This window comes from Pseudomonas sp. B13(2017) (genome assembly GCF_002113245.1).
GTDB classification, from domain to species: domain Bacteria; phylum Pseudomonadota; class Gammaproteobacteria; order Pseudomonadales; family Pseudomonadaceae; genus Aquipseudomonas; species Aquipseudomonas putida_Z.
Window position 1 is genome coordinate 229,001 of sequence record NZ_NEJX01000004.1, and the last position, 94,634, is coordinate 323,634.

Annotated in this window: 77 protein-coding genes and 1 pseudogene (1 of these 78 cut by a window edge); 28 read left to right on the forward strand and 50 right to left on the reverse strand. The window is 62.0% G+C overall.

From position 1 onward, the window contains the following. The 3 genes in view from CAG44_RS08190 to CAG44_RS08200 are tightly spaced (at most 49 nt apart) and all read right to left on the reverse strand, a layout consistent with a single transcriptional unit that may run on beyond the window. A protein-coding gene (locus CAG44_RS08190; RefSeq protein ID WP_085663871.1) for an acyl-CoA dehydrogenase family protein crosses the window boundary here: on the reverse strand, nt 1–116 show its start. Its footprint begins 1,057 nt before the window's first position; the window shows 116 of its 1,173 coding nt (coding positions 1–116); its start codon is at nt 114–116; its stop codon lies beyond the left edge, outside the window. Between the two features lie 49 nt (nt 117–165). Continuing rightward, nucleotides 166–522 (reverse strand): DUF6285 domain-containing protein, encoded by a 357-nt coding sequence (locus tag CAG44_RS08195; protein WP_085691875.1) that lies wholly within the window; start codon nt 520–522, stop codon nt 166–168. Continuing rightward, nucleotides 519–1,577, reverse strand: a complete 1,059-nt coding sequence (locus CAG44_RS08200; protein ID WP_085663873.1) for a phosphotransferase family protein — start codon at nt 1,575–1,577, stop codon at nt 519–521. Before CAG44_RS08200 ends, CAG44_RS08195 begins: the two co-directional genes overlap by 4 nt. A gap of 199 nt (nt 1,578–1,776) precedes the next feature. Between CAG44_RS08200 and prpR the strand changes: the two genes are divergently transcribed. The 3 genes from prpR to CAG44_RS08215 all read left to right on the forward strand — a co-directional run bounded on the left by prpR (nt 1,777) and on the right by CAG44_RS08215 (nt 5,295). After that, nucleotides 1,777–3,723: a propionate catabolism operon regulatory protein PrpR gene (prpR, locus tag CAG44_RS08205; protein WP_085663874.1), complete on the forward strand. Its 1,947-nt coding sequence runs from the start codon at nt 1,777–1,779 to the stop codon at nt 3,721–3,723. 445 nt (nt 3,724–4,168) lie between these two features. Continuing rightward, nucleotides 4,169–4,747 (forward strand): NAD(P)H-dependent oxidoreductase, encoded by a 579-nt coding sequence (locus tag CAG44_RS08210; RefSeq protein ID WP_085616371.1) that lies wholly within the window; start codon nt 4,169–4,171, stop codon nt 4,745–4,747. Between the two features lie 164 nt (nt 4,748–4,911). Beyond that, entirely contained in the window at nt 4,912–5,295 is a 384-nt protein-coding gene (locus CAG44_RS08215; RefSeq protein ID WP_075045430.1) for a MerR family transcriptional regulator, read from the forward strand. 69 nt (nt 5,296–5,364) lie between these two features. On the opposite strand, the gene CAG44_RS08220 is transcribed toward CAG44_RS08215, so the two are convergent. The 12 genes from CAG44_RS08220 to CAG44_RS08280 form a co-directional block, all read right to left on the reverse strand. Beyond that, a complete protein-coding gene (locus CAG44_RS08220) occupies nt 5,365–7,974 on the reverse strand; it encodes an RND family transporter (protein ID WP_085691876.1) in 2,610 nt (869 codons plus the stop codon). A gap of 33 nt (nt 7,975–8,007) precedes the next feature. Beyond that, the gene (locus CAG44_RS08225) at nt 8,008–8,844 is read right to left on the reverse strand and encodes an outer membrane lipoprotein-sorting protein (protein ID WP_085691877.1); all 837 of its coding nucleotides are present in this window, start codon (nt 8,842–8,844) and stop codon (nt 8,008–8,010) included. A 50-nt stretch (nt 8,845–8,894) separates the two neighbouring features. Further along, nucleotides 8,895–10,178, reverse strand: a complete 1,284-nt coding sequence (locus CAG44_RS08230) for a DUF1302 family protein (protein ID WP_085691878.1) — start codon at nt 10,176–10,178, stop codon at nt 8,895–8,897. Nucleotides 10,179–10,180: 2 nt separating this feature from the next. Then, nucleotides 10,181–10,945 carry an SDR family NAD(P)-dependent oxidoreductase gene (locus tag CAG44_RS08235; RefSeq protein ID WP_023662732.1) on the reverse strand — a complete coding sequence of 255 codons (765 nt, stop codon included), beginning with the start codon at nt 10,943–10,945 and terminating at the stop codon, nt 10,181–10,183. Next, nucleotides 10,942–11,679: an SDR family NAD(P)-dependent oxidoreductase gene (locus CAG44_RS08240; protein ID WP_085691879.1), complete on the reverse strand. Its 738-nt coding sequence runs from the start codon at nt 11,677–11,679 to the stop codon at nt 10,942–10,944. Before CAG44_RS08240 ends, CAG44_RS08235 begins: the two co-directional genes overlap by 4 nt. Nucleotides 11,680–11,688: 9 nt before the next feature. After that, entirely contained in the window at nt 11,689–14,559 is a 2,871-nt protein-coding gene (locus CAG44_RS08245) for an aminotransferase class III-fold pyridoxal phosphate-dependent enzyme (RefSeq protein ID WP_085691880.1), read from the reverse strand. Nucleotides 14,560–14,602: 43 nt separating this feature from the next. Beyond that, the gene (locus CAG44_RS08250; protein WP_085691881.1) at nt 14,603–15,808 is read right to left on the reverse strand and encodes a beta-ketoacyl synthase N-terminal-like domain-containing protein; all 1,206 of its coding nucleotides are present in this window, start codon (nt 15,806–15,808) and stop codon (nt 14,603–14,605) included. Continuing rightward, nucleotides 15,805–17,103: a beta-ketoacyl-[acyl-carrier-protein] synthase family protein gene (locus tag CAG44_RS08255; RefSeq protein ID WP_085691882.1), complete on the reverse strand. Its 1,299-nt coding sequence runs from the start codon at nt 17,101–17,103 to the stop codon at nt 15,805–15,807. Before CAG44_RS08255 ends, CAG44_RS08250 begins: the two co-directional genes overlap by 4 nt. Beyond that, nucleotides 17,100–18,014 (reverse strand): beta-ketoacyl synthase, encoded by a 915-nt coding sequence (locus CAG44_RS08260; RefSeq protein ID WP_085691927.1) that lies wholly within the window; start codon nt 18,012–18,014, stop codon nt 17,100–17,102. The genes CAG44_RS08255 and CAG44_RS08260 overlap by 4 nt, the downstream gene beginning before the upstream one ends. A gap of 169 nt (nt 18,015–18,183) precedes the next feature. Continuing rightward, on the reverse strand, nt 18,184–19,458 hold the full coding sequence (locus tag CAG44_RS08265) for a beta-ketoacyl-[acyl-carrier-protein] synthase family protein (protein WP_085588301.1): 1,275 nt from the start codon (nt 19,456–19,458) through the stop codon (nt 18,184–18,186). Nucleotides 19,459–19,469: 11 nt separating this feature from the next. Further along, a complete protein-coding gene (locus CAG44_RS08270) occupies nt 19,470–20,039 on the reverse strand; it encodes an acyl carrier protein (protein WP_085588299.1) in 570 nt (189 codons plus the stop codon). Between the two features lie 647 nt (nt 20,040–20,686). Next, nucleotides 20,687–21,646, reverse strand: a complete 960-nt coding sequence (locus CAG44_RS08280) for a LysR family transcriptional regulator (RefSeq protein ID WP_085691883.1) — start codon at nt 21,644–21,646, stop codon at nt 20,687–20,689. A 100-nt stretch (nt 21,647–21,746) separates the two neighbouring features. Between CAG44_RS08280 and CAG44_RS08285 the strand changes: the two genes are divergently transcribed. The 4 genes from CAG44_RS08285 (at nt 21,747) to CAG44_RS08300 (ending at nt 25,967) form a co-directional block, all read left to right on the forward strand. After that, complete coding sequence (locus tag CAG44_RS08285; RefSeq protein ID WP_085691884.1) at nt 21,747–22,499, forward strand: SDR family NAD(P)-dependent oxidoreductase; 753 nt, start codon at nt 21,747–21,749, stop codon at nt 22,497–22,499. Between the two features lie 196 nt (nt 22,500–22,695). Beyond that, the gene (locus CAG44_RS08290; RefSeq protein ID WP_085588295.1) at nt 22,696–23,997 is read left to right on the forward strand and encodes an Nramp family divalent metal transporter; all 1,302 of its coding nucleotides are present in this window, start codon (nt 22,696–22,698) and stop codon (nt 23,995–23,997) included. Between the two features lie 225 nt (nt 23,998–24,222). Next, entirely contained in the window at nt 24,223–25,548 is a 1,326-nt protein-coding gene (locus tag CAG44_RS08295; protein ID WP_085691885.1) for an SDR family oxidoreductase, read from the forward strand. Between the two features lie 200 nt (nt 25,549–25,748). Beyond that, complete coding sequence (locus CAG44_RS08300; protein ID WP_085691886.1) at nt 25,749–25,967, forward strand: general stress protein; 219 nt, start codon at nt 25,749–25,751, stop codon at nt 25,965–25,967. Between the two features lie 90 nt (nt 25,968–26,057). On the opposite strand, the gene CAG44_RS08305 is transcribed toward CAG44_RS08300, so the two are convergent. The 22 genes from CAG44_RS08305 to CAG44_RS08410 form a co-directional block, all read right to left on the reverse strand. Beyond that, nucleotides 26,058–27,410: a sodium:proton antiporter gene (locus CAG44_RS08305; protein ID WP_085691928.1), complete on the reverse strand. Its 1,353-nt coding sequence runs from the start codon at nt 27,408–27,410 to the stop codon at nt 26,058–26,060. 178 nt (nt 27,411–27,588) lie between these two features. Continuing rightward, entirely contained in the window at nt 27,589–28,371 is a 783-nt protein-coding gene (locus CAG44_RS08310) for an enoyl-CoA hydratase/isomerase family protein (RefSeq protein ID WP_085691887.1), read from the reverse strand. 2 nt (nt 28,372–28,373) lie between these two features. Then, the gene (locus CAG44_RS08315; RefSeq protein ID WP_085691888.1) at nt 28,374–29,087 is read right to left on the reverse strand and encodes an NAD(P)H-dependent oxidoreductase; all 714 of its coding nucleotides are present in this window, start codon (nt 29,085–29,087) and stop codon (nt 28,374–28,376) included. Further along, nucleotides 29,084–29,578, reverse strand: a complete 495-nt coding sequence (locus CAG44_RS08320; protein WP_085588287.1) for a hypothetical protein — start codon at nt 29,576–29,578, stop codon at nt 29,084–29,086. Before CAG44_RS08320 ends, CAG44_RS08315 begins: the two co-directional genes overlap by 4 nt. A gap of 55 nt (nt 29,579–29,633) precedes the next feature. Continuing rightward, nucleotides 29,634–30,257 carry a c-type cytochrome gene (locus CAG44_RS08325; protein ID WP_256575237.1) on the reverse strand — a complete coding sequence of 208 codons (624 nt, stop codon included), beginning with the start codon at nt 30,255–30,257 and terminating at the stop codon, nt 29,634–29,636. Further along, a complete protein-coding gene (locus tag CAG44_RS08330) occupies nt 30,254–30,676 on the reverse strand; it encodes a hypothetical protein (protein WP_085691890.1) in 423 nt (140 codons plus the stop codon). The genes CAG44_RS08325 and CAG44_RS08330 overlap by 4 nt, the downstream gene beginning before the upstream one ends. 2 nt (nt 30,677–30,678) lie before the next feature. Beyond that, on the reverse strand, nt 30,679–31,197 hold the full coding sequence (locus CAG44_RS08335) for a methylamine dehydrogenase light chain (protein WP_371858539.1): 519 nt from the start codon (nt 31,195–31,197) through the stop codon (nt 30,679–30,681). Nucleotides 31,198–31,199: 2 nt separating this feature from the next. After that, nucleotides 31,200–31,796, reverse strand: a complete 597-nt coding sequence (locus CAG44_RS08340) for a redoxin domain-containing protein (RefSeq protein ID WP_238066105.1) — start codon at nt 31,794–31,796, stop codon at nt 31,200–31,202. Further along, complete coding sequence (locus CAG44_RS08345) at nt 31,793–32,347, reverse strand: MauE/DoxX family redox-associated membrane protein (protein ID WP_085691892.1); 555 nt, start codon at nt 32,345–32,347, stop codon at nt 31,793–31,795. The genes CAG44_RS08340 and CAG44_RS08345 overlap by 4 nt, the downstream gene beginning before the upstream one ends. Then, nucleotides 32,341–33,561, reverse strand: coding sequence for an amine dehydrogenase large subunit (locus CAG44_RS08350; RefSeq protein ID WP_220467521.1), 1,221 nt, complete (start codon nt 33,559–33,561; stop codon nt 32,341–32,343). Before CAG44_RS08350 ends, CAG44_RS08345 begins: the two co-directional genes overlap by 7 nt. 37 nt (nt 33,562–33,598) lie before the next feature. After that, a complete protein-coding gene (locus CAG44_RS08355) occupies nt 33,599–34,576 on the reverse strand; it encodes a YCF48-related protein (protein WP_085691893.1) in 978 nt (325 codons plus the stop codon). Between the two features lie 13 nt (nt 34,577–34,589). After that, a complete protein-coding gene (locus CAG44_RS08360) occupies nt 34,590–36,950 on the reverse strand; it encodes an RND family transporter (protein ID WP_085691894.1) in 2,361 nt (786 codons plus the stop codon). A 45-nt stretch (nt 36,951–36,995) separates the two neighbouring features. Then, entirely contained in the window at nt 36,996–38,822 is a 1,827-nt protein-coding gene (locus tag CAG44_RS08365; protein ID WP_085691895.1) for a DUF1302 domain-containing protein, read from the reverse strand. Nucleotides 38,823–38,840: 18 nt separating this feature from the next. Next, nucleotides 38,841–40,178, reverse strand: coding sequence for a DUF1329 domain-containing protein (locus tag CAG44_RS08370; RefSeq protein WP_085588271.1), 1,338 nt, complete (start codon nt 40,176–40,178; stop codon nt 38,841–38,843). A 191-nt stretch (nt 40,179–40,369) separates the two neighbouring features. After that, complete coding sequence (locus tag CAG44_RS08375) at nt 40,370–41,728, reverse strand: FAD-binding oxidoreductase (RefSeq protein ID WP_085691896.1); 1,359 nt, start codon at nt 41,726–41,728, stop codon at nt 40,370–40,372. Between the two features lie 30 nt (nt 41,729–41,758). Further along, complete coding sequence (locus CAG44_RS08380; RefSeq protein WP_085691897.1) at nt 41,759–43,189, reverse strand: coniferyl aldehyde dehydrogenase; 1,431 nt, start codon at nt 43,187–43,189, stop codon at nt 41,759–41,761. A gap of 107 nt (nt 43,190–43,296) precedes the next feature. Continuing rightward, nucleotides 43,297–44,301 (reverse strand): AraC family transcriptional regulator, encoded by a 1,005-nt coding sequence (locus CAG44_RS08385; RefSeq protein ID WP_085691898.1) that lies wholly within the window; start codon nt 44,299–44,301, stop codon nt 43,297–43,299. Between the two features lie 204 nt (nt 44,302–44,505). Next, complete coding sequence (locus CAG44_RS08390) at nt 44,506–46,026, reverse strand: FAD-dependent monooxygenase (RefSeq protein ID WP_085691899.1); 1,521 nt, start codon at nt 46,024–46,026, stop codon at nt 44,506–44,508. A 159-nt stretch (nt 46,027–46,185) separates the two neighbouring features. Beyond that, a complete protein-coding gene (hutH, locus tag CAG44_RS08395; RefSeq protein ID WP_085691900.1) occupies nt 46,186–47,709 on the reverse strand; it encodes a histidine ammonia-lyase in 1,524 nt (507 codons plus the stop codon). Nucleotides 47,710–47,720: 11 nt separating this feature from the next. Next, nucleotides 47,721–48,554, reverse strand: a complete 834-nt coding sequence (locus tag CAG44_RS08400; protein WP_081742278.1) for a glycine betaine/L-proline ABC transporter ATP-binding protein — start codon at nt 48,552–48,554, stop codon at nt 47,721–47,723. Beyond that, on the reverse strand, nt 48,551–49,402 hold the full coding sequence (locus tag CAG44_RS08405; protein WP_015270115.1) for a proline/glycine betaine ABC transporter permease: 852 nt from the start codon (nt 49,400–49,402) through the stop codon (nt 48,551–48,553). Before CAG44_RS08405 ends, CAG44_RS08400 begins: the two co-directional genes overlap by 4 nt. 75 nt (nt 49,403–49,477) lie before the next feature. Then, entirely contained in the window at nt 49,478–50,446 is a 969-nt protein-coding gene (locus CAG44_RS08410; protein ID WP_085691901.1) for an ABC transporter substrate-binding protein, read from the reverse strand. Between the two features lie 199 nt (nt 50,447–50,645). Between CAG44_RS08410 and CAG44_RS08415 the strand changes: the two genes are divergently transcribed. Beyond that, nucleotides 50,646–51,560, forward strand: a complete 915-nt coding sequence (locus CAG44_RS08415; protein WP_054572910.1) for a LysR family transcriptional regulator — start codon at nt 50,646–50,648, stop codon at nt 51,558–51,560. Nucleotides 51,561–51,582: 22 nt separating this feature from the next. On the opposite strand, the gene CAG44_RS08420 is transcribed toward CAG44_RS08415, so the two are convergent. Then, nucleotides 51,583–54,135 carry an EAL domain-containing protein gene (locus tag CAG44_RS08420; RefSeq protein ID WP_085691902.1) on the reverse strand — a complete coding sequence of 851 codons (2,553 nt, stop codon included), beginning with the start codon at nt 54,133–54,135 and terminating at the stop codon, nt 51,583–51,585. A gap of 784 nt (nt 54,136–54,919) precedes the next feature. Continuing rightward, nucleotides 54,920–55,156, reverse strand: coding sequence for a hypothetical protein (locus tag CAG44_RS08435; protein WP_015270586.1), 237 nt, complete (start codon nt 55,154–55,156; stop codon nt 54,920–54,922). Between the two features lie 851 nt (nt 55,157–56,007). Here CAG44_RS08435 and CAG44_RS08440 point away from each other — a divergent pair. From CAG44_RS08440 to CAG44_RS08465, 6 genes are all read left to right on the forward strand, one after another. Continuing rightward, nucleotides 56,008–57,882 carry an ATP-binding protein gene (locus CAG44_RS08440; protein WP_256575239.1) on the forward strand — a complete coding sequence of 625 codons (1,875 nt, stop codon included), beginning with the start codon at nt 56,008–56,010 and terminating at the stop codon, nt 57,880–57,882. A 272-nt stretch (nt 57,883–58,154) separates the two neighbouring features. Further along, on the forward strand, nt 58,155–59,795 hold the full coding sequence (locus CAG44_RS08445; RefSeq protein WP_371916860.1) for an ATP-dependent endonuclease: 1,641 nt from the start codon (nt 58,155–58,157) through the stop codon (nt 59,793–59,795). A 426-nt stretch (nt 59,796–60,221) separates the two neighbouring features. Continuing rightward, complete coding sequence (locus CAG44_RS08450; RefSeq protein WP_085691906.1) at nt 60,222–61,727, forward strand: PLP-dependent aminotransferase family protein; 1,506 nt, start codon at nt 60,222–60,224, stop codon at nt 61,725–61,727. A gap of 112 nt (nt 61,728–61,839) precedes the next feature. After that, nucleotides 61,840–62,910, forward strand: a complete 1,071-nt coding sequence (locus tag CAG44_RS08455; RefSeq protein WP_085691907.1) for a sugar phosphate isomerase/epimerase — start codon at nt 61,840–61,842, stop codon at nt 62,908–62,910. Between the two features lie 33 nt (nt 62,911–62,943). Beyond that, nucleotides 62,944–64,209: an MFS transporter gene (locus CAG44_RS08460; RefSeq protein WP_085691908.1), complete on the forward strand. Its 1,266-nt coding sequence runs from the start codon at nt 62,944–62,946 to the stop codon at nt 64,207–64,209. 299 nt (nt 64,210–64,508) lie between these two features. Beyond that, nucleotides 64,509–65,000: a GNAT family N-acetyltransferase gene (locus CAG44_RS08465; RefSeq protein WP_085691909.1), complete on the forward strand. Its 492-nt coding sequence runs from the start codon at nt 64,509–64,511 to the stop codon at nt 64,998–65,000. A gap of 68 nt (nt 65,001–65,068) precedes the next feature. Here the strand turns inward: CAG44_RS08465 and CAG44_RS08470 are convergent, their stop codons facing one another. Then, nucleotides 65,069–66,025 carry an aliphatic sulfonate ABC transporter substrate-binding protein gene (locus CAG44_RS08470; protein ID WP_075045444.1) on the reverse strand — a complete coding sequence of 319 codons (957 nt, stop codon included), beginning with the start codon at nt 66,023–66,025 and terminating at the stop codon, nt 65,069–65,071. A gap of 16 nt (nt 66,026–66,041) precedes the next feature. Then, complete coding sequence (locus CAG44_RS08475) at nt 66,042–67,007, reverse strand: ABC transporter substrate-binding protein (RefSeq protein ID WP_085691910.1); 966 nt, start codon at nt 67,005–67,007, stop codon at nt 66,042–66,044. A 198-nt stretch (nt 67,008–67,205) separates the two neighbouring features. On the opposite strand from CAG44_RS08475, the gene CAG44_RS08480 reads away from it, so the two are divergent. The 13 genes and pseudogenes from CAG44_RS08480 to CAG44_RS08540 all read left to right on the forward strand — a co-directional run bounded on the left by CAG44_RS08480 (nt 67,206) and on the right by CAG44_RS08540 (nt 83,883). Continuing rightward, nucleotides 67,206–68,096: a LysR family transcriptional regulator gene (locus CAG44_RS08480; protein ID WP_085691911.1), complete on the forward strand. Its 891-nt coding sequence runs from the start codon at nt 67,206–67,208 to the stop codon at nt 68,094–68,096. A 167-nt stretch (nt 68,097–68,263) separates the two neighbouring features. Beyond that, nucleotides 68,264–69,297, forward strand: a pseudogene (locus tag CAG44_RS08485) (acyl-CoA dehydrogenase family protein). After that, nucleotides 69,294–70,238 carry a D-isomer specific 2-hydroxyacid dehydrogenase family protein gene (locus CAG44_RS08490; protein WP_085691912.1) on the forward strand — a complete coding sequence of 315 codons (945 nt, stop codon included), beginning with the start codon at nt 69,294–69,296 and terminating at the stop codon, nt 70,236–70,238. The pseudogene CAG44_RS08485 and the gene CAG44_RS08490 overlap by 4 nt, the downstream one beginning before the upstream one ends. Before the next feature lie 17 nt (nt 70,239–70,255). Next, nucleotides 70,256–71,050 (forward strand): class II aldolase/adducin family protein, encoded by a 795-nt coding sequence (locus CAG44_RS08495; protein ID WP_085691913.1) that lies wholly within the window; start codon nt 70,256–70,258, stop codon nt 71,048–71,050. 155 nt (nt 71,051–71,205) lie between these two features. Further along, nucleotides 71,206–72,825, forward strand: a complete 1,620-nt coding sequence (locus CAG44_RS08500) for an ABC transporter substrate-binding protein (RefSeq protein WP_085691914.1) — start codon at nt 71,206–71,208, stop codon at nt 72,823–72,825. Next, nucleotides 72,822–73,772 carry an ABC transporter permease gene (locus tag CAG44_RS08505; RefSeq protein WP_085588209.1) on the forward strand — a complete coding sequence of 317 codons (951 nt, stop codon included), beginning with the start codon at nt 72,822–72,824 and terminating at the stop codon, nt 73,770–73,772. Before CAG44_RS08500 ends, CAG44_RS08505 begins: the two co-directional genes overlap by 4 nt. 1 nt (nt 73,773) lies before the next feature. Continuing rightward, nucleotides 73,774–74,688 carry an ABC transporter permease gene (locus CAG44_RS08510; protein ID WP_085588207.1) on the forward strand — a complete coding sequence of 305 codons (915 nt, stop codon included), beginning with the start codon at nt 73,774–73,776 and terminating at the stop codon, nt 74,686–74,688. Beyond that, complete coding sequence (locus tag CAG44_RS08515) at nt 74,685–76,304, forward strand: ABC transporter ATP-binding protein (protein ID WP_085691915.1); 1,620 nt, start codon at nt 74,685–74,687, stop codon at nt 76,302–76,304. The genes CAG44_RS08510 and CAG44_RS08515 overlap by 4 nt, the downstream gene beginning before the upstream one ends. Nucleotides 76,305–76,376: 72 nt before the next feature. Then, nucleotides 76,377–77,711, forward strand: a complete 1,335-nt coding sequence (locus tag CAG44_RS08520) for an LLM class flavin-dependent oxidoreductase (protein WP_085691916.1) — start codon at nt 76,377–76,379, stop codon at nt 77,709–77,711. Nucleotides 77,712–77,742: 31 nt separating this feature from the next. After that, nucleotides 77,743–78,843: an LLM class flavin-dependent oxidoreductase gene (locus tag CAG44_RS08525; protein WP_085691917.1), complete on the forward strand. Its 1,101-nt coding sequence runs from the start codon at nt 77,743–77,745 to the stop codon at nt 78,841–78,843. Nucleotides 78,844–79,360: 517 nt separating this feature from the next. Beyond that, on the forward strand, nt 79,361–80,923 hold the full coding sequence (locus CAG44_RS08530; RefSeq protein WP_085691918.1) for an FAD-dependent oxidoreductase: 1,563 nt from the start codon (nt 79,361–79,363) through the stop codon (nt 80,921–80,923). A gap of 19 nt (nt 80,924–80,942) precedes the next feature. Further along, entirely contained in the window at nt 80,943–81,437 is a 495-nt protein-coding gene (locus CAG44_RS08535) for a RidA family protein (protein WP_085691919.1), read from the forward strand. A gap of 34 nt (nt 81,438–81,471) precedes the next feature. Beyond that, entirely contained in the window at nt 81,472–83,883 is a 2,412-nt protein-coding gene (locus CAG44_RS08540) for a TonB-dependent siderophore receptor (RefSeq protein ID WP_085691920.1), read from the forward strand. 41 nt (nt 83,884–83,924) lie between these two features. Here the strand turns inward: CAG44_RS08540 and chrA are convergent, their stop codons facing one another. From chrA to CAG44_RS08575, 7 genes are all read right to left on the reverse strand, one after another. Beyond that, nucleotides 83,925–85,295 (reverse strand): chromate efflux transporter, encoded by a 1,371-nt coding sequence (gene chrA / locus CAG44_RS08545; protein ID WP_085588194.1) that lies wholly within the window; start codon nt 85,293–85,295, stop codon nt 83,925–83,927. Next, the gene (locus CAG44_RS08550; protein WP_143493840.1) at nt 85,288–86,229 is read right to left on the reverse strand and encodes a chromate resistance protein ChrB domain-containing protein; all 942 of its coding nucleotides are present in this window, start codon (nt 86,227–86,229) and stop codon (nt 85,288–85,290) included. Before CAG44_RS08550 ends, chrA begins: the two co-directional genes overlap by 8 nt. A 290-nt stretch (nt 86,230–86,519) precedes the next feature. Then, nucleotides 86,520–87,338 (reverse strand): shikimate dehydrogenase, encoded by an 819-nt coding sequence (gene aroE, locus CAG44_RS08555; protein WP_085691921.1) that lies wholly within the window; start codon nt 87,336–87,338, stop codon nt 86,520–86,522. Continuing rightward, nucleotides 87,335–88,567 (reverse strand): CaiB/BaiF CoA-transferase family protein, encoded by a 1,233-nt coding sequence (locus tag CAG44_RS08560; RefSeq protein ID WP_085691922.1) that lies wholly within the window; start codon nt 88,565–88,567, stop codon nt 87,335–87,337. The genes aroE and CAG44_RS08560 overlap by 4 nt, the downstream gene beginning before the upstream one ends. Further along, the gene (locus CAG44_RS08565; RefSeq protein WP_075045462.1) at nt 88,564–89,019 is read right to left on the reverse strand and encodes a MaoC family dehydratase; all 456 of its coding nucleotides are present in this window, start codon (nt 89,017–89,019) and stop codon (nt 88,564–88,566) included. The genes CAG44_RS08560 and CAG44_RS08565 overlap by 4 nt, the downstream gene beginning before the upstream one ends. Next, nucleotides 89,016–89,414: a VOC family protein gene (locus CAG44_RS08570; protein WP_085691923.1), complete on the reverse strand. Its 399-nt coding sequence runs from the start codon at nt 89,412–89,414 to the stop codon at nt 89,016–89,018. Before CAG44_RS08570 ends, CAG44_RS08565 begins: the two co-directional genes overlap by 4 nt. Next, a complete protein-coding gene (locus CAG44_RS08575; RefSeq protein ID WP_085691924.1) occupies nt 89,411–90,358 on the reverse strand; it encodes a ketopantoate reductase family protein in 948 nt (315 codons plus the stop codon). Before CAG44_RS08575 ends, CAG44_RS08570 begins: the two co-directional genes overlap by 4 nt. 93 nt (nt 90,359–90,451) lie before the next feature. On the opposite strand from CAG44_RS08575, the gene CAG44_RS08580 reads away from it, so the two are divergent. Then, nucleotides 90,452–91,363: a LysR family transcriptional regulator gene (locus CAG44_RS08580; protein WP_085691925.1), complete on the forward strand. Its 912-nt coding sequence runs from the start codon at nt 90,452–90,454 to the stop codon at nt 91,361–91,363. A 59-nt stretch (nt 91,364–91,422) separates the two neighbouring features. On the opposite strand, the gene CAG44_RS08585 is transcribed toward CAG44_RS08580, so the two are convergent. Beyond that, on the reverse strand, nt 91,423–92,562 hold the full coding sequence (locus CAG44_RS08585) for a glutathione-independent formaldehyde dehydrogenase (RefSeq protein ID WP_025339478.1): 1,140 nt from the start codon (nt 92,560–92,562) through the stop codon (nt 91,423–91,425). A 138-nt stretch (nt 92,563–92,700) separates the two neighbouring features. Beyond that, the gene (locus tag CAG44_RS08590; protein WP_085691926.1) at nt 92,701–94,275 is read right to left on the reverse strand and encodes a phospholipase D family protein; all 1,575 of its coding nucleotides are present in this window, start codon (nt 94,273–94,275) and stop codon (nt 92,701–92,703) included. Nucleotides 94,276–94,634: the final 359 nt, after the last annotated feature.

The following is a 94,634-nucleotide window of genomic DNA, read 5'->3' on the forward strand; positions in this document are numbered from 1 at the left end:
CTGGGGCCGTGGCCATCCTGGCGTGGGTCGTTTTCGAACGGGATGGCCTGTTCGGCAATGAAGGTGCGGGTTCTGGCCTGCAGTTCGAGCAGTTCGTCTGGGAGCGCGAAATTCATGGGTTTCCTTCTTCGTACGTGTCGGTCTTGAAACTAGGGCTCGCCGCGCTCAGCGCACGGCCTTGGGGTTACTGATCGCCAGCCAGTCGAGCGTTACCTGGCGCAGCGTCTCGACCAGGGTGCGAGCACTGTGCGGGGCGTCATGGCGCCCCTGGCGAATCGCCCGCGCCAGCTGGCCGCGGGCATCCTGCAATGACGGGGCGGGCGCATCGATCAGCGCGGCCAGGCGCGTCTGCTCCTGAAGGCTGACGACGGCGTCCAGGCGGTTCTCCCGAGCGGCGATGGCCATGGCATTGGCGATCATCAAAGTCGGGTAGCGCAGCTCGCCGGGCAGCGCCGGCAATACCTGCTCCAGCAAGGTCTGGCGGGCGATTTCGAGTAGTTCATGGGCGTGCGGCTGGGTCATGGCGCATCGGCTCCGGTCATGTTCAGGATGTCGAGTTCAAGCTCGGGCAGCAGGCGCGCAGTCAGTGCCAGCTCCAGGGAAGGCTCTTCGCCGGACAGGTGGCGCTGCCCCTGCTGCAGGGCGATCACCGCCCAGCGCAGGGTCGCCATGACCTGCCAGTAACGCAGTTGGCCGGGCTCGATCCACAGTGGCGATACTTGGTGGTAGCCACGCAGGAAGTCCGCCAGTTGGCCGATGCCGCCGGCTTCCAGGTCAGGGCGGGTGAAACGCCAGCAGGGGGCGGTGAACCAGCCCAGGTCCTCGTATGGGTCGCCCCAGCCGGTGAACTCCCAGTCCAGCACCGCCTCCAGCCCCTGCTCGCTGGCCAGGTAGTTGCCGGTGCGGTAGTCGCGGTGCAGCAGGCACAGACGGCTGTCGCGCGGGGCATGCAGCTCGCACCAGCGCAGGCCCCACTCCAGCGCCGGGTAGGCATCGTCGAGGGTGTCGAGGTAACGACGGTAGGCATCGACGGTGGCCAAGGCCGGCGAACGCTGCGGCACGGGCAGAAAGTCCAATGCCACACTCAGCGGGCGGATCTGATGCAGGCGCGCCAGGTTGGCGCCGAGCTGCTCCGCCAGCCGGGCCTGACCTTGGGCGCCCGCCCCTGCGCTGAGCAACCGCCCGGCAGCAACCCCCGGCACGTATTCCATCAGGAAGAACACCCGCCCGTGGACCTGGGTATCTCGGCACAGCCAGAGCGGCCGCGGCACTTTCACCCCGGCCTGGTGGGCCACCTGCAACACGGCGAACTCCTGGGCGCGGTCGAGGCTGGCCGGCAGCGCGGACAGCGCGTCGCTGCGCAACACCCAGCGCCGGGCACCGGCCCAGGGGCCGCCCTCGATCAGTAGTTCAAGCAGCCAGTTTTCCTGGATGGCACCGCCGCTTAGGCGCTTGCGGGTTTGCATGACAACGCGTGTTGCCGTTGCCTGCTCGCGGATGAAGTCGACAAGGCGCTGCTCATCGGCCGAGACCGCGAGCGCGTCGCCTGCCGGACAAGTCGTAGAGGAACTGCTCATGAATCAATGGTCCTGCCTTCGGTTTCAAGTGGGCAGGTCAGCTAGAGCAACGCCCGGGCCAACTTTGCCAGGCACACCTGCAGAGCCCGTCACACCTGGCTTGCAGCGCTTCATGGGAAAGCCTGACGAGGCGCCTTATTGCATATGTGAAACAAATTAGTTCACGATGGAAACATTTCATTTCTGAACAGGCGCCACCATGCACTCCCCCACGTCCCAGGTCGTCGTGCTGATCAGCCACCTGCAGCGCCCCCGGCAACGCAGCCGCCTCGCGCAAATGGTGGCCGCACTCGCCGCGGACTACCCCGACACCCACATCGAAGTGCTCGACACCTCGGTGACCGAGGCGCTGCAAGTCGCCCGCGAACTGGAGTTGCGCGGTGAAGCCGACGTATTCATCTGCGCCGGGGCCACTGCCGCCTACCTGCGCAAGCACCTGGCGCGCCCGGTACTGACGATGCGCGTGGGTGGCGATGACCTGCTGCGGGCGCTGGGGCAGGCGCGCGAGCATGCCTCGCAAGTGGCCTTGCTCAGCTACAACCGCATCGACCAGGGCCTTAAGGCCATGGCCGCGCTGTTCACGGTGCAGGTTCACCAGGCCGCCTACACCTCCCTGGAAGAAGCGCGCCAAGCAGTCGAACAGGCCGCCCGGCTGGGGTGTCGCAGCATCATCGGTTCCTCGACGGTGGTGGAGCTGGCAGAACAGGCCGGCCTGCACGGCGTGCTGTCGCTGAGCGAGGACACGGTGCGCAAGGCGCTCGAAGAGGCCCTGGGCATTCTCGACAGCCAACGCATCGAGATCGCCAAGCGCCGGCACTTGAACGCCGTGCTGCAACACATCCCCACCGGCGTGGCGGCGGTCGACAACCAGGGCGTGGTGCAGTCGCTCAACCCGGCCCTGGCCCACCTGCTGGACTTGCCACTCAGCGCCGCGCTGGGCCGTCCGCTGCAGCAGCTGTGCCCGGAACTGGACCTGCAGCAGGCGTTTGCACAGGGCGGCGAAGAAAACCGGGTGATCCGGCTCGGCTCACATGCCGTGGTCAGCAACCTGCTGCCGATCCTGGAGAACGGCCAGCGCACCGGCCTCGTCCTGACCTGCCAGGACACCACCGCCGTGCAGCGCGCGGATCAACGCATCCGCTCCACCCGCCGCCCCGGCGCCTTCACTGCCCGCTACCGGCTTGAGCAGCTCGACGGCAACAGCCGGGCCAATCGTGAAATGCTGCAGTTGGCCAGGCGTTTCGCCGCCAGCCAGTCAACCATCCTGATCACCGGTGAAAGCGGTACCGGCAAAGAGCTGCTGGCCCAGGGCATCCATAACGAAAGCCCGCGCGGGCATGGCCCCTTCGTAGCCATCAACTGCGCGGCATTCCCCGAGTCGCTGCTGGAAAGCGAACTGTTCGGCTATGAGGAAGGCGCCTTCAGCGGCTCGCGCAAGGGCGGCAAGCCCGGCCTGTTCGAAGTGGCTCACCGTGGCACGCTGTTCCTCGACGAAATAGGCGACATGCCCGTGTCACTGCAGACGCGCTTGTTGCGGGTACTGCAGGAGCGCGAGGTGCTGCGTTTGGGCGGCACCGAGCCGATCGCGATCGATGTGCGCATCATCGCCGCCACCCATCAGGACCTGAGTGCTGCGATACAAGATGGCGATTTTCGTACCGACCTGTATTACCGGCTCAACATCCTGCGCCTACAGACCACGCCCTTGCGCGAGCGCCCCGAGGATATCGCCCTGATCTGTCGAGGCATTAGCCAGCGCCTGCTGGTCCAGGGTCAGCCGCCTGGCGCGGCGGAGGTGCCAGGCGCCCTGCTGCCTTACCTGGCACGTTATGGATGGCCAGGCAATGTGCGTGAGCTGGAGAACGTGATCGAGCGGGCGATGCTCTCGGCCTGCGAGCTGCTGGGGGAGCATGGCGTGAACGAACAGTATCTGGCGCGGGTGCTGCCCGAGCTGTGCGAAAGTGTCGCGCCAACCAGCCGTGCCAGGCCCTCCCGGGAGTCGGACCTGCACAGCATCGGCAAGGCCGCCCAACTGCGGCATGTGCAGGAAACCCTGGACAACTGCCAGGGCAATCTCGACGAAGCGGCGCGGGTTTTGGGAATCAGTCGGACCACGTTATGGCGAAGGCTCAGGTCAGTGCGGTGAATCAGGTACTTGGCCACCCAACGGCCAATTACCGATTGAGTATCGTTCCACGTCGACGGAAGATGTTAGTCAGGAGCGCTCCAGTACAGGCGCGGGCCCGCCCAGTTTCCAGCCACTGCACCTTGGAGATGCACTGATGCCCACCGTATACCACATCGATGGCTAGCCGAAATCGCCATTCTCGATCGCGTATCCTACTGAGGGTATCGAAGGGTATTTCTGGGGGTACATTTCTGCTTTTGTAATCCAGAAATCCCGCTCTAGAGCCCTGTCCAAATGTTCTTCGGGGACCCTGAAACATTACGTTCCTGCCCACTCATTCGACGGTTTGCCGGGCTACACCCGAGCGCTGCTGAACTGTTTGTCTCTACCGCTAACCGGCAACGCTTGACTCTACCGTAAGGGGCAGACTTTACCCTTGGCTCTTCATCACCTGGAGTTTGTCATGAAGAGCAAACGCATGCTCGTAATCCTCGGCCACCCTTCGAACGACAGCTTTTGCGGCGCTGTGTCCGAACGTTATGTCGAGGCCGCCACGCAAGCAGGCCATGAGGTGCGCCTGCTGCGCCTGGACACCCTGGATTTCGATCCGGTCTTGCACGATGGCTATAACCAGGTCCAGTTGCTTGAGCCCGATTTGATCAACGCACAGAACGACATTACCTGGGCCGAACACCTGACATTGGTGTACCCGATCTGGTGGGGCGGCATTCCGGCGCTGCTCAAGGGGTTCTTCGACCGCGTGTTTCTGCCCGGTTTTGCCTTCAAGTACCGCAAGGGCTCGCCCTTCCCGGATAAGCTGCTCAAGGGCCGCACAGCTCACCTTCTGGTGACCATGGACACGCCGCCGTGGTACTACCGGTGGGTGTATCGCATGCCGGGCCTGCACCAGATGCGCAAGACCACCCTGGAGTTCTGCGGCATAAAACCCCTGAAAACCCTGACCTTCGGTCCGGTATTGGGCTCCAGGCCGGAACAGCGTGAAGCCTGGCTCAAACAAGTCCAGGCAGTCGCCAGCCGCTGATCGGCCCCGGTCGTATCGTGCCCCTGCGCTGCCCAGCCGAGCCTCCCTGCTGCGACACCTTGTCCAACTTGGCTTCCAACCCCCTGACGCTTGTGCAAAGATGTCGCGCGCCTGTGCGAGCGCGCGACATCTTTTCGCTTCTGATGCGTCAAAAAGGGATTTTCATGTACATCGGCAAAGCCGCCCAGCTGTCGGGCACCACCGTCAAAAGCATTCGACATTACGAAGAAATCGGCCTCTTGCCCCCCCCGCAACGCGAAGGCAAGTACCGCATCTACAGCCAGCAAAGCGTAGAGCTGCTGACCTTCATCAAATGTGCTCAGCAACTCGGTTTCAAGCTCAAGGAAATGCAGGCCATTCTGCAGGATCATCGCGGCCAGGAGCTGCCCTGGGATCTGGCCATGCAGGCCATCAATAACAAAAAGCAGGAATTGATGGGGCAGATCCAGGCCTTGCAGCAAGTGCATGACGGCTTGGTAGAGTTTGAGCTGAGCCTCAAAGATGCTCAGATGCAATGCCAGTTCGAACACCTGGAAAAAGCTCGCTGAATCCGCACCGCCGCCCCTGAACGGCCATGGCGCCCCGTGCCGTTTTCAACACGCAGGCGCCCCGGCGATTTAGCCTGGCACAGCCTCACCCCGCGGCTGCTCGCCCTCTTGCACTGCTGGTTGCGGCACAATCGAGGCAAAGAACCACGGCGAAATCAGCGTGACCAACAAAATGGTCATGAAGCCACTGGATGACAGCGCCAGTATCACCAGTACCCCCAGGTCAATGACGGGTTTGTAGGCGGAGAACAGCAGCGCGACAAAGCCCATCGAGAAGATCACGACATTGACCACCGTCGAGCGCCCGACGCCCTGCATGGCCGCCAGGATGGCCTCGTCGACCTCGATGCCCTTCTGCACCAGCATCTTGATCCGTGACAGCAGGTGAACGGCGTAATCCACGACGCCCACCACCAGGAACGTCACCAGTGTGGTACCGATGTTCAACTCGATATCCAACAGGTACATGCTGCCGTACACCGTCACCGACGTGGTCAGCAACGTCAGCATGCCGAGGATGCCCAGGCGTACTGACTTGAGCCAGAACATCATCATCAAGGTCACGGCCAGCAACGCCAGCGAGAAGCTCAGCACCTGACCCTGGGTGATTTCCTGCAACACCCCGGTCCATATGTACGGCGTACCGGCATGGGTGACTTGCAGGTTGGCCGGTTTGTTGATCGCCAGCCAGGCGTCCAGTTTATCGAGCATCGCCTGGTAATCGCCCGCCACAGAGGAGGTCATGGTGAACAGCGTCACCGCCTTCGAGTAATCGGCATTGAGCACGTTCTGCAAGTCGGTGCCGCCACCGTTCTCGAACATCATGATGTGTTGCTCGATGAGCGAGTTGCCATCGACTTCGAAGGTCTCCGGTTTCCCGTCATCATCGACCACCGTCACCTGCTCCACCGCCTGCGGCACCCGCAGGAAAGCAGGGTTCATGTCGTTGAGCACGAGGTTCATGCGCTTGATGTAGGTCGCCACCGAATAGGTGTAACTCACGTTCGGCTGGGCCCTGATGAACTGGTCCAGACGTTCGAGGAACTGCACGGTTTCAGTGGTCAGCGCGCCACGCGGAGTCTTGGTGTCGAAAGCGATCCAGCCCGGCGACGTACCCGCGACCCCGGCCCGGTTGATGAACTCGTCAGACATCCGCACCGGGCTATCCTTCTTGAAGTAGGCAATGCCCGAGTCTTCGATATCCACCTTGAACGTGAACACCGTCATCATCGCCAACAACGGCAGGGTCACCAGCAATACCGGCTTGCGCCAGCGAATCAGCCAGGCACAGAACACCACCAGATAGTGGGAGATCAGCGACTCTTTGAGTTGCACTTTGCGCGGGACGGCATCTTTGCCCCAGATCGAAATCCACGCCGGAATCAGTAGCAACGAGATGATCAGCGCCGCCGTCAGGCCAATGGACATGAACACGCCAAAGTTGCGGATGCTGACAATGTTGTTGGTGGTGGAAATCAAGAACGTCGCAATAGTCGTGACCGTTGTCAGAACTACGGGCGTGACCATCAGGCGCTGGGTTTCACGGTTGGCTTCGCGGAAAGACTTGCCCGAATTGAGCTGTTCGTAATACTCGGCCATGACGTGGATCGCATCGGCACAACAGATGGTGAACAGGAACACCGGCAAGACACTGGTGAGCAAGTCCATCGGCACACGCAGCAGCGCCATCAGGCCAAGGGTCCAGATGGTGCAGAACAGGATATTGAACAGCGGCAGCACCACGCCAAGTGGTTTGCGAAAGAAGAAAACCAGCAGAGAGGTCACCAACAGGAATACGATCGGGAACAGCATCGCCAGGTCGTGATCGATGATTTCCTGCTGGGCCGCAATGAAGATCGGCATGCCGGCGATGAACACCTCATCGGTGAACTCCGGGTGAGCGGCCTGGTACTTCGCGATGATCTCGCGGACCTGGTGATAGGCACGCAACTGGGCCTGAGCGTCGTCCTGTTTGGTGCCCAGTTCGGCGACGACCATGGCGACTTTCTTGTCCGCCGAGACGACGCCACCAACCATCTGCTCGTTGCCCATGATCTGCGCTTCGACCTTGCTCGGGTCCATATCCAGGGCGTGCAGGGTCTTGTGGATCCACAACTCGCCATCGGCACTCAAGCTGATGTTTTCCAGGTCAGCCATCGAGGCCATTTCCTGGATCGGGTTGAGCCGCTCGGCAAGAAAGCTCAGGAACTGCAGGTCGTGGCTGTCCCAGTGCCGGGCAATCCCATGGTCGCGCAGCGCTTTGGCGGCAGCGTAATCGTTCTGCGAAAAACCTTCGGCGAGGATCTGCACCAGCAAGGCCTGGGCATCGGGATCGCCACTGTGGAGGCCAACGATGCGCTGCAGTTCGACACGGTCCTCATCGTTCGCCAGCATCAGCCGGCGTATGGCCTGGGACAACTCGAACTGGGCGTTCAGCGACGTGGAGTTGAAGACACTCTCGGGGTTGCTCAGCGCCACCATGACCGAGTCATATGTGCCGGTGAACTCGCGCTGCAAATCAATGATCGTCTTGCGCGCCGGGTGAGTGTCCTTTAGCAGATACGGATTGGTGTCCGACATCAGCGCGCCGAGGGTGTAGGTGAAGTAGGCGGTGATCGCCACCAGCACGAACACAATTGCCCGCGCATGGCGCTCGACGAAGTTCAGGTATCTTTCCATGAATGAGGGTTCCAGATGAATCGAGAGCGGCGCTTAGCGGGCAGACACGGCGTATTCCGGCAAGTCGCCGGCTTTCAGCCCGCGCTTGATCGCGGTCTGCGTGAACAGGCGGTCGTCCAGCGCTACGTTGTACTGCAACTGGTTGAAACGCAGCTGAGAGCGCGTACCGGCGATGAAGTCTTCGGTTTCGCTGAAGGTAATGCTGTCGATCTGGTCGATGGTTTCAGTCTTCAGAGTGCGCATCTGCTTGAACATCACACCTTTTACATCGAAGAAGTCCTGGCGCAGCACCAGTGAGTTTTTCTTGTCAACCCAGACCTTGAGCTTGTTGTAGCCGGTCTTGGCCAGCACGGCAGGCGTCGCCGGCTCACGCTCGATCACGTAGCAATCGCGGCCCTGCAACTGCTCTTCGCCAACCAGCGTTTGGCGATAGTCTTCGGCGCGAATCTTGTCGAGGTCGGCATAGGAGTAGTCGCTACCCATGAACGCCCCGCGTTTGTCGGTGGTGGAAATCCTTCGGGTCTGTCGGCTGACCGGCAAATACATCCATTGGCTGTCTTCGAGGCCCAGGGCCTCGCGCGGGTTTTCGATGTGGAAGGCGACGTCACGCACATCACTCGGCGCGGAGAAATACATGGTGAATTTGTCGCTGTCCGGGTAATCCTTTTGCAGGTAGCTGAACTCGCGGATGCGGCTTTTACCTTGCTTGTCGATCAGGATCAGGGACACCTGGGACATGAAGCTCTTGCCGTCATCGCGGTCCCGGGCCTGGCGAATGATGTCGTCGGCCGTGGGTGTTTCAGCTGCCATGGCGGCAGCGGCGCTCAGCAGCAGTGCGCTTACAGTCAGGGTCTTGAAGATGGGCAACATCGCGATTTCCTTTTCATTGTTTGCGTGGTTCGCACACCGCACTGGTGTGGTCAGAACAGATAACCGGCGGACACGCGCACCTGATCGCGGTTGGCGTACGCACCGAACTGGCGGTCGGGCTTGCCGAAGAACACATCGACTTCGAGCCCCAACTTGAGCCAGTCCACCGGTTTGTAGGTGAAGATCCCCTGAACGAAACTGTCGTCCTGCGCTGGCGGCGACATGCCGAAAACCAGGCGGGTCTTGAGGCGATCCTGGAACTGCGAGCCTTCGGCAGACACGGTGAACAGGTCGTCGCGTTTGTCCTGGACCATGCCGGGCTGCCAGTCGAGCAGCCGCTGATGTTGCCACTGCGTCGAGATCAGCCAGTCCCGCAACAGGTAATCGACGCCCAGCAGCGACTTGGTCATCGCCGTCTGGTCGCTGCCGTAAGCGCGGTAAGGATTGGTGACGCGCCAATTGTCGAAGTAGGCGACTTCACTGCGTACCACGATGCTGTGGCCGGCATCGATGGCCACACTGGCGCCGCCCATGGAATAGCGCGGGAATTGCCGTTCAAGGCGAATCAGGCCCTCTTCGGTCTGGCCTTCGACGGCGTAAACCGGGTCCTGCTGGCGGGCGTTGAGGGCAACGAAACTGACATCCACCGTGCCGATCCGGCCGTTGGCACTGGCGCCGTAACCGAAGCCACTGTGACCGTCATAACCGGGCCGCGAATCGACCACAAACATCTGCGGATCGGGTGTGGCAAAAATCGGTGCATCGAACTCGCTGCCGACGGCCGGCGCCTGGTTTTTCACAAAATCAGTGATCACCATCGCTTCCAGCTCCCACTCGGCGACCGGCTGCACCAGGCGAATCATCGGCACGGCGATGCGGCTGTCTTCCAACAGACCGATCACACCCTCGCGATAATCCAGCGGGTTGATCTGATCGAGCACCCGTAATTCATCTGCACGCCCCCACACCACCTGCTGCCAGCCCACCGTCAGCTCGCCGTCACCGACGTAGAGCCCCCAGTAAAGGTGCCGCCAATCGGCAGTGGCCCGGTAATCGTCCCGGGCTTGCGCGCTGTAGGGGTTGTTGCCGTCATAACGGAAGTCGTAACGGGCTCGGCCCTTGGCCTTGTAGTAGCCGCTGTCCCAGGCATCCTCCAGGCTGAACTTGAGGTACAAGGCCTTTTGCGTGACCTGGTCGTCACCGTGCAGACGCACGGCCGTGGCAACGCCGATCTCCGCTTCATGATGCTCCGGCAACCACTCGGCGATCGCTACTGGCGAGCCGAGGCTGACCAGCGCGGCCAGAAGGCCGCGGTTCAATCCCAGTCGAGCCATGGCTACATTCCCAACCCGGCACCGCCGTCGATCATCAGGCTTTGCGCCGTGACACCACTCGCCTGCGGGCTCGCCAGGTAACGGACCATGGCCGCCACTTCGTCGCCCTGAATGAAGCGCCGCAGGGGCAACTTCTTCTTGGCATTGCGCAGGATTTGCTCGTGGGTGATCCCGGCGATGCGCGCTTGAGCCGCCAATTCGCCTTGCAGCATCGGTGTGTCGATCCAGGCGGGCAGGATGGCATTGACAGTGATTCGCCGTGGCGCCAGGTCTAGCGCCAAGGCTTTGGTCATGCCGATGATGCCGTGCTTGGAGGCGCAGTAAGCGGTGTTGCGGACCTTGCCCGCTCGGCCGAGGATCGACGACATGTTGACGATCCGCCCACCATCCGCCATCAGTGGCAGGCACAACGAGGTGACGTAAAAGGTGCCGTTGAGGTTGATCGAAATCACCTTGTGCCAGTTGTCGAGGTCTTCGGGCTCGTTCTCGTCGCAAACCCCGGCGCTGTTGACCAGCACATCGACAAAGCCGACCCGGTTGGCCAGGCCCTTGAACAGAAGTTGCAGGCTGGCGAGATCGGCGATGTTCGCTTGATGGGTTTCGATGCGAGCGGCAAATTCGCCCTCGGTGACCCACCGCTGCAAGGTTGCCAGATCCCGATCGAGCAAGATCAAAAGGTGCTCGGCCTGGGCTGCAAAACTTTCCGCGACGGCGCGGCCAATACCATTGGCCGCGCCGGTGATCACAATCGTGCGTGCCTGGCTCATAGCATTTTCAATCCGCCGTTGACGGACAACACTTCGCCCGTGACGTACAGGCCGCGCTCGGCCAGATACAGCACCGCGTCGGCAATTTCTTCAGGCCGGGCGAACCGTTTGATCAACAGCCGCGACTGGATTTCCTGCTCATGGGCGCCGACCAGGGCTTCGCTCATGTCGGTGCTGACGATGCCGGGCGCCACCGCGTTGACCCGGATGTTGCGCGGCGCCAACTCCACCGCCAGTGCGCGCGTCAATGCTTCTACACCGCCTTTGGCCGCGGCGTAGTTGCTCTGGCCCTTGCCGGGCTTTTGCGCGGCCACCGAGCTGAGGTTGACGATGCACCCGCTGCGTTGGCGCATCATGCAGGGCAGCACCTGCTGACAGCACAACAACGTGCCGATCAGGTTGGTCTGGATGACCTCGGTGATGTCGCTCAACGATTGCGCGGCGAGCAAACCGTCACGGGTAATACCGGCGTTGTTGACCAACAAGTCGATACGCTCGAAACGCTGCTCGACCCGTTCAAAAAACGCCTGAATGCTCTGCGCATCCTTGACATCACACTGCACAGCCAGGCACTCCCGGCCGAGCCCTTCGACCTGCGCCTGCAAGGCAGCGGCTGACGCCTCGTCACGGACATAACTGAAGGCAACCTGATAACCCGCGCCGGCCAGAGCCAGCACGACGGACTTGCCAATGCCGCGACTGCCGCCGGTCACGACAGCTATTTTCTGAGTCATGACCGCTCCTTAAAGCGAGTTTTGAGTTTTGAATTGCGCGAGGGTGAAGCCGTGGGTCGCGGCCAGTGCGCGGACCTGCTGAACTTGCTCACGGCTGATATCGCCGTAGGAGCCGTGCTGGCTCATGCCAGACAAGCCCATCAACACCGACTCGGCCATGCACGCATACAGCTGACCTTTTTTCAGGTAGGCCCGCACGTTGGGCGCCAGGCCGTCGTCGAACGGCGTCTGGACGATGCCGCCGTGCATGTAGAGCACGTCCTCGCGTTGGCTCGGCATGTCTTGATGAACGTTCAGCGGCACGGCGATATCGCAAATCACGCTGCGCTCGGCGAAATGTTCGGCGCCGAGGAATGGCTGAGGCGCATTGGCCGCGCACAGGACAACCCGTGCGCCCTTGAGGGCGTCGAGATCGTTGGTGACCGTGATGAAAGCGTTCGCGCCAAGGCGCTCATCCACCAGACGGGCGATGTGCAAACCGAGGTCGGCTTTTTGTCCATGTGAGCGCAACAAGTCACAAAAACCATCAAGGCTCAGCAGTCGCTGCGCCAAACGGTCGTGTTCGGCTGTGCCCTTGAGGATCGAACGGGCCGCGTCGGCGTAAATCAGTTGGGCAGTTTTCTCCAGGCGCCGAACCGAGCCGTCACGACCGCTGCCAATCAGAATCAGGTGATCGACGGTGGCGGACAGCACCGAGGCATAGGTCGAGGCAACGTTACCGGCGGCACCGACAACGGCAGCGGTTTGCTCGCGCAGTGCCAGGCCTTGCTGTACACAGCCTTGCTCGATGGCTTCGAGCCCCATGCCGATGGTCAGGGCATTGCCGGACGTCAGCGCCATGTCGGCAATCTTCAGCGCCTGACAATTGTTGGTGACGATCGAGGTGTACATTCCGAGGCCGGCGATGCTGCAGCCGTCGGCGCGGGCATCGGTGACACGCCTGCCGACTTCGTCGCGAATGCTGTCCAGGTCACCGCTGAGGATGTACTCGGCCATGGCATCCGAATCCATGCACAGCGGGTACAAGGTGAACTCCACCGCCATGCCGAGGCGCGACCGAATGATCACAGGGCCGACTGGCGCAGCGCGGCGTTCAGGCTTGGTGCGGTTGATGAACGTGCGTTTCTGTTCCGGGCTCAGGGCTGCCAGCGAGGGATCGACGTCACCGAGGATATCGGCATCGATCAGGTGGTTGATGAACGCTACCCGAGCAACGACTTCGACCTTGGCATCGATGTTTTCAACGGGCTCGGCCACCCGAAAATCGTCCTGACGGGCTGGCACGGCGGGAATCGAGTCCGCGCAGATACCCGCCGCCAACGGCAACGCATCGCCACGGCGCAGCATGTCGCAGACCCGTTGCAAGGCACCGATCAGCTCGTCGATTTCGTTCAGGGTGATACAGGCTGGCGGCTCCAGGCGAATCACGTTGGAGTTGCTGCCCGAAGGTGCTACCCGCAACGCTTCGAATTGCAACAGGTAACCCGCGATCAAGTAACCCAAGGCATCGTTGTACTGGGCCGACGCCTGTACCAGCGAGCTGCTGACACTCAACTCGTGCAATTCCAAACCCACCAGCAAGCCGCGCCCGCGCACATCGGCGATCACATCCGGATAGGCCATCTTCAGTTCATTGAGCGAGGCTTTGAGGTAGGCGCCCTTGGTGCGTATGTCTTTGAGCATCGCGTCGTCATTGGCGAACAACCGGCGCAATGCCGACAGCGCGATATGGCAGGACGGATCGTCCTCGGCGAAGGTCGAACTGTGGATGTAGCTGAACTCGCCCTCGTAGTGGCTGCTGCGGATCACCGTCGCGGCGATTTTCATCAAGCCGCCGCCGAGGGCCTTGGACAGGCAATAATAGTCGCCTTGCAGGTTGAACTGGCTGCTGGCAAGAAACGTCCCGGCGCGACCAAAACCCGACTGCACTTCATCGACCACCAGCGGGCATTGTTGCTCGTTACACAGCTTGCGCAGCCCCAGGTAGAACTCGGCCGCGAACTCGTTGATACCGCCTTCGCCTTGAATCGGCTCCATCAACACTGCGGTAATCGCACTGAACGGCAGTTGCAGCACGTTCAGATTTTCGCCGTCCCATTGCAGGCTCAGCCAATGGTGCGTGTGCCGGGCCGGCAATTCCTGCAACTGATGGGGCTGCTGTGGGTCGATGAACTCGACGTTCAGACCAAAACGGGCAAACGGCGCGCGGTACTGACGGCCATAGGTCAGTTGCACGGTATTGACCAATTTGCCGTGGAAGCTGCCGCGCAGGGCGACGAATACCGGTTCGATGTGCAACTGCGCCAGGTTGTGTTGGCGAACGGCTTCAACCACCTGGCGCAAGGTCACGCTGTTCAGGGTGGCCGGCAGGACACCTGCAGGCAGGTCGAGGTCGGACACATCCAGCTCGCGGTAGGCGCGTTCGCTGGCGGTCAGGCTGGCCAGGGTGAAATCGATGTCGTCAAACTGCTTTTGCAGGTTCTTCTGGCGACGGAACTCCGCGTGCTTGACGGCGATTTCCACCGCTTCGGCGCCACTGTTGGAGAAAGTCGAAATATAACGTTCGGTGTTTTTCAGTTCGCGATTGAAGGCGTCGCTGAGCTCTCGCCCCAATTGCCCGGCCGCACCGCGGATCGACATTTGTGCGTTGAACGGCACGTCGCTGCGCAGCAGCCCACATAGCTGATCGACAAACTGTGGGTCGTTGTGGCCGAACAGTGCCGCACCGTAACCGCCGAGAAAGTCGGTGACCGTGACCATGTCGCCCTTGGGGTTGCGGTAGAACAACTGGCTACCGAGGGCGCGCTGAAACTCACACTCCAGGCCCAGTGCCTGGAGCAGGCCGACGAATTTGGGCCGAACGAAATCGCGATAATCCATGACTGTCATATCCCTGAAAGTAAAAAATAGGCGGTAGTCAGCGTCAGTCTTGAGTGACCTTTGCGCTGTAGAGCACTTGATAGGCGGCGCTGAATCCGTTGTCGTCGCGGTTCATCACCAGGCAATGCTCAAGGCTCGCGGCGTGGGGCGCGCCCTGAATAAACGGCAGGTTTGCCACTGGCTGCTGCAAACCGGCAATCGGCGGCACGCTTTGGGCCTGCAATGCGCAACGCGCAAGCATCAGATCCACCAGGCTCGGCGCTGCGCTGAGAATGCCGTTTATCGCCAACCCGCTGGTGATGTGCGAGGCGCGCGCAAGGGCCAGCGTCTGGCACAACACGCTGTCTTTGTGCGCATCGCCGGTGCCGCTGCACACCAACAGATCGGTTGGGCTGTCGGGCAGGCTCAAGCGACCGAGGGTGGCATGGGCCGTCATGTCGGCGAGGCACACCTGAGGACCGGCCGGCAGGTCTTCGCGCCGGCGCAGCACCAATGCTGCCGCGCCCTCCCCGGCAATGCCGCCGGTGCCCCGAAGGTCAAACGGCAGCAGAGTGTTCGAGCCGTTGGCGCTGATGACTCCCGCCTGGACCAACCCGGACAGCGCCAGGGCATCCAGCTCGCTGCCCGCACCGACAATGATTGCCGCGTCAATCCGGCCATCCTGCAAAGCGGCCGTAGCCTCACGCAAGGCTGCCAGGTTGCCGGCGACACCTTGCATATAGGCGTTGCACTCACCCACCAGTTTCAGCGCCAGGCTGGTGACACCCAGCAAGCAGTTGCTCAAGCCTTTGAGCACCAGAAAAGGGTCCTGGGCACGGTCTTGCAGGATCCGTCTGGCGAACGCCGCCATGTCGGCGACGCCGTCCTGCCGACAGCCGAGCAACAATTCGGCATAGGATTCCAGAGACGGATGGGTGTAGCCGCCCTGACAGCAATACAAACCGAAACGGACATCCGGCTGCTCATCGGCCAGGCCTGCTTCTTCCAAAGCCTGACGTACCGCGCTGACACCCCAGATCACTGCCGGCGTGCAGTAACGCTGAAGGTTCTGCGCAAGGTCTTGTCGGCTGCGTTGGTGGTCCTGATCCTGAATTTGCCCGAACGCCACCACGCGTTCGCTGCTGAACCGTCGGGCGTTCAGCGCCGTAATTGCGCTGCGCCCTTCGTTCGCAGCCGCCCAGAAAGACTCGACACCCCAGCCACTGGGCAACACGCAACCCGCACCGGCAATCGCGACAGCCTGTTTCATCGCGGCGCCTCCCGGTACTTGCCCAGCGCCAGTGAAGTGTTGAGCCCGCCGAAACCGAAGGAGTTGCTCAGGGCAACGTCGACCTTGCGCTTGACCGCTTGATGGGCGCAGTAGTCGAGGTCGCATTGTTCGTCGGCATCATGCAGGTTCAGGGTCGGCGTGACCCGATCATCCCGGCAGGCCAGGGCCGTGAGCATGAACTCCGGTGCTCCGGCGGCCGCAATCAGGTGGCCGAACTGGGATTTGTTGGCCGTCACCAGCAACCGCCGATAATGTTCGCGCTCGGCGAACAGGGTCTTGATCGCCAGGGTTTCGGCGGCATCGTTGAGCGGTGTCGACGTACCGTGGGCATTGATCAGATCGACCTGTTGCGGCTCCAGCCCTGCATCCGTCAGGGCCATCTGCATCGCCAGCACCGCTCCCCGGCCCTGCGGGTCGGGCGCGGTGATTTTGTAGGCATCCAGGCTGCTGCCGAAACCCAGCACTTCGGCGTACGGCGTTGCCCCTCGGGCGAGCGCCCGTTCGAGGGTTTCGAGCACGACAAAACCACCGCCTTCACCCGCAATCAAGCCACTGCGATGGCGGTCGAACGGCCGACACAGTTCGGAGCCCCAACGCTGTTCGCTGCTGGCGGCACCGAGCAGATACAGCGCGGTCATGGTGTCCAGGCTCAGCACCGAATCGGCGCCCCCGGCAATGGCCAGCTCGACCTCGCCGCGACGGATCATCTGGAATGCATTGCCGATGGCCTGGGACGCTCCCGCGCAGGCGCTGCTGATATTGATCACCGGGCCTTCACTGCCGATGCCATCGGCAATCACCCGCGCAAGGCGGTCGTTGCTCTGACACAGTGAACTGTCAGGATCGACCTGCGCCTGTCGCGCCATCAACTGAGCCCAGGACGGTGCCTGCGCCGGGTTATCCGCCAGGCTGAGCAGCATGTCCTGCAAACGATGAGCAGGTGCGCCGGACGCTGACAATACCGCCGCGCCACGCAACTGTTCGGGGCTCAGGCCACTGTCGGCAATGGCTTGGGTGGCCGCGACCCAACCAAAGCGGGTGCGTTTTTCCAGCGACAATCCCCAGGCCGGATGGTCTTTCAAGTGTGCCGGCATCAAGCCCATATCCACGGGCGCTGCGTAACGCACGGGGAACGCACCCGCCTCGACGCCTTCCGGTTGCCATGGCCGAATGCAATGCTCGCCGGCCAACATTCTTTGCCACATGGACTGCCACTCGAAACCGAAGCCGGTGACGGCGCCCATACCCGTGATCACGATCCGTGTGGGGCTCATGGGTAACTCTCCATTGTCTCTGTGTCCGACGACGTTCTGGCCAGCAGCACCGCGCCCCAATGCCCGCCTCGGCTATGTTCGAGCAACAGCGTGTAACGGCTGCCATCCAGTGCCCAGGTCACAGCGATTTCGCTGAGCAAGGCGCTGGCGCCCAAGTCACCTACCAACGCCCTGGAGTGTTCGAGGGTGTGCCCCGATAGGGTAAACAACGCGGCAATCTGCGGATCCTGTGCATCGGCGACGACTTGCCCGACATCGCTGAGGCACAGTTTTTCGTTGCTCAAAGCGCGCTCGATGACGTCGCGACCAACCGCCAGCCCACGCTCGGGTTGCGCGCTGTAACCACGGGCAAACCCGGCAATGCGCAACGCAGATTGAGCACCGCTGCCCGGGTTGGTCGTCAGCAACAGTGCCGCAGCACCTTCGCCGAAAACCCACGGGCCGGGGTTCACAGGTGGGTGTGTAGCGTCACGCAGGTACAATGCCGGGGTGATGTTCGGGCTGCTACTGACGACGACGGCAGCATCGGCACGGCCTTCGCTCAGATGGGCGGCGGCCTCCATCAAAGCATCCAGCCCGGCATTGCCCTGGGAGCAAAAACCGCCCATGGGCCCCTTGCAACGCAAGGCCTCGGCCGCGTGGGCCATGACGCTGCTGTTGAGCATCATCAGCGCATGCAGCGGCGGTGTGTGGGCAAAAAATTGCGCCAACAGATCCGCCGGTTGTGCGCCAATGGCCTGCACTGCATCCCAGCACGAGCTGGGGCCATCCACTTCCGGAATGGCAGCGGTCAATGCGATCCGCTCATCGGGCAGTTCCAGACCACGCAAGGTCTCGGCGAGACGGCCGGCGCAATACAGCAGGCGCGCGCCCTGAGGCTCGAGGCTGCGGGACAGTTTGCGGTCGTACACACCAGCCGGCAAGGCGGGCGCTGCGACACAACGGGCCAGGCGTGCCGGGTCGAAATCCAACGGTTGCGCGGCCTGAGGTTGACTGTCACGAGACGCACATTCTGTACCGGCGGCGTTGAGTACCGACGCAGCGGTGATATAAACAGCGGTTGAATTGGATCTGGTCATGTCATGCCCTGCCCAGCACCAACGAACTGTTCACGCCACCAAAACCGAAGGAGTTGGAGAGCACGACATTGATCGGTTGCTGCAACGGTTCGCAAAGGAATTTCAACTCCGGAAATTCGGATTTTTCCGGCTGAAAATTGAGGGTCGGCAAGGCAACGCCCGACTGAATGCTCATCAACGACAGCACCGCCTCAATGGCACCACTGCCGGCCAACGAATGCCCTACGGCAGATTTGTTGGCGGTGAACGTCATCTGCTCCAGGGTTTCGCCGAAGACCTGCGCCAGGCCCAGGGCCTCGCAACGGTCATTGGCCTGTGTCGACGTACCGTGAACATTCACATGATCCACAGCCGCACTGGGCAGTTCGGCATCGGCCAGGGCCGCCGTCATGCAGGCGGCATACTTGCTGCCGTCGCGGCTGCTGGAGGTGATTTTCTCTGCCTCGCACAGATTCGCGTAACCCAGAACCCGGCCCAGCGAACAGGCCTGACGACGCTCGGCATGCTCGCGGGATTCAAGCACCAACAGCGCCGCCCCTTCACTCAGCACAAAACCGCAGCGGTCCGGCATGAACGGCCGGCTCTGTTCTTGTGGGGAAAAGTCCACTCGCTGGCAGAGTGCGCCCAGCCCATCAAAGCTGTAGTAGGACAATTCATGGGCCATCAACTCCACCGCGCCACACAACGCCAGGTCGATCTCGCCACGGGCGATCGCTCGATAGGCGCTGCCGATGGCCATGGTGCCGGCGGCACAGGCATCGGAATGTGTGGAGATATGGTCACGTACACCCAGCCATTCGGCGAGATGGCGGGTTTGCTGATCAACCCGCCGGGCAAACGCCCCACCGCTGAGGGTGTGGTTATCCAGGTACTGGTCGAGATCGACCCGCCCCTGATCGTCCATGTAACGGCTAGCGTCCCGCAAATCACCGCTCACGCAATGTTTGTTGGCCCCGACAAAAATACCGCTGGCGACTCGGGCAAATGCGCCGTCGGCCAACCCGGCATGGGCCAGCGCCTGACGGGCCACGTAATGCGCCAGCCATTCCTGGCGGGAGGTGGTCTGCAGATCGCCCGGAAAGGCCGCCGCGATGGCCTGCCATTGTTGCTCATCGATAAATCCGGCCGCCGGGTTAGCAAAACCCAGTTCGACAAACGCCGGGTGCCGGCGAATGCAGGAACGGTTTTCGCTGATCGTCGTGAACAGCGAGCCCGCATCCAGTGCCATGGGAGCCACCAGGCCATAGCCGGTGACCAGAACCTCTCGGGCCTGCATCAAGGCAACCCCTACGCCGAAGCTTTCAACTGGGTGGCCGCGTACTGCTCAACCAACAGACGCGAGATCGAGTCACCGTCCAGAGGGGTCAGGCGAGCACTGCACCCGCCACACACCACTTGTTTGCGTTCATTGAGTTGGGCATGAACCGCGCCACACTCAGGGCAGGCCTCGGGGAGGTAGTTGAAAACGTTATGGCATTGCTGCGCCCAGTTACGCACGGTGGTGGCCGAGAAGACATCGCCCGGCTGCATGCCCACGTGCAACTGGCCCGGCGCATAAGCGCTGAGGCTCTGCTCCAGCAAGGCCACGCCGTCCTGCGTGATTCGGCCTTTTTCGACAAACCGGGTGGCGTCGCCGAACACCGCTACCGCGTGATCCAGCACGCTGGTTTTCGGCAAGGTGCAACCGTACTGACGGCCCAACTGGAAGCTCAGGTCGACGATGTCCAGCGAGTCGGCGCCGAGGTCGTCAACGATACTGCTGTGCTCTGCCACGTCGGCCTGGTCCAACACCAGCAACTGCGCAAGAATCTCCTGTGTACTGCTGATAACGCTGTCCAATTCCAAGGGATTGTTCATTGATTGTTTCCCTACAAAAGCCGCATTGAATGAATAAATTCATCGGGCCAAAAAATGCTGTTTTCAGGCCAGATATATCGAGGGCCGGGAGTCTAAAGTCTCCCCCTAAGGGGAGAGTCAACGTGCCATCATCGCTTTTTGCGAGAAATCCCGACGCGCCCTGGAACCTTTGATTTATGCAGCTCAATGGTGCTTGGAGAGGGATCGTAAAATGACAAAATCGATTGTTTGAAACAGCACGATAGTTCCAGAAGTGGGATATAACCGTGCCCGCAAACACCAGAGGCATCATGCGCAGCGGAACGGTTTTCTTCGAGGCGTGAATCTCGTCGATTAGCAGGTTATTGCCTGCGTTCACCGGCTTGCCGATCAAGTGATAAACCAGCCCCACTGCAAAGCCGGTCAGAGGCAACAGCCAGATGACCCAGCGGTGGGTTGCACGCCATTGGGCCGCGTGCTCGAGGGAGAACAGAAGCAGCGCGGATACTGATCCCGCAAGAAGCGCTACGGCGCTGGCAAGCACCAGCCATAGGCTGCTGGAGTATCAAAGGGTATTTTGGGGAAAATTTTTCTGATTCCGGCGTTTCTCATGGGCCAGGGCCTTTGGATGTTGACTACCCATGTCATTCTCCGTAGATGAACCAACCTTACTCCAGCCCTGCTCGCTGAATATCACCTGATGACTCATACCCCGGCGTCCAGCGCCACGTCGGCGCGGACAGGTGTTCAAAGAAGAAATCGGAAACAGCTCTGATCTTCACTGGCCGAGTTCGCGCAGACGGTGTCACGAAATACAAGCCGCCCCGAGTCATACTCCACTCCGGCAAGATTCTTTCCAGGCGCCCATCCGCCAGATACTCACTCGCGATGAACTCAGGCAGTTCAGAGATGGCCATCCCTTCTAGCAGCATTGGGATCATCGCCTCCGAATTAGTGACACGCAAAGGCCCGGTAGGCACGACATCCTCTTCTACTCCAGATGTATGCGTGAATCTCCAGACTTGCGTCCGAGCACGATAGGCGTAGCTAAGGCAAGGCATACTTGCAAGCTCTCGGGGGTGCTTTGGCCTTCCGTGCTGATTGAGGTAGGCCGGTGAGGCGACAAGAAACTGAGTCACGGCACACAGTTTTCTAGCCACCAATGAAGAGTCGGGCAATGCAGCGATCCTCAAGGCCGCGTCAAAGCCATCCGCGATCAAGTCGACCGAAGCGTCGGACAAATGGAGGTCTACCGAGAGCTCTGGATACTGCCGAATGAGTTGGGGCATCAAGGGCGCGACCCATCTCAAGCCGAACGACATGGGGATCGCGAGGCGAACCAGGCCGCGAGGTCGAACGGAGAGCTCCATCGCCTCGCCTTCCACCTCTTCGGCCTGTCGGTAGATTTCCCCAGCCTTGCCCGCCATGCTCTGACCGAACTCGGTCAATGAAAGTTGTCGAGATGTGCGGTTGAACAGGCGCCCCCCCAGTCGCTCCTCCAGCCGTGCTACCGCCCTGGACACAGTGGGTACTGAAACGCCCATGACTCTGGCGGCGGCTGCGAACGAGCCCTCCTCAGCTACCTTGGCAAACATCGCCAACCCTTCAAAATCCGGAAGTTTGCTCATTTCATTTCTGCAACGATGAGTTTCCAACAATTCTATTTTGGTTTTTCCCGGTCGTCGATACGCTTCTCCCAACGCAACATCACAAACACTGGAGATGATCATGACTGGCAAGCTTGAAAACAAAATCGCAATCGTGACTGGCGGAACCTCGGGCATCGGCCTGGCGACCGCCAAGCTTTTTGCTCAACAAGGCGCACGAGTATTCATCACAGGGCGCCGCCAGGCGGAGTTGGACAACGCCGTCGCACAGATTGGCAGCGCGGTAGGGGTTCGAGTGGATTCTTCCAAGCCGGACGAACTTGATGCCCTGTACCAACAGGTGGCTGCAAAGCACGGGCGAATCGACGTGTTGTTCGCAAACGCAGGGGGTGGCTCGATGTTGCCTCTGGGAGACATTTCTGAAGAGCACTACTACGACACTTTTGATCGTAACGTCAAAGGTACGCTGTTCACGGTTCAGAAAGCGCTGCCACTTCTGGCCCAAGGCGCTTCGGTAATTTTGACCGGTTCCACTGCCGCCAGCTCGGGCACACCCGCATTCAGCGTGTACGCGGCCTCCAAGGCTGCGGTGCGTGCCTTCGCCCGTAACTGGATCCTCGACCTTAAAGATCGCAGCATCCGGGTAAACACCATCAGCCCCGGCGCGACTCGCACCCCGGGTCTGGTAGACCTCGCCGGGCCGGACGCCGCTCAGCAGCAAGGCCTGCTGGACTACCTCGCATCGCAGATTCCCTTGGGGCGCGTCGGCGAGCCTGAAGAGATTGCCAAAGCCGCTCTGTTCCTGGCGTCCAGCGACGCCAGCTTCGTCAACGGGGCCGAACTGTTCGTCGACGGTGGCCAGGCGCAAGTCTAACGAGTAAAGGCCGCGACAAATGCGGCCTTCCCTCACTGTTTGAGGAAGCCTGTCGGTGTCGTCTCGACCGTCCTATGGACATTGCTCCTTACCTCGAAACATTAAGAAATATTTTTGCTGGAATTTAGGTTGTACGACATCCTATCTACTGTGATCGACTACGCTCCGCTCTCACAAAAAAAACAATGGAGTCACCATGTCGAGCATACCTTCTGTCGAGGGAAAAACTGCCGTAACCCCTCAAAATCGCCTGTCAAAGCTGATCAAATTGCTTGGCCCCGGCGTCATCGCGGTTCTGTCGTGGCTGGGGGCAGGAGATCTGATAACCTCATCTGTCGCCGGGGCGAACTACGGTTACGCCATGATGTGGGTGCTGGCCGTTTCGCTGCTGCTCCGGTACCTGATCGTAAACATCATCGCCCGCTTCCAGCTGTGCAATAACCAAGGGATGACCATTCTGCAGGGCTATGCGCAGCTGCACCCGGTGTTCGCCTGGTTCATGTTGGCCTATGCCCTGTTGATGGGGCACCTGATGAACGCCTACATGATCAAGGGTGCGGGGGAAGCGCTGGCGATGTTGCTGCGGATCGACTACCCACTGCTGTGCTCCATGGCCGTGGTGCTGGCCGTGTGGATGCTGGTGGGGCGCAACATCTACGCAATGATCGAAGGCGTCATGAAAGTACTGTTGGCGGTGATGACCCTGGCCTTCCTGGCGCTGGCGGTGATGTCCGGCCCCGACGTGGCGGGTATCGTCAAAGGCACCATCGGTTTCAGCATTCCAGCCGATGAAGGCGTTCACGGCGCACTGCTGGTAGCGGTATCGGTGATCGGTGCCGTGGCAGGTTCGGTAGCCAACTTCGTGCACCCCTATGTCATGCGTGAAAAAGGCTGGGTCGGCCCGCAACACAAACGCATCCAGCGCAACGACCTGCTGTTTGCGGTATTCGTCGGTATCGTCATCAACCTGGCAATCTGGATCGTCGGCGCGGAAATCCTGCGGCCCAACGGCATCGAGGTGAAAACGCTTGGCGACCTGGGCAAGGCGTTGGAACTGTTCTTCGGCCCGATCGGCTGGTACATCTTCTTCGTCGGCGTATTCGCCACCTTGTTCGCCAGCATTTCTGGCAAGACCACTGCGTTCCCCATGCTGATCACCGACGCTTTCCAGCATGTGAAGCCCGAGCGGCGCGAACGCTATGGAAAGGAATTCCACAACGACCCGATGCACAAATGGTTCATGTTGTTCATCCTGGTGACGCCACTGGCCTGGTCGATCCCGGGTATGCCCGACTTCGTGACCCTTACCATCGGTGTCAGCGCGCTGAACATCATCGGCCTGCCGGTGATCTCGCTGGGCCTGCTGATCATGTCCAACCAGAAATCGCTGCTGGGCAAGGCGTACCGCAACAACTGGTTCGAAAACATCGCGCTGGCCTTCGCCACTGGCCTGGCGCTATGGGTAGCCTTCCAGCTGGCAGTGGACCTTATCGCCTGAAGGTAACGCACAGCCCTGGCTCAATGCTGGCCGGGGCTGACCGGCACTGCGCCTCGGCCTGATAACGGCGTGACCGGTATTTTTCTGCCTGCATTCCATTACGCAGCGTACCACCGGACTTGTTGGTCTGAACTTTACGACCCGCCTTGGCTTCCCCTGCATATCCATCACGCAAAGATGCCTAGCAGAAGGCTGACATTTTCGAGATCTACAGGGGTTCGCAAAATGATCGATCAAGCGACAGGTATGAAATCAGGTGAACGCTATCGCGTGGAAAACGTGGAGCGGGCACATCAGTTCCCAGGCTTCTTCCAGGACGGGAAGTACTACCTCGGCCCTGAGCTTCTGACCGCCGTGGGTTGGATCGAGGGCAAGCGTTTCATCTACGACAGCGTGGATGCCGAAGGGGAACCCGTGTTTCCGAACCGGGAGGCTGGCACGGTTGAAGGGCTGACGTTGACCCTGGTCGACGGCACCGCTCTTGAAATCTCTCGGATCGAAGCCAGCGAAACGATCGCGTCAGTTGACGACCAGACTACGTCTGGCAAAGAGCGGGAATCGCCCCGAGAGGGCTATCCGGGCAGAGGGCCGCTGCGCGGCAAAGTCGTGGTCATCACTGGTGCTTCCAGCGGTATCGGCCGTGCCGCCGCGCACGCATTTGCCTGCAAGGGTGCTCGTTTGGTGCTTGCCGCGCGCGATGAACAAGCGTTGTTCGACGTCCTGGACGAATGCACCGACTGCGGGACGGATGCCATCGCGATCACGACCGATGTCACCCGCAACGACCAGGTGCAAGCGCTGGCCGCGCAGGCAGCAGCATTTGGCCGCGGACGGATCGATATCTGGATCAACAACGCTGGCGTTGGCGCGGTCGGCAATTTCGAGGAAACTCCACTGGAGGCCCATGAGCAGGTCATCCAGACTGACCTGATGGGTTACCTGCGCGGCGCTTTTGTAGCCCTTCCCCTGTTCAAGGCCCAAGGCAGCGGCATCCTGATCAACACACTGTCACTGGGCAGCTGGGTGGCCCAACCCTATGCAGCCGCGTACTCGGCTAGCAAGTTCGGCTTGCGTGGCCTGACCGAGGCGCTGCGGGGGGAATTGACGGAGTTTCGCGATATCCACGTGTGCGATATCTATCCGGCCGTCATGGACACACCGGGCTTCCGAGACGGCGGCAACTACACAGGCCATGCGCTGACGCCTCCGGGCCCTGTATATGATCCCGAACTTGTGGCGAAGGCCATGGTGGCCTGCGCAATCTCACCACGCGCTCACACCACGGTCGGTGCCACGGCCCGCCTAGCGCATCTGGCCAGTTACCTGGTACCAGGTCTGCCTCTGTTATCGGGGTGGCTGACGCGTCGGGGAATAAACCGCAGTCCCAAAGCCGAAACATCATCTGGCAACCTCTTTGAGCCGCCGAGTGGCAGGAGGAGTATCGACGGGGGTTGGAGGAAGTCAAAAGACAAGACGCCTCTACTGATCGGCGCAGCGGCGCTTGGAATGATCGTAGGTTTTGCAATCACCCATTCACGACGCAGGAGCTGAACGACCGTGCCGTCAAACTCGACGCAAGTCAGAACCCTCCCAAAGGTTGGAGAACAAAGCTCTGTGGCGCCACAGTCGCCCGCACGGGTTCTTTCGCGCAACCCGTCGGGACGAGCAGAAAGCAGTGGAGCAAACGCCCCCCTGCCTGACGTCCGAGTTGAACACAGACTTTCCTGTGTGACGACATGAGGTGAAAGATCATGGCTGACAACCAATCCAATCGTGGCCACCAAGGTGGTACCGCACAGAACAACCCAGGCAACTTTGCCAATGACCGTGAGAAGGCATCGGAGGCAGGTCACAAAGGCGGCCAGAGCTCTGGGGGCAATTTTGCCAACGACCGTGAGCGCGCCTCCGAGGCAGGACGCAAAGGCGGACAGAACAGCCACGGCGGCGGTCGTGGTAGTGAAAATCGCTAACTTGAAATGAGTTCGGCCAGGGTGCACGGCGCCCTGGCTTTTTTTCAGATTGAACGCAGCGGCCACCAGACGTGCCGCGTCGGTTTCAAACTACACCGAAGCAGTGAGCCGCCCTTTCCACGCTTCGTATCTGGCAAGCAGCGGTTGAACGCTCAATCCGTGCAGCAAAATGCTTAGCGCCACCACCGACAGAACCAGGTTGATACTCTGCGCGGCTGACGTGGCAATCAGCCCGTGATTGAGGGCGTAGAACAGATAGTAGAAGCTGCCGATTCCTCGAATGCCAAACCATCCCAATAGCCCACGCTGCCGGATATCCAGCATTCCTCGAGCCGGGAACAGGAGGATGCTCAAGGGACGAATCAGCAGGAAAAGCGCTGCGGCTACGATCAAGGCCCGCCAGTCCCAATGCTCGATGAGTACTACCCCGAGCATGGTCACTAGAAACACCTCCATTGCCCGTTCGATCAAGCTGCCGAAAGCCAGCATATCCCCCAACATGATGCCTGCTGCCACCTGCGAGTCGTCGAGGCCTTGCACATCGCCTTTGACGGCCATCTCCGGCGCCACATGCTGGTGGCCTACCACGGGCTGTACCAGGTGTTCAGCAGCCGGCTCTTCGGGGCCATTGGAGGTCTGAACCTCTGCCTGGCGTAAACCGAGGCCAGCAGCGAACACCGCTAAAAACCCATAGGCCTGAACCGACTCGGCGCTCACGTAAGCCAGAGCAATCAGGGCAAGGGCCAGGTAGTCATTGGGCGACACGGTACTGTCGTCGTTGCGCAGGCGCAAAAAGAGCGTGAGCTTGCCCAGGCCGCGCCCCATCCAGTAACCAAGCAACAGACCTGCGGTCACTGCCCACAGCATGTCCTTGAACAACCAGTCACTGAACCATGCCTGGCCGGTATCCTGCTGAAGGAACAACCCGAGGATGACGAAGGGGAACGCCACGCCATCATTGAGCCCTGCCTCGCCAGACAAGCTGAAACGCACCGGATCATCATCCCGGGCATCAACCACCTGTACCAGGGTGGCAAGCACGGGGTCTGTGGGTGCGAGTATCGCCCCGATCAATACCGATATGCCCCACCCCAGGTTCAGGCCATGATGCAGCACCAGCGTTACCCCACCGATGCAGGCCAACATCACCGGCCCCGCCAGGTAGAAGGCGCCCCACCATCTGCGGTCATGCAAGGGCAGGCGCAACTTCAAGCCACTGAAGAACAGCGAAAACAGCACAGCGACTTCGGTGAGGTGCTCCATCCAGCCGCTCGCCTTGCTCAGGTCCAGATGAAGAAAACCCAACCCCGATGTGCCCAGGCCGATACCCAGGGCAAGGCACACCACGGACGAAGTCACAGGGATCCATCGCAGGTAGGAGGATGAGAGCGCCAGTAGCAGCAAGACGGCGCCCAGCATGGCGAACCAGACGATGAAGGTCATCTGCGCACAAGCCTTGAAAGAGTTTTCGACTACATTTTGGACTTTCTGGCGAAACAGGTCGTTCCGCTGCATTTGCCTCCATCGGAGTGGCAGATGGTATTCCACATGCGGACGCAGTCCCGTACTGCACCCTGCCCCCCAGATAAACCAGAACCACCAGCGAATGAGCGGGCCAACCTCAGCTGAACGATGCAGTTCGGCGCATGCAGAAAGCCCTCACCCCTTCATCAAAATCACTGCTGGTGCTCAGGTGCACAAACGTTTCCCGCTCGTTTTCCAATGCAATGGGCAGCCCATCAAGCAGACCATTGCGCAACAGCGCCTTGGCGCCTGCCTGGGCGGCGCTTGCAGCGGCGGCCAGGCGCCCAGCAATGCGCAGGCCTGTTGCCTGCAAATGCTCGCTGGCCACTACGTCCATGATCAAGCCAAGCGAGCGAGCTTCACAGGCCGTCAGTGATCCATTGAGCAATGCAAGGGCCAGGGCGCGGTGCAGGCCAAGTTGGCGCGGCAAATGCCAACTGCCACCGCCGTCCGGGGTGATGCCGATACCGCCGTAGGCATAGTGCAGGCGAGTATCTTCACTGGCGATCAACAGATCACAGCTCAACGCCAATGAAAGCCCGAAGCCGGCAACGGCACCATTGAGCAGCCCCAGCACAGGGCACGGCAGCCTGGTGATACCAAGCACCGCTTCGTTCACAGCGCCGACCAGTTGTTCGACTCCTTTCATGCAGGCTTGCTGCTCCCCCGCGAGCAACTGGCGGAAATGTTGCACATCACCGCCCACCGAAAAGTGCTCAGCGCTGCTACGCAACACCACTACCTTCGGCGGATGCGCTGCCAAGGTTCGAACTGCATCAAGCAGTGCAGTTGCCATCGTGATATCGAAACTGTTGCGACGCTCGCGGTTTCCCAGGGTCAGGAAGGCAATTTCATCCTGCCGCTCTACATGAACTTGCATGTTCAGCTCGCCTGTCCGCGTTTGGGTCGCATATTGCTGTCGAAATCATCCAGTGACGGAAACACCAGAGGTGGACGCTCATCGAGCGTCAGCAGGTGCTGACGGTATTGTTCGAGGTACTCATGTCGAGCGTCTTCGCTGATGTACGGCACATGAAACGCGGCGAATGGAGGTAGTACCGACAAACCTACGTAGCCGAGCACGCCACGCTGGATGGGCCGCAATAAAGTTTCCAGTTCGCCATGAATCGCATCCGGGCCGAACATGTGAGGCTGCCCTCCCAGCGAGAATGCCAGCATCGCTTGCTTGCCCCTGAGCCCGCCTTGGTCGTAGATGCGCTTGCCGCCATAGCAGTAGCCCGAGACGAACACCCGGTCGATCCAGCCCTTGAGGATGGCTGGCATGCTGAACCAGTAGATGGGGAAATTGAGGATGATGAGGTCGGCCCAGCGAATCTTGTCCAGCTCGCCAGCAATGTCAGCGGCCAAAGTCCCACTGCTGACGGCATGACGCTGTTCAAGGGCGTAGACCAGGTAATCCGAGTTTGCACGCTCCCGGAAGTCTTCGGAACTGGCCACAGGATTGAACCGCATGGCATACAGGTCCGACATCACTACACAATGGCCCTTGTCCTCCAGGACCTCTGCTGCCAGCCGCGCCATGGCGCTGTTGAATGACCGGGGTTCGTTGTGGGCGTGGACAATCAGAACGTTCATGGCAACTCCAGCAGTTTGACACCGTTGTACTTGAGGAAGAATTCGTCGGCTTTGCGCACTACGTCGCGATAGCGCCCATTCAGGGCCATGCGCATCATGTCCAGCTGCAGTTGCTCTTGATCGATCATGTAATCGAGAAAGCGCTGTGCGCCTGAGGGGCCCTCCTCGCGCAGCCTTTGCAGCCAGGCAAAGTACTTCACGGTCTCACGATGGACCAACCGCAGCAGCAACCCTTGCAGAGGCCGCGGGACCGAGGAAACCAGCCATGATTTCCAGCGGGTGAACAGGCCAGGGGCCGTGTCCAGCCCCCACAACTGAGCTGCGGCTTCGTAGCGTGGCTGGTTGAAGGTTTCAAGGTCGGCGTAGGTTTTCCAGAACGGGTGCGCTGGCTGGCCCTGCAGGCGTGTGGCCATGCGCCTGACTGCAGCCCTGGCGAAGGCGCGGTTGGCCAGCTCGTGACGGAAGCCCTTGATGAATGTGCCTGACGGCATAGAGAAATCACCATTACTGTTGGTCAAGAATCCGAAGGTGCCGGGCAGCCGTGAGTCATGGCCCGGCAATGTAATCGAGCAGTACCTTTCGTTGCTGATCGTCATGCAGTTGCAAGGCGATCCCTCGCATCCAGACCGCCAGCTCGCTGGCATGCTGTTCGCTGCCACGTAGCCCGTCGCTGAACGATTGCAACTGTCGGTCGAGGTAGGCTCGGTCGAGCACACGCAGGTTGGGCGTTTTCAGGTGCGCAAAGCCCTGCCCCTGCGGCCCGTGGCATGCGGCACAGGTGTGTTGGTAAAGCGCTTGCCCCGGGCCGTTGGAGGCCGTCGGCGCATTTGCAGGCTCGGCGCCAAGGGCAGCGAAATAGCGCGCCAACGGTTCCTGGTCACCTTCCGCCACATTGGCCGCGATGGCGCGCATCTGTGCGCCATGGCCATCCCGCGGGTCGTAGCCTCTGCGCCCTGCCTTGAAATCGCGTAATTGCGTGAGCAGGTAATCAACCTGCTGCCCAGCCAGTCGTGGTGCGCCCAGCGTCGGGTTGCCCTGGCCCTCGGCGCCATGGCAGGCCACGCAGGTGGCGGCCTGGGGCGGTGGTGTAGCAGCGTGTGCCTGCAACGTGACGGCAAATACCAGCAGGCTGGCACAAAGACTTGGCTTCATCGATAGGGGTGCTCTCATTGTCGTTCTCGTTCGGCGATACGCTGTAGCAGCCGGTTGCGGGTAGTCTCGACATCCGCAGGCACTGCCCCACGCCACTGCTGTATTTCATCGCCGGTATAGGGTTTGAAGTCCGGGGGTAGATGGCCGGCATCGAAACGCGCCAGCATCCAGTTGAGGACTCCGGCCAGGGCATCGTCCGACAGCCCCGACAATGCCGAGCCCGGTACCTGCACCAGATATTCGCGGCCGCCGGGTATCCAGAGGAACTTGCCCAACTGGCCGGCAAAGGCCGGCACGCTTCGCTGCGGGTTACCGCTGCCATCGGGCAAGTGGCAGCCCTGGCAATTGAGCATGTAATCGAACTGACGTGGCTCTGTGGCCGGTACCTGGGCCGACAGCGCTGCCAGCAACAGCATCCATGGCAGTCGCCTGGCCATGGTCACTCCTTGACCCCGATCACTACCGACAGCGAGCAGTGGTATGGCATGTCCGCCTGGCTGCCGGAACACCAGTTGAGGTCGTTGGAACTCTGCGGGCGATATAGCGGCGTATCACCTTGGTCACGCTGGCACACGCAACGTCCGCAGTTGCTCTTGCCACAGCAATCGTTGTACGAGATCACGTAGTCCTTGCCATCGGTGGGGTTGCGGCAGGTGCCGATCCAGGTGATGTCCGAGCGCACGGTGCCCGGCGGACAACTGCTGGAAGTACCGCCGCAGCAGCCGCAGAGAAAACCGTCGATGGCACAGTGGCGCCAGTATTCGCAGCTGTTCGGGTCACCCGACTCCTGCAGCCCGGCACTGGACTGGGCGAACGCGCTGCCACGGAATACAGGCAACAGGGTCGTTGCCCCGACGCCGACCAGCAAGGTACCCAGCCCACCAAGAAAACCCCGGCGCGAAGTGCCGCGAGCGACGCGGCGGGTCAACAGTTGGGTGGCTTCGTCAAACCATTTGATGGTCATGCGTGGTACCCCTGCTGCGCGGCTTTGTACGCCTGGACCGTGGCATGCCCCAGGCGCCGTGCTTCCAACAGGCTTTCCAGGTGCTCACGGGTGTTGACCAGGCCATGGCTGGCGACCGTGCCGTGCTCGTCGATGAGCACGGCATAAGGCAGTTTGCTGATCTGGTAGGCCAGGCCCACCTCCCGCGACAGCAGGTAGGGGTATGCCTGCAAACCTTGGGCGGCAATGAAGGCCAGGTGCTCGTCAGGCTCACCATCACTGGCCAGCACGATGTGCAGGCGCTCCTGGCGACGCAGCGCATCGAGCACCGGCAACAGCGTCTTGCACACCGGACATGTCTCGGACAGGAAGAACAGCAAGGTGGCCTGCCCGCTCGCGCCGCCCAGGCTCACCGAGCCACCGGTCAGGCTCGCCAGCGTGAATACCGGCGCCGCGTCACCGGCCTTGATCGCCTTGCCCAGCGACAGTGCGCCTACCGGCTGGATACGCTCGTGCAGCAGCCCGACCTGACGCGCCAGGGCCCACACGGCGAGGATCAGCATCAGGGTGATCGCCCAGGACAGCAGGCTGGAAATGATCAAAGCATGGGTCATGGACGTTGCCTCAGGGATGCGCGGTTGGAGATCAGCAGGTTCGCCAGCAGGTACACAGCGGCAGCGCTGACAAAGACGAACACCAGGGTGAAGGCGTCCAGCCAGGTCAGCGGACGCTCGGCCATCGGTGCCAGCAGGTTGCAGGCGAGCAGCGCCAGCAGCAGGTTGCGCCATGCCAGTGCCGGCGCTGGAGGCTGAGGACGGCCACCGAAATGGCAGCCACAGTCCTCGATGGCAGAGCCCTGACGCACGGCCAGGGCCAGTACGCCGGCATACAGCACCAGCAGGCACACAGCTGGCAGCGCCGTCCATGGCCACCACAGGCCCAGCAGCAGGCCAGCGGCGCCCAGCACCTCAAGCATCGGCAGCGCATACGTCCAGACGGGCGCCGCGCACCATGCTCCCAACACCTGGGCATAGCGTTGCAGCACGTCAGCGAACGCTCGGGGTTCGTGCAGTTTGTGCAGTGCGGCGGCCCCCAGCAGCAAGCTCAGGGCGCCGACACTGGCGGCATGCACCAAGGGGTCATGCAGCAGTTCGGCGATCACCATGGCGCCACCACATTCAGAAAGCCCAGGGGGATATCGCCGACGCTGCGCAAGTGCTCGCCGCTGTCGGCGTCGTACAGGTTCACTCCCTGGCGCAGCAGTGGGATCAGCCCGGCATCGCCCTCGGTCAGGTAGATCCACAGGGTGAACAGGCTCGGCATCGGCACCAGCCAGTCGAGGCTGTACAACCGTGGTTGCGCGCCCTGGCTGACGCCGATGGCGGTGCTCTGCTCCTTGAGCGGCAGGCGTGCAACACGCTTTTGCGTGGCCACATCGAACACCCACACCTCGGTGCCGGGCTTCTGGTAGTTCTCCGGCACATCTTTGTGCATCAACACATACAACCGCCCGCTCTGCTGGTGCAGGGCCACACCGTGGTTACCGGCAATCCCCCACCCGTCGGTGCGTTCCTGCTCGCTCAGCAGCGACCATTGCTTGATCGGCCGCACGCCGTCGGGGTTCATGCCAAGGGCATAGGCGTGGTTGTGTTGCGAGACGAAGTACCAGGTGTCGCCATCACGTACACCGGTGGTCAACAGCAGATCCTGCAGCGGATCGAACGCAGGGGCGGTGCGCTCTTGCAAGGCCACTTGCCCCTGCTCGTCCAGGCGCAGGTGGAAGAAGCCGCCGTTGCCGCAGATCGCGTAGAAGTCCCGCGGGCCGGCAGGATAGATCGAAGCACACCCAGGGATCGGCACCTCGGTGACGAAACGGCTGTTTTCCAGGTCCACCACCGAAATCGACTGTGCGGGGGTGAAGTTGAGCACCAGCAGGAAGCGTTCGTCGTCGGACAGCACGGTGAGGCCCGTTGAAATCAGCGCGGTCATGCGCTTGGCCGGGATCGGGATCTCGCGCTTGGGGCTGAGGGTCTTGGCGTCGTAGACGGTGACCACGTCGGTGCGCTTGCCGCGCACGCCACGGCTGAAGTAGATCTCGGTGGCATACAGTTCGTCGCGGCTGCGTGCGAGTTGCAAACCATTGGACCAGATGCCGGTGCTCAACTGGCCCAGGTTGCGACCCTGATCGTCGAACAGGTAGGCGCGGCCATCGACCATGTTGGGGGCATTGCTGCCCCATATCCAGAACCAGTGCTGGTCACGGTGATCACCGAGCACTTCGACACGGGCCTGCTCCGGCACGAACCCGGCCAACGCCGACGATGCCGCGCCGAACAACGACAGACCACACAACAGATGACACAAGGAACGCTTGAACATAGGGGCTCCGCAACAGGCGATCGGCCTGGGCTTGAGTCTATCGAGGGGTATTTTCGGTGGATTGGCGCGTAGTGACAGTTGCCTTGGCATCCGGTGCCACACCCTCGATAACGCCGGCAGCGCCGAACAGCAGCAGGTGGCCCGATTGCGCGGCCAGGGCCGACAGGTTCAGGCGGTCTTCGCGCTGGGCGCTGGTGAAGTGCGTCACCTGGGAATCGGAAACCGCCGTCAGGCCCGCATTGCCCACGAGGGCCACGCGGCCATCGTCCAGCTGCGTCACAGAAGTGATCGCCTGCTGGCTGCCAATGTCGAGTGCCTGCCAGTGTCGGCCCAGGCTGTCGCCCAGCAGCACCCGCCCACTCATCCCTGCCAGCAGCACGCGGCCATCGCGCAGGCCGGTGCCGGTCCACAGTGAGCCACTGACACCCGTGTCCAGGGGCTGCCAGGACACCCCCTGGTCAGTGGAGCGGTAGGCATGGCCGGCCTCGCCGACGATGAACAGGCTGCCGTCGGTGGCCTGGAACACCTGATTGAGGTGGAAGTCGTCGCCCTCCTCCCCCACCTGCATCGGTAGCCAGTTGACGCCGCCATCGACCGTACGCGCCGCATAGCCATAGGCACCCACGACCATGCCGTGATGGGCATCGGTGAACACCACCGACAACAGCACCGGCTTGCCCTCCAGGCGTTGTTGCAACACCCAGTCCTGGCCACCATCGACGCTACGCAGCAGCACTCCGCCATGCCCCACCGCCCAACCTTGACGATCGTCGATGAAACTGACCGCGGTCAGCAGCACATCCACCGGTACGCTGCGCGCCTGGCGCCATTGCTGGCCATCACCGGACAACGCCACCACGCCGTGGTCACCCACCGCAACCACCCCGGCACCGGTCCGGGCCACCGCCACCAATGGCGCGTGGCGCACATCGTTCAGGGCAATGGCCGGCGCCGCCCATGTCTGTCCTGTGCACATCAGCCCCAGCACCCAGGGCAGCAATCGAACGGTCTTCATCAGTCAGCCCTTCTCAATGAGCGGCCAGGGGTGCGCGAACCGGCCCCCGTCGCGGAACCAGCATTTCCAGCACCACCGCCAAGGCCGGCAGCAGGGTCACGGCCATGAGCATGTTGGCCATGAACATGAAGGTCAGCAGCAGGCCCATGTCGGCCTGGAACTTCAGCGCCGAGAACGACCAGGTGGCCACCCCCACCGACAAGGTCAGCGCAGTGAACACTGTGGCCACACCCACCTCGCGCAGGGCCTGCTGGAACGCGGCGACGATGTCGCGCCCCGCGGCCAGGTGCAGTTGCAGGCGGTTGTAGATGTAGAAGGCGTAATCCACCCCCACGCCCACCGCGAGCACCATTACTGGCAAGGTGGCCACAGTCAGGCCGATGTCGAGGGCCTTCATGAACCAGTAGCCGAGGAAGGTCGCCAGGGTCAGCGGCAGGCAGCAGGCGAGCATGGCTCGCCAGTCGCGGTACACCAGCCCAACCAGCAAGACGATGGTCAGGTACACGTAGAGCATCATCGGCAGCTCGGAACTCTCCACCACCGCATTGGTGGCCGCCTGCACCCCGGCACTGCCGCTGGCCAGGCGCACGTCCACTCCGGGCAGGACATGACGCTCGCGGTACCGCTCGACGGCCGCGGTCACCTGCTTGAGAGTGCTGGCCTTGTGGTCGGCCAGGTACAGGTTGACCGGCAGCACGGTGCAGTCGGCATCGAACAGGCGCAATGCTTCGGGCACCTGGCGCACGGTTTCGCCCAGGGAAAGTTCGTCGACCGGCAGCGCCGCCCATTTCGGATTGCCTTCATTGACCCCGGAGGCTGCCAGCTTGGCCATGGCTGGCAACGACTGCGCCGACAGCACGCCGGGCAAGGTGCCCAGGTACCAGGTGAGACGGTCGACATAGGCCATCACGTCATGCCGGTAGCAACCGCCAGCCGGGGTCTGCACGGCCACGGTGAACAGGTCCAGCCCCAGGGCGAAATGGCTGACCACCTGCTCCACGTCCTGGTTGTAACGCGAGTCGGCGTGCAGCTCGGGCGCTCCCGGCAGCACATGGCCGATGTGCCGGCCTTGGCTCTGCCATACCGCCAGCGCCATCAGGCCGAAGCCCAGCGCAGTCACCAGCACTGCGTTGCGTGGCTCGGCAATGCGCCCGAGGCCGGTCATCAGCCCCTCGCGGCGCGCCCGCAGGCGCTCCACCTTGGCCACGTAGTGCCGGTCGAAACGGCAGTAGCTGGCCAGCAGCGGCAACATCACCAGGTTGGTGACGATCTTGTAGGCCACCCCCACCGAAGCGGTGATCGCCAGTTCGCGAATCATCGGGATCGGCACCAGCACCAGGGTGGCGAAGCCGACGAAAGCAGTGATCAGGGCCAGGGTGCCCGGGATCATCAAGCCGACGAAACTGCGCCGGGCGGCGGTCATGCCATCGGCACCGGCGCAGACCTCCTTGGCGATGAAGTTGACCTGCTGCACGCCGTGGGACACACCGATGGCGAACACCAGGAACGGCACCAGGATCGCCAGCGGATCGAGGCCGAAGCCCAGCAGCGTCAGGGTGCCGAACTGCCACACCACCGACACCAGCGAGCACACCAGCGGCAGCACGGTCAGCCGCCAGGAGCGGGTATACCAGTAGACGGCCAGGGCCGTGAGCACGAAGGCCAGGGCGAAGAACTCGACCACGCTGCGGGCGCCGCTGCCGATATCGCCCATTTGCTTGGCGAAGCCGATGATCTGCACATCAAAGTCAGCGTCGGCGTACTGCGCCCGCACCTGCTCTTCGAGCTGGCGACTGAAGGCCAGGTAGTCCAGGCGCTTGCCCGTCACCGGGTCCGGGTCGGCCAGCTCCGCTACCACCATCGCCCCGCGCTGGTCGTTGGCTACCAGGCTGCCGACGAAACCACCGGCCAAGGTGCGCTCGCGGATGCCGGCGATGGCCCGGGCATCGAGGTTGCCGACAGTAACGTCGCCGCCGACCACGTCCTCGGCCTTCATGCCCTCCTCGGTGATCTGCACCGCGCGGGTGTTCGGCGTCCACAGCGAAGTGACGCTGCGCCGGTCGACGCCCGGCAGGAAGAACAGTGTCTGGGTCAAGTCATGCAGGCGAGTCAGTGCCGCCTTGTTCCAGATATCACCATGATTCGCCCGCAGCACCACGATGACCCGGTTGGCACCGAACAGTACATCCCGGTACTGGTTGAACGTCTTGATATAGGGGTGTTGCTGGGGCAGTTGTTTGTCGAAGCCCGCCGACATCTCCAGGCGCGCGGCGAACAGGCCCATCACCAGGGTAACCACGGCCAGCAGGCCGAGGGTCGCCAGGCGATGGCGAAAGACCAGGCGCTCGAGCGCCGAGACCAGATAAGCCAGCATGAAAAGCCTCCCCGCCACGCGCCTTGCCAGCGCTTGGCGGCCGGATCAGAAGGAGTAGGAAATGTTGCCGCTGATGAAGTCGCGGTCGGCCATCAGGTTGTTGTCGCCCCCGCCCCAGTAGCGCACCCACTGCAGGCCGCCTTTCCAGCTGTCGCGGTAGTTGAACAGCAACGAGCTGGTCAGCGACTTGCGCCCCTCGACGAAGGGCATGGCGTTGGGCGTGGTGCCCTTGACGTCGTGGCTGAAGTCCAGCTGTGGCGTGACGGTCACGCCACTGCCGAACAGGTTCGGGTAGTTGACGCCGAACTCAGTCACGTAGCCCCAGGAGGTGCGGTCGGGCAGCGAGTAGTCCGGCAGTACGTAGGGCACCCGGCCCGAGTCATCCAGCCCCGGATAGCGAGTGACCGCTACCTCCGCCAGCAGGAAGCCATCAGACGCACCCAGGGCACTGGGGATGAAGCCCAAGGGGTCGTTAGCCGAAAAGGTGTAGGTGGCGTTGACGTCAGCCTGCCATTTGCGTTCCTCGACAAAACCCTTGCTCACCCCGGTGTCGAACACGCTGTAACGGTTGAAACTGCCAGTGAAGGCCTGCCCGAACGCTACCGTGGGGTCTATTGCCACGCTATCCCGGGGCCGGAACGACAGCTCGCCGGCCACGGCCACAGGGCCGACCAGGGTGCTCATCGACAGGCCGAACAGGTCTTTGTCCTCGCCATAGTTGATGAAATAGTCGTCCACGACCAAGGCGTCAGGATTGCTCCGTGCCGTATAGCCGACAAAGGGCAGCTTGTCGTGATAGCGCTGATAGAACAGGCCGAACTCGGTGTTTATCGACTCGGCCATCCAGCGCAGCGCCAGGCCGTACTGCCCGCCGTTGCTGGCCTTGCGCTCACCGCCATACGGCACCGCCAGGCCGCTGGCCACCAGTTGATCGTGGCTCAGGCCACTGGTCAGCGGGTCACCGCAACGGCCAGTCGGTGTACCGGCGCAGGTGCCGGGCTGCAGGCCCTCGACGAAGCTTGTCGGGTAATGGATCGCCCTGCGCCCTTCACCGACGATGTCGACGGTGGAGAAGTAGGTGCCTACCGGGTCGACATCGTAGGCATTCCACTTGAACTGGTAGTAGCCCTCCAGGCTCAGGGTGTCGGTCATGCCCAGGCTGAACGAGGCCATGGGCGCGGGGATGAACACCTCTTTGAGCTGGGTGCCCGGGGTATGGTACTTGGGCAGGCTCAACGCGTTTATCTGGTTGATGCCACCACTGATGAACATCTCCGCGCCCCAGCTGATCACCTGGTTGCCAACCTTGACCTTGGCCGGCATCTCACCAATGTCGAAGCTTTTCGCCAACCACAGGTCGAGCAAGTCGAAGCGTTTGGTGGCGTCGCGTCTAGCCGGGCCTTGCAGGTCGGTGCGCCGGGTATCGTCCATCTTGAAATCACGGGCCCAGGCAACCCGGCCCAGCGCGCTCCAGCCCTCGCCAAAACGCAGGCTCAACTCATGGGTGCCCTTGATCACCTGAGAGAACACATCGTGCTTGTGGTAGTTGAGGTTGCCATCGTCAGCGTTGCTGTAGTTGATGTCGGCATTGGCGTAGCCGTTGCCGCGCTCGAGGTTGTAGTAGCGGTCCAGCTCGTTGCCGGTGCCGGTATTGCAACCGCCGTTGTCGTTACCCAGCATATGGCAGTCAGGGGCCTGCAGGCGGCTGGCGAAACCGTAGGACAGGGACGAGTCGAAACTGCCCGACAGGCCACCCTCGCTACCGAAGGTAAAGGCCTGGCAAGGCTGGGTGCCAAGCAATCCGAATGCCGCCAGGGCCAGCGCCGGGCACGGTGCGGCCTTCGCCCATGCCCGCGAAGGGAGTTTGTTCATGCTGTGGTCTCCGGAGGATTAACGCTCGCCGCGACGGCGCAGTTCGTTGGCGTTGAACAGCTTGTCGCCAACCCGGCCTTGCAGGCCGGCGGTCAGGTCCAAGGCCGCCCCCTCCTGGGTGAAGCCATCGGCGATGTAACGCCGGGCGATCAGGTCATAGCTGACGTACTCGAAGCTGGTGCAGGCCTGGATCTCGGGGTCGGCCCACAAGCTGCCCTCCTGTACCCGCCACAGGTTGCCCTTGGCGTCGTACATGTCCACATGCAGGAGGCTCCAGCTGTCCTCGTCGAAGTAGAACACGCGCTTGGCGAACGAGTGGCGCTTGTCAGCCTTGACCGTGGCTTCGACCACCCACACGCGGTGCTTTTCGTAGCGCTGCGCGTCGCGGTCCAGGTAATGCTCGCCGATCAGCTTGTCGTAGGTGTTGCTCTTGTCCACCAGGCGGTAGGAGTTGTACGGCACCACCATCTCGCGCTTGCCCAGCAGCTTGAAGTCGTAGCGGTCCAGGGCACCGGTGAACATGTTGATCTGGTCGACGAAGTACAGGTTGTCGGAGCCGGCGATCGGGTTGTCGTAAGCGAAGGTTGGCGCCTGGCGCACGCGGCGCTGGCCTGGGAAGTAGATCCAGGCGTTCTGTGGCTGGTCGAGACGGGCGTGCACCAGGTACATTTCACCCGCGCGCGAAGATGGCGACTGGATGTCGTAGAGCAGCTTGGCTTCGATGTCGTCGGTGTCCGCGGGTGCCTTTACCGCGGGATCATTGTAGGGGTAGTACTCGCTGGCCCATTGACGGACCTCGGTCAGCCCGCCGCCGGCCTCACGGCGCAGGAACGAGATCTGCGCCTTGCGTCCCTTGGCCATGTAGCGCAGCTTGTAGTTCCACAGTACCTCGATGCCGCTTTTCGGTTGCGGGAACGGTACCGCAGCGCCGGCTGCATGCTCCAGGCGCCAGCCGTCGGCGCCGATGCTCGCCTGGCCGGCGAAGTCCTGAGTACGCTTGGCCACCTCGGCGGGGATCGCACAACTGCGGTGCGTCGGGTATACGTCCAGGCGGTAGCCCGGGTAGGCCTTGATCAGCGCCACCTGCCCTTCCGGCAACTGTGCCTGGTACTGAGCGACGTTGCTGGCATCGATCGAATACAGGCGCTTGTCACCGGCATACGGGTCGCCATGGCCCGGCGACCAGCCGGCCGGCGCCTGGGTAAGGCCGCCGCTCCATGCGGGTATGCTGCCATCGGCGTTCCCGGCCTTTTCGGCGCCAGTGGGGGTAAGGTCGGCAAATGCCGTGAACGGAATGGTGGTACCGAGCAGCGCCAGCAGCGCGCCGCCCAACAGGGACAGGGGGCGTGGTTTCATGAACTTTTCCTTGCGTGGTTCTTGTGGTTATCGAAAGGCAGTTCGCAGCAAACAGAGGGGTAAAAAGGGGCTGCCGAGGAACAGCCCAAGGTCGATTCCGACTCTGTGAGATAGACAGTATTCAAAGCTGCAGGCCGAGGCTTGGCAGGATGCGTCAGGATGTTTGTCATCCGGTGCCATGCCGCGCAGTCTCACGCCTTGAGGCTACGCTCCTCCCACCAATCCCAGGCCCGCAGCATTCTTCGCGCAGTACGCCCGGCCCAGCACGACAAGGTGTTGCCCGGCATCGGGATGATTTTGCGGTTCACGATCCAGAAATCGGTCAGCTCGCTCTTGTGCCCCTGCAGCAGATCGGCGATCGTCCGGCCATTGAGGTGGCTCAATGCGACACCATGGCCGAAGCAGCCTCCGGCATAGATCATGCGTTCATCACCGATGAAACTGACCTCAGGAACCATGTCGGCATTGACTGAAACCGGCCCACCCCAGCGATAGGCGACCCGAACGTCACGCAACTGCGGATAGATCCATTTCAGGTGGGCCTCGCAATGCTCCCAGGCGGCCGTGGACGGGCGCTCCTGCATGGCACTGCCGGTATAGGCCTGTACATCGCCACCGCCCATGACAATGCGACCGTCGACCGTGGGGCGGAAGTAATGCAACATCTGCCGGTTATCACCGAACGCTTCCCTGCCTTGCCACCCCAGGCGCTGCCACATGTCGTCGCTCAAAGGCTCGGTGACAATCTGGTAGGTCCACAACGGCAATTGCCGCCAGCGCAGGCTGCGAGGCCCGGGAACATCCTGTGCGTAGGCATTGGTAGCAATGACCACCTTGTCGGCGGTTACCCTTGCCGAGGGGGTATTCAACACAACTGCGCCGCCACTGTTGTCGATATCCAGCACCGGTGTGGACTCATGAATGCGAACCCCGGCCGCCGCTGCCAGTTTCTTCAGGCCACGCACCTGCTTGCACGGGTTCAGGTAACCCGTGTCGGCCTCCCGAATCCCTCCAAGCAGATGTGGCGAGTCGTTGCGTTGACGCAATTGGGCCTGACTCTGCCACTGCATGTCCGCTGCCAGCCCCAGTGACTCATACAACTCCAGGGTCTTGCCCAAACGTGCCAATTGCGCAGAGGAGTAACTGACTCGCATCAGGCCCGCATGCCGGTAGTCACAATCAATCCCATGCGTTTCGATCAGCTCGCGGGTGTGCGTCACCGCCTTCTCCAGGTAGTGATGGGCGTCGATCATCCTCTGCTTGCCCCAGCGCAGTACCACCAACTCAGGTTCCAGCCCGAACAGCTTGGTACTGAAGCCAGCGTTACGCCCACTGGCGCCGAAACCGATCAGCGCTGCCTCGAGCACCAGTACCCGTGCCCCGGGGTTGTCGCGCTTGAATTGCCAGGCCGCGTTCAGCCCGGTAAAGCCACCGCCGATCACTGCAACATCGACACGCAGGTCCTCGCTCAGGGGTGCGTCAGGTGAATAGGCTCCATAGGCGTGCTGCCAGAAGGAGCGGTGCTCATGCAATGCCTCGTTATCAGTCATGCCGGGTTCTCGCATTGGATAGGGTTGAGATCAGCGGCCGAGCATCAGCCGAATCAAACGCTCGAAGGTTTTGCCATAGGGTGGGTACAGCAGAGGGAAAGCCGGCCAGGCGAATTGCTGGAACACCGGACGCAGCTTGGAGAACTCAAGAAAGCCTTCGTAACCGTGGTAATGCCCCATGCCGCTGGCTCCCACACCGCCGAACGGAAGATCATGCTGGGCCACGTGCAGTCCGCAGTCGTTCAGCGCCACCCCTCCAGAGCGGGTCTGGGCGATGACCCGTTCCTGCAACGCCCGTTGGTGGGTGAAGAGATAAAGTGCCAGCGGGTGGTCGCGGTCGTTGATGTATTCCAGCGCCTCGTCGATGCAGCGATAGGTCTTCACTGGCAGGATCGGTCCGAAGATCTCCTCCTGCATGAGCAGCATCGAATCGCACACGTCGACCACCAGCACCGGCGCAATCTTTCGTGAGGCTGGATCACTGAGCTTGCCCCGCAACAGCTCGATCACCCTGCCCCCCTTGCCCCGTGCATCGTCCAGATACCCCAGCAGACGCTCGAACGAGGCACCATCCACGATCGAGGTGTAGTCCTTTGAATCCAGCGTCGGATAACGTGCCGGAACGATGCCCCTGCACTGCTCGACGAAGGCTTCGAGCCTGCTTTCATGTATCAGCAGGTAGTCAGGCGCAACGCACGTTTGCCCCGCATTCACCGTTTTCATTTGCAGAATTCGGCTGGCTGCGGTCTTCAGATCGAAATCGTCGGCGATGATTACCGGAGACTTGCCACCCAACTCCAGGGTTACCGGCGTCAGGTTGCTGGCAGCCGCTTTCATCACCTGGCGACCTGTATCTGCAGAACCGGTGAAGATCAGGTGATCGAAAGGCAGGCCAGAGAAAACCGAACCGCTGACATTCGGCACAATGGCCAAGGTCCGCTCATCGAAGTAAGCGCCCACCAGGCGGTGCAGCAAAGCGCACAGATTCCGTGAGTTGGCGGCCATCTTCACCATGCAGCGGTTCCCCGCTGCCAGGGCACTGGTCACTGGCCCCATTACCAGGAAAAGGGGGTAGTTCCACGGTGCGACCACACCGACAACGCCCTTGGGCTGCGGTACTACACGATTACGTGCCCCCGGGAACCAGAACGAGCCTTTACGCCGCTGCGACCTGGCCCAGCGGCCCAACCTTCCATGGCAGTCGCGAATGCCGTCCACGCTGAGAAACAGCTCCAGCAGCAGCGTTTCCTGATGGGCCCGGTTGCCAAAGTCCATGCTGATTGCCGCACAGATGGCTTCCTGATTGTCCAGCAGCAAGCGCTTCAGGCGCTGCAGATGCCGACGGCGTTCCTGCACTGTGGGTATCGGCTGCTCGCGCTGTGCGGCTCGCTGCAGCGAAAGAATGCGTAACGCCTCGGCTTCGCCACACTTGGCCGGGCTGGCGTTTACCGCTGTGTTCATCGTCGCTCTCCTGAAATGAAGTGGGCCAGCTGCCCAAGGCAGGCGCAGGCGCTTCTTTCAGGGTATAGAGGGGGACAACGGCTGAATTGACCGCAGGTGCCAGAGTTTCAGCCACCGGTGCCATGGGTACGACCGGCCAGCCGGTACTGCTGCGGTGAATGCCCGGTCCAGCGGCGGAATGCCCGGGTAAACGAACCGGATTCGGCGTAGCCGAGCAACAGTGAAATCTGTGTCATCGAATAGTCGGAGTGGTTCAGGTACCCCATTGCCAGGTCGCGGCGTACCTCCTCGATCAATACCGAGAACTCGATGTCCAGGTCCTTGAGGCGACGTTGCAGGGTACGCCGGCTGAGGCCCAGGTATTGGCTGACCTGATCGAGTGACGGCAACCCACTGGCCATGCCGAGTGCGATCATGCGGGTGATCCGGGGCAGCAATTCGTCGCTGATGTTTCGTTGCTCGCGCTCCTGCTGAAGGTACGGCTCCAGCGCCTTGAACAGTCGATCGTTACCCCGGGTGGCAGGCAGGCCAAGCACCTGGGCTGGCAACGTGATGCGGTTGGTCGGCTGGTTGAAAAACACCGGGCACATGAACAATTGCTTGTGCATGGAGACATCTGCCGGACGAGGGTGCTCGAAGTCCACCCGCAATGGCCGTACTGCGCTGGCAGTTATCAGTTGCAGCTGTCGCAGAATCGCGGCAATGGCAAACTCTGCATCCTGACGGCGATTGAGCACGGTAGTGTCGGTGACCTGATAGGTGACACGCAGCTGTCGGCCCTCGCAGCAATAGTCGATGGACGACTCCTGGGCGAACACCACGAGGTACGTGTGCAGCGTCATCAGGGCCTTTTCAACGCTAGGTGCGCAGTGCAAGGCGTGGCCCAGCGCGCCGAAGTCGTCGGCTTCGGTCTGACTGCCCAAGGTCAGGCCGATAGCAGGGTTGCAGCTACCGGCGGCCTCCCAGAGCGCGACATATTGTTCACCGGGGATTTCAATATCGGCGCGCTCAAGCAGCGCCAGGTCAATGCCGAGCGCGTCGAGGTGTGGGGCGAAGATATCCTTGAAGCGTCGGAAAAAGTTTTCCGAGATAACGGTACGCGCTGATTTCATGTTGTTCTTCGCAGATCGGTGCTGGGTGGAGCGGCTCAAGGGCGCTTGCCACGCAAACACAAAACACTTGAGTGATTCTTGATAGACCCAATTGGCGCCTGTCAGTCACAATTCATACACAGCGTACGCATGTGTGCAACCACGGAAAATGCCGACAGATTCAGTATCGACCATAACAGCGCAAGACTGGTGGGGCTGGGATGGTCATCGCATCAATCCCTGCTCCTCGAAATACCGGCTCAAGGTAGTCGCCTCCCCCTCAGGATCAGCCAGAGCGACATAGTTGTCAGGCCGCAACAGGTAAGCAGCATTTCTGGCAACGCCGGCTTTCTCGTACGCATCCTCCCAAGCGAAAACATGCAGTGCAATACCGTGCCTTGCGCACCATTGGGACAAGTCGGCCTTGGCTTCGCCGTAAACATGCACCTGCCACTGAATGGCTGCCAGTGAAGCGTAGTTGTCCTCGGTGCCCACAGGCAGCCATGGCAGGCGATCACCGCCCTGAACTCCACCGGCCTTGCCTTGGCTCAGCGGGCTTTCGCGGTAATCGAGGGTGGTTTGCGAAACCACTCGGAACAGGTACTCACGGACGTTTTCGCTCTTGTATGCAACGCTCGCGAAGAGCGGCGCGATGCGAGTACGTACAAAGTCGGCAAATCCGCCCTGAGCGGTAACGAAGGTGAACAGTTTGTCAGTTGTCTCCACCAGCGTGCGGGCAAATGCCTGGCGTTCGATCTGGAAGCTGTCGAGCAATGTGTCGGGCGCCGTCCCTTTCAACACCGCGGCCAGCTTCCATGCCAGGTTGATCGCGTCCAGAATGCCGGTGTTCATGCCCTGCCCTCCCGCCGGGCTATGGACATGCGCTGCATCACCGAGCAGAAGCGCCCGGCCACGGCGGAAATGGTCCGCGACGCGATGGTGAACACGGTAGGTGGAAAACCAGTTCACGGCGGTAATCCTGAGGTTCAAGCCGTTGATCGCATCATGGCCAACGTCCTCGAACGTCAGATGTTCAGGATGCTCGGCTCGCTCATCACGCACGGTGCCAATCAAGCGGTACTGGTCCTTTTCGCCATAGCACAAGAGCAGCACAAAATCGGATTTGTCAAAAGCGATATGCCCCTCACCTGCCGGCTCGACGCCAGTTACCCTGACATCCGCAACATAGAAAAGCTGTTTGTAGGTGCCGCCCTCGAAACCGCTGCCGATCTCTTGCCGCACAAGCGACCGAGCGCCATCGCACCCCGCCAGAAAAGCCGCAGTGCAGGACTCTTCTCGCCCATCAGCATGTTTCAGGAGGGCCGTGACATGGCTTTCACCCTCCTCGAAGGACAGCAGTTCGGTCTGCCGTTCCACCTCCACGCCGAGTGACTGGAGCTGCTGCACCAGCAGGCGCTCATGGCGGTCCTGGGGATAGATCAACACGAAGGGATACGCTGAAACCTCTCTGCCTGCGTCGCCCAAGGGGATACGCGCCCTGTGCCGACCGCGTGCCCACATGTTCATGGCAGGGGTTTTATAGCCGGCCTCTATCACTGGCTCGGCCAGGTCGAGCTGACGATAGAGCTCCAGCGTGCGGGCTTGAACAGCCATGGCGCGAGAAGCTTCGCCAGGACCACTGCTCTTGTCGACGATCCTTACAGCGACGCCTTGCCTGTTGAGCCAAAGAGCAAGAACCAGCCCGGTCGGACCGGCTCCGACAATGAGAACGTCGGTCTGCGCCATGATCTCACCTCGAACATCAATGACCTTGGAATCATGAATGTTCCTGGGCGCGCGCAAAGTCAACGTTTTATTGGTCGTTCGCAATCAAGGGGCATTTGCCCCCCGATTGCACAGGTCTTGACCCTCACGAGCCAAAGCCTTGAGTGGCCCTTGCATCGGTCATAGCAGCTCGGGGAATGCAGCGCCAAGCAGGCCCGGGTCCTTCAGGATCGATGCGCTGCTGGCGATATCCGGGGCCAACCAACGGTCCTGGGCATACGCCGGGACCCGTTCGCGCAACAACCGCCAGGCAACGCTGGTACCCGCGCCAAAGCGCTGCTCCTTGAGGAACTCGAATGCCTGGGCTGCCAACAGGTATTCGATGGCGAGGATCTGCGTGCAGTTCTCCAGGGCGCGGTGCAGCTTCAACCCGGCATTGGTGCCCATGCTCAGATGGTCCTCCTGCAGGCCGGAGGTGACGTAGTTGTCGACGACTGCCGGTTGTGCCAGCTGACGGTTTTCCGCACACAGTGAAGCGGCCACGTACTGGACAATCATCATGCCCGAATTCACCCCCGGCTGGCTGACCAGGAAGGCCGGCAAGCCGCTGACCAACGGGTTGATCAGGCGATCGAGACGACGCTCGGCAATCGCCCCGATCTCGGCCACCGCGATGGCCAGCAAGTCGGCCGCCATGGCCACCGACTGGCCGTGCGGATTCGCCTGGGAAACCACCCTATACGACTCGGGCGTACCCAGCAGCATCGGGTTGTCGGTGGTGGAGTTGAGTTCGGTTTCGATCTGCCGCGCAGCGTGTTCCAGCTGATCGCGCGCGGCGCCATGAACCTGCGGAATCGAGCGAATGCTCAAGGCGTCCTGGGTGCGAATGCCTTGGCTGCTGGCAATGATTTCGCTGCCGTCGAGCAGGCGCCGCAGGTTACTGCCCACGCGCTGCATGCCGGGGTGCGGTTTCATCGCGATGATTTCAGGGTCGAAGGCATCGAGCTGGCCGCGCAGGGCCTCGAAGCTCATGGCGCTGATAACGTCCGCCCATTGGCTCAACCGAGTGGCGTCGTCCAGCGACAAGCAGCTCAGGCCGGTCATGCAAGGGGTACCGTTGACCAGGCACAGGCCATCCTTGGCACCCAGTTTGACCGGCGCCAGGCCGACCTCGGCCAAGGCCTGCTGCGCCGGCATGATCTGGCCGCGATAGCTGACCTGGCCGACGCCCAGCAAGCTGATGCTGATATGCGCCATGTGGGTCAGGTACCCCACCGAACCCTGCTTCGGCACCTGCGGGGTGATGTGCTGGTTGAGCAGGGTCAGCAGCGCCTCGACCACCTTGCGCTGCAGACCGGAACGGCCCTGGCAGAAATTGATGATCGCCGCGCACATGATCGCCCGGGTCTGTTCGTCCGACAGCGCCGTACCCACGCCACAGGCATGGCTGAGCAAGGTGTTGTGCGACAGCTGGCTGAGTTGTTCGTCCTGCAACGAGACATTGCACAAGGCGCCAAGCCCGGTGTTGACGCCATAGGCGCGGTCACCGCTGGAAACGATGCGCTGGACAATCGCCTGGGCGTTCTCGATCCGCGCCCAGGCCGATGGGGCCAGCTCAAGCTTCGCGCCATGCCGGGCCACTGCCACCACGTCCTGCCAACGCACTGGCGCGTCGGCGATGATGATTATTTCGGCAAACGACATACACGCGTTCCTTAAAGCGAAGCTACGCGACGCTGCACGAAACGATCGACGTATTCGTCCGCAGGCTGGTAGAGGATTTCTTTCGGTGTGCCGACCTGGACCAGGCGACCGTCCTTGAGAATGGCAATCCGGTTGCCGATACGCACTGCCTCGTCCAGGTCGTGCGTTATGAAGACGATGGTCTTGTGCAGGGTCTTCTGCAGCTCCAGCAACTGGTCCTGCATTTCGGCGCGAATCAGCGGGTCGAGCGCACTGAAGGCTTCGTCCATCAGGATGATGTCGGTGTCGGCAGCCAGGGCGCGGGCCAGGCCGACGCGCTGACGCATGCCACCCGACAACTGGTGCGGGTACGACTTTTCGTAACCCTTGAGACCCACGGTGTTGATCCAGTGCAGGGCACGCTCTGTGCACATGGCCTTGCTCTCGCCACGGACTTTCAGGCCGTAGGCGACGTTGTCCAGCACGGTGCGGTGCGGCAACAGGCCGAAGCTCTGGAACACCATGCTGATCTTGTGCCGGCGGAATTCGCGCAGGGCCTCCATGTCGTACTGCAGAATGTCTTCGCCATCGACCAGGATCTGGCCGCTGGTCGGGTCGATCAAGCGGTTGAAGTGGCGCACCAGGGTCGACTTGCCCGAGCCCGACAGCCCCATGATCACGAAGATCTCGCCGCTGCCGATGGACAACGAGAGATCGTTGACCCCGACCACGCAACCGGTTTCGGCCAGGACCTGATCCTTGGCTTTTTGCTGGCGGATCAGTTTCAGGGCATCTTCGGCGCGAGCACCGAATATCTTGAAGACATTCTTGACTTCGATCTTGTTCATTGTCTGTTTGGCGCTCATTTGCCCACCCCATGCCGTGGTCGGCCATAGGCCTGGGTAATGCGGTCGATCACGACCGCCAGAATCACGATGGCCAGGCCCGCTTCGAGGCCGCGGCCCACATTCAGGGTCTGGATGCCGACCAAAACGTCTTCACCCAGGCCACGGGCACCGATCATCGAGGCGATGACCACCATCGACAGGGCCATCATGGTGGTCTGGTTGATACCGGCCATGATGCTCGGCAACGCCAGTGGCAGCTGCACGCCGAACAGTTGTTGCATGCGATTGGCACCGAAAGCGTTGATCGCCTCCATGACCTCGCCATCCACCTGGCGAATGCCCAGGTCGGTCAGGCGAATCAACGGCGGCGCGGCATAGATGACGGTGGCGAAGATCGCCGGCACCTTGCCCAGGCCGAACAGCATCAGCACCGGTATCAGGTACACGAAGCTAGGCATGGTCTGCATGATGTCGAGCAGCGGCATCAACACCGCCCGCAGGCGATCGTTGCGCGCCGACAGCACGCCCAGCGGAATGCCGACCAAGACCGATATCAGCGTTGCGACCAGCATCAGCGCCAGGGTCTGCATCAGCTTGTCCCAGAGGCCGACCGCGCCGACCAGGAACAGCAAGCCGACGATCACGGCAGTGGTCACGACTTTGCGGGTGGCGTGCCAGGCGATACCGGCGACGATGGCCAGCATCAGCCACCAGGGCACTGCGCGCAGCAGGCCTTCGAGGTTGACGATGGCCCACAGCAGGGTGTCGGAGATGTGCCGGAACACGTCACCGTAGTTGGTTACGAGCGCATCGACCCAGCCATTGACCCAGTCGGCAATGGAAAACGTGAAGTTCTTGGGAAACATGGAATTCTCTCGAGCAAGTGCATGAAACGGACTGTCGCGTGCCTTGTCCGGCAGGAGCCGGACGAGCCCACACGCTCAGAGTGCCGCGTCCACCTTTTTGGCTGCGTCTTCGCTGACCCAGCTGTGCCAGACCTCGGGGTGCTCCTTGAGGAACAACTTGGCCAGTTCCGGCGACTCGATGCGATCTTTGCTCATGCGCGCCAGGTTCTGGTTCAGCAGGTCGATCGGCAGATTGACCTTTTCCAGCACCGCCACCAGTTCCGGCGCCTGCTCGTGGAAGGCCTTCGACAGGCCCACTTTGATGGTCAGGGATTTATCCACGCCTGGCTTCTCGTCCAGCTTGACCAGGTCGACCAGGCCCATCAGCGGCGTCGGCGACCAGTAGTAGAACAGGATCGGCTCGCCACGCTTGTAGCTCGACAGCACGGCAGCCTCCAGTGCCGGGCCGGTGCCCGGGCGGAAGTTGGTGTAGCTGCTTTCCAGGCCGTAGTGCTTGAGCATCTCGCTGTTGTCCAGCTCGCAGGTCCAGCCGGCCGGGCAATTGTAGAAGCGCCCCTTGTCCGGCTCTTCCGGGTCCTTGAATACCTGGGCGTATTGCCCAAGATCGGCGATGGTCTTGAGGTTCGGTGCCTTGGCTTCGAGTTTGCGCTTGGGGTCGCCTTCGATCACGTAACGCGGCACATACCAGCCTTCGACTGCGCCAACGACCGGCGCGCCGACGCCAACGACCTTGCCGGCAGCGGCAGCCTTGTTCCAGACCTCGCTGCGCCCTACCCACTCTTCGGCAAACACCTGAATGTCGTTGCTGCTCAGGGCGTTTTCCATGGAGATGGAGTTGCCCGGCAGGCTGTCGGTTTCACAGCCATAACCATTTTTCAGCACGAACTGCATCACGTCCGTGAGCAGCATCCCGCTTTCCCAGTTCAATCCGGCGAATTTCACCGGTTTGCCAGACTCGCACCAGCCGGCCGCCTGGCTGGCACCAGCGGCCGCCAGCAGCCCGAAAGATAGTGTCGTGGTCAGCAGAGCCTTTGTAATTTTCATTGTGACGCTCCCAAACAAGAACATGGATTGCAGTAGTCGAGGGCATCCGGCCCAAAGAGGGTCGCCAAACTGGCTGATCAGCCTTGCAATCGGCATCGGCGTGGCACCTGTGATCGGTGGCCACTGCACAGAGGAAATATTTCACAACCTCAAAAAAGGATAAAATAATATGTCCTGATGTATCACAACGGAAAAACCTATGAAGTTCACACTGCGACAACTGCGCTACGCGCTCGCAGCGGCCAAGCACGGGAACCTGACGACTGCCGCCATGGAGCTTCATGTTTCGCAGCCCTCCATTTCGGCGGCCATCAGCGAATTGGAAGAGGTGCTGGGCCAATCGATTTTCGTGCGCCAACGTGGCCTCGGCATATCGCTGACCCCGTTCGGGCGTACCGTCATGGTCCAGGCCCGGCGCGTTCTGAGCGAGGCTCGGACCTTTGCCGAGATCAATGCCAATGCGGGAGAGTGTGTCGGAGAGTTGGTGGTCGGGTGTTTTGAAGACCTGGCGCCCTATTGCCTGCCACAGATCGTGCGCCGGATGCAGGAGTCCTGCCCGAGGGTCACGGTCGATATGCGCGAAGGCAGCTTCGATTACGTGGGCAAGCGGCTGAGTGAGGGCGCGATAGAGCTGGCGATCACCTACGATCTGGGTCTGCCGCCGAACACTCAATGCACCCAGCTGTGCCAGCTGACCGCTCAGGTACTGCTGGCTGCCGATCACCCGTTGGCCAAAGAGTCGCGCGTCAGCCTCAAAGCGCTATCCGAATACACCCTGGTAGTCACCGATCAGGTCCACAGCTGGCAGCATGTGCTGGACCTGTTCAGCTTCTACGATCTTTCGCCCGCCGCTGTGCACCGCGTGCGCACCTTCGAGATGCAGCGTAGCCTGGTCGCCAACGGGTTTGGCGTGGCGCTGATCTACACCCGACCATTTGGTGACCGCAGCTATGATGGCCAAGCGCTGGTGTGTCGGCCGACCGAGGAGAAATTGCCAACGCACAGCATCGTGCTGGCGCATGATCAGCGCTATCCGCTGACGCCTTCGGCTGAGGCGTTCAAGGACCTGGCGGTGGCATGGTTCGCGGAACGGCCGTCGTTTGCATCCGAATGAAACTACCCTCCTCTGCGAGGCGTCATTGCGCTAACGACACCTGGTCTTTCATCATCCCCATCAGTGCCTCGTTTTCCAGCGGTTTGCTGAGCAGGAAGCCTTGTACTTCATGGCATTGGTCATCGCTGAGCAAGGCCAGTTGCTCGGCGGTCTCGACACCTTCGGCAGTCACCGTCATGCCCATTGCATTGCCAAGGTTGATGATGGCCTGGACCACGCTACGGTCGCTGCCGCTCTTGCCCAGGTGCTGCACGAAGCGCTTGTCGATCTTGATGCTGTCGAACGGGTAGGTACGCAGGTAGCCCAGCGAGGAGTAACCGGTCCCGAAGTCGTCCATGTTCAGGCGCACGCCCAGCTCCTTCAGTGCAAGCATGGTGTGCAGTGCGCCTTCAACATCGTTGAGCATGACGTTCTCGGTAATTTCCAGCTCCAGGCGGTGGGCTGGCAGCCCGGTGGCGCGCAACGCGTTGCCGACGTCGCGGACCACATCGCTGCGGCTGAACTGGGCCGGCGACATGTTGACCGAGACCATCACCGCCTGCGGCCAGCCCCGCGCCTTGATACAGGCTTCCTGCAACACCCAGTTGCCAAGCAGCACGATCAGGTCGGACTCTTCGGCAAGCGGGATGAAACGATCCGGGCGGAGCAAGCCCAGGCGCGGGTGTTGCCAGCGCACCAGGGCTTCGGCCGATGCGATCGAGACCCCATCGACCTTGAAGCGCGGCTGAAAATGCAGCACCAGCTCGCCACGCGGTATGCCCTCGCGCAGCTCGCTTTCCAGCACACGCTTCTCCATCAATGCTGCGTTCATCTGTGCCGAAAAGAAGCGCCAGGTGTTCTTGCCCGCCTGCTTGGCGCTGTAAAGGGCCACGTCGGCGTGCCGGATCAGGTCGCTCGGCGTACCGGGGTACTCGGCCGACAGCACTACACCCAGGCTTACCCCCACTTGCACGACATGCCCTTCGACCTGAATGGGGCGTTTGATCGCCTCGATCACGCGCATGCAGAATCGGTCCATGTCCTGGTGATCGCCTGGCCGGGTCAGCACGACGATGAACTCATCGCCTCCCAGACGGGCGACCAGATCACTGTCGCGGGTAACTTGACCGAGGCGGCTCGCTACCTCGAGCAGCACCGCGTCGCCGGCCGGATGCCCAAGGCTGTCGTTGATTGGCTTGAAGTTGTCCAGATCGAGCATCAGCAGCGCCACCTTGGGTAGCTCAGCGCCAGGGGCTGATTGTTCGAGGAAACGGAACAGCTTGTTGCGATTCGGCAGGCCGGTCAGGGCGTCGTGCAAGGAGAGGTGCTGAATCTGGGCATGGGCGGCGACTTCGTCGGTGATGTCGCTGCACGTGCCACGAAAGCCGGTACACACGCCCTCGGCCACGATCGCGCGAGATGCGATCCTGCAGATACGCTGCTGGCCTAGATGGTCCTGGTACTGGCAGCGCAGCGTGCCGGAAGAGCCTGTCGCGGCCAGGCTGTGCAGCGAGGTCCGGAGGTTGCTGGTATCACACGACAGCAACTCGGTAATCGGGCGCTGTCTCCAGGCTTCGACGGGGTGCCCGGTGAGTTCGGTGAACCGGTCCGAAAGGTAGGTCAGGCGAAGGAGCACATCCGTTTCCCAGATCCAGTCCGAGGCAGCTTCGGCCACTGCCTTGAAGCGCTCTTCACTTGATTGCAGGGCAACCCTGGAAGTCACCAGAGCACGGTGGCTGCGATCGATCCTGCTGCTGGCGCGGATCGCATAGCGTGCAAACAATGCCATGCTCAGTGCGATGAATAGAACGGCGATAGCCAAGGGCGCGATTACCGTGTGGATCAGTTCGGTGCCGGGCTGCGGTATATCCCATGTCAAGGTGTGGCCGCTGCCTTCGAGTGGCAGGGCACCGCGCCCTTGGCGCTGATCGGCCGAATCGCCCACGGCCAGGCCGGACAGCCCCGCCGCCTGGCCCAGCGGCAAGAGCACCTGTGGCGATAGAACCCGAATAAACACCAACATCGCAGTTGGTCCCGGCGGGCGGGCCGGCTGGGTCTGCGGGCGGATCAGTGCAGCGACATACACCGCCGGCTGGCCACGAAAGACCAGATAGCCTGAAGACGCCTGATCGTGCTGCGCTGCTTGCCGAGCCTCCAGCAGGATCTTGCCGGCACTGACGGTATGCTGCTCCAGGCCCTGCTGGCTGAGCTTACCGTCCAGTATTGCGTACCGCGTACCGTCGTCATCGAGCACATATACGCCTTCGTATCCATCGGAGGTATAAAGCGTGGCGCCGACGTTGTCCTCGTCGTATGCCCAATGTGCGTCGACCTGCCCGCCCAAATGATCATAGGCGGCCTGCCAGTTGGCATGGGTCAGCAGGAACGTCCTGTCGTTCTTCTGCAGCTGGGCCATGGCGGATTGAGCATAGAAGCGGCTTTGCTCCACTTCTCGAGCATCCAGCGCCCCGGCGAGGCGGTAGAGGGAGAACAGCCCCAGCAACAAGGCCAACAGCAGAATCAGGGAAAACGCCACGATCAGTTGCCCGACCACATCACTGCGGGTCGACATTTCATTGTCAGCAAAGACGTCCATTGGTTCACCATCGCGGCCTAGGGTCTCCCGGTTGACCGGGCAGCAGCTTTGGAGGTCGATGGAGCTGACGATCGGTGGTTGGGCGAAAGGCAACCTACAGCCTGATCCGGGGCTATGGTCAGTTCAGCGCGGGGGGGCTGCCAGCGATGAACGACCGCCAGGTTGGATAACCGTTCTGGTGCGTACCGCGGATAACGACCCATAGCTGTCGCTTTGCCCAACAGCGATCATTGTGGGAGCGGGTTTACCCGCGAACACCGGCACAGCCGGTGCCATCCACCGCGTCGTCTGCTTCGCGGGCGCGCCCGCTCCCACAGGTACTGCGCGGGCTTCGAGTTGACGCTGAACCTGTGGGAGCGGGCATGCCCGCGAACACCGGCAAAGCCGGTGCCATCCACCGCGTCGTCTGCTTCGCGGGCGCGCCCGCTCAAACAGATACTGCGCGGGCTTCGAGTTGACGCTGAAACTGTGGGAGCGGGCATGCCCGCGAACACCGGCAAAGCCGGTGCCATCCACCGCGTCGTCTGCTTCGCGGGCGCGCCCGCTCCCACAGATACTGCGCGGGCTTCGAGTTGACGCTGAACCTGTGGGAGCGGGCATGCCCGCGAACACCGGCAAAGCCGGTGCCATCCACCGCGTCGTCTGCTCCGCGGGCGCGCCCGCTCCCACAGGTACTGCGCTGGCTTCGAGTTGGCGCTGTACCTGTGGGAGCGGGTTCACCCGCGAAGAGGCCCTCGAGGTCAATCACGGCTGCCGCTTGAGTCCAACAAAGCCCAAACGCTCGTCAGACACCCGGTACCGTCTTCCGCCCAACCAGTTGCTGTCTCTCCACCCCATCCAGCAACGCCTCCACCACCGCCTTGGCCGAATCCAGCCCATGGTCATTGCTCAACAACAGATCACGACAGGTTCCCTTGGCCAGCTCCAGTGCCTTGAGATTGGTCGCAAACGCGCCTTTGAGCAGCGTGGACAGATGCACCAGCGCATCTTCGTAGTCCACCCCAGAACGCACGGCAAACAACGGTGGATGGCTGCATTCGCACGTGGAGAAACTGGAGGACGCCGTGGTGGCGCGTACGGGAGGATCGGGTAAGCCTTTTGTCATTGTGTCGCTCCTTGATTCACTGGAGCCGCCACACAACGTGACCAAACGAATGGGTGGCGACTGTACGCGGGTTGGTCAACCGGGAATCAAGGAAACCGGCGCGCACGGAGGCGCCCCACGCACAGCCGCCATAAAACGAAACAGCGGGCACAAAAAAGCGCCAACTGTATCGCAGAGCGGGCGCTTGTGCGCCTTGATGATTGCGGGTGACCAAACCCGGCCGCTGGACTTACAGCAGCGGGCAAAGACTACCGGTGTCAGGGAAGCGTTTCAAGCGAAGGGAATGTGCAGTAACACTTCCGTTGGCGCCTCTCACTCATCACCTGCTGGCCAATCAGCAGTGATCATCATGTTGTGTCGCCTGCACCGGCCATTTCGCGGGTAAACCCGCTCCCACAGGGACGGCGTCGCGCTTACGAAACCAGTTATCCTTTAGCGTCCGCTTTGGGCCAAAAGCGATCGACCGCGAATAGCGTCTATCGACCCATAGCTGTCATTCTCTGAGGACAACTATTGGCCGATTGCTGCCTCTCACTACAGGCAGCACCCGGCCAAAAGCATCCTCTGATTTCTACACGTCCGAAATACTGCCGTGCTGGCCGTTTTTATCGTCTGCGGATCCATGCCCTTCGCCCATGCATGGGTTTCTTATCTGGACCAGCATACGCGGCGTTGACTGGGTACGCCCTTGTGTAGAAGCGCGCTACCTCCCTCAAATGCCACTCGCTCATTCCCGTTGCTCTACCTAGCGCTCCGAGGCATCATCGATGCGCAGCCAGTCCAGCAATCGAGACATGCTCAAGGGGAGCGCCAGAATGCGCTTGGAAGCAATCAGCGTCGTTAACTTCCGCTGCTACAGGGAAGAAGTACGGGTCGAATTCGATGATTTGACGACATTCGTAGGGCGGAATGACATCGGTAAATCGACCATCTTGGAAGCCTTGGAAATATTTTTCAACGGGGACCTTGTGTTCATGGAACAAGGTGACGCACACGTTCACAACCCCGACAAAACCGTCTCAATCACATGTGAGTTTTCGGAGCTTCCATCCACGTTGACGTTGGACGCAGGCGCTGAGACCTCCTTGGCGAGCGAATACCTGTTGGCTCAAGATGGGCGATTGAAGATCCGAAAAACTTTCGATTGCAAAAGTAAAAAGCCATCCGCAGAAGTTCTGGTGATCGCGAACCATCCCAGCGCAGCTTCGTGCAGCAATTTGCTAGAACTCAAAGAGAAAGAACTTCAGAAAATCGTCAAAGATCAAGGAATCGAAGTCGCTCTGAAGGGAAATCCCGGCATGAGACGCGCCATCTGGAACGCCACCGACGATCTTATGCTCCAAGAAACAGCTATTCCCGTTAGCAAGCCCAAAGAAGACGTGAAGCGAATCTGGGAGCAGATCGAGCCACATCTGCCTATGTTCGCTCTATTCCAAAGTGATAGAAGCAGTCGCGACTCCGACAACGAGGTTCAGAGTCCAATGAAAGCGGCTGTCGCTGCTGCTATTGCCGAGGTCCAGGAAGATATCGCGCGCATACAAGCAAAAGTGCGCGAGAAGGCGGAGGAAATTGCCAAGAATACGCATGCCGCACTGGCCACCATCGATCCGAATCTTGCCAGTGAGCTGACTCCCGAATTTACCCCACCCACCCCCGCAAAATGGCAGAGCTTGTTTTCTCTCGGCTTGAACACCGATGACGGTATTCCCTTGAATAAACGAGGTAGCGGTGTACGGCGCCTAGTGTTGGTGAGCTTTTTCAAAGCTGAGGCAGAGCGTCGTCTCAAGACTAGTACCAAGCGCAGCATCATTTACGCTGTTGAGGAGCCTGAGACAGCGCAACATCCGAACAACCAACGCATCCTTATCGATTCATTCAAAACGCTGTCGGAGGATTCTGGCTGCCAAGTACTTCTAACCACGCACAGTCCCGGATTCGCCTCGGCGCTCCCCCAGGAAAGCATCCGATACGTCTCACGCCATGCTGAGACTAAGAGGCCGTTGATCCAATCAGGTGTCGATGCATTCGGCCAAGTCGCGGAAGCTCTTGGCGTGACCCCTGACAGCCGAGTCCAGGTGTTAATCTGCGTCGAAGGCCCCACCGACGTCTTAGCCTTGAAAGCTTTGTCCAGTGCGCTATATCAAGCCGATGCAACACTGCCAAACCTGATGTCTGATGAACGCGTCGCTTTCGTTGTCCTTGGCGGGGGCACATTGGAGCACTGGGTTAATCAGCATTACCTCCGGGGTCTCAACAAGCGTGAAGTGCATATTTATGACGGGGATGTGCCTGACTATGCCGAATCTGCTAAGAAGGTGAACGAACGGCAAAACGGCTCATGGGCAGTAGTTACCAGTAAACACGAGATTGAAAGCTACCTGCACAAAGACGCTATCTCGCTCGCGTTTGGATTCGAGGTCGAGGTCACCGATCACCCTGTGGAGGGCAAATCCACACCCAAGGTTTTTGGTGAGGCTTTCGTCGCTCATTCGGGTAATGGCAAGCCTCTAAAAGATTCCAATGCAAAAAGGAAGCTTGCTCAACAGGCCTTCCCTCGCATGACTGCGGCGATGCTAGATGAGCGAGATCCAGTCGGAGAAGTTCGGGGCTGGTTTCGACGCTTGGGTGAGATGCTGACATAGCGGCCAGCTCAGTAATGAGGCGGCCTGCGTAATTGCATTGACTTGACAATCCATTTGCATTCGACTTGATCAGTTGCTTGCATCGGATTTGACCAGAGCCCGACTTCGCCTTGAACGGCAGAAATCGACCCAAAGCTGCCCTTCACCACTGACAGCTTACGGCCGAGAGCAGTCGTTCATTGAGCGACAGTATACTGATAGATGTTTCCAGTCTGTCACTTTAACCTCAAATATAGGCTAGGTAGAACTTGACTATTCATACTAGTTTTTGGGTGCGGAATTATAGAGGCTTTAAACAGGACGGAGCTGGCTTTTTGACGATCAAGCCAGTAAATGTGATAGTTGGCAAAAATAATATAGGCAAGTCAAGTCTTATTGCCGCCGTGGATCATATGTTTAGGGAGCGCGGAGTCGAAAATGAAATAGGGAAAAACATCGAATTTGGAGAAATATTAACCGAGACCGAATTACGGCCACATTTTAGTAGCAGTACAACGGGGGGCGACTTACCTAATAACCACTGGCGGGGACATGGCCAGAATTTTATAGGTAAACGTGTTATATGGAAGGAGTCGGGAAGAGATGTAGAAGTCCTCATGATTGAGGGGTACGATGCAAGTTTGTTACCCGGTGAAATTTCGCGGATTAGCCGCGCTGTAGCAACCAGTAAACATAGAAATTATCGACATGTTCCGCTTGATGCGGATAGGGACCTTGTTAAGGAACAATATGCACGTGAGTTTACACTGAAAAGCAATGGCGAGGGAGCCACAAATATTATTCAGAGCTATATAAATAGCTCGCATCTTGATAGAGACTTGATTCAGGTCAGATTACTTACGGCGCTAAATGTAATTTTTACGCCTGATGCTGTATTTTCAGAGATAGTCGTTCAGCATCATTCCGATAGTAATACGTGGGAGATTTATCTTGGCGAGGAAGGGAAGGGTCTTGTTCCGCTTTCAGCATCAGGCAGCGGGCTGAAGACTATTATATTAACATTACTTAATCTCTTGGTGCGCCCGGATTTTGAGAAAAAAGACATCGCAAGTTATATCTTCTCATTTGAAGAGCTGGAAAATAATTTGCATCCTTCGTTGCAAAGGAATTTGTTTTCATTTTTACTGGATTATGCGCAGTCAAAAAATTGTCATATTTTTTTGACAACGCACTCGCAGGTCGCAATTGACCTTTTCCATGGTGAAAATGATGCGCAAATTCTCCATGTGAAAAAGCAGAATGGCGAGGTTCTTGGCCTGATTTTGGATGACCTAAATCGCGGCTATTCCGTTCTAGACGATCTAGGTGCCAAAGCCAGTGACATACTCCAGGCAAATGGCATCATCTGGGTAGAAGGGCCATCAGATAGAATCTATTTGAATAAGTTTATTGAATTGTGGGGTGAGGGGACTTACAAGGAGGGTCATCATTATCAATTTATTTACTATGGCGGTAGCGTGCTAGCTCACATAGACGCTAGTACTCCAGAAGCGGATTTGCAGGAAGCGGTTAGCGCTGTAAAAATAAATAGAAATTTTATATTTGCGTGCGATAGCGATAGAAGTAGTAAAAATGGAAAATTGAAGAACAGAGTAACAGAGCTTCTTTCAAGCGTTGCTAGTGATCGTGGGTATGTATGGGTTACCCGTTGTCGAGAAATTGAAAATTATATTCCAAGGGAATGTTTTGAATCGGTTTATGAAAAGTCTGACTTGCCTGAAATCGGCGAGTATGAGTACATTCAGGACTATCTAAAAAATAACAATCTTTCCCGGGCTGCCGAATTCACTGATAAACATCATAAGGCGGTAAAGTTCAGTGAGGCCTTCTCCAAGGAGAATTTATCATTTAGACCGGAGCTATCTACAGAAATGACGGCAATAATTAATCGCTTAATGATCTGGAATAGTTGAATTAATTCCTGATGCTCGATCATATTGACCGCTATGGAGAATCAGCCCAGTCCCTCTGGGCTTCGTTAGAAAGCGATCATCAGCCAATCGAGCAAGCAGAGAATAGTCACTGAATGCTTTGCCAATGCAGCTAGGAGTTGTAGGGAAAAGGACTTGGGGGCGCCCTGTGTACTCGATACCCGTGACTGAAACTCCCTAGTTTCATAAAAGAGATGCAGTGACCGCTTTTGGCCGATTGCCGACCTCGGCGAAGGACCGCTATGGGTCGAAAGCGGACATTCGCCAGTGTCTGCTTTCGACCCAAAACGGACGCTGCGCCAGACATCAAAGCCGGACGGATGACTTATCGGGTATCGCTCGCTACCCTGAAAGCCCCGTCGCCTGACGGTTTCCAGGTCAAGTCCCATTTCACCAGACGAGCATGTCATGAAATCCCCCACAGGTTTGCTGCTGTCGGCTATCGAACTGGACCGTGCCAGTGCCATACCCCTGTACCGCCAGCTGTATCTGCAGATTCGCAAACAGATACTCAACGGCAGAATTCAGGAGGGCGTGCGCCTGCCGTCGACCCGGACCTTGAGCATCGAGTTGGGGCTGTCGCGGATCACCATCCTCAATGCTTTCGATCAGTTGATTGCCGAAGGTTTCCTGGCCTCGCGCACGGGTGCAGGTACGTATGTCGGTACTGAGTGGGAAAGCCGGCGTATCGAGGACGAGCAACCGCGCCAGCCACCGCGCCTGTCCGAACTGAGCCAGTCGATGCTGTCGCTGCGTAGCGATCATTTTCGCGGGGTGTCCTATGCCGACTGGGATCCCGCGACGCCGACCTCCTTCCTGCCCAGTCACAGCACCTATGAAGAATTTCCACAAGCCATCTGGCGGCGCCTGATGAACCGTCATTTGCTCAAGCCGACCAAGGCGATTCTGGGTTATGGCGAGTTGCAAGGCTTGCAGGCGTTTCGCACAGCGATTGCCGAATACGTCTTCGATGCGCGAGGTATCGACTGCAATGCCGAGCAAGTGGTGATCGTTTCCGGCGCGCAGCAAGCGTTCAACCTGCTGGGCATGCTGCTGCTCAATCCGCAGGACAGTGTCTGGATGGAAGACCCTGGGCACATCGCCGCGCGAATTGCGTTGCAAGCCCAGGGGGCCAAGATCATTCCGTTGCGTATTGACGAACAGGGGATCGATGTCCAGCAAGGCCTTGCCGAGTGCCCTGATGCGCGCCTGGTATTTTGTACGCCTTCGCGTCAGCATCCTTTGGGTGTCACCCTGAGTTATGTGCGGCGCCAGGCACTCATCGACTGGGCTGCGCAGCATCAGAGCTGGATCATCGAGGACGATTGCGACAGCGAGTTTCGCTACAGTGGTCGACTTCTCCCGGCACTGTATGCCTTGGACCAGATGGCCCGGGTGATCTACGTCGGCACGTTCAGCAAAGTGCTCTTTCCGTCACTGCGACTGGGTTACGTGATTCTGCCGCAGGCTCTGGTCGAGCCCTTCTGCACCCTGCGCGCGGTCATGGATCGCAGCCCGCCCACGCTGCTTCAGGCCACAACGGCGGACTTCATGAGCGAAGGCCACTTCCTGGGGCACATCCGCCGCATGCGTGCACTGTACAAGGCGCGCCAGCAGGCATTGATCGAACAACTTGAACAGCAGATCGGCAGCTTTTTCAGGATCACTCCAACGGATGCCGGCATGCACCTGATCGCCTGGCTGCCCCCCGAACTCAGTGACACTGACATCGCCCGGCAACTGGCCCGACACAACATTCACACCTATGCCTTGAGCGACTACCGCATCAAGCATGACCTGCCGCCTGCGCTTTTGATCGGCTTTGCCGGTACGCCTGAAAAGCAGGCCCGGGAGCGTGTCGAGGAGCTGGCCCAGGCCTTGCGCACGCTGGGTTACCTTCCGCCAGCCACTTGATGCGAGGCAAGTGGTCTTATCAATTAGTTGATAATGGATCTATCGAGAGTTCCTGACTGGCGCGATAAAGGCTGCGCCGGTAGACCCGGAGTCTGAACCAGGAACGACTCTAATGAACAACAAGATCCAGGAACGATTCAACGCCTTGCTGAGCCACAAGGTGGTCGAACAGGTAGCTGCTCCAGTGCTGACCGAAGCACTGGCCAAGCGGTTGCTTGAGCGTCTCGGGCAATTGCGCCTGTTTGCCCACGCCTATCCGCTACTGACCAACCTCACCCACGGTCGTGTCACCCCCGCCGACCTGCTGGACTTCGCCTATCGCCACGAGCTGCAAGGCCTGAGCCTGCACTTGCTCGACGGCGAGGAAAACAGCCTGAGCCAGATGTCGCCAGAGCAGCTCCAGGCGTTTGCCAGCAAGGCCAAGGCGCTGGGGCTGGATGTGCACCTGGAAATCAGCAGCACGCTGAAAAAGGATGTCGACCAGGTGATCGCCATCGCCAAGGCCCTGGGGGTGCGCAACATCCGTGTCTATTCACGCTACGAGGGCACGCTGTCGCGGGTGATGGACGTGATCGAGACCGACCTGCATTACCTCGCGCAACAGGCCGACGCCAACGATCTTTACTTTGACTTCGAGCAGCATGAAGAACTCAAGAGCAGCGAAATCGCGCAGTTGCTCAACCGTCTCAACCACCCTCGCCTGCATGCCCTGTTCGACTTCGGCAACATGATCAATGCCTGCGAACAGCCCCTGCAGGCCCTTCACAACCTGGCGCCGCACATCCGCCAGGCTCACCTGAAGGGCGTACGCATCGTCCCCGAACAAAACGGCTTCGGCCATTACGGCGTATTGCAAGGCAGCGACGAAGACGACCTGCCCAGCGCCCGCATGCTGTTCGAACTATTGATGCTGGGTGAAGCAACCCCACAGGTGATCGCGTTCATTCTCGAGCAGGAAAATCACTACGTGGCCCCGGCCTTCCGCCAGAGCCTTGAAGCGGCCGATCCATTCATTGCTTACCGGGAGATGAGCGAAACGCCGCTCCCGAAAGGCTATTCGCTCGAGCGCATGCTGGCCGACGAACACCGCTGGGCGAACAATCAGGTGGCCTATGTCCGACGCTTGCTGGGCGAACTGCGCACCTTGGCTGAACTGACCCTGGCCACCCCTTCCAACGCCTGAACCTGACGACCCGATTACGCCCGGAGAACAATAATGACAACTCAAAACAAGGCCAAATGGCTCAGACTCCTGATTCTCATCCTCGGTGGCGGCACCATTTACAAGTTGGCGAACCTCAAGGACGCCTTCTATGTCCCCATGCAGGAATTCATGGGCCTGAGCCACACTGAAATCGGCGTGCTGTTGAGTGCCAACGCGATCATCGCGACTGCACTGTTTGTGGTTGGCGGCCTGCTCGCCGATCGCTACGACACGCGCAAACTGATCCCCCTCGGCCTGATCGGGACCGGAACTCTTGGGTTGTACCTGGCAACCTTTCCGCCCTTCAGCAGCTTGCTGATCGTGTTCAGTCTGTTGGCCGTCTGTGCCGACTGCCTGTTCTGGCCATCGCTGCTCAAAGCCATCCGTAATCTGGGGGACGATCAGGAGCAAGGCCGGTTGTTCGGCCTGCTGGAAGGCGGGCGTGGCGTGGTTGATACGCTGGTGGCCTTTTCCGCACTGGGCGTGTTCGTCGCCATGGGCTCGGGGGAAACCGGCCTGAAGTCGGCGATCCTGTTCTACTCGGTCATCGACATTCTGGCCGGCACCCTGACCTGGCTCCTGCTCAAGGGCGGTAACGCGCAATCGGCCGCCAAGCCGAAAAACGGTCTGGCGAACCTGATGGAGGCGATCAAGGTACCCGGTATCTGGTTGGTCAGTCTAAACGTGTTCATGGTCTATATCGTCTACTGCGGCCTGACCTATTTCATTCCCTACCTCAAGGAAATGTACGGGTTGCCCGTGGCGTTGGTCGGCGCCTACGGCATCATCAACCAGTACTTCCTGAAAATCCTCGGCGGGCCTGCCGGTGGTTTCATTGCCGACAAGCAGTTCAAGAGCACCAGCCGTTACCTGAAGTGGGCATTCCTGGCGTTATTGCCGCTGATGGGCGTGATCATGCTGATTCCAAAAAGCCCGGGCTTCATCTATGCGGGAATGGCTGCCACCCTATCCTTCGCCCTGATTGTGTTCTCGATGCGCGGCGTGTTCTGGGCACCCATGGGCGAAGTCGGCATTCCCCAGCACATCACCGGCTCGGCCTTCGGCATCGGTTGCCTGATCGGCTATGCCCCCGGCATGTTTGCCTACGTCATCTATGGCGCGCTCCTCGACCACTTCCCTGGTCAACAGGGCTACAACTATGTGTTCACCTTGATGAGCATACTGGCCATTGTGGGCTTCATGGTGTCCAGCCTCCTCTATCAAGCGGTGCGCAAAAAATCCATGCCCACTGGCGGGGTCAATGCGGTACAAGCCTGATCATCGTTGCTCTCGAGGTTGTCGCTGTACCTGTAGGAGCGGCCTTGTGTCGCGAAAGGGCCGCATCGCGGCCCCAGGATTGATGCGCAACAGTTGAAATTGCCGGGGCCGCTGCGCGCCCCATCGCGACGCAAGGCCGCTCCTACATGGGCCCCGCTGATTCAATGAGTTATGTGCAGTTCCATGAGAGATGACAAAAGCTGAGTGGCTTGCCAAGGTCGATCGTCAGCCATTGCAAACAGGCCTGAAGGTGCCATAGGCTGCCTTTCCATGAATCGGCCACTGACACGGGATAAACGATGATCGACCTACAAGGATGTGGAGAGTTTTCAGGCTTGGAGTGCCGGCCTGTCGGGCCCGCTGACGCAGAAATGATCTGCTCGCATCGCCAGGAGATGTTTCTTGAAGCAGGTGGCGACCCTGAAAAACTGCAAGTCATGACTCAGCACTTTCGCCCATGGCTGGAAGAGCGACTCGGTGACGGTCGGTACTACGGTTTCAAGCTCATGGATGGCGACCAACCTGTCGCAGCCATTGGCTTGATGAGCATTGATTGGCCTCCCCATCCATCGCACCCGACCCTGGACAAGCGTGGGTACGTGCTGAATGTGTTCGTCCAGCCGGCCTACCGTCGCCGTGGCCTGGCTTCAGCCTTGATGCAGGCTGCTGACGCCGAGTTCGCTCGCCGAGGTATCACCTTCGCTGTCCTGCACGCCACCGAGACGGGTAAACCGGTCTATGAGCAAACCGGTTGGACTGGAACGTCGGAAATGGCCAAATCCATTAGTTGATAGTTACCGCTTTCGCCCGAAAGCGGACATTGAAAACAAGACAGAACAAACCAAACAGACAACCCACGCTAGTCTGCAACCGGCTGATACAAGCTCACCGCCTTGGCATCCACCGCCTTGGGCAACAGCCCCTCGCGGTAGAACGCATCGGCGATGCGCTGCTGCTCGGCCAGGTTCTCCGGCTTCACCGGCTGCACGTCGTAGCTGCGCCGCGCATTGGCCTGCTGCACCGTGGCACTGTCCAGGTTGCCCCATAGCGGCCCGAGGATGCGTGCTGCGGCCGCCGGGTTGGCCTTGGTCCAGACACCTGCCTCACGCAGGGCCTGGTACACCTGCTGCAGCACCTCGGGGTGGGCCTGGGCATAGTCGCTGCTGGCCAGATAGTAGCGCTGGTAGCTGGCCAGTTCGCTGCCGTCGGCCAGGATGCGGGCGTTCTGCTGGCGCTGGGCGCTGGCCACGTAAGGGTCCCAGGTCACCCAGGCATCGACCTTGTGGTTCTCGAAGGCGGCGCGGCCGTCGGCAGGGATCAGGTAGGCCGGGGTGATGTCCTTGAAGGTCAGCCCGGCCTTGGCCAGGGCCTGGATCAGCAGGTAGTGGCTGCCAGCGGCCTTGGTCACCGCCACGCGCTTGCCCTTGAGGTCGGCCAGGGTCCTGAGTGGCGAGTCCGCGGGCACCAGGATGGCCTGGGCCGTTGGCGAAGGCGTCTCCCGGGCGAAGTAGGTAAGCCTGGCGCCGGCAGCCTGGGTGAATACCGGTACGGTGTCGGCAACATCCGCCGACAGGTCGACATTGCCCAGGTTCAGCGCCTCCAGCAATGGCAAGCCGCTGGGGAACTCGTGCCAGCTGACGCGAATGCCCTCGGCCTGCAGGCGTTGTTCGAGGCTGCCGCGGGCCTTGAGCAGGGTCAGCAGGGTCGAGGATTTCTGGTAGCCGATGCGCAGGGTCTGTTCGGCGCTGGCGAGGCTCGGCAGCAAGGCGCTGGCCAGCAGCGCCAGGCCAAGCTGGCGCAGGGGTTTGAAGGACATGTAGAGGTCTCCGGAGTCAGGGTTGCGCGGCCAGCGTGGCGGCATCGGATAGGGTGAAGCCAGTGGCGAAGGTCGGTGCCACGTCGAGGCGTTCGCTCATCAGGCCGTGGGCGTGGTAGAAATCGGCGGTGTCCTGCTGTTGCGCCACGGTCTGCGGGTCGATCACCTGCCAGCGCAGCTGGCGGCGCTCGAACTGCAGGCGGGCGGCGTCCTCGGGGAAGCCGATGATCGCGGCCAGGGTTTTCGAGTAACTGTCCAGGTGCTGGTTGGCCCAGACCTGCGCCCCAGCCAGGCGGTTGAGGTAGTCCTGCAACGCCGCGCGCCGCGCAGGTTGATCCAGCGCCTTGTCGGTGGCGGCGAGGAAGCTGTTGCCGCTGGAAAGGCCGCGGCCGTTGACCAGCACCCGGCCCTGCCCGCTCAGCTCGGCCAGCGCGGTGTAGGGTTCCCAGGTCGACCAGGCGTCCACCGAGCCGTTGGCCAGGGCGATCTTGGCGTCCACCGGCCCGAGGAAGCGGAACTCCACATCCTTCTCGCTCAAGCCGACCTGGTCCAGTGCCTTGAGGGCCAGATGATGGCCGATCGACCCGCGACCGGTGGCGATGCGCTTGCCCTTGAGCTCGGCCGCGCTGTGCAGCTGCGCGTCAGGACGCACCAGCAGCGCCGTGCCATAGGGGTCGGACTTGTCCACGGCAATGGCCTTGACCGGTGCCCCCGAAGCCAGCACGAATAGTAGTGGTGCATCGCCGATGATGCCGGCATCGATCGCCCCGGCATTGAGCGCCTCGGCCAGCGGCGCGGCAGCGGGGAACTCGGCCCAGTGGATGTCGTACGGCAGGTCGCGCAAGGCGCCTGCGGCTTCCAGCTGGGCGCGCATGTTGCCCTTCTGGTCGCCGATGCGCAGGGTCAGGCGCTCGGCGGCGCCGGCCTGGCTGGCCAGCAGCAGGGCCGCGGCCAGGGTCAGCAGCTTCGATCGGATGGACATGGCGTTCCTCGGTGTCTGGGCGGGCAGCATCATGCGGCCCGTGCCAGGCGACTCTAACGAGATCCGTCAAATAAATTAAATTGATTTTAGGAATATCCTAATATGCGTTTTCATCTATCAAAACAGAACCAATGGCATTACCCGCCAGGCAGATTATGCTAATGCCTTATTTTCCCTCCGACCCTGTGAGCGCCAATTATGAAAATCGATGATATGGACGCCTTCGTCGCGGTCATCCGCTGCCAATCCACCAACCTCGCCGCCGAGGCCCTGCAACTGACGCAACCGGCGATCACCCGCCGGGTGCAGAACTTCGAGGAAGACCTTGGCGCCACCCTGCTCGACCGCAACACCAAGCCGCTCAGGCCCACCCCCATGGGCTTGCGGGTGTACGAGCAGTGCAAGGCGATCCTGCGCGAGATCGACTCGCTGCGCGAACTGGTGGCCAACGATGGCGCGCCTTCGGGCACCCTGCGCCTGGGTGTGCCGCAAACCCTGGGTGACGTGGTGCTGCTCGATGCCCTGGCGCAGATTCGCGAGGCCTACCCGCAATTGCGCACCCAGGTCAGCAGCGGTTGGGGCAGCAGCCTTATCGCGCGCATGGAAAACGCTGAACTGGACGCCGCCGCCGCGCTGTTCCCACCGGGCAAGATCTTCCCCGAAGGCATCGCCAGCCGCTCGATCGCGCGCATGCCGCTGAAGGTGGTAGCCGCCAAGGGCAGCGTCACCAAGCGCAGCTACAAGCTCAAGGACTGCTACACCCGTGGCTGGGTGCTCAACCCCGACGGCTGTGGTTTCCGCGCCGGTCTGCAGCGGGCGCTGAGTGAACAGGGGCTGAGCCTGTCGATCAACCTGGAAACCTTCGGCACCGAGTTGCAACTGGGCCTGGTCGCCAATGGCCAGGGCCTGGGGCTGGTGCCCGAACCACTGTTGCAGGCTAGCCGCCACCGCGATGCGCTGGATGTGATCAATGTCAGTGATTTCAAGCCGCAGGTAGACCTGTGGCTGTTCCATCCACGTTACCTGGGCAACCTGCAGGAACCGGTCGAGCTTTTCGGTGAGGTGGCAGGGCACAGGCTCCTGGGTTGACCACGCAGGGGCGCCTGGCGCCCCGCCAAAAAATGCAATTCATGCATAACAGTAAAAACAATAAATTATTAAAACAAATAATTAGCATAGAACCAAAAAGACTTTTACAGCGTTCATCCATACGAATACGGTCTTAACAACACACCGTCATTCAGGGATGAAACCCCATGAGTCACCCCTCCGACAGCGCCCTCGCCGAGCTGACGCAGGCCCTCGCGGCCAACGCCGAACGCTACGACCGCGGCGCGCAGTTCCCCCAGGACAATTTCGACCTGCTGCACCGCCACGGCCTGCTTGCCTTCACCGTACCCCGTGCGCTCGGTGGCGCTGGCGCGGACCTGGCCAGCGCCCGTCGGGTAATCGGCGCGGTCGGCAAGGGCGACCCGGCTACCGCGTTGATCCTGGTGATGCAGTACCTGCAGCACTTTCGTCTGCAGGACGAGGCCCGCTGGCCCGAACACCTGCGCCAGCGCGTGGCCCGCGATGCCGTGCATCAGGGCGCACTGATCAACGCCCTGCGCGTTGAACCCGAACTCGGCACCCCGGCCCGCGGCGGCCTGCCCGCCACCGTGGCGCGGCGCACAGCCGAGGGCTGGCGCCTGAGCGGGCGCAAGATCTACTCCACCGGCAGCCACGGCCTGACCTGGTACCTGGTCTGGGGCCGCAGCGACGACGCCGACCCGCTGGTCGGCGGCTTCCTGGTGCACCGCGACACGCCCGGCATCACCATCATCGATGACTGGGACCACCTGGGCATGCGCGCCACCTGCAGCCATGAAGTGCGCTTCGACGATGTGCTGATCCCCCTCGACCATGCCGTCAGCGTCAGCCCTGCAAGCGCACCGAAGGCCGAACTCGACGGCGAGAGCCTGCTGTGGATGGCCGTACTGCTGCCGGCGGTGTACGACGGCGTGGCCCGTGCCGCCCGCGACTGGCTGGCGGGTTTTCTCAAGCAGCGTGCCCCCTCCAACCTGGGCGCGCCGCTGGCCAGCCTGCCGCGCTTCCAGGACGTGCTGGGGCGCATCGACACCCTGCTGTTCGCCAACCAGGGCCTGCTTGACGCGGCAACCCCGGGCTGTCGCGGCGCAACCCACTGGAACGGCACTACCGCGACGTGCTCTGCAGCCGCATCCACACCCCACAGGACGATGTGGTGTTCGGCCAGGCCGGCCGCGCGGCGCTGGCGGAGGTGCACGCATGAGCCATTCGATCATCGCCAGCCAGCTCGACGCCCAGGCCAACCAGCACCTGCGCGAACACCTGCCGGACCATGAAGTCATCGATATCGCCCCCGGCCAGCTGGCCCTGCAAGCCCCTGCCGATGTATTCATCCTGCGCCCGATCAACGTGCGCGGGCAGCGCATCGACACCCCGCCGCCAGGCTGGCCCTGGGGCCTGAAGTGGGTGCAGCTGGTGTCCTCTGGCATCGACTTCTACCCCGACTGGGTGTTCCAGGGCACACCGGTCACCAGTGGCAAGGGCGCCAATGCCGAGCAGGTGGCCGAATTCGCCCTGGCCCTGGTGTTCGCCGCCGCCAAGCAACTGCCGCGGCTGTGGGTCAAGGATGCCGACTGGCGCCTGACCCCGCTGGCGCCGTTGCGCGGCCGCACCCTGGGCATTCTCGGTTTTGGCAGTATCGGCCAGAGCCTGGCGCGCAAGGCGGTGGCCCTTGGCATGCAGGTGCTGGCCTTGAATCGCACCGGCCAGGCGATCGCCGAGGTGCCCGGGGTGGAGCGCGCCGCCGACCTGCAGCAGTTGTTCGCTGGCAGCGACCACCTGGTGCTGGCCGCCCCACTCACCGCCGCCACCCGTGGCCTGGTCGACCGTCAGGTGCTGGCCCATGCCCGCCCTGACCTGCACCTGATCAACATCGCCCGCGGTGGCCTGCTTGACCAGCAGGCCCTGCTCGAGGCCCTGGACAGCGGCCTGATCGGCCGCGCCAGCCTGGATGTCACCGACCCCGAGCCGCTGCCCGCCGGCCACCCGCTGTATCACCACCCACGGGTGTTCCTGTCGCCGCACACCTCGGCCATTTCCGAGGACGGCTACCCGGCCCTGCTCGAAGCCTTCATCGCCAACTTCCACCGCTACCGCGAGCAGGCGCCCCTGGCCAACCTGGTCGACACCGCGCGCGGCTACTGATTACCGGAGAGCACACCATGAGTTCACTGTCTGCCGTCACTACCAGCACCGACAAGGTGCGCGACCGGGTCAGCGCCGAAGAGTGGGAGGTGCGGGTCAAACTGGCTGCCGCCTACCGCCTGGCCGCCCTGTTCCGCTGGACCGACCACATCTACACGCACTTTTCGGCCCGCGTACCGGGGCCGGACGAACACTTCCTGATCAACGCCTTCGGCCTGCTGTTCGACGAAATCACCGCCTCCAACCTGGTCAAGGTCGACGTCGACGGCACCATCATCGACGACCCGCTGGGGCTGGGCATCAACCAGGCCGGCTACGTGATCCACAGCGCAATCCACCGCGCCCGCCCCGACCTGAAGGCCGTTCTGCACACCCACACCCGCGACGGCGCAGCGGTATCGGCTCAGCGCGACGGCCTGCTGCCGATCTCCCAGCATGCCTTGGCCTATTACAGCCGGGTGGTTTACCACGACTACGAAGGCGTGGCCCTGGACCTGGACGAACAGCAGCGGCTGGTGGCCAACCTGGGCGACAGCAACATCCTCATCCTGCGCAACCACGGGTTGCTCACCGGGGGGATCAGCGTCGAGCACGCGTTCCGTGAGCTGCATGGGCTGGAGCGTGCCTGCAACATCCAGGTGGCGGCCCAGGCCGGGGGCAATGACCAGCTGCTGCATGCATCGCAGGCGGCGATTGCCAAGGTGCATGAACAGTCGAAGCGGTTTTCCGATGGCAAGGGGGAAGGCATCCAGCGGCATTGGGATGCGTTGATCCGGCAGCTGGACCGCCAGGGCCGCGATTACCAGGACTGACTGGAAGGCAGCTGCCCTCTGTACCGGCCTCTTCGCGGGCAAGCCCGCTCCCACAGGTACGGCGCACCACTCAAGGAAAGTGAAATCCCTGTGGGAGCGGGCATGCCCGCGAAGAGACCGGCACAGGTAACCCCAATTCAATGAAGGACCATCCCATGCCCCGACTGCACCGCCTGTTCGCCATCAGCTCCCTGGCCCTGGCCCTCACCGCCTGCTCCCCCGCCGGCAACACCTCGGCCAGCAACACCCTGAACATCGCCTTCTGGGGCGACAACACCACCATGGTCAGCGTCGACCCCTTCCAGGTCTACTGGCTGGAGCACCGCGTACTGCTGCGCAACGTGGCCGAGTCCCTGACCGACCAGGACCCGCAAACCGGCCGCATCATTCCCTGGCTGGCAAAAAGCTGGGAGGTCAGTGCCGATACCCTGAGCTACACCTTCCAGCTGCGCCAGGACGTCACCTTCAGCAACGGCGAACGCTTCGACGCCCACGCCGTGAAAACCGCCTTCGACAGCAACAAGGCCTTCGCCACGCAGCTGCCGGCCACCTTCGGTGCCACCTACCTGGCCGGCTATGACCACGCCGAGGTGCTGGACGACTTCACCGTGCGCCTGGTCCTGGCCAAACCCAATGCCGGTTTCCTGCAGGCCACCTCGACCACCAACCTGGCCATCCTTGCGCCGGCCTCCTACAAGCTGACCGCCCAGGCGCGCTCGCTGGGCAACATCATCGGCACCGGCCCGTTCATTCTCGAGCACTACACCCCGGAGGTGGGCGCACGGCTGGTCAAGCGCGCCGACTACGCCTGGCCATCAGCCAACATGCACAACCAGGGCCCGGCGCACCTGGATGCCGTGGACATCAGCTACATCCCCGAGGAAAGCGTGCGCAACGGCCTGTTCCTGCAGGGCAAGGCCGACATCCTGTGGCCGCGCAACCCGTTCTCGGAAGTCGACATGAAGCTGTTCCAGTCCAAGGGCGCGACCATCCAGAGCCGCTCGCTGCCGGGCCCGGCGCTCAACCTCTACCCCAACACCCGCAACGACCGCCTGCTAGCCGACCGCCAGGTGCGCCTGGCACTGCAGAAGGCCATCGACCGCACCAGCTACGCGCATACCGTGTACAACGCCGCGTTCCCGGTGGTGAGCGGCGTTTACGACGTCACCACGCCGTACTTCAAGCCCCAGGCCGACAAGCTCGCCTATGACCCTACGGGCGCCGAGCAACTGCTCGAGGCCGCCGGCTGGCACAAGGGCGAGGACGGCTACCGGCACAAGAACGGCCAGCGCCTGACCCTGCGCTACAACCTGACCCCGGCCGAAAGCGCCGGTGACGTGCTTGTGCAGGACCAGTTGCGCAAGGTCGGCATCGACCTGAAGCTCAATGTGCTGACCCGCGCCGAATGGGTGGCCGGGAACGCGTCCGGCAACTACGACCTGACCTCCACCTACATGACCCGCGCCGACCCGATCATCCTGCAGACCATCCTCGACCCGCGGGCAGCAAGCAGCACCACGTTGGCCACCAACACCTACGAACCGCAAACCCTGGCCAGGGCCCAGGCGCTGTTCGACAGCGGCATCACCGCCACCGCCGCCCCGCAACGGGCCCAGGCCTACGGCCAGCTGCAGGACCTGCTGGTCGACGAGGCGTCGGCGTTCCCGCTGTACGAACGCGTCTGGCAAGCCGCCACCGCGCCGCGGGTCAAGGACTTCCGCTGGACTGCAGAAGGCTTCGCGCTGCTCAGTGACATCCAGGTCGGCCAGCCATGAAACGCTACCTGATCGGCCGCATCGGCCAGGCCCTGTTGGTGCTGTGGGGCGCCTACACCATCACCTACTTCATCCTCTACCTGCTGCCGGGCGACACCCTGGCGATCATGCTCAGCGCCTCGGGCATGGAGGCCGATGGCCTGTCACCCGAGGACCTGGCCAAGGCCCGTGCCTACTACGGGCTGGACAAGGGGTTGTTCGAGCAGTACTTCGACCTGCTGTGGCGCGCCCTGCACGGTGACCTCGGGCAGTCGCTGTCGCTGGGCCGGCCGGTCACCGCGCTGCTGGCCGAGCGCCTGCCGCAGACCCTGGCCCTTGCCGGCGCGGCCATCGCCCTGTCGCTGCTGGCCGGGGTCGGCCTGGCCTACCTGACCGCCTACCTGCAATGGCGGCCACTGAAGACCGCCCTGGCACGCCTGCCGTCGCTGGGTTTCTCGGTGCCGGTGTTCTGGATGGGCCTGCTGCTAATCCAGGTATTTGCCTTCGGCCTCGGCTGGTTCCCGGCCACCGGCAGCCAGGGCCTGGCCAGCCTGGTGCTGCCGGCGATCACCTTGGCGATCCCCAGCGCCGCGGTGTACGCCCAGGTGCTGCAGCGTGGCTTCCAGGGCGTGTGGCAGGAACCCTACATCACCACCGCCTTCGCCAAGGGCCTGAGCCGGGCCCAGGTGCAGGCGCGCCATGGCTTGCGCAACGCGGCCTTGCCGCTGTTGACCCTGATCGGCCTGCAGGTCGGCAATACGGTATCCGGCGCGGTGCTGGTGGAAACCATCTTCTCGCGCAACGGCGTCGGCCGCCTGGCACAGGAGGCCGTGCTGCGCCAGGACATCCCGGTGGTGCTGGCGATCGTCGCGGTATCGGCCACCGCCTTCGTGGTGGTGAACCTGATCGTCGACCTGCTCTACCCGTACCTCGACCCACGCATCACCCACACGGCCAAGGTGAGCTGAGATGACCATCGACCTTTCCCTGTCCCCGATCGACACCCAGCCCACGGGCGAGGTGGCACACCCTGCCGGCGCCTGGAAGCGGCGCACGCACCTGCAGCGCGCCCGGCAGGCCCTGCTCCCGCTACTGCGCCGGCCCGGCTTCAGCCTGGCGCTATTGATCGTGCTGTTCGCCCTGTTCGCGGCACTGGCCCCGCAGTTGCTGACCAGCTTCGACCCCTACGCCACCTCGCCCGCCGACAAGCTCAGCGCCCCCGGCGTGGTGCACTGGTTCGGCACCGACGAGCTGGGTCGCGACCTGTATACCCGCGTGGTCTATGGCGCGCGCCTGTCGGTGCTGGCCGCATTGCTGGCGGTGGCCATCGCCCTGCTCGGGGGCCTCGGCCTGGGCGTGCTGGCCGGCTTTTCCGGTGGGCGCGTCGACGCGGCGCTGATGCGCCTGATCGATGTGTTGCTGGCACTGCCCGGCCTGCTGCTGGCCTTGGCCATCGTCACCGCGATCGGCTTTGGCACGGTGCCGGTGGCAGTCGCCGTGGGCGTCGGCATCATCCCGGGCTTTGCCCGCACCACCCGCGCCGAAGTGCTGCGCATCAAGACCCTGCCCTATGTCGAGGCCGCCCGCCTGGGCGGCGCCAGCTGGGCGCGCACACTGCTGCGCCATGTGCTGCCCAACGCCTGGGGTCCGGTGGCGGTGCTCGCCACCCTGGACTTCGGCGCCGCCATCCTGGCCACCGCCGGGCTGAGCTTCCTCGGCTTCGGCGCGGCGCCGCCGGCGGCGGAATGGGGCACGCTGATCGCCAACGGCCGCCACTTCCTGATCACCGCCCCTTGGGTCTCCCTGCTGCCGGGGCTGTTCGTGGTGGCCGTGGTGTTCAGCCTCAACCACCTGGCGCGCAGCGCCGAGGAGCATGCCCGATGAGCCAGCGCCCCCTGATCGAGGTCCGCGACCTGAGTGTCAGCTACACCTTCGCCGGGCAACCCATCCAGGCCTTGCGCCGGCTGTCGTTCAGCCTGGCACAGGGCGAGACGCTGGCCATCGTCGGCGAGTCCGGCTCGGGCAAGTCGACCCTGGCCAATACCCTGCTCGGCCTGCTGCCGGGCAATGCCCGCATCGAGCAGGGCCAGCTGTGGGTCGACGGCGTGGATGTGGCCCGGGCCAGCGAGCGTACCCGGCGCCAGTTGCGCGGGCGCACCATCGGCCTGGTACCGCAGGACCCGATGGTCAGCCTCAACCCGACCCTGCGCATCGGCCGGCAGATTGCCGAGGCCTTGCTGCTGGCTCGCGGCCGACGCTACCCGACGGTGGATGCCGAGGTGCTGGAACTGCTGGCCCAGGTCGGCCTGGACGACCCGGCGCTGCGCGCCCGCCAGTACCCCCATGAACTCTCCGGCGGCATGCGCCAGCGGGTGCTGATCGCCATCGCCCTGGCCGGCGAGCCGCGGCTGATCATCGCCGACGAGCCCACCAGCGCGCTGGACGTGACGGTGCAGCGGCGCATCCTCGACCACCTGCAACGGCTGGTGGCCGAGCGCGGCATCGCGCTGCTGATCATCACCCATGACCTGGGCATGGCCTGCGACCGCGCCGACCGCCTGCTGGTCATGAAACAGGGTGAGCTCGTCGAGCAGGCCTCGCCCAGGCAGATCCTCTGGGGCGCACGGCAGCCCTACACCCGCGACCTGCTCAACGCCGCGCCGGCCTTCGTGCCACGGCGCAGGCCTGGCGCGCCGAGGGGCCAGGCAGCGCTGCTGCGCCTGAGCAACGTCGGCAAGCACTTCGCGTTGCCCGGCCAGGATGCCCACTTCACCGCCCTGCATGACCTGAACCTTGAGGTGCATGCCGGGCAGACCCTGGCCATCGTCGGCGAGTCGGGCTCAGGCAAGAGCACCGCCCTGCGGATCGCCCTCGGGCTGGAAAAGCCCAGCCACGGGCGGGTGGAGTTCGCTGGCGTGGACGTCAGTGCCTGCAGCTGGCGGCAGTTCCGCCCCCTGCGCCGGCGCATCCAGCTGGTGCAGCAGAACCCGTTCGCCGCGCTCGACCCGCGCTTCACCGTGTTCGACAGCATCGTCGAACCGCTGGTGTCGTTCGACCTGCTCAAGGGCGAAGCCCTGGAGCGCAGGGCCCGTGAACTGATCACGCGGGTGCACCTGCCGGTGCACTTCCTCGACCGCCTGCCCCGGGAGCTGTCGGGCGGCCAGCGCCAACGGGTGGCGATCGCCCGGGCATTGGCCCTGGAGCCCGAGGTGCTGCTGCTCGACGAACCGGTCAGTGCGCTGGACGTGTCGGTGCAGGCGCAGATCCTCGCCCTGCTGGATGAGCTGCAGCGCGAGCTGGGAATGGCCTATGTGCTGGTCTCCCACGACCTGGCGGTGGTGGCGAGCATGGCCGACCAGGTGCTGGTGCTGCAGCGCGGCCAGGTGGTCGAGCAAGGGCCGGCGGTGCAGGTGTTCGGCCAACCGGCCAGCGCCTATACGCGAGCGCTGATCGAGGCGATACCCGGGCATTCGCGCAGCGTGCTGCCCGTGGCGGTTTGACCGTTTTGCCGTGCGGCACGGGCGTGCCGCGCGGATCAGACATTGAGGCCTATCTGGCAAGAGGTATTGAACGTGAGCAAAAGACAGATCCATCTCGGCGCGATGATCCACGGTGTAGGCCACGGCTGGGGCGAATGGCGGCACCCCGAGGCGCTGGCCGACGCCAGCGTCAACTTCGGTTTCTACAAGCAGCAGGCGCAATTGGCCGAGGCGGCCAAGTTCGATTTCGCCTTCATCGCCGACAGCCTGCACATCCATGCCCGCTCCAGCCCCCACTACCTCAACCGCTTCGAGCCGCTGACCATTCTCTCTGCACTGGCGGCGGTCACCACCCATATCGGCCTGGTGGCCACGGTCACGGTCAGCTATACCGAACCGTTCCAGGTCGCCCGCCAGCTCGCCTCGCTGGACCTGATCAGCGGCGGCCGCGCCGGCTGGAACGTGGTCACCTCATGGCTGTCGGGCACCGCCGACAACTTCGGCAAGGACCAGCACCCACCCCACGCCGTGCGCTACCGCATCGCCCGCGAGCATGTCGAGGTGGTCAAGGGCCTGTGGGACTCCTGGGAAGACGACGCCTTCACCCGCGACAAGCAGAGCGGCGAATTCTTCGACCCGGCCAAGTTGCACACCCTGGGCCACAAGGGCGAGTTCTTCAAGGTCAAGGGCCCGCTGAACATCCAGCGCTCGCCCCAGGGCCAGCCGCTGATCTTCCAGGCCGGCGTGTCGGAGGACGGGCGCAACTTCGCCGCGCAGAACGCCGATGCAATCTTCGTCAACCCCGAGTCGTTCAGCGATGCCCGCGCCTACTACCAGGATTTGAAGCAACGCGCCGCAAGCCATGGCCGCGACCCGGACCAGCTGTTCATCCTGCCGGGCATCCGCCCCATCGTCGGCCGCGACGAAGCAGAGGTGGAGCGCCGCTACCAGCAGGCCGTCGACCTGGTGAGCATCGAGGACGCCCTGGTCGCCCTCGGCCGCCCGTTCAACGACTACGACTTCAGCCAGCACGAGCTGGATGCACCGTTCCCCGACCTGGGCACCCTTGGCGACAACAGCCACAAGGGCACCGCCGACCAGTTGAAGCAACTGGCCCGCGACGAAAGCCTGAGCCTGCGCCAACTGGCCTTGCGCTTCTCGCGCCCAAGACGCGACTTCACCGGCACCCCCGAGCAGGTCGCCAACGCCTTGCAGGACTGGTTCGAAGACGGCGCCGCCGACGGCTTCATCATCAACTCGCTGCTGCCCGATGGCCTGCAGTATTTCACCGAGCTGGTGGTGCCCCTGCTGCAAGCGCGCGGCCTGGTGCGCAGCGAATACAGCGGCAGCACCTTGCGCGACAGCTTTGGCCTGAGCGTTCCGACCAACCGCAACACGCTGCGCCGCAGGCAGATCGCAGCTGCCTGAATCCGCCCCACACGAAAAGGAGTTCCATTGCATGAGCCTAGAATTCATCGGCCTCATCGGCCCCCAGGAAAGCAGCGAATCACAGGCCCCGCGCGGCCCGCTGGTCGACCTTGATTTCATCAAGGCCTTCGCCCAGGCCCAGGAATACGCCGGCTTCGACAAGGCCCTGCTGGCAGTCAACACCAGCGCGCCGGACTCGATGATACTGGCCAGCTACGTAGCCGCGCTGACCGAGCGCATCGGCCTGCTGGTGGCGCACCGCCCCGGCTTCCAGGCGCCAACCTTCGCCGCCCGCCAGTTCGCTACCCTCGACCAGCTCAGCCGCGGCCGCGCCTCGATCAACGTGATCACCGGCGGCGACAGCGGCGACCTGCAGCGCGACGGCGACTTTCTCGACAAGGATGCCCGCTACGCCCGCACCGACGAATACCTGCAGGTACTACGCAACACCTGGACGCAGACCACACCGTTCGACCACCACGGCGAGCATTACCGGGTGGAAGACAACCTGACCCTGGTCAAGCCGGTGGGCAAGCTACCGGTGTACTTCTCCGGCGCTTCGGACGCGGCGGTGGAGGTCGCGGCGAAACACGCCGATGTGTACATGATGTGGGGGGAGCCACTGGAGCAGGTGCGCGAGCGCATTGCCCAGGTGCGCAAGGCCGCAGCCCGCCACGGGCGGGAGAATCACATCCGCTTCAGCCTGTCGCTGCGGCCGATCCTGGGGGCCACCGAGGAAGAGGCCTGGGCGCGGGCCGAACGCATCCTGGCCGATGCCAGGCAGCGCATTGGCATCCGCCAGGGCAACCGCCGCGAGAAGAATTTCGGCAAGAGCAATGTCGGCTCCGAGCGCCTGGTACAGCTGGCCGGCCAGCGCAAGGTGCACGATACCCGGCTGTGGACCGAAATCGCAGCTTTGGGCGGCGGGGCCGGCAATTCCACCTCACTGGTGGGCACGCCCGAGCAGGTGGCCGAAGCGGCGCTGGCCTACTACGAACTGGGTGTGAGCACCTTCCTGTTCCGTGGTTTCGAGCAGTTGCGCGATGCCGTGGAGTACGGACAGGAGCTGATTCCGCGGATCCGCGCGCTGGTGGCCCAGCGTGAGGCAGGACGCAGTACGCGTTCTGCATAGGCCCTGCCGCCTGTGCAGGCCCTTTCGCGGACAAGCTCGCGCTCACGGAACTGCACAGGACTCGTCGCCCCAGCCCTTTGGGCCGCGCTGTCGCACAGATAACTGAATTCGCAAGCGATCCTCGTACCCTGTGGGAGCGGCTTTAGCCGCGAAGAATCCAACACTGTGCATGGCACCGGCTGCGCCGGTGTTCGCGGCTAAAGCCGCTCCCACAGGGTCCCTGCTAATTCAATGAGTTATGTGCAGTTCTATGAGAGCGGGCTTCGCGGCGGTTCGACGCCTCGATGCACCCGCTTCAACATCAGTATTACGCATTTCTACTGATTAGCTTTATCAGCAATAAACATAATTAATATAGAACCAAAAAGCCTTTCACAGCACCGTGAAAGTCCATTAGGTTCTGTAAACCGACCCCAACATGGCGGAGGCAAATGGATTTGTGCCAGCCGCCGTCGGGTCCCTCCCTTCGATCCGCCCGTTGCGCACATCCGAACCCAACCTTCTCGGAGCATGCGACATGGGATTGTCCCGTAGAGACCTGATCACCCGCCTCGCCGCCATTGGCGGCTATTCGGCAGCCCTGGGCGCGCTGGGGCAGAATGCCCTGGCTGCCACCTTCCAACCCCTGCAACTGGCCGCAAGCGGCGGCAACGGCAAGCGCGTGGTGATTGTCGGCGCTGGTATTTCCGGCCTGGTATCCGCCTACGAGCTGCGCAAGGCCGGCTTTTCGGTCACCGTGCTGGAGGCCCGCGAGCGGGTCGGTGGCCGGGTCTGGACCTTGCGCCAGGGCGACCGCGTCGAGCACAACGACGGCAGTTCGCAAACCGTCGAGTTCGACCCGGGCCACTTCTTCAACGCCGGCGCCGCGCGCCTGCCCAGCCATCACCTGACCATCCTCGGCTACTGCCGTGAGCTGGGCGTGGAGCTGCAGGTGCTGGTCAACAGCAGCCGCAACGCCCTGGCCCAGCCAGACCTGGCTCGCCCGCCGCTGCTGCTGCGCCAGGCAGTCAACGACACCCGCGGGCACTTCAGTGAACTGCTGGCGCGCAGTGTCAGCCGCAACTCCCTCGATGCCGAGCTCGACAGCAGCCAGCGCAAGGCCTTGCTGGACTTCCTCAAGGTCTACGGCGACCTCGACAGCCAGCAGCAGTACCGCGGTTCGGTACGCGCCGGCTACACCCGCTTCGCCGGCGCCGGCGACCAGACCCCGATCCAGCGCCAGCCAGTGCCGCTGGACCAACTGCTGGACAGCAACCTGCTATTGCCGCTGGTGTTCGACGAAATCCCCGAGTTCTCCTCGACCATGTTCCAGCCGGTCGGCGGCATGGACCAGATTCCCAAGGCGTTCTATCGCCAGGTCAAGGACAGCGTGCGCCTGGGCGCCGAGGTGCTGGGGGTGGACACCGGTGACAACGGTGCCAAGGTGGTCTGGCGCGACCGCAAGAGCGGCCAGCAGCACGTCGAACAGGCCGACTACGCCATCGTAACCCTGCCCCTGCCACTGCTGGCCAAGCTACCGAACAACTTCGACAAGGCCTTCAGGCAGGCCATCGCCAGCGCCGAAGGCGACAAGGCCAACAAGGTGGCCTGGCAGTCGCCGCGCTTCTGGGAAACCGACTTCCAGATCTATGGCGGGCTCAGCTACATCAACCACGAAGCCCGCACCCTGTGGTACCCCAGCGATCACCTCAACAGCGCCCAGGGTGTGCTGGTCGCCACCTACAACACGGGCGCGGTGGCCCAGCAGTTTGCCGCCAAGCCGCTGCAGGCCCAGGTCGCCTCCTCGCGCCAGGCGGTGGAATCGCTGCACCCCGGCCACAGCCACAAGCTGGCCAGGCCGGTGGTGGTGAACTGGTCGAAGATCCCTTTCAGCGAAGCGCCGTGGATCGTCCACGACGAAGTCGCCCAGCCCGGCTACGACCTGCTCAACCAGCCCCAGGGGCGTACCTGGCTGGCCAGCGACGCCCTGGCCCATGGCGGCGTGGGCATCTGGCAGAACAGTGCCGCCGAGTCCGCCCGCCGGGTGGTCGGCCTGATTGCCAAACACGCCAGCCAGACCACCCGCGGCGTTGCCGCCTGACCTGCAAGGAACCACCCCCATGCCTCGTCTTCTTCTGCTTGCCGGAGTACTCATGTCGCTCACCCTCAACGCCCACGCCGACGGCATCAAGCGCATCGCGCCACCCGGCTCGAACTTCCCCATCTCGCAGCTGGTCACGGTACCGGCCGGCAGCCAGCTGACGTTCATCAGCGGCACCCTGCCCGACGTGGCCGACCCAAAGGCGCCCAAGGGTAGCGTTGCAGCGCTGGGCAACACCGAAACCCAGGCCCGCTCGGTGCTGAACAAGCTGCGCACGGCGCTGCACAGCCAGGGCCTGGACCTTGGCGACATCGTCCAGTTGCGGGTGTTCCTGGTAGGTGACCCGGCCAACGGCGGCGCCCTCGACTTCGCCGGGTTGCAGGCGGCCTACACCGAGTTCTTCGCCACCGCCGAGCAACCCCGTACACCGACCCGCACCGCCATCCAGGTGGTTGCCCTGCCATTGCCGGGCGCGCTGGTGGAAATAGACGCGATCGCGGCCAAGGCGCCGTAAGTGCGCCAGCCATGCCAGACAAGGAACTGCGTGCATGAAGCCAGCTTTTAAAACTGCCTCTTTTTTCGGCGTGGCCCTGGCCGCCGGGCTGCACAACGCACCCAGCCTGGCCGAGGAGCCCGCCGCCCAGGCCTTGGGCACGGTGATCGTCACCGGCAACCGTGGCAGCGAGAAACGCACCGTAACCAGCAGCCCGGTGCCCATCGACGTGATCAGCGCCAAGCAGTTGCAGGAAACCGGCAAGCCCGGCCTGATGGAAGCCCTCAGCGCCAGCGTGCCGTCGCTGACCTTGCCGGAAAAGACCGGCTGGGACGCCAGCGGCATGGCCCGCGCCCCTAACCTGCGCGGCCTCAACGCTGCCCAGGTGCTGGTGCTGGTCAACGGCAAGCGCCGCCATACCAGCGCTACGCTCAACATCAGCGGCATCAATGCCGGCGCAGCCCCCGCCGACCTCGACCTGATTCCCATCAGTGCCATCGACCATGTCGAGGTGCTGCGTGATGGTGCGGCCGCCCAATACGGCTCCGACGCCATCGCCGGGGTGATCAACGTGATCCTCAAGGCCGACGCCAGCGGCACCGCCGTGACCACTGCGGGCCAGGGCTACGACGGCAAGAAGCAGACCGTGCAGCAAAGCCTGAACAAGGGCTTCGAGATCGGCCGCGACGGCATCGTCCAGCTGGCACTGGACGCCCGCAGCCAGAACGACGACAACAAGGCCAGCGCCAATGGCTACAGCCAGGCCGAAGCCCTGGACCGCGCCGGCAAGGTTACCTACGGCGGCTATGGCACGCCGAAGATCAACCTTCTGACCCTGGGCTACAACGCCGAACTGCCGCTGCAGGACGACCTGACGCTCTACTCGTTCAGCACCTGGTCGTACCGCAAGGCCGAGCAGGGCCAGAACTTCCGCCTGCCGACCATCGTCAACACCATCACCACCGGGCCCAACGGACGCCCCTCGGGCTACACGCCCACCTGGTACATCGAGGAATACGACTACCAGGCGGCGTTTGGCGCCAGGGGCCTGGCCGGCGAATGGGACTGGGACCTGTCCAGTACCTACGGGCGCAACGAGGCCGAACAGGGCACCTGGAACAACCAGAACCCGTCACTGGGCGAGGCCACGCCCAACCATTTCGAATCCGGCACCTGGGTCAGCTCGCAACTGACCAGCAACCTCGACCTGCACCGCAGCTTCGAGGTTGGGCTGACCAAGCCGCTGGACTTCTCTTGGGGCCTGGAACAGCGCCGCGATACCTACCAGGTGCAGGCTGGCGACTGGGCCAGCTGGGCCGACGGTGGCTACTGCAAGGCGCCCGGCAATTGCGCCGCCTCCGGCGCCCAGGTCACCAACGGCATCTCCCCCGCCGAGGCCGCCAGTGCCAGCCGCAACAGCTACGCCGGTTACCTGGACGTGGGTTTCAACCCGCTGCCGCAGTGGTACTGGGGCGCTGCCCTGCGCTACGAGCACTATGATCGCAATATCGGGGCCACCCGCAGCGGCAAGCTGACCACCCGCTACGAGCTGACCCCCGAACTGGCCGTGCGGGCGACGGTGAGCAACGGCTTCCGCGCGCCGTCCTTGGCCAACAACCTGTTCAGCGCCCGCTCCACCACCTACGGCGTGGTCGACGGCGTGTACCAGTCGATCAACTATGGCGTGCTGCCGGTGGATTCGGCCGCCGCCAAGGCGCTGGGCGCCGAACCACTGAAACCGGAGAAGTCCACCAACTACAGCCTGGGGCTGGCCTGGCAGCCCGGCGAGCGCCTGGCCTTCACCGCCGATGCCTACCTGATCAACGTGCGCGACCGCATCACCCTCACCGGTACCCTGCTCGGCCCCGAGGTCACCCAGGCCCTGCTCGCCAACGGTATCGACTCGACCTCGGGCGGCCAGTACTTCACCAACGGCGCCGATACCCGCACCAAGGGCCTGGACCTGGTGGGCAGCTACGACCAGGACCTGGGCGGTGCAGGGACGGTGAAGTGGACGGCGGCCTTCAACTGGAACGACACCGAGATCCTCGACTACAAGCAGAGCGTGAACATCCTTGGCACGCCCTACGAGCTGATGAATCGCCAGGCGCGCAACCTGCTGACCGAGGTACAACCGCACACCAAGCTGATCCTTGGCGGCAACTGGCGCCTGGATCGCTACCGGGTCAACCTGGGGCTGACCCGCTACGGATCCTGGCGCGAGGTGAATGCCGCCAACGACCGTTCGCTGGACCGCGAGTACAAAGCGCGCTGGATCACCGACCTGGATGCAGGCTACCAGTTGACCAAGGACCTGGAGCTGGCGATCGGGGCGCGCAACCTGTTCGATATCTACCCCGAGCGCCAGGCACCGAGCAGCAAGACCATGGTCAAGGGATACGGGGTGTACTCGCCCTATGGCTTTACCGGCGGGTATTACTTCGGGCGGGTGACCTACACCTTCTGATTCGTGACAAGCCGGCCGACGATGTCGGCCGGCAACCGGTATCAACCACGCAACATATGGACCGCCACACCGGCCAAGGCGCAACTGAACAGTACCTGGATCACGCCACGCTTGAAGCGGAACAGGGCCACTGCGGCAGCAATGGCGATCAACGCCGAAGGCCAGTCGAACGCCCCACTGAAACCCTTTGGCCAGAGCACGTGATAGCCGAAGAACATGGCGAGGTTCAGGATCACCCCCACGACCGCGGCCGTGATCCCCGTCAGCGGTGCGGTGAACTTCATCTCGTTGTGGGTCGACTCCACCAACGGGCCACCGGCGAGGATGAACAGGAACGACGGCAGGAAGGTGAACCAGGTGACGAGGCTGGCCGCGACTGCACCGGCCAGGAACGGGTTTTGCTCACCGAACATCGGATGCACGTAGCCACCGACGAAGCCGACGAAAGCCACCACCATGATCAATGGTCCTGGCGTGGTTTCTCCCAAGGCAAGGCCATCGATCATCTGAGTGGGTGACAGCCAGCCGTAATGCCCGACGGCGCCCTGATACACATAGGGCAGGACGGCGTAGGCGCCACCGAAGGTCAAAAGTGCGGCCTTGGTGAAGAACCAGCCCATTTGCGTCAGAGTGCCGGCCCAGCCAAACGTCAGTGTCAGCAGCCCCATGGGCAAGGTCCACAATACGGCGCCGATCAGCACCAGACGCAGCAAATGCCCCACCCGAAAACGCGCATGCTCAGGCGTTGGTGTGTCGTCGTCGATCAGGGCCGGGCCGTAGCTGTTCCTGGCAGCCCCATGACCACCACCGATCACGAATTTGCCGGGGGCGAAGCGACCGCCCACATAGCCTGCGATACCGGCAACCAGCACGATCAACGGGAACGGCACATCGAGGGCGAAGATGGCCACGAACGACGCTGCGGCCATGGCCCACAGCCAGCCGTTCTTCAGCGCGCGCGAGCCGATCCGGTGCGCCGCGTGGACGACAATGGCCGTGACTGCAGGCTTGATGCCGTAGAAGACCCCCGCCACCACCGGGACCTCGCCAAAGGCGATGTAGACCCAGGACAGGCCAATCAGGATGAACAGCGAGGGCAATACGAACAATACGCCGGCAATCACCCCGCCCCAGGAGCGGTGCATGAGCCAACCGATGTAGGTGGCCAGTTGCTGTGCCTCGGGGCCTGGCAACAACATGCAGTAGTTCAGCGCGTGCAGGAACCGCTTCTCGCTGATCCAGCGCCGGCGCTCGACCAGTTCCTGGTGCATGATCGAGATCTGCCCGGCGGGCCCACCAAAACTGATGAAGCCCAGCTTGAGCCAGAACAGGAATGCTTCGAACAGTCCGACCGGCCGCTGAACCGCTTGCGATGGTGGCTGTTCGCCCACTGCAGAGGTGCTATCAACCATTTTGCGCTTCCTCACTCGCGAAAGCCGTCAGAAGGCCATCGAAGATACCCCCGGCGACCGTTGTCAGTTGATCGTCATCGCCAATGCTTTGTCTCAAGCCCGCGAGGACACGTTCGATACCTGGGGCTTCCGAGGGCTGGTTGCCTCCCACATCCAGATAGTGAATGACTGCGGCCAAGCGTGCCAGGCCCGGCTGCTGCAGGGCAAAGCTCTCGATGAGGGTTTCGAAGGACACCCGCTGGCCGACATGGCTGAACCTGGCCCCATCAAAATCGAAGCCCAGCGCATCGCCCGGGCAGTCTTCAGGCCTGTCCAGCCAGATGAATCGAGCGTCGGCATCGATGAAGCGACGAATCAACCAGGCACATGCCAGCCGATCCACCCATGGGCGCTTGCGGGTGGCCCAAAGGCGCCCCTGGTAGTCGTTGCGTTCCAGTCGGGTAATCGCCTCGTCGTGGGCACTCGGCTCATCGGAAGACAGTGCGCGGCCAATCGCGGCTTCAAGCTCTTGCAGCGCCGCATCGGCTTGTGCCTTGGGCACGCCCGGGAAAAAATCGGTCGCCGCCAACTGGCTGAAGGCCTTTCTGAGCTTGCGCACCTGCCGTGCGGTCTGCAGCGCATTCTCTGGCGCCAGCTCGGCCCTGCAGCCTGCAATTTCTTCCATCAGGCTGGCGTACTCGTCGCTCCTGTCGAACAGCCTGCTGAAGCGCTCTTCACGCTCAGGCAGCGACAGGAGAAATGCGGTGCCGTTGATAGCCAGCACGTCGCGCTCGACTGCCTCGAAAACTTCCCGACCCGCACATTGTTCGGGCAGCAGGTAAACACCATCCCTCAGCACTGCGGCTCCGGAGGCCTTCAGGCTCCTCCAGGCACGCATGCGCTCGGTGGCATTGGCCGTCGGCAATCCGAGGATCAGTAGCGACCAGTTGATCATGTAGAGTACTCAACACAATATGTTTGTACCTCTACATTAATCTGAAACTGTGCAAAATCAACAGGCCCGTAGCTTTTGGGGCTGCTGCGCAGCCCATCGCCGGCAAGCCGGGCTCCCACAGAGACCGCGAAAATCTTGAGGTCTGCGCCGTACCTGAGGGAGCCCGGCTTGCCGGCGATGGGCCGCAAAGCGGCCCCAAATCGCTCAACTGACTGGCACCAGGGTAAACCCGCTCCCACAGGGTCCCTGCTAAATCAGGGAGTTATGTGGAGTTCCATAGGAGCGGGATCCTACTCCAGTGGAATGGTCAGGCGATTGATCACTGCCCGGGTTTCGGGCCGCACCCCGCGCCACCAGGCGAAAGCCTCCGCGGCCTGCTCGACCAGCATGCCGACACCGTCGGCCAGGCGCCCCACACCCTGCGCCTTGGCCATGCGCAGGAACGGCGTCAGGCCTTTGCCATACGCCAGCTCGTAAGCCAGCCGCGTCTCGCCCAGCACGCCTTGAGGTAGCGGCGGCAGCTCGCCGGTGAGACTCGCGGAAGTGGCATTGACCACGATGTCGAAGGACTGTCCCTCCAGCTCCTCATAACGGCTGATGCGCAGCCTTGGGTGGTCCAGTTCGTTGCGCAGGCTGAGCGCCTTGGCCATGTTACGGTTGGCAAGCACCAGTTCGCTTGGCCCCGCCTCCAGGAACGGCAGCAATGCACCACGTACCGCGCCACCGGCGCCGAGCAACAGTACCCGCCGATTGGCCAGTGGTTCACCGAGGTTTTCCTCGATATCCCGCAGCAAGCCGATGCCGTCGAAGTTCTCGGCAAAGATACGGCCATTCTCGAACTTCAATGCATTGGCCGCCCGCGCCAGCTGTGCGCGCTCGCTGCGTTGGTCAGCCAGCTCGAAGGCGCGCAGCTTGAACGGCGCGGTGATGTTCATGCCCAACCCGCCACCGTTGCGAAAGTTCAGCACCTGGGCCTCGAAGCCCTCGAGCTCGCCCTCGATGGCGCCGTACTCCAGGCACTGGCCACTGGCCTGGGCGAACAGGCCATGAATCAACGGGGACTTGGTGTGGTTGATCGGTCGGCCGATCACTGCATAGCGGTCGCTCATCGTGCATCTCCGTGGGTGAACAGCACACCGTCTGCCTGCATGGCGGTGATTTCTTCAGGGCTGAAACCTAGGCCGGCGGCCACTTCGGCATTGTGCTGACCGAGGTCCGGGGCCACTTGGTGGATCGTGGTGTCGCACTCGGAAAAGCGGAACGGCAGGTTGGGCAGGCGCAAGGTACCGTAGCGCGGGTGCTGCTGCTCGATGACCATGTTGCGCGCCTGGATCTGTGGGTCAGCCACGACCTCGTCGATGCGTTGAACCTTGGCGCTGGGGATGTCGATGTCATCGAGCAATTGCAGGATATCGGCTACCCGGCGCGCACCAACCCAGTCACGCACCACGGCCAGGATCGCCTGGCGGTGGGCGTTGCGGCCATTGAGGCTGTGGTAGCGGCTGTCGCTGCCGAACCCGGGCGGGCCACCGTTGGCTTCGAGCATCGCGGCAAAGCGCTTCCAGGCGTCGTCGACCTGGGCGGCGATTACCAGGTCGCCATCAGCCGCACGAAACACCCCGTACAGGGTGGAGGTGGGCATGTCATGGCCGGTCTGCTCGGGCAGGACGGTGCCATCGGACAAGGTGTAGCACTGCACCGCGTATTCATGCATCGACACCAGCGTGTCGTACAGGGCCATGTCGATGTGCTGGCCACGACCACTGCTCACCCGGCCCAACAGCGCCGCATTGATCGCCGCCACGGCATGGATACCGGTGTACATGTCACCCAAAGAAATGCGCAGCAACGGCGGCGCTTCGCCCGGCACGCCGACCATCTGCATGATCCCGCTCTTGGCCTCGGCGATCAGCCCGAAGCCGGCGCGGTGGGCATCCGGGCCGGTGTGGCCGTAAGCGGAAATCGAGCAGTACACCAGACGCGGGTTGCGCGCTGACAGCTCGGCATAGCCCAGGCCCAGCTTGTCCAGGGCGCCGGGGCGATAGTTTTCGATGAACACATCGGCCGAGTCGGTAAGGCGCTGCATGAATGCTTTGCCACGCGGGTCCTTCATGTTCACGCTGACGCCCTGCTTGCCCATGTTCAGCTGCAGGAAGTAACCGCTCTGCTGTTCATCAAGGGTAAACGCGTGCTGGCGGCCGGCATCGCCGCTGCCCGGCCGTTCGACCTTGATCACCTCGGCGCCCAGTGCTGCCAGGCAACGGCCCACATAGGGCCCGGCCAGGAAGTGGCTATAGTCGATGACGCGAATACCCGCCAATGGCAATGCCTGGCTCATGCCTGCACTCTCCTCGGCACCATCAGCCGGTGCTCGCCACGCTGCACGACTTCGCCATGCTGGTTGATCAGTTCCGACGGCAAGACCACGATGCCCCAGCCCGGTCGGCTGTTGCTCGGGCGCATCGCCCCCACGCGCATGCGCACGTGCAGCACATCGTCGACCTTGATCGGCAGCACGAAGTCCCAGGTCCAGCCCAGCGACATGCCCGGTACAAAGCGGTATTCGCACTGGGTCTTCAGGCCGTCGGCGATCGACAGGCCGAACAGGCCATGGGCAACCAGGCAGCCGAAGTGGCTCGCGTTGGCGTACGCCTCGTCGACATGCACCGGGGTGTGGTCGCCGGTGAGTTCGGCGTAGGCCAGGATGCGTTCGCGGGTAACGGTGTAGGTGGGGCTGATGCATTCATCGCCTTCGCAGGCATCGTCCCAGTATTTTTCCACCACGCTCATGCCACCACCTCTGCACGTGGGTCGATGGCCAGTGCCTGGGCGACGCATTTCGCCGGCAATGCCTGAATGAACTCGACCGTCAGGCCGTCAGGCAGGCGCAGCCAGTTGCGGCCCTGAGGCATTTCGCTGACGCCGAACCGCTGTGCGGCGGCCAACGCGGCTTCGAGGTCCTCGCACATGATGCCCAGGTGTGCCATGCGCCCTTCCGGGCCGGCAAAGTCCGGCTGGTGGATGAACTGCAGGCCACCAAGGGTCCAGTACTGCGCAGGCTGCTCGGCGTCACCCTGCATCTCGCGCATGGTCATGCCGCACACCTCGCTGAAAAAGCGGATGTGCCACTGGATGTCCCGCACCCAGAACGCAACGTGTTCAAGGTAGGCTTTCGGCTGGCTCATGGATTACTTCCCTTCTGCTGATCGGCCATGGCGCGCTCGATACCCTTGATGCAGGCAACCAGGGTCGCGTTGACCGGCGTAGCCACGCCGTGGCGCTGGCCCCAGCGCACGACGGAGCCGTTGATGAAATCGATCTCGGTGACCGAGCCTTTTTCCAGGCTCTGCAGCATCGAGGTACGGAAGCTTGCCGGCAGGCCTTCAGCTGCCAGGTACCACGCAGCGTCCGGGCTGGTGAGGCTCAGGCGGATGCCGGCCCGCTCGGCGACGGCGATGGCTTCGCTGACCGCTGCCTTGGCGGTGCTTTCCAGCAGCGGCTCGCTGTACAGTTGGCCATAACTGAGCATGGTGATGCCGCTGAGCGCGCCTGTCGCGACGTTGACCAGCAGCTTGTCCCACATGGTGCCGAGAATGTTGTCGCTGACTGTGGTGGCGAGCCCGGCGCCATTGAAAGCCTCGGCGATGGCCTGCACACGCGAGGTCCGTTGGCCGTCGAGCTCGCCGATGAAGGTGTGTTTGCCTGCCACGCCGGCACGGATCGAACCCGGCGCCAGCAGCACGCCACCGACGTAGGTCTTGCCGGCCAATACCCGCTCACGCCCCACGGCCTCGGCCAGGATGTCTTCGTGGCCAAGACCGTTCTGCAGCGATAGCACCAGCGTCTGCGGCCCGATCAGCGCCTTGGCACCGGCAATCGCCTCGCTGGTGTGGAACGACTTGACCAGCACCACTACCAGGTCGGCCACGCCCACGGTTGCCGCGTCGCAAGCCGCCTTCACCCGGACCTGCCGCTCGCCGCGTTCATCCTGCACCCGCAGCCCGCGCAAATTCATCGCCTCGACATGCGCCTGGCCACGATTCAACAGCCAGGTTTCGTGCCCCGCCTCGCTCAAGGCCGCACCAATGGCGCAACCCAGGGCGCCGGCGCCCAGAATGCAGATTTTCAAATCGCAGACCTCCTGTGGTTTGCGACCACCTTATGCAGCGAGGCTTATTTCGGCTATACAATGGCCTCAATACACTTATTGAGTTTCGCAATAATGAGCACGCTCGATGCCTTGCCTGATCCCAAGCTGCTGCAGCTGTTCGATGTGCTTTACCACTGCCGTAGCGTGACCCGTAGCGCTGAACAGCTCGGCCAGAGTCAACCTACCGTGAGTATCTGGTTGGGGCGCTTGCGTGAAGAACTGAACGACCCGCTGTTCGTGCGCACCCCCGGGGGCATGGCCCCTACCCCGCGGGCAGACCAGTTGATCGGGCCATGCCGCGAGGTGCTGGAATCGCTGCGGCGCCTGACTACCTGGGAGCCGCAATTCGTTCCGGCCACGGCCCAGCGTCGCTTTCGCCTGTGCGTCAGTGATGCCAGCCATATCACCCTGCTGCCCAGCATCCTCAACCACCTGCGTATCCATGCGCCGGGTATTCGCCTGGAGGCGGCGCGCATAGATGGCAACACCGAAAGCGCGCTGGAGTCCGGCGAGGCGGACCTGGCCATCGGCTTTGTGCCTTGGCTGGGTGCGGGGATGTATCAGCAAGTGTTGTTCGAACAGGACTGGGTCTGCCTGAGCAACCCACAACACCCTCGTTTGGGCAAAGGCATGAGCGTGGCGCGCTACCAGGGCGAGGGGCATGTACAGATCAGTGCCGGGACCGGGCAAAAGTTACTGGAGGCTGGTTTGGCGCGGGCCGGCATCGAACGCAGGATCATGCTGGAGCTGCCGGCGTTTCTAGGGTTGGGGATGATTGTCGGGTCGACCGACCTGGTGGCAACGCTGCCACGGCACATCGGGCAGACACTTGCCGACATGCATGGTCTGCAGGTGCACGATTGCCCGTTTGCAGTGGAGGGCTTCACGGTCAAGCAGCATTGGCACGCGCGCTACCAGCAAGACAGCGGGAATCGCTGGATGAGGGAGGTGGTTCGGGGCTTGTTTCAAGCAGGTGCCAGTTAGCACACCAGACGAACGCCTCCCTCGCCGAGCTTCCTTGCCTGGAAGCATCGGGGTGCGAGTCAGGCAGCAGGCTTGAGCACCACCTTCGTCCAGCCATCATCCCGCGCATCAAAGTGCTTGTAGGCATCGGGGCCTTCAGCAAGCGTCAAACGATGGGAAATTATCTGGGAAGGCTTGGCGCGCCCATGATGAATGAGCTGCGCCAGGCGGCGATTGTAGGCCTTCACGTTCGCCTGGCCTGTGCGGATGAATTGGCCCTTGAACCAGAACGCCCCGAAATCGAAGGCCATCTTGCCCTGCTTCGCCAGGTCGTTCTTCGCACCCGGATCTTCTGGCACGAACACACCCACGACGCCTATGCCACCGGTAGCCTTGGTCGAGGCAACCAGGTTGTTCATGGTGAGGTAGTTCGCTTCATGGCCATGCTTGTCGCAGCACTGGTAACCCACGCATTCGCATCCCCGGTCGGTGCCTTTGCCGTGGGTCAGGTTCATGATCTCGTCCACAGCCTTCTGCTCGACCGCGTTGATGGGGGTTGCCCCTAGCTGCGCGGCCAGCCTCAAACGATCCGGCTGGTTGTCGATCACGAACACCTCGGAGGCACCTTTGATGATTGCCGAATAGGCCGCCATCAACCCGACAGGGCCCGCTCCATAAATCGCAATGCTCTCGCCCGGCTGCAGGCCGGCCAGCTCTGTCGCATGCCAGCCAGTGGGAAAAATATCCGAAAGCATGACGTAGTCATCTTCACGTTCCTGGGCGTCCTCCGGCAGCACCAGGCAGTTGAAATCAGCGTATGGCACACGCAACAGTTCGGCCTGGCCACCTTGGTAGGGACCCATGTCGGCAAAACCATATGCGGCCCCGGCAGCACCCGGATTGGCAGTGAGGCAGAACCCTGTCAGGCCTTTTTCGCAGTTTTCGCAGAACCCGCAGCCGATGTTGAACGGCAGGCTGACCCAGTCACCGACTTTGACGCGGTCCACCCCTGCCCCCACCTCGATCACCTCACCGAGGTTCTCATGGCCGAACACACGCCCGGCCTCGAACGATGTGCGCCCCTCATACATGTGAAGGTCGGACCCGCAGATGTTGGTGGTGGTGATGCGCACCAGCGCATCGGTAGGTTTCTCGATCCTTGCATCGGCAACATTCTTGACGGCGACGTCGCGCGGTGCGTTGTATACGATTGCTTTCATGCTGAACTCCCAGAAGTCAGGGGCGATGGAAAAGCGCCCTACCCTGTTGGGGTAATGGATTTACCTCAGGTGTTCAGTGCTGTACGTGAATAGCAGATCAGTGGCGCTAATCATCGTCGCGCCTTGGATCTAACCACGCTATAGCATTTTCTCCAGCCCGATCGCGCTGCTGAGCCAGGAATTGAAGTGTCGCCACCAACTCCCAGGTTCCTTGGTCAACGTATGTTGCTGGCCATCGTCTTCGGTGACCCATACCAGCTGATTCTTTTCCAGCCGGGTGTGATAACTGAGAGCCGGTGCCATCCCCTCCAGAGCCAGTTCGCGCACCCGTCCAGCAAGCTCAGGGTCATCGACCAACACGCCGACTTCGGTATTCCACAACAAGGAGCGCGAGTCGAAATTGAACGAGCCGATAAACGCTTTCTGCTGGTCGAATATCATCGCCTTGCTATGCAGGCTGGACTCGGAGCTATTGGAGGATCCACCATGAAACAGGCCCAGCCCACTGTCGCTGTCGCCATTGTCACCGGATTGGCTGCGTAATTCGAACAACTGCACACCATGCTCCAGCAAGGTTTTGCGATAAGGCGCGTAAGCACCGTGCGCGGCGGGTACATCGGTGGCTTCCAGTGAGTTGGTCAGCAAGCTGATCGACACGCCAGCGTCGGCACGACGGGTCAGGTACACCACCCCTGGTTGGCCGGGCACCATGTACGCCGAGACAAGGATCAGCTCCTTGGATACCCCATTGAGCTCGGGTGCCAATTGGGTAGCCAACAACAAGTACGGGGCTGGCTCGCCACTCGACAAGACCTTGCTCGGTGCATCCCACATCGCTTTGTTCCAGGCCCAGATCAACTCCCTGCGCCAGTCACTCAGGCGTGGTTGGGTGGTATAGCTCATCAGTTGTTGATAGAGCGCATGATTCTGTTGGCGTACTTTCTCCAGGGACTCGTCCAGCCGAGCCCGGAGGTTTTTCAGGTCCCCGGTCGTCGGCCTGGTCGAGATGAACTGCTCGATGGGCTTGCTCAGGGCACTGTTCCAGTACTGGTCGAAACTATGTCCCAATTGTTCTGCAACCGGCCCGACGCCGAGCATGTCGATGTCGGTGAAATTCCTGTTGGGCTCGGCATCGAAATACTCGTCCCCCAGATTGCGCCCGCCGACGATGGCCGCACTGTTGTCCACCACCCACAATTTGTTGTGCATGCGCCGGTGTTGCCGGGCCAGGTTGAACAGCCGGCCCATGGTACGCGTCACGACGGTACTGCGGCCCAGGTGCAGTGGATTGAACACTCGGATCTGTATATGCGGATGCGCCGCCAGTGTCGCGATAATTCGCTCCAGGTCATCGCTGGTGGTGTCATCGAGCAAGATCCTGACGCGGACGCCACGGTCAGCGGCGATGAGCAGCTCGCGCACCAGTATCCGAGTACTGATGCCGTCGTGAACGATGTAGTACTGCAAGTCGATGCTGCTTTGAGCATTGCGGATCAGCTCGGCGCGTGCGGCGAAAGCCTCGGCACTATCGGAATACAAGCGAAAGCCCGACTGGCCCCGATGGGGGGCTGCCTGGGCCTGGATAGAACGACCGAACGCCGAATCGTTCGCAGGCAAGGCCTGACTGGGTTCGTGAGAGACATTGGGCGTTGTACAACCACCAGACAGCAGGGCGAGTAACAGCAGAGCAGCAAGGGGCTGTTTGATTGTCACGGAGGCTACCCCGGGTGATGGCGATGAGGGTGCCGGGTCCCGAAGAATGGCCAGTCCCTTACCACCAGCATCCGGCCGTATCGACCTTGTGCAATGTTTCTTCGATCTGCGGTGTTGTTACAGAAGCGTAGTTCATCTCCTGCTGACCGCGGTGTCGCTTCTGGGCGTCACGGGCACCCAATGAGGGCCATCGGCATTGTCGGTGACGCTGAAAGTTAACTGGCTTTGTAAGCGCGACGCGAACTCTGTGGGAGCGGGTTTGATCTGGTCAAGTAATTTTGGACACCGGTTAAGGTTTATGCCGCTGCCCTCAGTTTTTCCTCCATGGCTACCGGGGTCTCGTATCCGTTGTAGCTGTG

Bases quoted from the DNA above. Each gene is read 5' to 3' on its own strand.
- CAG44_RS08320 (WP_085588287.1), bottom strand. From the start codon at position 29,578: ATGCCGTCAGGCACATTCATCAAGGGCTTCCGTCACGAGCTGGCCAAC.
- CAG44_RS08370 (WP_085588271.1), bottom strand. From the start codon at position 40,178: ATGAAACCACGCCCCCTGTCCCTGTTGGGCGGCGCGCTGCTGGCGCTG.
- CAG44_RS08560 (WP_085691922.1), bottom strand. From the start codon at position 88,567: ATGAGCCAGGCATTGCCATTGGCGGGTATTCGCGTCATCGACTATAGC.
- CAG44_RS08510 (WP_085588207.1), top strand. From the start codon at position 73,774: ATGACCATCGACCTTTCCCTGTCCCCGATCGACACCCAGCCCACGGGC.
- CAG44_RS08500 (WP_085691914.1), top strand. From the start codon at position 71,206: ATGCCCCGACTGCACCGCCTGTTCGCCATCAGCTCCCTGGCCCTGGCC.
- CAG44_RS08530 (WP_085691918.1), top strand. From the start codon at position 79,361: ATGGGATTGTCCCGTAGAGACCTGATCACCCGCCTCGCCGCCATTGGC.
- CAG44_RS08195 (WP_085691875.1), bottom strand. From the start codon at position 522: ATGACCCAGCCGCACGCCCATGAACTACTCGAAATCGCCCGCCAGACC.
- CAG44_RS08525 (WP_085691917.1), top strand. From the start codon at position 77,743: ATGAGCCTAGAATTCATCGGCCTCATCGGCCCCCAGGAAAGCAGCGAA.
- CAG44_RS08440 (WP_256575239.1), top strand. From the start codon at position 56,008: ATGCGCAGCCAGTCCAGCAATCGAGACATGCTCAAGGGGAGCGCCAGA.
- CAG44_RS08365 (WP_085691895.1), bottom strand. From the start codon at position 38,822: ATGAACAAACTCCCTTCGCGGGCATGGGCGAAGGCCGCACCGTGCCCG.
- CAG44_RS08450 (WP_085691906.1), top strand. From the start codon at position 60,222: ATGAAATCCCCCACAGGTTTGCTGCTGTCGGCTATCGAACTGGACCGT.
- CAG44_RS08310 (WP_085691887.1), bottom strand. From the start codon at position 28,371: ATGCAAGTTCATGTAGAGCGGCAGGATGAAATTGCCTTCCTGACCCTG.
- CAG44_RS08255 (WP_085691882.1), bottom strand. From the start codon at position 17,103: ATGAGCCCCACACGGATCGTGATCACGGGTATGGGCGCCGTCACCGGC.
- CAG44_RS08540 (WP_085691920.1), top strand. From the start codon at position 81,472: ATGAAGCCAGCTTTTAAAACTGCCTCTTTTTTCGGCGTGGCCCTGGCC.
- CAG44_RS08505 (WP_085588209.1), top strand. From the start codon at position 72,822: ATGAAACGCTACCTGATCGGCCGCATCGGCCAGGCCCTGTTGGTGCTG.
- CAG44_RS08240 (WP_085691879.1), bottom strand. From the start codon at position 11,679: ATGACTCAGAAAATAGCTGTCGTGACCGGCGGCAGTCGCGGCATTGGC.
- CAG44_RS08280 (WP_085691883.1), bottom strand. From the start codon at position 21,646: ATGAGCAAACTTCCGGATTTTGAAGGGTTGGCGATGTTTGCCAAGGTA.
- CAG44_RS08330 (WP_085691890.1), bottom strand. From the start codon at position 30,676: ATGGCCAGGCGACTGCCATGGATGCTGTTGCTGGCAGCGCTGTCGGCC.
- chrA (WP_085588194.1), bottom strand. From the start codon at position 85,295: ATGGTTGATAGCACCTCTGCAGTGGGCGAACAGCCACCATCGCAAGCG.
- CAG44_RS08475 (WP_085691910.1), bottom strand. From the start codon at position 67,007: ATGTCCATCCGATCGAAGCTGCTGACCCTGGCCGCGGCCCTGCTGCTG.
- CAG44_RS08340 (WP_238066105.1), bottom strand. From the start codon at position 31,796: ATGACCCATGCTTTGATCATTTCCAGCCTGCTGTCCTGGGCGATCACC.
- CAG44_RS08300 (WP_085691886.1), top strand. From the start codon at position 25,749: ATGGCTGACAACCAATCCAATCGTGGCCACCAAGGTGGTACCGCACAG.
- CAG44_RS08405 (WP_015270115.1), bottom strand. From the start codon at position 49,402: ATGTTTCCCAAGAACTTCACGTTTTCCATTGCCGACTGGGTCAATGGC.
- CAG44_RS08480 (WP_085691911.1), top strand. From the start codon at position 67,206: ATGAAAATCGATGATATGGACGCCTTCGTCGCGGTCATCCGCTGCCAA.
- CAG44_RS08265 (WP_085588301.1), bottom strand. From the start codon at position 19,458: ATGCAGGCCCGAGAGGTTCTGGTCACCGGCTATGGCCTGGTGGCTCCC.
- CAG44_RS08380 (WP_085691897.1), bottom strand. From the start codon at position 43,189: ATGAACACAGCGGTAAACGCCAGCCCGGCCAAGTGTGGCGAAGCCGAG.
- CAG44_RS08385 (WP_085691898.1), bottom strand. From the start codon at position 44,301: ATGAAATCAGCGCGTACCGTTATCTCGGAAAACTTTTTCCGACGCTTC.
- CAG44_RS08230 (WP_085691878.1), bottom strand. From the start codon at position 10,178: ATGGCTCGACTGGGATTGAACCGCGGCCTTCTGGCCGCGCTGGTCAGC.
- CAG44_RS08305 (WP_085691928.1), bottom strand. From the start codon at position 27,410: ATGACCTTCATCGTCTGGTTCGCCATGCTGGGCGCCGTCTTGCTGCTA.
- aroE (WP_085691921.1), bottom strand. From the start codon at position 87,338: ATGAGCGACCGCTATGCAGTGATCGGCCGACCGATCAACCACACCAAG.
- CAG44_RS08410 (WP_085691901.1), bottom strand. From the start codon at position 50,446: ATGAAAATTACAAAGGCTCTGCTGACCACGACACTATCTTTCGGGCTG.
- CAG44_RS08515 (WP_085691915.1), top strand. From the start codon at position 74,685: ATGAGCCAGCGCCCCCTGATCGAGGTCCGCGACCTGAGTGTCAGCTAC.
- CAG44_RS08490 (WP_085691912.1), top strand. From the start codon at position 69,294: ATGAGCCATTCGATCATCGCCAGCCAGCTCGACGCCCAGGCCAACCAG.
- CAG44_RS08375 (WP_085691896.1), bottom strand. From the start codon at position 41,728: ATGACTGATAACGAGGCATTGCATGAGCACCGCTCCTTCTGGCAGCAC.
- prpR (WP_085663874.1), top strand. From the start codon at position 1,777: ATGCACTCCCCCACGTCCCAGGTCGTCGTGCTGATCAGCCACCTGCAG.
- CAG44_RS08270 (WP_085588299.1), bottom strand. From the start codon at position 20,039: ATGAACAATCCCTTGGAATTGGACAGCGTTATCAGCAGTACACAGGAG.
- CAG44_RS08225 (WP_085691877.1), bottom strand. From the start codon at position 8,844: ATGTTGCCCATCTTCAAGACCCTGACTGTAAGCGCACTGCTGCTGAGC.
- hutH (WP_085691900.1), bottom strand. From the start codon at position 47,709: ATGTCGTTTGCCGAAATAATCATCATCGCCGACGCGCCAGTGCGTTGG.
- CAG44_RS08215 (WP_075045430.1), top strand. From the start codon at position 4,912: ATGTACATCGGCAAAGCCGCCCAGCTGTCGGGCACCACCGTCAAAAGC.
- CAG44_RS08290 (WP_085588295.1), top strand. From the start codon at position 22,696: ATGTCGAGCATACCTTCTGTCGAGGGAAAAACTGCCGTAACCCCTCAA.
- CAG44_RS08245 (WP_085691880.1), bottom strand. From the start codon at position 14,559: ATGGATTATCGCGATTTCGTTCGGCCCAAATTCGTCGGCCTGCTCCAG.
- CAG44_RS08580 (WP_085691925.1), top strand. From the start codon at position 90,452: ATGAGCACGCTCGATGCCTTGCCTGATCCCAAGCTGCTGCAGCTGTTC.
- CAG44_RS08350 (WP_220467521.1), bottom strand. From the start codon at position 33,561: ATGTTCAAGCGTTCCTTGTGTCATCTGTTGTGTGGTCTGTCGTTGTTC.
- CAG44_RS08345 (WP_085691892.1), bottom strand. From the start codon at position 32,347: ATGGTGATCGCCGAACTGCTGCATGACCCCTTGGTGCATGCCGCCAGT.
- CAG44_RS08470 (WP_075045444.1), bottom strand. From the start codon at position 66,025: ATGTCCTTCAAACCCCTGCGCCAGCTTGGCCTGGCGCTGCTGGCCAGC.
- CAG44_RS08420 (WP_085691902.1), bottom strand. From the start codon at position 54,135: ATGGACGTCTTTGCTGACAATGAAATGTCGACCCGCAGTGATGTGGTC.
- CAG44_RS08295 (WP_085691885.1), top strand. From the start codon at position 24,223: ATGATCGATCAAGCGACAGGTATGAAATCAGGTGAACGCTATCGCGTG.
- CAG44_RS08565 (WP_075045462.1), bottom strand. From the start codon at position 89,019: ATGAGCGTGGTGGAAAAATACTGGGACGATGCCTGCGAAGGCGATGAA.
- CAG44_RS08220 (WP_085691876.1), bottom strand. From the start codon at position 7,974: ATGGAAAGATACCTGAACTTCGTCGAGCGCCATGCGCGGGCAATTGTG.
- CAG44_RS08325 (WP_256575237.1), bottom strand. From the start codon at position 30,257: ATGAGAGCACCCCTATCGATGAAGCCAAGTCTTTGTGCCAGCCTGCTG.
- CAG44_RS08355 (WP_085691893.1), bottom strand. From the start codon at position 34,576: ATGAAGACCGTTCGATTGCTGCCCTGGGTGCTGGGGCTGATGTGCACA.
- CAG44_RS08585 (WP_025339478.1), bottom strand. From the start codon at position 92,562: ATGAAAGCAATCGTATACAACGCACCGCGCGACGTCGCCGTCAAGAAT.
- CAG44_RS08400 (WP_081742278.1), bottom strand. From the start codon at position 48,554: ATGAGCGCCAAACAGACAATGAACAAGATCGAAGTCAAGAATGTCTTC.
- CAG44_RS08210 (WP_085616371.1), top strand. From the start codon at position 4,169: ATGAAGAGCAAACGCATGCTCGTAATCCTCGGCCACCCTTCGAACGAC.
- CAG44_RS08495 (WP_085691913.1), top strand. From the start codon at position 70,256: ATGAGTTCACTGTCTGCCGTCACTACCAGCACCGACAAGGTGCGCGAC.
- CAG44_RS08550 (WP_143493840.1), bottom strand. From the start codon at position 86,229: ATGATCAACTGGTCGCTACTGATCCTCGGATTGCCGACGGCCAATGCC.
- CAG44_RS08315 (WP_085691888.1), bottom strand. From the start codon at position 29,087: ATGAACGTTCTGATTGTCCACGCCCACAACGAACCCCGGTCATTCAAC.
- CAG44_RS08535 (WP_085691919.1), top strand. From the start codon at position 80,943: ATGCCTCGTCTTCTTCTGCTTGCCGGAGTACTCATGTCGCTCACCCTC.
- CAG44_RS08455 (WP_085691907.1), top strand. From the start codon at position 61,840: ATGAACAACAAGATCCAGGAACGATTCAACGCCTTGCTGAGCCACAAG.
- CAG44_RS08285 (WP_085691884.1), top strand. From the start codon at position 21,747: ATGACTGGCAAGCTTGAAAACAAAATCGCAATCGTGACTGGCGGAACC.
- CAG44_RS08250 (WP_085691881.1), bottom strand. From the start codon at position 15,808: ATGAAACAGGCTGTCGCGATTGCCGGTGCGGGTTGCGTGTTGCCCAGT.
- CAG44_RS08200 (WP_085663873.1), bottom strand. From the start codon at position 1,577: ATGAGCAGTTCCTCTACGACTTGTCCGGCAGGCGACGCGCTCGCGGTC.
- CAG44_RS08390 (WP_085691899.1), bottom strand. From the start codon at position 46,026: ATGGCGCAGACCGACGTTCTCATTGTCGGAGCCGGTCCGACCGGGCTG.
- CAG44_RS08570 (WP_085691923.1), bottom strand. From the start codon at position 89,414: ATGAGCCAGCCGAAAGCCTACCTTGAACACGTTGCGTTCTGGGTGCGG.
- CAG44_RS08415 (WP_054572910.1), top strand. From the start codon at position 50,646: ATGAAGTTCACACTGCGACAACTGCGCTACGCGCTCGCAGCGGCCAAG.
- CAG44_RS08235 (WP_023662732.1), bottom strand. From the start codon at position 10,945: ATGAGCCAGGCACGCACGATTGTGATCACCGGCGCGGCCAATGGTATT.
- CAG44_RS08460 (WP_085691908.1), top strand. From the start codon at position 62,944: ATGACAACTCAAAACAAGGCCAAATGGCTCAGACTCCTGATTCTCATC.
- CAG44_RS08360 (WP_085691894.1), bottom strand. From the start codon at position 36,950: ATGCTGGCTTATCTGGTCTCGGCGCTCGAGCGCCTGGTCTTTCGCCAT.
- CAG44_RS08465 (WP_085691909.1), top strand. From the start codon at position 64,509: ATGATCGACCTACAAGGATGTGGAGAGTTTTCAGGCTTGGAGTGCCGG.